General features: G+C 68.2%; 101 protein-coding genes and 1 pseudogene (1 of these 102 running past the window's edge). 60 read left to right on the top strand and 42 right to left on the bottom strand.

Translation table 11 applies throughout. The features are described 5' to 3' along the window. Nucleotides 1-297, bottom strand: the 5' portion of a protein-coding gene (locus tag A7W11_RS19675; RefSeq protein WP_066417575.1) for a hypothetical protein. The gene continues 528 nt to the left of window position 1, outside the view; only the first 297 of its 825 coding nucleotides appear in the window; the start codon lies at nucleotides 295-297; its stop codon lies off the left edge, out of view. A gap of 204 nt (nucleotides 298-501) precedes the next feature. Here A7W11_RS19675 and A7W11_RS19670 point away from each other — a divergent pair, with 204 nt between their 5' ends. From A7W11_RS19670 to A7W11_RS19635, 8 genes are all read left to right on the top strand, one after another. Next, entirely contained in the window at nucleotides 502-1,377 is an 876-nt protein-coding gene (locus A7W11_RS19670) for a prepilin peptidase (protein ID WP_066417573.1), read from the top strand. A 19-nt stretch (nucleotides 1,378-1,396) separates the two neighbouring features. Beyond that, a complete protein-coding gene (gene coaE / locus A7W11_RS19665) occupies nucleotides 1,397-2,038 on the top strand; it encodes a dephospho-CoA kinase (RefSeq protein ID WP_066417570.1) in 642 nt (213 codons plus the stop codon). Between the two features lie 56 nt (nucleotides 2,039-2,094). After that, the gene (gene zapD / locus A7W11_RS19660) at nucleotides 2,095-2,847 is read left to right on the top strand and encodes a cell division protein ZapD (protein WP_066417567.1); all 753 of its coding nucleotides are present in this window, start codon (nucleotides 2,095-2,097) and stop codon (nucleotides 2,845-2,847) included. A gap of 481 nt (nucleotides 2,848-3,328) precedes the next feature. Continuing rightward, entirely contained in the window at nucleotides 3,329-4,603 is a 1,275-nt protein-coding gene (locus A7W11_RS19655; RefSeq protein ID WP_066417560.1) for an MdtA/MuxA family multidrug efflux RND transporter periplasmic adaptor subunit, read from the top strand. A 9-nt stretch (nucleotides 4,604-4,612) separates the two neighbouring features. Beyond that, nucleotides 4,613-7,717 (top strand): MdtB/MuxB family multidrug efflux RND transporter permease subunit, encoded by a 3,105-nt coding sequence (locus tag A7W11_RS19650; RefSeq protein ID WP_066417557.1) that lies wholly within the window; start codon nucleotides 4,613-4,615, stop codon nucleotides 7,715-7,717. After that, nucleotides 7,714-10,842, top strand: a complete 3,129-nt coding sequence (locus tag A7W11_RS19645) for a multidrug efflux RND transporter permease subunit (RefSeq protein WP_066417554.1) — start codon at nucleotides 7,714-7,716, stop codon at nucleotides 10,840-10,842. The genes A7W11_RS19650 and A7W11_RS19645 overlap by 4 nt, the downstream gene beginning before the upstream one ends. Continuing rightward, complete coding sequence (locus tag A7W11_RS19640) at nucleotides 10,839-12,269, top strand: efflux transporter outer membrane subunit (protein WP_066417552.1); 1,431 nt, start codon at nucleotides 10,839-10,841, stop codon at nucleotides 12,267-12,269. Before A7W11_RS19645 ends, A7W11_RS19640 begins: the two co-directional genes overlap by 4 nt. Nucleotides 12,270-12,448: 179 nt before the next feature. Next, a complete protein-coding gene (locus tag A7W11_RS19635; RefSeq protein ID WP_066417550.1) occupies nucleotides 12,449-13,408 on the top strand; it encodes an Rpn family recombination-promoting nuclease/putative transposase in 960 nt (319 codons plus the stop codon). A 24-nt stretch (nucleotides 13,409-13,432) separates the two neighbouring features. Here the strand turns inward: A7W11_RS19635 and A7W11_RS19630 are convergent, their stop codons facing one another. The 4 genes from A7W11_RS19630 to dkgB all read right to left on the bottom strand — a co-directional run bounded on the left by A7W11_RS19630 (nucleotide 13,433) and on the right by dkgB (nucleotide 17,456). Beyond that, nucleotides 13,433-14,428 carry a Nudix family hydrolase gene (locus tag A7W11_RS19630; protein WP_066417548.1) on the bottom strand — a complete coding sequence of 332 codons (996 nt, stop codon included), beginning with the start codon at nucleotides 14,426-14,428 and terminating at the stop codon, nucleotides 13,433-13,435. After that, entirely contained in the window at nucleotides 14,421-15,293 is an 873-nt protein-coding gene (locus A7W11_RS19625) for an ATP-binding protein (RefSeq protein ID WP_066417544.1), read from the bottom strand. Before A7W11_RS19625 ends, A7W11_RS19630 begins: the two co-directional genes overlap by 8 nt. 5 nt (nucleotides 15,294-15,298) lie before the next feature. Continuing rightward, on the bottom strand, nucleotides 15,299-16,528 hold the full coding sequence (gene argJ, locus A7W11_RS19620) for a bifunctional glutamate N-acetyltransferase/amino-acid acetyltransferase ArgJ (RefSeq protein ID WP_066417534.1): 1,230 nt from the start codon (nucleotides 16,526-16,528) through the stop codon (nucleotides 15,299-15,301). 118 nt (nucleotides 16,529-16,646) lie between these two features. After that, nucleotides 16,647-17,456: a 2,5-didehydrogluconate reductase DkgB gene (gene dkgB, locus A7W11_RS19615; protein WP_066417531.1), complete on the bottom strand. Its 810-nt coding sequence runs from the start codon at nucleotides 17,454-17,456 to the stop codon at nucleotides 16,647-16,649. 268 nt (nucleotides 17,457-17,724) lie between these two features. On the opposite strand from dkgB, the gene A7W11_RS19610 reads away from it, so the two are divergent. Beyond that, nucleotides 17,725-18,486, top strand: coding sequence for an SDR family oxidoreductase (locus A7W11_RS19610; protein ID WP_066417528.1), 762 nt, complete (start codon nucleotides 17,725-17,727; stop codon nucleotides 18,484-18,486). 88 nt (nucleotides 18,487-18,574) lie between these two features. Here the strand turns inward: A7W11_RS19610 and A7W11_RS19605 are convergent, their stop codons facing one another. Genes A7W11_RS19605 through A7W11_RS19595 form a run of 3 tightly spaced genes read right to left on the bottom strand, consistent with a single transcriptional unit; the run spans nucleotide 18,575 to nucleotide 21,040 of the window. Further along, the gene (locus tag A7W11_RS19605; RefSeq protein ID WP_066417525.1) at nucleotides 18,575-19,591 is read right to left on the bottom strand and encodes a hypothetical protein; all 1,017 of its coding nucleotides are present in this window, start codon (nucleotides 19,589-19,591) and stop codon (nucleotides 18,575-18,577) included. Between the two features lie 31 nt (nucleotides 19,592-19,622). Further along, nucleotides 19,623-20,111, bottom strand: coding sequence for a MarR family winged helix-turn-helix transcriptional regulator (locus A7W11_RS19600; protein ID WP_066417522.1), 489 nt, complete (start codon nucleotides 20,109-20,111; stop codon nucleotides 19,623-19,625). Continuing rightward, entirely contained in the window at nucleotides 20,108-21,040 is a 933-nt protein-coding gene (locus tag A7W11_RS19595) for an alpha/beta hydrolase (protein ID WP_066417519.1), read from the bottom strand. Before A7W11_RS19595 ends, A7W11_RS19600 begins: the two co-directional genes overlap by 4 nt. Nucleotides 21,041-21,224: 184 nt before the next feature. Between A7W11_RS19595 and A7W11_RS19590 the strand changes: the two genes are divergently transcribed. The 11 genes and pseudogenes from A7W11_RS19590 (at nucleotide 21,225) to A7W11_RS19545 (ending at nucleotide 32,499) form a co-directional block, all read left to right on the top strand. Beyond that, nucleotides 21,225-22,388, top strand: coding sequence for an ABC transporter substrate-binding protein (locus A7W11_RS19590; RefSeq protein ID WP_066417517.1), 1,164 nt, complete (start codon nucleotides 21,225-21,227; stop codon nucleotides 22,386-22,388). 84 nt (nucleotides 22,389-22,472) lie between these two features. Then, entirely contained in the window at nucleotides 22,473-23,393 is a 921-nt protein-coding gene (locus tag A7W11_RS19585) for a branched-chain amino acid ABC transporter permease (RefSeq protein WP_066417516.1), read from the top strand. Between the two features lie 14 nt (nucleotides 23,394-23,407). Next, on the top strand, nucleotides 23,408-24,385 hold the full coding sequence (locus tag A7W11_RS19580; protein WP_066417514.1) for a branched-chain amino acid ABC transporter permease: 978 nt from the start codon (nucleotides 23,408-23,410) through the stop codon (nucleotides 24,383-24,385). Then, on the top strand, nucleotides 24,382-25,164 hold the full coding sequence (locus tag A7W11_RS19575) for an ABC transporter ATP-binding protein (RefSeq protein ID WP_066417511.1): 783 nt from the start codon (nucleotides 24,382-24,384) through the stop codon (nucleotides 25,162-25,164). Before A7W11_RS19580 ends, A7W11_RS19575 begins: the two co-directional genes overlap by 4 nt. Beyond that, nucleotides 25,164-25,868 carry an ABC transporter ATP-binding protein gene (locus A7W11_RS19570; RefSeq protein WP_066417509.1) on the top strand — a complete coding sequence of 235 codons (705 nt, stop codon included), beginning with the start codon at nucleotides 25,164-25,166 and terminating at the stop codon, nucleotides 25,866-25,868. Before A7W11_RS19575 ends, A7W11_RS19570 begins: the two co-directional genes overlap by 1 nt. A gap of 269 nt (nucleotides 25,869-26,137) precedes the next feature. Continuing rightward, nucleotides 26,138-28,123, top strand: a complete 1,986-nt coding sequence (gene siaA, locus A7W11_RS19565) for a biofilm regulation protein phosphatase SiaA (RefSeq protein ID WP_156523168.1) — start codon at nucleotides 26,138-26,140, stop codon at nucleotides 28,121-28,123. Beyond that, a pseudogene (locus tag A7W11_RS29090) lies at nucleotides 28,008-28,424 on the top strand (DUF6272 family protein); the annotation flags it as partial. The gene siaA and the pseudogene A7W11_RS29090, both read left to right, overlap by 116 nt. Nucleotides 28,425-28,491: 67 nt before the next feature. Further along, nucleotides 28,492-28,689, top strand: a complete 198-nt coding sequence (locus A7W11_RS29085) for a DUF6272 family protein (RefSeq protein WP_328587218.1) — start codon at nucleotides 28,492-28,494, stop codon at nucleotides 28,687-28,689. A 19-nt stretch (nucleotides 28,690-28,708) separates the two neighbouring features. Continuing rightward, nucleotides 28,709-29,086: a biofilm regulation phosphoprotein SiaC gene (gene siaC / locus A7W11_RS19555; protein WP_066417507.1), complete on the top strand. Its 378-nt coding sequence runs from the start codon at nucleotides 28,709-28,711 to the stop codon at nucleotides 29,084-29,086. Continuing rightward, nucleotides 29,083-29,913, top strand: a complete 831-nt coding sequence (gene siaD, locus A7W11_RS19550; RefSeq protein ID WP_066417504.1) for a biofilm regulation diguanylate cyclase SiaD — start codon at nucleotides 29,083-29,085, stop codon at nucleotides 29,911-29,913. The genes siaC and siaD overlap by 4 nt, the downstream gene beginning before the upstream one ends. A 3-nt stretch (nucleotides 29,914-29,916) precedes the next feature. After that, nucleotides 29,917-32,499 (top strand): sensor domain-containing protein, encoded by a 2,583-nt coding sequence (locus tag A7W11_RS19545; protein ID WP_082887376.1) that lies wholly within the window; start codon nucleotides 29,917-29,919, stop codon nucleotides 32,497-32,499. Here the strand turns inward: A7W11_RS19545 and A7W11_RS19540 are convergent. Then, the gene (locus A7W11_RS19540; protein WP_082887375.1) at nucleotides 32,430-33,473 is read right to left on the bottom strand and encodes a LysR family transcriptional regulator; all 1,044 of its coding nucleotides are present in this window, start codon (nucleotides 33,471-33,473) and stop codon (nucleotides 32,430-32,432) included. The two genes, A7W11_RS19545 and A7W11_RS19540, sit on opposite strands and share 70 nt — an antisense overlap. A 112-nt stretch (nucleotides 33,474-33,585) precedes the next feature. Here A7W11_RS19540 and A7W11_RS19535 point away from each other — a divergent pair, with 112 nt between their 5' ends. Then, the gene (locus A7W11_RS19535) at nucleotides 33,586-34,359 is read left to right on the top strand and encodes an SDR family oxidoreductase (RefSeq protein ID WP_066417502.1); all 774 of its coding nucleotides are present in this window, start codon (nucleotides 33,586-33,588) and stop codon (nucleotides 34,357-34,359) included. A 275-nt stretch (nucleotides 34,360-34,634) separates the two neighbouring features. Further along, entirely contained in the window at nucleotides 34,635-36,191 is a 1,557-nt protein-coding gene (locus A7W11_RS19530) for an ABC transporter substrate-binding protein (RefSeq protein ID WP_066417500.1), read from the top strand. 3 nt (nucleotides 36,192-36,194) lie between these two features. On the opposite strand, the gene A7W11_RS19525 is transcribed toward A7W11_RS19530, so the two are convergent. Next, complete coding sequence (locus A7W11_RS19525; RefSeq protein WP_066131495.1) at nucleotides 36,195-37,112, bottom strand: LysR substrate-binding domain-containing protein; 918 nt, start codon at nucleotides 37,110-37,112, stop codon at nucleotides 36,195-36,197. An 88-nt stretch (nucleotides 37,113-37,200) separates the two neighbouring features. On the opposite strand from A7W11_RS19525, the gene A7W11_RS19520 reads away from it, so the two are divergent. The 8 genes from A7W11_RS19520 (at nucleotide 37,201) to A7W11_RS19485 (ending at nucleotide 44,976) form a co-directional block, all read left to right on the top strand. Further along, a complete protein-coding gene (locus A7W11_RS19520) occupies nucleotides 37,201-38,328 on the top strand; it encodes an NAD(P)/FAD-dependent oxidoreductase (protein WP_066417499.1) in 1,128 nt (375 codons plus the stop codon). Continuing rightward, complete coding sequence (locus A7W11_RS19515; RefSeq protein WP_066417497.1) at nucleotides 38,309-38,605, top strand: (2Fe-2S)-binding protein; 297 nt, start codon at nucleotides 38,309-38,311, stop codon at nucleotides 38,603-38,605. The genes A7W11_RS19520 and A7W11_RS19515 overlap by 20 nt, the downstream gene beginning before the upstream one ends. Beyond that, the gene (locus A7W11_RS19510; RefSeq protein WP_066417490.1) at nucleotides 38,602-40,002 is read left to right on the top strand and encodes an FAD/NAD(P)-dependent oxidoreductase; all 1,401 of its coding nucleotides are present in this window, start codon (nucleotides 38,602-38,604) and stop codon (nucleotides 40,000-40,002) included. Before A7W11_RS19515 ends, A7W11_RS19510 begins: the two co-directional genes overlap by 4 nt. Further along, nucleotides 39,999-41,138 carry an NAD(P)/FAD-dependent oxidoreductase gene (locus A7W11_RS19505; protein ID WP_066417487.1) on the top strand — a complete coding sequence of 380 codons (1,140 nt, stop codon included), beginning with the start codon at nucleotides 39,999-40,001 and terminating at the stop codon, nucleotides 41,136-41,138. The genes A7W11_RS19510 and A7W11_RS19505 overlap by 4 nt, the downstream gene beginning before the upstream one ends. Further along, nucleotides 41,135-42,076 (top strand): ABC transporter permease, encoded by a 942-nt coding sequence (locus A7W11_RS19500; RefSeq protein ID WP_066417484.1) that lies wholly within the window; start codon nucleotides 41,135-41,137, stop codon nucleotides 42,074-42,076. The genes A7W11_RS19505 and A7W11_RS19500 overlap by 4 nt, the downstream gene beginning before the upstream one ends. Continuing rightward, entirely contained in the window at nucleotides 42,073-42,951 is an 879-nt protein-coding gene (locus A7W11_RS19495) for an ABC transporter permease (protein WP_066417477.1), read from the top strand. Before A7W11_RS19500 ends, A7W11_RS19495 begins: the two co-directional genes overlap by 4 nt. A gap of 64 nt (nucleotides 42,952-43,015) precedes the next feature. Beyond that, complete coding sequence (locus tag A7W11_RS19490; protein ID WP_066417474.1) at nucleotides 43,016-44,005, top strand: ABC transporter ATP-binding protein; 990 nt, start codon at nucleotides 43,016-43,018, stop codon at nucleotides 44,003-44,005. Beyond that, on the top strand, nucleotides 44,002-44,976 hold the full coding sequence (locus tag A7W11_RS19485) for an ABC transporter ATP-binding protein (RefSeq protein WP_066417472.1): 975 nt from the start codon (nucleotides 44,002-44,004) through the stop codon (nucleotides 44,974-44,976). Before A7W11_RS19490 ends, A7W11_RS19485 begins: the two co-directional genes overlap by 4 nt. Before the next feature lie 421 nt (nucleotides 44,977-45,397). Here A7W11_RS19485 and A7W11_RS19480 read toward each other — a convergent pair whose 3' ends face one another. The 7 genes from A7W11_RS19480 to A7W11_RS19450 are packed head-to-tail and all read right to left on the bottom strand — an operon-like array spanning nucleotide 45,398 to nucleotide 53,201. Continuing rightward, nucleotides 45,398-45,823 (bottom strand): RidA family protein, encoded by a 426-nt coding sequence (locus A7W11_RS19480; RefSeq protein ID WP_066417470.1) that lies wholly within the window; start codon nucleotides 45,821-45,823, stop codon nucleotides 45,398-45,400. Between the two features lie 25 nt (nucleotides 45,824-45,848). After that, entirely contained in the window at nucleotides 45,849-46,286 is a 438-nt protein-coding gene (locus tag A7W11_RS19475; protein WP_066417467.1) for an acyl-CoA thioesterase, read from the bottom strand. Further along, complete coding sequence (locus tag A7W11_RS19470) at nucleotides 46,283-47,962, bottom strand: AMP-binding protein (RefSeq protein WP_066417464.1); 1,680 nt, start codon at nucleotides 47,960-47,962, stop codon at nucleotides 46,283-46,285. Before A7W11_RS19470 ends, A7W11_RS19475 begins: the two co-directional genes overlap by 4 nt. Before the next feature lie 51 nt (nucleotides 47,963-48,013). Then, a complete protein-coding gene (locus A7W11_RS19465; RefSeq protein WP_066419273.1) occupies nucleotides 48,014-49,183 on the bottom strand; it encodes an acyl-CoA dehydrogenase family protein in 1,170 nt (389 codons plus the stop codon). A gap of 8 nt (nucleotides 49,184-49,191) precedes the next feature. Then, on the bottom strand, nucleotides 49,192-50,037 hold the full coding sequence (locus A7W11_RS19460) for an enoyl-CoA hydratase family protein (RefSeq protein ID WP_066417463.1): 846 nt from the start codon (nucleotides 50,035-50,037) through the stop codon (nucleotides 49,192-49,194). A 33-nt stretch (nucleotides 50,038-50,070) separates the two neighbouring features. Beyond that, nucleotides 50,071-50,859, bottom strand: a complete 789-nt coding sequence (locus tag A7W11_RS19455; RefSeq protein WP_066417462.1) for an SDR family NAD(P)-dependent oxidoreductase — start codon at nucleotides 50,857-50,859, stop codon at nucleotides 50,071-50,073. Then, the gene (locus A7W11_RS19450; RefSeq protein ID WP_066417461.1) at nucleotides 50,856-53,201 is read right to left on the bottom strand and encodes a bifunctional salicylyl-CoA 5-hydroxylase/oxidoreductase; all 2,346 of its coding nucleotides are present in this window, start codon (nucleotides 53,199-53,201) and stop codon (nucleotides 50,856-50,858) included. Before A7W11_RS19450 ends, A7W11_RS19455 begins: the two co-directional genes overlap by 4 nt. A 317-nt stretch (nucleotides 53,202-53,518) precedes the next feature. On the opposite strand from A7W11_RS19450, the gene A7W11_RS19445 reads away from it, so the two are divergent. Further along, on the top strand, nucleotides 53,519-54,496 hold the full coding sequence (locus A7W11_RS19445) for an arsenic resistance protein (protein ID WP_066417459.1): 978 nt from the start codon (nucleotides 53,519-53,521) through the stop codon (nucleotides 54,494-54,496). Nucleotides 54,497-54,549: 53 nt separating this feature from the next. Here A7W11_RS19445 and A7W11_RS19440 read toward each other — a convergent pair whose 3' ends face one another. The 4 genes from A7W11_RS19440 to A7W11_RS19425 all read right to left on the bottom strand — a co-directional run bounded on the left by A7W11_RS19440 (nucleotide 54,550) and on the right by A7W11_RS19425 (nucleotide 59,290). Further along, on the bottom strand, nucleotides 54,550-56,181 hold the full coding sequence (locus tag A7W11_RS19440; RefSeq protein ID WP_066417453.1) for a DUF342 domain-containing protein: 1,632 nt from the start codon (nucleotides 56,179-56,181) through the stop codon (nucleotides 54,550-54,552). 327 nt (nucleotides 56,182-56,508) lie between these two features. Next, the gene (hemL, locus tag A7W11_RS19435) at nucleotides 56,509-57,792 is read right to left on the bottom strand and encodes a glutamate-1-semialdehyde 2,1-aminomutase (RefSeq protein WP_066417451.1); all 1,284 of its coding nucleotides are present in this window, start codon (nucleotides 57,790-57,792) and stop codon (nucleotides 56,509-56,511) included. 9 nt (nucleotides 57,793-57,801) lie between these two features. Next, complete coding sequence (thiE, locus tag A7W11_RS19430; protein ID WP_066417449.1) at nucleotides 57,802-58,473, bottom strand: thiamine phosphate synthase; 672 nt, start codon at nucleotides 58,471-58,473, stop codon at nucleotides 57,802-57,804. A 37-nt stretch (nucleotides 58,474-58,510) separates the two neighbouring features. Further along, a complete protein-coding gene (locus tag A7W11_RS19425) occupies nucleotides 58,511-59,290 on the bottom strand; it encodes a bifunctional hydroxymethylpyrimidine kinase/phosphomethylpyrimidine kinase (RefSeq protein WP_066417447.1) in 780 nt (259 codons plus the stop codon). 198 nt (nucleotides 59,291-59,488) lie between these two features. On the opposite strand from A7W11_RS19425, the gene A7W11_RS19420 reads away from it, so the two are divergent. Genes A7W11_RS19420 through A7W11_RS19405 form a run of 4 tightly spaced genes read left to right on the top strand, consistent with a single transcriptional unit; the run spans nucleotide 59,489 to nucleotide 61,552 of the window. After that, the gene (locus A7W11_RS19420; protein ID WP_066132292.1) at nucleotides 59,489-59,653 is read left to right on the top strand and encodes a rubredoxin; all 165 of its coding nucleotides are present in this window, start codon (nucleotides 59,489-59,491) and stop codon (nucleotides 59,651-59,653) included. Nucleotides 59,654-59,708: 55 nt separating this feature from the next. Further along, nucleotides 59,709-60,308 (top strand): YqgE/AlgH family protein, encoded by a 600-nt coding sequence (locus tag A7W11_RS19415; RefSeq protein ID WP_066417444.1) that lies wholly within the window; start codon nucleotides 59,709-59,711, stop codon nucleotides 60,306-60,308. Continuing rightward, on the top strand, nucleotides 60,301-60,747 hold the full coding sequence (ruvX, locus tag A7W11_RS19410; RefSeq protein ID WP_066419270.1) for a Holliday junction resolvase RuvX: 447 nt from the start codon (nucleotides 60,301-60,303) through the stop codon (nucleotides 60,745-60,747). Before A7W11_RS19415 ends, ruvX begins: the two co-directional genes overlap by 8 nt. Nucleotides 60,748-60,805: 58 nt before the next feature. Next, on the top strand, nucleotides 60,806-61,552 hold the full coding sequence (locus A7W11_RS19405) for a lysophospholipid acyltransferase family protein (protein WP_066417441.1): 747 nt from the start codon (nucleotides 60,806-60,808) through the stop codon (nucleotides 61,550-61,552). A gap of 1 nt (nucleotide 61,553) precedes the next feature. Here the strand turns inward: A7W11_RS19405 and A7W11_RS19400 are convergent, their stop codons facing one another. Continuing rightward, on the bottom strand, nucleotides 61,554-62,444 hold the full coding sequence (locus A7W11_RS19400) for a LysR family transcriptional regulator (RefSeq protein ID WP_066417438.1): 891 nt from the start codon (nucleotides 62,442-62,444) through the stop codon (nucleotides 61,554-61,556). Between the two features lie 136 nt (nucleotides 62,445-62,580). Between A7W11_RS19400 and A7W11_RS19395 the strand changes: the two genes are divergently transcribed. After that, on the top strand, nucleotides 62,581-63,234 hold the full coding sequence (locus A7W11_RS19395; RefSeq protein ID WP_066417435.1) for a hydrolase: 654 nt from the start codon (nucleotides 62,581-62,583) through the stop codon (nucleotides 63,232-63,234). Here A7W11_RS19395 and A7W11_RS19390 read toward each other — a convergent pair whose 3' ends face one another. After that, nucleotides 63,235-64,218 (bottom strand): tripartite tricarboxylate transporter substrate binding protein, encoded by a 984-nt coding sequence (locus A7W11_RS19390; protein ID WP_066417433.1) that lies wholly within the window; start codon nucleotides 64,216-64,218, stop codon nucleotides 63,235-63,237. It abuts the gene before it with no gap. Then, nucleotides 64,215-65,045 (bottom strand): amidohydrolase family protein, encoded by an 831-nt coding sequence (locus A7W11_RS19385; RefSeq protein ID WP_066417430.1) that lies wholly within the window; start codon nucleotides 65,043-65,045, stop codon nucleotides 64,215-64,217. The genes A7W11_RS19390 and A7W11_RS19385 overlap by 4 nt, the downstream gene beginning before the upstream one ends. A 110-nt stretch (nucleotides 65,046-65,155) precedes the next feature. Here A7W11_RS19385 and A7W11_RS19380 point away from each other — a divergent pair, with 110 nt between their 5' ends. Continuing rightward, complete coding sequence (locus tag A7W11_RS19380; protein ID WP_066417428.1) at nucleotides 65,156-66,058, top strand: LysR family transcriptional regulator; 903 nt, start codon at nucleotides 65,156-65,158, stop codon at nucleotides 66,056-66,058. Nucleotides 66,059-66,138: 80 nt separating this feature from the next. Here the strand turns inward: A7W11_RS19380 and A7W11_RS19375 are convergent, their stop codons facing one another. The 8 genes from A7W11_RS19375 to mpl form a co-directional block, all read right to left on the bottom strand. Next, nucleotides 66,139-66,972 carry a symmetrical bis(5'-nucleosyl)-tetraphosphatase gene (locus tag A7W11_RS19375; protein WP_066417426.1) on the bottom strand — a complete coding sequence of 278 codons (834 nt, stop codon included), beginning with the start codon at nucleotides 66,970-66,972 and terminating at the stop codon, nucleotides 66,139-66,141. Continuing rightward, on the bottom strand, nucleotides 66,969-68,147 hold the full coding sequence (gene lptG / locus A7W11_RS19370) for an LPS export ABC transporter permease LptG (protein WP_066417422.1): 1,179 nt from the start codon (nucleotides 68,145-68,147) through the stop codon (nucleotides 66,969-66,971). The genes A7W11_RS19375 and lptG overlap by 4 nt, the downstream gene beginning before the upstream one ends. Nucleotides 68,148-68,229: 82 nt before the next feature. After that, nucleotides 68,230-68,964, bottom strand: coding sequence for a monofunctional biosynthetic peptidoglycan transglycosylase (mtgA, locus tag A7W11_RS19365; RefSeq protein ID WP_066417419.1), 735 nt, complete (start codon nucleotides 68,962-68,964; stop codon nucleotides 68,230-68,232). 4 nt (nucleotides 68,965-68,968) lie between these two features. Then, on the bottom strand, nucleotides 68,969-69,838 hold the full coding sequence (gene aroE / locus A7W11_RS19360) for a shikimate dehydrogenase (protein ID WP_066417416.1): 870 nt from the start codon (nucleotides 69,836-69,838) through the stop codon (nucleotides 68,969-68,971). Continuing rightward, the gene (locus A7W11_RS19355) at nucleotides 69,835-70,731 is read right to left on the bottom strand and encodes an energy transducer TonB family protein (protein ID WP_066417412.1); all 897 of its coding nucleotides are present in this window, start codon (nucleotides 70,729-70,731) and stop codon (nucleotides 69,835-69,837) included. Before A7W11_RS19355 ends, aroE begins: the two co-directional genes overlap by 4 nt. Before the next feature lie 98 nt (nucleotides 70,732-70,829). Then, complete coding sequence (locus A7W11_RS19350) at nucleotides 70,830-72,716, bottom strand: ribonuclease catalytic domain-containing protein (protein WP_066417410.1); 1,887 nt, start codon at nucleotides 72,714-72,716, stop codon at nucleotides 70,830-70,832. A gap of 75 nt (nucleotides 72,717-72,791) precedes the next feature. After that, nucleotides 72,792-73,400, bottom strand: a complete 609-nt coding sequence (locus A7W11_RS19345) for a YqiA/YcfP family alpha/beta fold hydrolase (RefSeq protein ID WP_156523167.1) — start codon at nucleotides 73,398-73,400, stop codon at nucleotides 72,792-72,794. Between the two features lie 11 nt (nucleotides 73,401-73,411). Further along, nucleotides 73,412-74,776, bottom strand: a complete 1,365-nt coding sequence (gene mpl / locus A7W11_RS19340) for a UDP-N-acetylmuramate:L-alanyl-gamma-D-glutamyl-meso-diaminopimelate ligase (protein ID WP_066417403.1) — start codon at nucleotides 74,774-74,776, stop codon at nucleotides 73,412-73,414. Nucleotides 74,777-74,848: 72 nt separating this feature from the next. Between mpl and A7W11_RS19335 the strand changes: the two genes are divergently transcribed. From A7W11_RS19335 to A7W11_RS19300, 8 genes are all read left to right on the top strand, one after another. Then, a complete protein-coding gene (locus A7W11_RS19335; protein ID WP_066417398.1) occupies nucleotides 74,849-75,367 on the top strand; it encodes a TlpA family protein disulfide reductase in 519 nt (172 codons plus the stop codon). 83 nt (nucleotides 75,368-75,450) lie between these two features. Then, a complete protein-coding gene (gene aroQ / locus A7W11_RS19330; RefSeq protein WP_066131562.1) occupies nucleotides 75,451-75,885 on the top strand; it encodes a type II 3-dehydroquinate dehydratase in 435 nt (144 codons plus the stop codon). A gap of 89 nt (nucleotides 75,886-75,974) precedes the next feature. Then, nucleotides 75,975-76,430 carry an acetyl-CoA carboxylase biotin carboxyl carrier protein gene (gene accB, locus A7W11_RS19325; RefSeq protein ID WP_066417393.1) on the top strand — a complete coding sequence of 152 codons (456 nt, stop codon included), beginning with the start codon at nucleotides 75,975-75,977 and terminating at the stop codon, nucleotides 76,428-76,430. Between the two features lie 139 nt (nucleotides 76,431-76,569). After that, nucleotides 76,570-77,916: an acetyl-CoA carboxylase biotin carboxylase subunit gene (gene accC, locus A7W11_RS19320; RefSeq protein WP_066417390.1), complete on the top strand. Its 1,347-nt coding sequence runs from the start codon at nucleotides 76,570-76,572 to the stop codon at nucleotides 77,914-77,916. A 70-nt stretch (nucleotides 77,917-77,986) separates the two neighbouring features. Further along, entirely contained in the window at nucleotides 77,987-78,907 is a 921-nt protein-coding gene (gene prmA / locus A7W11_RS19315; RefSeq protein ID WP_066417385.1) for a 50S ribosomal protein L11 methyltransferase, read from the top strand. 12 nt (nucleotides 78,908-78,919) lie between these two features. Then, nucleotides 78,920-80,629 (top strand): DUF3426 domain-containing protein, encoded by a 1,710-nt coding sequence (locus A7W11_RS29170; protein WP_066417382.1) that lies wholly within the window; start codon nucleotides 78,920-78,922, stop codon nucleotides 80,627-80,629. Nucleotides 80,630-80,640: 11 nt separating this feature from the next. After that, nucleotides 80,641-81,582, top strand: coding sequence for a carbohydrate kinase family protein (locus tag A7W11_RS19305; RefSeq protein WP_066417379.1), 942 nt, complete (start codon nucleotides 80,641-80,643; stop codon nucleotides 81,580-81,582). A gap of 158 nt (nucleotides 81,583-81,740) precedes the next feature. Next, the gene (locus A7W11_RS19300) at nucleotides 81,741-82,244 is read left to right on the top strand and encodes an outer membrane lipoprotein (protein WP_066417377.1); all 504 of its coding nucleotides are present in this window, start codon (nucleotides 81,741-81,743) and stop codon (nucleotides 82,242-82,244) included. Between the two features lie 128 nt (nucleotides 82,245-82,372). On the opposite strand, the gene A7W11_RS19295 is transcribed toward A7W11_RS19300, so the two are convergent. The 5 genes from A7W11_RS19295 to A7W11_RS19275 form a co-directional block, all read right to left on the bottom strand. Beyond that, on the bottom strand, nucleotides 82,373-82,933 hold the full coding sequence (locus tag A7W11_RS19295; protein ID WP_066417374.1) for a YggT family protein: 561 nt from the start codon (nucleotides 82,931-82,933) through the stop codon (nucleotides 82,373-82,375). 226 nt (nucleotides 82,934-83,159) lie between these two features. Further along, a complete protein-coding gene (locus A7W11_RS27600) occupies nucleotides 83,160-83,789 on the bottom strand; it encodes a histone H1-like DNA-binding protein (RefSeq protein WP_082887372.1) in 630 nt (209 codons plus the stop codon). 310 nt (nucleotides 83,790-84,099) lie between these two features. Further along, on the bottom strand, nucleotides 84,100-85,302 hold the full coding sequence (locus tag A7W11_RS19285) for a ribonucleotide-diphosphate reductase subunit beta (RefSeq protein ID WP_066417371.1): 1,203 nt from the start codon (nucleotides 85,300-85,302) through the stop codon (nucleotides 84,100-84,102). 23 nt (nucleotides 85,303-85,325) lie between these two features. Beyond that, nucleotides 85,326-88,271, bottom strand: a complete 2,946-nt coding sequence (locus A7W11_RS19280) for a ribonucleoside-diphosphate reductase subunit alpha (RefSeq protein WP_066417367.1) — start codon at nucleotides 88,269-88,271, stop codon at nucleotides 85,326-85,328. A 304-nt stretch (nucleotides 88,272-88,575) separates the two neighbouring features. Then, nucleotides 88,576-92,085, bottom strand: coding sequence for an indolepyruvate ferredoxin oxidoreductase family protein (locus tag A7W11_RS19275; RefSeq protein ID WP_066417365.1), 3,510 nt, complete (start codon nucleotides 92,083-92,085; stop codon nucleotides 88,576-88,578). A 125-nt stretch (nucleotides 92,086-92,210) separates the two neighbouring features. On the opposite strand from A7W11_RS19275, the gene A7W11_RS19270 reads away from it, so the two are divergent. The 8 genes from A7W11_RS19270 to A7W11_RS19235 all read left to right on the top strand — a co-directional run bounded on the left by A7W11_RS19270 (nucleotide 92,211) and on the right by A7W11_RS19235 (nucleotide 99,303). Next, the gene (locus tag A7W11_RS19270; RefSeq protein ID WP_066131658.1) at nucleotides 92,211-92,663 is read left to right on the top strand and encodes an Lrp/AsnC family transcriptional regulator; all 453 of its coding nucleotides are present in this window, start codon (nucleotides 92,211-92,213) and stop codon (nucleotides 92,661-92,663) included. A gap of 102 nt (nucleotides 92,664-92,765) precedes the next feature. After that, on the top strand, nucleotides 92,766-93,737 hold the full coding sequence (locus tag A7W11_RS19265; protein ID WP_235816924.1) for a Bug family tripartite tricarboxylate transporter substrate binding protein: 972 nt from the start codon (nucleotides 92,766-92,768) through the stop codon (nucleotides 93,735-93,737). A 25-nt stretch (nucleotides 93,738-93,762) separates the two neighbouring features. Continuing rightward, entirely contained in the window at nucleotides 93,763-94,545 is a 783-nt protein-coding gene (locus A7W11_RS19260; RefSeq protein ID WP_066417354.1) for a GntR family transcriptional regulator, read from the top strand. Nucleotides 94,546-94,558: 13 nt separating this feature from the next. Beyond that, on the top strand, nucleotides 94,559-95,866 hold the full coding sequence (locus A7W11_RS19255) for a 3-isopropylmalate dehydratase large subunit (protein WP_066417349.1): 1,308 nt from the start codon (nucleotides 94,559-94,561) through the stop codon (nucleotides 95,864-95,866). An 8-nt stretch (nucleotides 95,867-95,874) separates the two neighbouring features. After that, nucleotides 95,875-96,405, top strand: coding sequence for a LeuD/DmdB family oxidoreductase small subunit (locus tag A7W11_RS19250; RefSeq protein WP_066419259.1), 531 nt, complete (start codon nucleotides 95,875-95,877; stop codon nucleotides 96,403-96,405). Then, nucleotides 96,402-97,265, top strand: coding sequence for an isocitrate lyase/PEP mutase family protein (locus A7W11_RS19245; protein WP_066417345.1), 864 nt, complete (start codon nucleotides 96,402-96,404; stop codon nucleotides 97,263-97,265). Before A7W11_RS19250 ends, A7W11_RS19245 begins: the two co-directional genes overlap by 4 nt. A 152-nt stretch (nucleotides 97,266-97,417) precedes the next feature. Further along, on the top strand, nucleotides 97,418-97,939 hold the full coding sequence (locus A7W11_RS19240; RefSeq protein WP_066417342.1) for a hypothetical protein: 522 nt from the start codon (nucleotides 97,418-97,420) through the stop codon (nucleotides 97,937-97,939). A gap of 164 nt (nucleotides 97,940-98,103) precedes the next feature. Continuing rightward, nucleotides 98,104-99,303, top strand: a complete 1,200-nt coding sequence (locus A7W11_RS19235) for an MFS transporter (RefSeq protein ID WP_066417337.1) — start codon at nucleotides 98,104-98,106, stop codon at nucleotides 99,301-99,303. Between the two features lie 13 nt (nucleotides 99,304-99,316). Here A7W11_RS19235 and gltX read toward each other — a convergent pair whose 3' ends face one another. Continuing rightward, nucleotides 99,317-100,720, bottom strand: coding sequence for a glutamate--tRNA ligase (gene gltX, locus A7W11_RS19230; protein ID WP_066419251.1), 1,404 nt, complete (start codon nucleotides 100,718-100,720; stop codon nucleotides 99,317-99,319). Nucleotides 100,721-100,822: 102 nt separating this feature from the next. Between gltX and A7W11_RS19225 the strand changes: the two genes are divergently transcribed. After that, on the top strand, nucleotides 100,823-103,264 hold the full coding sequence (locus A7W11_RS19225; RefSeq protein WP_066417334.1) for a bifunctional acetate--CoA ligase family protein/GNAT family N-acetyltransferase: 2,442 nt from the start codon (nucleotides 100,823-100,825) through the stop codon (nucleotides 103,262-103,264). 120 nt (nucleotides 103,265-103,384) lie between these two features. On the opposite strand, the gene A7W11_RS19220 is transcribed toward A7W11_RS19225, so the two are convergent. Together A7W11_RS19220 and yjgA are read right to left on the bottom strand one after the other, a co-directional pair. Next, the gene (locus A7W11_RS19220; protein ID WP_066417328.1) at nucleotides 103,385-104,062 is read right to left on the bottom strand and encodes an alpha/beta hydrolase; all 678 of its coding nucleotides are present in this window, start codon (nucleotides 104,060-104,062) and stop codon (nucleotides 103,385-103,387) included. A gap of 49 nt (nucleotides 104,063-104,111) precedes the next feature. Then, on the bottom strand, nucleotides 104,112-104,663 hold the full coding sequence (gene yjgA, locus A7W11_RS19215) for a ribosome biogenesis factor YjgA (RefSeq protein ID WP_066417325.1): 552 nt from the start codon (nucleotides 104,661-104,663) through the stop codon (nucleotides 104,112-104,114). Between the two features lie 61 nt (nucleotides 104,664-104,724). On the opposite strand from yjgA, the gene pmbA reads away from it, so the two are divergent. The 6 genes from pmbA (at nucleotide 104,725) to erpA (ending at nucleotide 109,720) form a co-directional block, all read left to right on the top strand. Beyond that, nucleotides 104,725-106,092: a metalloprotease PmbA gene (pmbA, locus tag A7W11_RS19210; RefSeq protein ID WP_066417324.1), complete on the top strand. Its 1,368-nt coding sequence runs from the start codon at nucleotides 104,725-104,727 to the stop codon at nucleotides 106,090-106,092. Nucleotides 106,093-106,367: 275 nt separating this feature from the next. Next, the gene (rplM, locus tag A7W11_RS19205; RefSeq protein ID WP_066417323.1) at nucleotides 106,368-106,796 is read left to right on the top strand and encodes a 50S ribosomal protein L13; all 429 of its coding nucleotides are present in this window, start codon (nucleotides 106,368-106,370) and stop codon (nucleotides 106,794-106,796) included. A gap of 9 nt (nucleotides 106,797-106,805) precedes the next feature. Beyond that, on the top strand, nucleotides 106,806-107,198 hold the full coding sequence (rpsI, locus tag A7W11_RS19200; protein ID WP_066131685.1) for a 30S ribosomal protein S9: 393 nt from the start codon (nucleotides 106,806-106,808) through the stop codon (nucleotides 107,196-107,198). Nucleotides 107,199-107,378: 180 nt separating this feature from the next. After that, the gene (gene argC / locus A7W11_RS19195; protein WP_066417313.1) at nucleotides 107,379-108,443 is read left to right on the top strand and encodes an N-acetyl-gamma-glutamyl-phosphate reductase; all 1,065 of its coding nucleotides are present in this window, start codon (nucleotides 107,379-107,381) and stop codon (nucleotides 108,441-108,443) included. Nucleotides 108,444-108,483: 40 nt separating this feature from the next. Next, nucleotides 108,484-109,284: a DUF6776 family protein gene (locus tag A7W11_RS19190; RefSeq protein ID WP_066417310.1), complete on the top strand. Its 801-nt coding sequence runs from the start codon at nucleotides 108,484-108,486 to the stop codon at nucleotides 109,282-109,284. A gap of 64 nt (nucleotides 109,285-109,348) precedes the next feature. Then, nucleotides 109,349-109,720, top strand: a complete 372-nt coding sequence (erpA, locus tag A7W11_RS19185) for an iron-sulfur cluster insertion protein ErpA (RefSeq protein WP_066131691.1) — start codon at nucleotides 109,349-109,351, stop codon at nucleotides 109,718-109,720. A gap of 134 nt (nucleotides 109,721-109,854) precedes the next feature. On the opposite strand, the gene A7W11_RS19180 is transcribed toward erpA, so the two are convergent. Both A7W11_RS19180 and A7W11_RS19175 read right to left on the bottom strand, forming a co-directional pair. Beyond that, nucleotides 109,855-110,994, bottom strand: a complete 1,140-nt coding sequence (locus A7W11_RS19180) for an anhydro-N-acetylmuramic acid kinase (RefSeq protein WP_066417306.1) — start codon at nucleotides 110,992-110,994, stop codon at nucleotides 109,855-109,857. Nucleotides 110,995-111,008: 14 nt separating this feature from the next. Then, nucleotides 111,009-112,424: a M23 family metallopeptidase gene (locus A7W11_RS19175; RefSeq protein ID WP_066417304.1), complete on the bottom strand. Its 1,416-nt coding sequence runs from the start codon at nucleotides 112,422-112,424 to the stop codon at nucleotides 111,009-111,011. Nucleotides 112,425-112,544: the final 120 nt, after the last annotated feature.

Genomic DNA, 112,544 nt, shown 5'->3' with positions numbered 1-112,544 from the left:
GTTGGCAGTGGGAGCCGGCGTGCCCGTCTGCGGGGCCTGCGAACTGCCCGACGCCTGGGTGGTGCGGCGCGGCGCGTCCGACTTCAGGTCGATCTGCAACTGCGACGGGGCATGCACCACGGTGCGGTAGCCCGCGCCCTGGCCGTGGTACTGCGCATCGGTGACGGTGCTTTCGGCCGGCGGGTTGTAATAGCCCGGGCTGCCGAACTGCGAGCAGCCGGCCGCCAGCAACGAGGCGGTCAGTCCGGCGGCGGCCAGAAGGCGGGAACGCGTGACGCGAGCGGGGGCGGGAGACATGATGAGGTGTCCGGATGGAGACGAAGAAGGGCGGCGTACAGATACAGACTCGTATGCCTGATGCCCCCGATTCTACGCATTTATCCCTGCATGCGGGTATACCCGGCGATGCCGGCGGGCGGCGTTTGATGAATCGCCGCGCAGCCGGAATAATGCGGCGTCCGGCGGGCGCCGCCGGTTTCAATTTCCGAGCGGCCTGACTCCATGTGGCATATGTATTCCCTCGATCCTGGCCTGGCGGTGCTGCTGGCCGCGTTGCTGGGCTTGGCGGTCAGCGGCCCGCTGAGCGCCGTCGCCCACCGTCTGCCGCGCATCATGGAACGCGAATGGCAGGCGGCGCTGCGCGAAGAACGGGAAGCCGCCGAGTCGCCGGCCGAGTCTGCCGAGTCCGACGCCGGGCAACCCTATGGCCTGCTGCGGCCCGGCTGGCATTGTCCGTCCTGCGAGTCGCCGGTGCGGGGGTGGCACGCCACGCCGCTGGTGGGGTGGCTGGCGCTGCGAGGGCGTTGCGCCGATTGCCACGCTCCGATTGGCCGACGCTATCCGGCGTTCGAGCTCGCCCTGGCAGCGCTGTTCGCGGCCTGCGCGTGGCGCTTCGGTCCCACCTGCATGGCGCTGTGCGCCATGGGGCTGGTCGGCGCGCTGCTGGTGCTGGCCTGGATCGATACCGAAACCGGCCTGTTGCCCGACGCCATCACGCTGCCCCTGGCCTGGGCAGGCCTGTTGGTCAACCTGGGAGACGGATTGGCGCCGCTGTCGCTGGCCGTGGTCGGCGCCGTGGCCGGCTATCTGTTCCTGTGGTCGGTGTTCCACGTCTTCAAGCGGGTCACCGGGCGCGAGGGCATGGGCTATGGCGATTTCAAATTGATGGCCGCCCTGGGGGCCTGGCTGGGTGTGGCCGCGTTGCCCTGGCTGCTGCTGGGCGCTTCGCTGGCCGGCGTCATCGTAGGGGTGGGGTTGCGGGTGGCGGGCCGGGTCGAGCAGGGCCAGCCCCTGCCCTTCGGTCCGTATCTGGCGGCGGGCGGTATCCTGATGCTGCTGGCCGCGGGGCAACCGCCCTGGCTGGCGGGGTTCGGCTGATCGTATGGGAGGGCCACGCATGTACAGCATCGGATTGACCGGCGGCATCGGCTCGGGCAAGTCGCGCGTGGCGGACCTGCTGGGGGGATGGGGCGCCACGCTGATCGACACCGACGTGATCGCGCACGAACTGACCGGCCCGGGCGGCGCGGCGATGCCCGCATTGCGCGAGGCTTTCGGCGATCGCGCGGTGGATGCGCACGGCGCGCTGGACCGCGCCTGGATGCGCGACCGGGTCTTTCGCGAACCCGCGGAACGCGAGCGCCTGCAGGCGGTGTTGCATCCCATGATCGATCAGCACACGCGCCGGGCCGCCGAACGGGCCGATGGTCCCTATGTCGTGTACGTCGTGCCGCTGCTGGTCGAATCCGGACGCTGGCGCGCGCGCGTTGATCGCATATGTGTGGTCGATTGCGATCCCGATACGCAGGTGGCCCGCGTGCAGGCCCGCAGCGGGCTGACGCCGGACGCCATCCGGCGTATCATGGCGGCACAGGCCGCGCGGGACACCCGGCTGGCCGCCGCCGACGACATCATCGTCAACGACGGCGACACCACGCCAGAGATGCTGCACGAGCGGACCCGTCGCATGCACGATCGCTGGATCGAATGGGCGGCGGCAGCGGGCGGGCATCCTGGCGATCCCGGCAGTCTCGTCTGACCTTTTCCGCCTGACAATTTCCCGGCCCACGGCCGGCCACCACGGGCCTGCAGCGAGTGATCCTTTACGAATATCCTTTCAACGAGCGTATCCGGGCCTATCTCAGGCTGGAATATCTTTTCGACAGGTTGTTCTTCTTTGCGCGTGGCGATGACATCCGTCAGCACCAGATCGCAGTCACAACGCTGTTCGACATTCTCGAAACCTGCGAACGCACCGACGTGAAAAGCGCGGTGCTGCAAGATATGGAGCGCCAGCGCACGGCCCTGGCCGGCCTGCGCGAGCATCCCGACGTGGCCCTGGATGCGCTGGACGACATGCTGCGCGAAATGGAGCGTGCCGCCGGTGCGCTGTCGGCCCAGGGCAAGACCGGGCAGGCGTTGCGCGAGAACGAATGGCTGGTCAGCCTGCGCGGCCGGCTGGCCGTGCCGGGCGGCGCCACCCAGGTCGACATGCCGTCCTACCATGCCTGGCAGCACAAGCCGGCCGAGGTGCGCCATGCCGATCTGCAGGCCTGGAGCGCGCCGCTGGTGCCCTTGTTCGATGGCCTGGCCATGGCGATGCGACTGCTGCGCGAATCCGGCCGCAAATCGCCGATGACGGCCGAGCAGGGCGCCTACCAGCAGATGCTGGGCGGCAAGACGCATCAGTTGCTGCGTGTCTGGATCGACCCTGGCCAGGGCGTGTTTCCCGAGATCAGCGCCAACAAGTACATGATCTGGATACGCTTCTCGACCCAGGACGGCGAACTGAAGCCGCAGCCGGTCGCGCGCGAAGTCCCGTTCCAGCTATCCCTGTGCTCGGTCTGAACGACGCCTTTTCCTGCTGTGGAACGCCGTTTCGCCTTCCGGGCGACGCGGTGCTGTGTTCGGCTTAGGGCCTGTTAACCCTAAAAGGAGCCTCGCACAGCCGGGGAATCGGGCGGCATGCGTCGTTGCGCAGGCCTTGCGTGGATTGACCACGCGGCGGCCCGCACGCCTAGCCTGCCGCCCGATTCCCCGGCTGCCCGGAGGGTGCGAACAGAAACGTACGCCTGTCTGCGTTGCGAATGCTCGCCGTGGCACCACCACGGCTGCGCTTCGCGCCTTGCCATCCGCACGTTTCTGTTCGCATGCGAGGCTCCTTTTAGGGTTAACAGGCCCTGGGCTGAATCGACATTCAGCCTGGCGGCGAACCAAACGGTCCGCCGCGGGTCGGACCCGATTCCTGTTGCGTTTTATTTCAGACGGTCGTCGCCTGGCGTCGCTCTGTTGGACAATAGCGCCACTCGTCGTTCACGCCGGATGTCCCATGCCTGAGATTCACCCCGCCCCCGCGCCGCGCCGAAAGCGCCGCCTGCTCGTGACCGTCGTGGTCATCCTGGCCGCCGCCGCCTTGTTGTGGTGGTTCCTGCGGCCGGCAGGGACGACCGGCGGTTCAGGCCAGGCCGGTCGGCGCGGCCCGATGGCGGGCGGCTCGGCCTTCATGGCCGATCTGCCGGTGCCGGTCAAGATAACCGCCGCGCGCAGCCAGCAGATCGAGGTGATCCTGCGGGCGCTGGGCACCGTCACCGCCTACAACACGGTCACCGTGCGCAGCCGGGTCAGCGGCGAGCTGGTCAAGGTGGCCTTCCAGGAAGGCCAGACGGTGAAGGCGGGTGAACTGCTGGCGCAGGTGGATCCCCGCCAGTTCCAGGTGGCGCTGGACCAGGCCCAGGGCACCTTGCAGCAGAACCGCGCGCAGCTCGAGAATGCCAGGCGCGACCTGCAGCGCTATCAGGCGCTGTTCAAGCAGGATTCCATCGCCAGGCAGCAACTGGACACGCAGGCCGCGCTGGTGCGCCAGTACGAAGGCACGATCAAGAGCAACCAGGCGGCGGTCGACGACGCCAAGCTGCAACTGGATTATTCGCGCATCACCGCGCCCATCGGTGGCCGGCTGGGCCTGCGCCAGGTGGACCAGGGCAACCTGGTGTCCAGCAGCGACACCAATGGCGTGGTGGTCATCACCCAGACGCAGCCCATCTCGGTGCTGTTCACCCTGCCGGAAACCCAATTGCCGCAGGTGCTGGCGCAACTGCGCGCCGGCAGCACGCTGCGGGTCGAAGCCTACGACCGCGCCGATACCACGCGCCTGGCGACCGGCCAGCTCGAAACCGTGGACAACCAGATCGACATCACCACCGGCACGGTCAAGCTCAAGGCGCGTTTCGACAATACCGACCAGTCCCTGTTCCCCAACCAGTTCGTCAATGCGCGGCTGCTGGTCGAAACGCGGTCACAGGTCACCGCCATTCCCACCGCGGCCGTGCAGCAGGGCTCGGCCGGTTCCTTCGTGTTCGTGGCCAAGGCCGACAACACGGTCGAGGTGCGGCAGGTCGAACTGGGTCCGGTCAATGGCGACTGGGTCGCGGTCAACAAGGGCATGCAGCCCGGTGAGAACGTCGTGGTCGAGGGCACCGACCGCTTGCGCGCCGGCGCCAGGATCGACGTGGTGACACCGCAGACGGCCATCCCCGCCACGCCCGGCAGCCAGACCGGCGCCGATGCGCCGGCCCAGGGTCCACGCAACCGCCGCGCCAGGTAAGGGGCCACCGTGAGCCCGTCGCGCCTGTTCATTTTGCGGCCGGTCGCCACGACGCTGTCGATGGTGGCCATCCTGATCGCCGGCCTGATCGCCTACCGCATGTTGCCGGTGTCGGCGCTGCCCGAGGTCGATTACCCCACCATCCAGGTCGTCACGCTATATCCCGGGGCCAGCCCCGACGTGATGACCTCCCTGGTCACCTCGCCACTGGAGCGGCAGTTCGGCCAGATGCCGGGTCTCTCCCAGATGTCGTCCACCAGTTCGGGGGGCGCGTCGGTGATCACCATGCAGTTCAACCTGGCGCTGTCGCTGGACGTGGCCGAGCAGCAGGTGCAGGCGGCCATCAATGCCGCGTCGAACCTGCTGCCCAGCGACCTGCCGGTGCCGCCCACCTACAACAAGGTCAATCCGGCCGATGCGCCGGTGCTGACGCTGGCCATCACCTCGTCCACCATGCCGCTGCCGCAGGTGCGCGACCTGGTCGATACCCGCATGGCGCAGAAACTGTCGCAGATTCCGGGCGTGGGCCTGGTCGGCGTGGCGGGCGGCCAGCGGCCGGCGGTGCGGGTGAAGGTCAACCCGCAGGCGCTGGCCGCGGCGGGCCTCAGCCTGTCCGACCTGCGCACGGCGGTGGTCGGGGCCAACGTCAACCAGCCCAAGGGCAACCTGGACGGTCCGCAGCGTTCGATCACCATCAATGCCAACGACCAGCTGCAATCGCCCACGGCCTACAACGACCTGATCATCGCCTACCGCAACAACGCGCCGCTGCGGCTGTCCGACGTGGGCCGCGCGGTGCAGGGCGCCGAGGACGTGCGCCAGGCGGCCTGGGTGGGCGACAAGCCGGCCATCCTGCTGAACGTGCAGCGCCAGCCGGGCGCCAACGTCATCGACGTGGTGGACCGCATCCAGGCGTTGTTGCCGCAGTTGCGCGCCTCGCTGCCGGCCACCCTGGACGTGACGGTGGTGGCCGACCGCACCCAGACCATCCGCGATTCCGTGACCGACGTGCAGCACGAGATGATGCTCGCCATCGCGCTGGTGGTGATGGTCACTTTCGTGTTCCTGCGCAGTTTCATCGTCACGCTGATTCCCAGCGTGGTGGTGCCGCTGTCGCTGGTGGGCACTTTCGGCGTCATGTATCTGGCCGGGTTCAGCATCAACAACCTGACGCTGATGGCGCTGACGATCGCCACGGGCTTCGTGGTGGACGACGCCATCGTGATGATCGAGAACATCGCCCGCCACATCGAAGAGGGCGAGACGCCCATGGCGGCGGCCCTGAAGGGCGCCAGCCAGATCGGCTTCACGCTGATCTCGCTGACGTTCTCGCTGATCGCCGTGCTGATCCCGCTGCTGTTCATGACCGAGGTGGTGGGCCGGCTGTTCCGCGAGTTCGCCGTGACGCTGGCGGTGGCGATCCTGATTTCGCTGGTGGTGTCGCTGACCTTGACGCCGATGATGTGCGCGCGCCTGCTGCGGCCCGAGTCCGAGCAGAAGCACGGACGCTTCCATCGCGCCACGGGCGCCTTCATCGACGGCATCATCGCGCGCTACGACCGCATGCTGGGCGTGGTGCTGCGCCACCAGCCGCTGACCCTGCTGGTGGCGCTGGGCACCTTCGCGCTGACCGTGCTGCTGTACATGGTGATTCCCAAGGGGTTTTTCCCGCAGCAGGACAGCGGCATGATCCAGGCCATCACGCAGGCGCCGCAGTCGGTGTCCTTCAGGGCCATGGCCGAGCGGCAGGAGGCCGTGGCGCGCCTGGCGATGCAGGACCCAGCCGTGGCGTCGGTGTCGTCCTTCATCGGCGTGGACGGCAGCAACGCCACGCTCAGCGCCGGCCGCATGCAGATCGCGCTCAAGCCGCACGGCGAACGCAGCGACGGCATGCCCGACGTGATCCAGCGCCTGCAGCAGTCGTTCAAGGACGGCCAGAGCGACATGCAGGTCTTCATGCAGCCGGTGCAGGACCTGACCATCGACGATCGGGTGGCGCGCACGCAATACCAGATGACGCTGTCCAATCCCGACCTGGACGTGCTGGCCGAGTGGGTGCCCAAGCTGGTCGAGCGCCTGAACCGCGTGCCCGAACTCAGCGACGTCACGCACGACCTGCAGGACCAGGGCCTGCAGGCCTGGGTCGAGATCGACCGCGACGCGGCGTCGCGCCTGGGCATCACGGCGGCGGCCATCGACGAGGTGCTCTACGACGCCTATGGGCAGCGCCTGATCTCCACCATTTTCACGCAGTCCAACCAGTACCGCGTGGTGCTGGAGGTCGAGCCGCAGTTCGGCAACGGGCCGGGCGCCATCACGCGGCTGCACGTCGCCACGTCCGACGGCCAGCAGGTGCCGCTGTCCAGCGTGGCCAAGGTGATCGAAGGGCGTTCGGTGCTGGCCGTGAACCGGCTCGACCAGTTTCCGATGGTGACGATGTCCTTCAACCTGGCGCACGGCGCATCGCTGTCGGCGGCCGTGCAGGCCATCGCGGCGGCCGAGCAGGAAATCGGCATGCCCGCCAGCATCGAGACCCGCTACCAGGGCGCGGCGCTGGCGTTCCAGAATTCGCTGTCCAGCACGCTGTGGCTGATCCTGGCCGCCATCATCACGATGTACATCGTGCTGGGCGTGCTGTATGAAAGCTACATCCATCCCATCACCATCCTGTCGACGCTGCCGTCGGCGGGCGTGGGGGCGTTGCTGGCGCTGCTGATCAGCGGCAGCGACCTGGACATGATCGGCATCATCGGCATCATCCTGCTGATCGGCATCGTGAAGAAGAACGCGATCATGATGATCGACTTCGCCCTGGACGCCGAACGCAATCGCGGCCTGGCGCCGCGCGAAGCCATCCATGAGGCCGCGCTGCTGCGCTTCCGGCCGATCCTGATGACGACCCTGGCGGCCCTGTTCGGCGCGCTGCCCTTGATGCTGTCCACGGGCACGGGTGCCGAGCTGCGCCAGCCGCTGGGCCTGGTGATGGTGGGCGGCCTGCTGGTCAGCCAGGTGCTGACGCTGTTCACCACGCCGGTCATCTACCTGATGTTCGACCGCCTGTCGCGCGGCGGAAAGCGGACCGATGGCCAGCCGCAGCCGGTGCGCCAGCCATGATCCTGTCCGCGCCCTTCATCCTCCGGCCGGTCGCCACCACGCTGCTGTCCCTGGCGGTGGTGCTGGTGGGCGCGCTGTCCTACTGGCTGCTGCCGGTGGCGCCGCTGCCGCAGGTCGATGTGCCCACCATCTCGGTGTCGGCCAGCCTGCCGGGCGCCAGCCCCGAGACCATGGCGTCCAGTGTGGCCACGCCGCTGGAGCGGTCGCTGGGCAGCATCGCAGGCATCACCGAAATGACGTCGCGCAGCTCGCAGGGCTCCACCCGCGTCACGCTGCAGTTCGACATCTCGCGCGACGTGGACAGCGCGGCGCGCGACGTGCAAGCGGCCATCAATGCCGCGCGCTCGCTGCTGCCGACCAGCCTGCGCAGCAATCCGACGTATCACAAGGCCAACCCGTCGGACGCGCCCATCATGACGCTGGCCTTGACGTCGGGCACGCTGACGCAGGGCAAGCTGTACGACCTGGCCACCACCATCGTGGCGCAGAAGCTGTCGCAGGTGAATGGCGTGGGCGAAGTCACGGTGGGCGGCAGTTCGCTGCCGGCGGTGCGGGTCGACCTGAATCCCGGCGCGCTGTCCAGCCGCGGCGTGTCGCTGGACGAGGTGCGGCAGGCGTTGTCCAACGCCAACGCCAACCGTCCCAAAGGCATGCTGGAAAGCGACCAGTACCACTGGCAGGTGATGGCCAGCGACCAGCTCGATCGCGCCGAACAATACCGGCCGCTGATCGTGGCGTGGCGCAACGGCGCCCCGGTGCGCCTGTCGGACGTGGCCGACGTGCAGGATTCCGTCGAGGACCTGTTCCAGACGGGCTTCTACAACGACCGCCAGGCCATCCTGCTGATCCTGCGGCGCCAGGCCGATGCCAACATCATAGAGACCGTCGACGCGGTGCGCGATCAACTGCCTCAACTGGCGGCGTTCCTGCCCGGCGACGTCAATCTGAGCGTGGCCCAGGACCGCTCGCCCAGTATCCGCGCCTCGCTGCACGAGGCCGAACTGACGTTGGCCATCGCGGTCGGCCTGGTGGTGATGGTGGTGCTGCTGTTCCTGCGGCGCTGGCGCGCCGCGATCATTCCCAGCCTGGCGGTGCCGGTGTCGCTGGTGGGCACCTTCTGCGTCATGTACCTGTGCGGCTACACGCTGAACACCATCTCGCTGATGGCGTTGATCGTGGCCACGGGTTTCGTGGTGGACGATGCCATCGTGGTGCTGGAGAACATCATGCGCCACATCGAGAACGGCGCCTCGCCGATGCGGGCGGCGCTGCGCGGCTCGCGCGAGGTGGGCTTCACGGTGCTGTCCATGAGCCTGTCGCTGATCGCGGTGTTCATTCCCATCCTGCTGATGGGCGGGCTCGTGGGACGCCTGTTCCGCGAGTTCGCGGTCACCCTGTCGGCGTCCATCCTGGTGTCGCTGGTGGTGTCGCTGACGCTGACGCCGATGATGTGTGCGCGCATGCTGCGGGCCGAGCCGCAGCCGGCCGCACCGAAAGACCACGATCCGCCCCGTCCGAATCGCATCAACCGCGTGCTGGATGCCATGATGGGCGGCATGCAGCGCGGCTACGCGCGCAGCCTGGACTGGGCGCTGCGCCACGCCAGGCTGATGATGCTGGTGCTGGTGGCGGCCATCGGCCTGAACGTATACCTGTATACCGCGGTGCCCAAGGGCTTCTTCCCGCAGCAGGATACGGGGCAACTGCTGGGCTTCTTCCGGGCCGACCAGGGCTCGTCGTTCCAGTCCACCGTGCCCAAGCTCGAATACTTCCGCAAGGTGCTGATGCAGGATCCCGCGGTGCAGAGCGTGACGGCCTATGCCGGTGGCCGCGGCGGCAGCAACAGCAGCTTCGTGCAGGTGCAGTTGAAGCCGCTGCAAGAGCGCGGCGTCAACGCCGACACGGTCATCCAGCGCCTGCGGGCGCGTTTGCAACGTGAACCTGGCGCGCGCCTGTTCCTGGTGTCGCAGCAGGACATCCGTGTCGGTGGCCGCGCCAGCCAGGGTTCGTACGACTACGGCCTGATGGCGGGCGACCTGCAACTGCTGCGCACCTGGATGCCGCGGGTGCAGCGTGCGATGGCCGCGCTGCCCGAGCTGACCGACGTGGACGCCGATACCGAGGACAAGGGCCGCCAGGTCGACCTGGTGATCGACCGCGATGCCGCCACGCGCCTGGGCATCAGCATGTCCGCCATTTCGGCGGTGCTGAACAACTCGTTCAGCCAGCGGCAGGTGTCGGTGATGTACGGGCCGCTGAACCAGTACCACGTGGTCATGGGCGTCGACCAGCAGTTCGCGGAGGATCCCGAATCGCTGAAGGACGTGTACGTGATCGGCAGCAACGACCAGCGCATTCCGCTGGCGGCGTTCGCCCGCTACGAGGTCGGCAATGCGCCGTTGAGCGTGCAGCACCAGGGGCTGTTCGTGGCCGACTGGATATCGTTCAGCCTGGCGCCCGGCGTGTCGCTGGGGCAGGCCACCGCGGCCATCGACGCGGCCGTGGCGCGTATCGGCCTGCCGTCCGACCAGATCCAGGCGGGTTTCCAGGGTAGCGCGGCCGAGTTGCAGAAGACGCTGGCGCAGCAGCCCTGGCTGATCCTGGCGGCGCTGGTCACCATGTACATCGTGCTGGGCATTCTTTACGAAAGCCTGGTGCACCCGCTGACCATTCTGTCGACCCTGCCGTCGGCGGGGCTGGGGGCGTTGCTGGCGCTGATGCTGCTGGGCAGCGAGTTCACGCTGATCGCGCTGATCGGGGTGTTCCTGCTGATCGGCATCGTGAAGAAGAACGCCATCATGATGGTGGACTTCGCGCTCGAGGCCGAGCGACGGCGCGATCTGCCGCCCCGCCAGGCCATCTACGAAGCCTGCCTGACGCGCTTTCGCCCCATCATGATGACCACCCTGGCCGCCATCTTCGGTGCGCTGCCGCTGATGATGGCGACCGGCCCTGGCGTGGAGATGCGCCGTCCGCTGGGCATCACCATCGTGGGCGGCCTGGTGCTCAGCCAGGTCCTGACGCTCTACACCACCCCCGTGGTCTACCTGTTCCTCGATCGATTCCGCCTGTGGGCCGCGCGTCGCCGTGGCCAAAGGGTGGATCCTCACGTATCCCATCCATGATTCGAGTTCTCAGTCATCGTCTTTCCGGTCTGACCTTGCGCCGCAGCGCGGCGCTGCTATGCCTGGCGCTGTCGGCCTGCGCGGTCGGGCCGGATTACCAGCGTCCTGCCATCGACGTGGGGGTGGGCTACAAGGAGGGTCAAGAGCAGGTGCCAGGCTGGAAGCCCGCCCATCCGCGCGACGACGCGCAACGCGGCCAGTGGTGGACGGTGTATGGCGACGCGGTGCTGGACGGCCTGATGCAGCAGCTGAACACGGCCAACCAGGACGTGGCGGTGGCCGAGGCCAACTACCGGCAGGCGCAGGCGCTGGTGCAGGGCGCGCGCGCCGGCTTCTTCCCCACCATCGGCGCCAGCTCGGGTGTGACGCGCTCGGGCGGCGGCGGGGCCTCGGTCGGCAATCAGTATTCGCTGACGGGCACCGTCAGTTGGGAGGCCGACGTGTGGGGCCGCCTGCGCCGTGGGCTCGAGGCCAGCCGCGCCAGCGCCCAGGCTTCCGCCGCCGATCTCGCCGCCACGCGTCTCAGCTCGCAGGCCGCGCTGGCGCAGAACTATTTCCAGTTGCGCGTGCAGGATGAGCAGAAGCGCCTGCTGGAAGCGACCATCGCGGCCTATGAGCGCTCGCTGCAACTGACGCGCAACCGCTACGACGCCGGCGTGGCGGGCAAGTCGGACGTGGCGGTGGCGACGTCGCAACTGGAGAACGCCCGGGCCCAGTCCGTCGACCTGGATTGGCAGCGCGGCCAGTTGGAGCACGCGATTGCCGTGCTGACCGGCCAGCCGCCATCGCGTTTCTCGCTGCCTTCGCAGCCGTTCGCGCAACAGTTGCCCGAGATCCCCGTCGGCCTGCCGTCCGCGCTGCTGGAACGCCGGCCGGACGTGGCCTCGGCCGAGCGCCGCGCCGCGGCGGCCAACGCGCAGATCGGCGTGGCGGAGTCGGCCTGGTTTCCCGACCTGACCCTGTCGGCCAGCGGAGGATTCCGCAATGGTTCGTTCGCCGACTGGCTGACGGCGCCGGCGCGCTTCTGGTCGCTGGGCCCGTCGCTGGCGCTGACGCTGTTCGACGGCGGCGCGCGCGACGCGCAGGTCGACCAGGCCCGCGCGGCCTACGATGCGCAGGCCGCGTCGTACCGCCAGTCGGTGCTGACCGCGCTGCGCGAGGTCGAGGATTATCTGGTGCAGTTGCGTGTGCTGGGCCAGGAGCAGGAGGTGCAGGCGCGCGCGCTGGAGGCCTCGCGCGAATCGCTGCGCCTGATCCGCAACCAGTACGAGCAGGGCATGGTCGATTTCCTGGATGTGGCCACGTTGCAGACCACGGCGCTGAGCGCCGAGCGCTCGGCGTTGTCCCTGGTCGGCAGCCGCCTGGTCGCCAGCGTGCAACTGATCGCGGCGCTGGGTGGAGGCTGGGAAGGGTTGCCTGAGCAGTGACGGCCGTGGCGTAGCGTGGTGGTGGGGCCACCGGTGGTGCGTTGCGTGGCCCGACCCGAGCTGCGGGCATGCAAGGCCCTTGTACGTAGCGTTGCGCGGGATCGAAACATCCCACTTCGTGCCCGGAATGCCGGCTTCGTGGATAGAGTGGAGATCTGGTTTTTCCACTGCGCACCTCGATGACCCGGCACGACGCCTCCTACAAGCTGCTGTTTTCCCACCCCGAGATGATCCAGGCCCTGTTGCAGGGGTTCGTGGGCGAACCTTGGATCGCGCAGCTGGATTTTTCCTCGATCGAGAAAGTGCCGGTGTCGTTCGTCACCGACGACCGGCGCGCCCGCCTGGGCGATCTGGCTTGGCGTATCAAAGGCGGCGACCGGTGGCTTTACGTCTATGTGCTGCTCGAATTCCAGTCGTCCGTCGAGCCGCGCATGGCGCTGCGGATGATGGCGTATCTGGCCTTGTTCTATCAGGATCTGGCGCGCCAGCGGGCCGTGGGCCCGGGCGAACTGTTGCCGCCCGTACTGCCGCTGGTGCTGTACAACGGCGAGTCCGCGTGGCACGCCGTTCAGGACGTGGCGCAGTTGATCGCGCCGTTGCCGGGGGAGTCGGCCGCGTATCGCCCTGCGTTGCGCTATTGCCTGGTCGACCAGCAGCGTTGGATACGTGACGGACATCCGGCGGCCGGCAATCTGGCCGCTGCGTTTTTTCAGCTGGAGCGCAGCCGTACCCCCGAGGAGATAGGCCATGCGCTGACCGTGTGGCTCGAGTGTGCGCCTCGGTCTGATTTTTCAGGTTTGCACCGTGATTTGGTCCGATGGTTGCGGCATTCCCTGCTACCTGCCCGTATGCCCGGTGCTAGGATTCCCGAGCTGAACGATATACAGGAGGCGCGCGCCATGCTTTACGACACCGTGAAGGGCTGGACGCAGGATTGGTTGCGGGATGGCTTGAAGCAAGGAAATCGGGAAGGACGCCAAGCGATATTGGGTCAGCAGCTCGTCCACCGGTTTGGCCCATTGCCTGCGGATGTGCAACAACGCGTGGCGCGGGCACAAGCTCCAGACCTCGACCGCTGGGCACTATCCATGTTGTCTGCGTCCACGCTGGACGACGTCTTCGCCGAACCGGCCGCCTGATCCGACAAGCGGCCGGTATCCCGGCTACAGCAACCCGCGTATCGCCGCGATGCCATGTGCGCCATGGCGGCGCGCTTCGATCCGCGTGGACTCGGACTGCCCTCCCAACGCAAACACCGGCAGGCCCGCATCGCGGCTGGCTTCGGTGAAACCCTTCCACCCGATGCCGGGTTGATCGGGGTGCGACGGCGTGGCAAGCACATGACCCAGTACGGCAAAATCCGCACCCAGTTCACGGGCACGCACCACTTCCGCATGGTCGTGCGCGGATACGCCTACCAGGGCACTGCCGGGCAAGTCGGGGCGGGCGCTCGATGCCGCGGCATCCGATGCGCGCAGATGCGCGCCGTCGGCCTCCGGCCACCAGTCCGAAGGATGCACGCTGTTCACCAGCACCCGGGCGCCCGCGGCATGGCAGCGCGCCACCACCGTTTGCAGCGCCTGATGCAACGTGTCAGCCGCCGCGCCGCCGGGCCATTGCGGTTCGCGCAACTGCACCAGTTTCAAGCCCTGGGCCAACGCGCCCTCCAGGCGCACCAGGAAGGCCGGCAGCCCATCGGGCCCGCCGATGCTGCTGATGCCATAGGACGTCGGCAGCGTCAGCCAGCGCAGCGGCGGCAGGGTGGCCGGCAGCAGATCGCCGACCACGCCGGCATGGGCCGGGTCCACCCATTCCAGCCGCTGGTTCTCCAGGCTGCGCGGTTCTCCTTCCCAACCGGTGACCTGGCAGAAGGACAGGCGCACCGTGGTCTGCGGATAGGCGTGCACGTACGTCACCCAGGGCCAGGCCTCGGTGACGCGGATGCCGATCTCTTCCTGCAACTCGCGCGCCAGGGCTTGCAACACGGTTTCGCCGGGCTCCAGCTTGCCGCCGGGCAGTTCCCACCAGCCCGACCACGGTTTGCCTTCGGGACGCTGTCCCAGCAGCAGTTGGCCGTCGGGACGCAGGATCAGGCCGGCAGCGACGTCGATGATCCGGTCGGTCCTGCCGGGCAGCGGAGCGTTCCTGTCTTCAGACATGCCGTGCCGCCCAATCCCGTGCGAACTGATAGGCCACCCGGCCCGAACGCGAGCCGCGTTCCAGCGCCCATTGCAGCGCCTCGGCGCGGCAGGGGGCGATCTGGTCGGCGGGGCAGTTCAGCTCGCGCAGCCAGTGGTGCACGATGTCCAGGTAGTCGTCCTGCTTGAACGGATAGAACGACAGCCACAGGCCGAAGCGTTCGGACAGCGAGATCTTTTCCTCGACGGTTTCGCCGGGGTGGATCTCGCCGTCGGGCTGGTGCCTGGCCTGCAGGTTCTCGCTCATGTATTCCGGCATCAGGTGGCGCCGGTTGGACGTGGCGTAGATCAGCACGTTGTCGCCCGCTGCCGAGACCGAGCCGTCCAGCACCGATTTCAGCGCCTTGTAGCCGGCCTCGCCTTCCTCGAAGGACAGGTCGTCGCAGAACACGATATAGCGTTCGGCGCGGCCGGCTACCAGTTCGACGATGTCGGACAGGTCGCCCAGGTCGGACTTGTCGACCTCGATCAGCCGCAGGCCCTGGTCGCCGTAGGCGGCGAGCATGGCCTTGACCAGCGAGCTCTTGCCGGTGCCGCGCGCGCCGGTCATCAGCACGTTGTTGGCCGGCTTCTTCTGCAGGAACTGCCGCGTATTGCGGTCGATGACGTCCTTCTGGCGCTCGATGTGCTGCAGGTCGCCCATGTCGATGCGCGCGATGTGGCGCACGGCATCGAGCCAGCCGCGCGCGCCCCGCTTGCGCCAGCGGTAGGCGTGCGCGGTCCAGTCGATTTCGGGGGGCGCGGCGGGCAGCCAGGCTTCCAGTTGCGCCAGCACGCGTTCGGCCCGCGCCAGCAGGCGGACCATGTCGGGGGAAGACGAATCCATCGCGATTACGAGCGGTAGTCGGCGTTGATGCTGACGTAGTCGTGCGAGAAGTCGCAGGTGTAGACGGTGTCGCTCACCTTGCCGCGGCCCAGCGCGATGCGCACCAGGATTTCCGCTTCCTTCATGACGCGCTGGCCGTCCGCCTCTTGGTAGGACGGGTTGCGGCCGCCGTCGGCGGCCACCAGCACGTCGCCCAGCCACAGGCGGATGCCCGAGACGTCCAGGTCGTCGATGCCGGCGTAGCCGATGGCGGCCAGGATGCGGCCCAGGTTGGGATCGGAGGCGAAGAACGCGGTCTTGACCAGCGGCGAGTGCGCCACCGAGTAGGCCACCTTCAGCGCCTCGTCGGTGCTGCCGGCTTCCTCGACGCGGATCGTCATGAACTTGGTGGCGCCCTCGGCGTCGCGCACGATCTTCTGCGCCAGGTCGGCGGCCGCTTCGGTCAGGGCGGCGACGACCGCAGCGTAGGCCGGATCGGATTCGGAGGACACGGTCACGCCCGACTTGCCGGTGGCGATCAGGATGAACGAGTCGTTGGTGGAGGTGTCGCCGTCGACCGTGATGCGGTTGAACGACTGGTCGGCGATCTGCACGGCCAGCTTGCGCAGCAGCGGCTGGGCGATGGCGGCGTCGGTGGCCAGGAAGCTCAGCATGGTGGCCATGTTGGGCCGGATCATGCCGGCGCCCTTGCTGATGCCGGTGAAGGTGACGGTCTTGCCATCGGCCTGGATCCGGCGCGAGTGGATCTTGGGCAGCGTGTCGGTGGTCATGATGCCGTGCGCGGCATTGAACCACTGGTCGGGCGACAGCGCGGCGATCGCGCCGGGCAGGCCGGCCTTCAGGCGGTCCACGGGCAGCGGCTCGAGGATGACGCCCGTGGAGAACGGCAGGATCTGTTCGGCGGGCAGGCCCAGCAGGTCGGACAGCGCGGCGCAGGTGTCCTTGGCGCGCTGCAGGCCGTCGGCGCCGGTGCCGGCGTTGGCGTTGCCCGTGTTGATGACCAGCGCGCGGATCGCGCCGCCCGACGAGGCCAGGTGCGTTTCGCACACCTGCACGGGCGCGGCGCGGAAGCGGTTGCGCGTGAACACGCCGGCGACGGCGCTGCCTTCGGCCAGGCGGAAGACGGTCAGGTCACGGCGGCCCGCCTTGCGGATGCCCGCCTCGGTGACGCCGATCTCGACACCGGCGACGGGGAAAATTTCGGATTCGGAGGGGATCTGCAGATTGACGGCCATGGTTCGGGAACTCGCTGGTGGATAGCCGCCGAGGCGGCTGCCGGCGACATAGCCTTCTATTATCCACCGCCTGGGGCGCTCTCCAAATGACGGGTCGCGGGCGAGTCCCTTGCGCCGCTCAGTCCCAGGCCGGCGCCAGCCCGTCCGGATCGACCAGGCGCTCGCCGCGCTCCAGCGCCGCGATGCGCGCCATGTCGTCCGCGTCCAGCCGCAAGCCGGTCGCCAGCAGGTTGCTGGCCAGGTTCTCGGGCTTGGTCGAGGACGGGATCACCGCGTAGCCCTGCTGCAGGGCCCAGGCCAGCGCGACCTGCGCGGGCGTGGCCTGATGGCGCCGGGCGATCTCGATGATGGCGGGTTCCTGCACGATCCTGCCGTAGGCCAGGGTCATGTACGAGGTGATGGCGATGCCCTGCTCGCGGGCGAATCCGGCCACCCGGCGGTTCTGCAGATAGGGATGCAGTTCGACCTGGTTGGTGGCGATGGCGTCCGCGCCCACGGCATCGATGGCCTGGCGCATCAGGTCCACCGTGAAGTTCGATACGCCGATGGCGCGCGTCAGCCCCTGGTCGCGGGCGTCGCGCAGCGCGGCCATGTAGTCGGCCACGGGCACGGCGCCGCCCGGCGACGGCCAGTGGATCAGCACCAGATCGGCGCGGTCGGTGCGCAGCCGGGCCAGGCTGTCGCGCAGGCTGTCGGCCAGGCGCGTGCGGGACAGGTTCTCGGTCCAGATCTTGGTGGTCAGGAACAGTTCGTCGCGAGGCACGCCGCTGTCGGCGATGGCCTGGCCGATCTCGGCCTCGTTGCCGTAGATCTGCGCGGTGTCGATGGCCCAGTAGCCCAGTTGCAGTGCGTGGCGTACCGAGTCGATGACGGCCTGGCCCTGCAGGCGGAAGGTGCCCAGGCCGAGAGGGGGAATAGAGAAAGACATGGCTGTGATATTTCCGGTGAAGTCCAGGCCTCGCAGTGTGCCGGGCTTATCTTTGCGGAATAAGAGGGTGGCAGGCCAATGACTTTTGACTCGAGAGCAAAGATCTGGCGCAGCGCGCGGGCCGGGTGTGTATGCTGGCGGCTCGTGTGCGGTCCCGTGGATACGCTGGCAGGCAGCACGCCAGCCGTGGGCATGGCGACGTATCCAGGGGGGCCCACGAGCGCCGGGCGCGGTCCCGGCGTCCATCCATTCATACGAGGAGCATCACATGGATCTGGGCATTGCCGGCCGTTGGGCCGTGGTGTGCGCGGCCAGCAAGGGGCTGGGCAAGGGGTGTGCGGCCGCGCTGGCACGCGAGGGCGTCAACCTGGTCATCAACGCGCGCGGCGCGGACGCGCTGAACGAGACCGCGGACGAACTGCGCGCGTTGAACGCCGGCATCGAGGTACGCAGCGTGGTGGGCGACGTGACGCAGGAATCGGTGCGGCAGGCGCTGCTGGCCGCGGCGCCGCAGGTCGATATCCTGGTCAACAACGCGGGCGGCCCGCCGCCCGGCGACTTCCGCGACTGGAAACAGGACGATTGGCTGGCTGCCTTGCAGGCCAACATGCTGACGCCCATCGAACTGATACGCGCCACCGTGGACGGCATGGCCGAGCGCGGCTTCGGACGCGTGGTCAACATCACCTCGGGCGCGGTCAAGGCGCCGATCGACGTGCTGGGCCTGTCCAACGGCGCACGCAGCGGACTGACCGGCTTCGTGGCGGGCGTGGCGCGTCAGCCCCGCCTGGCGGGCCGCAACGTCACGCTGAACAACCTGCTGCCCGGCCCGTTCGACACCGACCGGTTGCGCAAGGCATTTTCGGCGCCGGGCCAGCGCGAGAAGCGCCTGGCCACCATTCCGATGGGGCGCTTCGGCGATGCCGACGAATTCGGCGCGGTGTGCGCCTTCCTGTGCAGCGTGCATGCCGGCTACATGACGGGGCAGAATGTGCTGCTGGACGGCGGCGCGTATCCGGGAACGTTCTGAATGTGCGAAAGGGTGTTGCCGGGCCGGTCTGCAACCGCACGGCGATGCTGTTCCCGGCCGTCCGCACGGACGGCCGACGTTTTCTGCCTCAGGGCGCCAGTTGCATCGACGGCACGTCCAGCACGCCCGCATCGCGATTGCTGAGCACCGCGCGCACGGTGCCATCCGGCCCCTGCAGCACCGAATTGCCCGTTGCGATGTCGGGCTGGCCCGCGCGCAGGGCCGCGCGGCCGCGTGGCGGGCTGAACAGCAGGTCGCCTTCCTCGGCGCCGCGCACGCCCGCCGCGCTGGCAGCGCGGGTGCCGGCGGGATAGGTGACCTCACCCAGCCGCAGTTCCTGCGCCAGCAGGCCTTCGAATTTCAGTACCTGGTGCTGGCTGTCGACCATGACGTCGGCCTTCAGCAGCGACAGGCCCGAGATGGCGGCCGGCTCGCTGCCGTCGGTGCGCAGCAGCCAGCGCTGCGGCATGGTCTGGCGCATGTCCAGCCAGGTGCCGGTGGGCAGGGGCAGGTTGCCCACGGTATTGCCCGACGCCAGATGGCAACTGTCGAAGCGCGGCCGCCCGTCTTCCATGACCAGTTCGACGCGGTGGGCGCGCGAGCAGCGCCAGCCGCCATGAATCGTCTGGTCGGTGGGGATCGCCACCGACCAGCTTTCGCCCGCCGCGCCGATGGGATGCTGTGCGCGGCGGTAGCGGAACAGTTGCCTGGCCTGCAGGCCGCCCACTTCCACCAGCACGGGGAAGTCGGCCTGGACGAAGGAGTCGGGATCGCCCGGCGTGGCCAGGCGCAGTTCGGTGCCGGCTGGCATATCGACGCCAGCCAGCTTGCGGGCGGTGTCGAGCACGGCGCGGCGCGCCTGTTCCTCGCGGGCCTCGCGCTGGACGGTCAGCCACTGGCTGATGTGCTGATAGGGGAAGATGCCGCCGGTGATGGCCAGCACCGCCATCATGGCGGGGCCCAGGCGGCGGTGGTCGCGCATCCACAGGCGGGCACGCCGGTTCAGCGCCAGGCGGGCGAGCCAGGTCAGCAGCGTGCTCAGGCAGATCAGCGAGACTGCCATCGACGCGTAATAGTTGCCGCCAGGAATCGAGACCGGAATCATGGCGGCAATTATGCGCCATTCCAGGGGCGGGCTATCGCTCTTGCGTGCGCTGGGCGACCACTTGCAGTTTCAGTTCGCCCAGCGCCTTGAACAGGGCGTTGCGGCTGGCGTCGGGCAGGCCGTCGAACATGCCCTTGACCCAGCTTTCGTGGGCGCGCGCCATGCGGGCGAAGGTCTTCTTGCCCAGCGGCGTGAGTTTCAGCACCGAACTGCGCCGGTCGGTTTCGACCTTGGTGCGCACCACCAGGCCTTCGGATTCGAGCTGGTCGGTGATGCCGGTGATGTTGCCGTTGGTCACCATCATGTGGCGCGACAGCTCGCCCATCTTCATGCCCTTGGGCGCGCGCTGCAATTGCGCCATCAGGTCGAAGCGCGGCAGCGTGGTGTCGAATTCGGTGCGCAGGCGGCCGCGGATCTCGGTCTCGATCAGGTTGCAGCAGGTCAGCATGCGCAGCCACAGCCGCAACGCGTGGTGGTCGTCGGGGGCGGCGCGGGTTTCGAGGTCAGGAGCGTCGGTCATGGGGCGGTACGGGAAGAAAAGGGGCGGCCCGTATCGGGCTGGCCCGTTCGGGACAGGCCCATCTGGTCGAACATGGCCTGGGCCAGCAGGCTGCCGGGGCGGCCCAGGTCGAGCACGATGTCGAAATGGTTCAGGCCGGGCGCGGGCACGTAGCGGCCGGGAAAGCCGCGCGCCTGCCAGGCATGCAGGTAGTCGTTGCTCTGGCGCTTGAATTCGTCGGTCTCGTTCTCGCCGTAGCTGACCACGATGGGGCAGCCGTGGGCGGGCGCGAGGCGGCCGGGGCTGTTGCGCGCGGCATCGGCCGGCGTCATGCGCATCCATTGGTTGATGTGGGTGTGCACCAGCGGCGTCAGGTCGTACAGGCCGGACAGCAGCAGCGCGCCCTTGATGGCATCGCCGGGCAGGCCCAGCTCGCGTTGCCAGCCGCCTGCCAGCAGCATGCCGCACAGGTGGCCGCCCGCCGAACTGCCGCCGACGTGCAGGCGGGCGGGATCGCCGCCGTGCGTGGCGATGTTGCGATGGACCCAGGCCACCGCGCGGCGCACCTGGTCGACGATGCGGTCCAGCGTGACGGCCGGCGCCAGCGAATAGTTGACGGCCACCACCACGGCGCCCGCGAGCGTGAAAGCGGGCGCCATCGAGCTGGAATCGTCCTTGCCCAGCGCGCGCCAGTAGCCGCCGTGGAGGTAGATGAAGACCGGCGCGGGGCATCCCGGCGCGGGGAGGCCCCGCGCGGCGGGAAACACGTCGAGCGTTTCATCGGTATGGTCGCCATACGCCAGGTTCAGTGCGCACGGCAGTGTGTCGCGCGCCTGGCGGCTTTCGTTGGCGTATTGCTTGAGTATCGATTCGACGTGCGGTACTGTCGCGCGTGCGTTGTATTGCACATCCAATGTGGCGGCGTCGAACTGGCGATGGACGAGGCTCATGGTTGGGGCAAACCCTAGGCTTGTTTTGCTCGATACTTTAAACCTAAACTATGCCGCACGCCAGTTGATTTCTCGTCCGCAACACCGGCCGCGCGGTGGCATGGATGACGGGCTCGGCGACACGATCGCAGTCGAACGCTTCAGAACAAAACCCAAGCAGCGCGCCGCGCCAGGAGTTCCCCGCATGCGTATCCTTTCCCTCGTCGTGGCCGCCGCCGCGCTCGTTCCCGTCATTTCCCACGCCGACCCCATCAAGGTCGGCATCGCCAACGACATCTCCGGCCCGTTCGCGGCGCTGGGCGCCGAGGCGCGCGATGGCTTCAACCTCGCCATCAAGCAGCTGGGCGGCAAGCTGGGCGGCCAGCCGGCCGAGTTCCTGCAGACCGACATGGGCGGCAACCCCGAGCAGGCCCGCCAACTGGCCACGCGCTACATCCAGCGCGAGAAGGTCGACTTCTTCACCGGCCCCATCGGCTCGAACGTGGCGCTGGCCGTGGGACCTGCGCTGTTCGCCGCCAAGATCCCGTACCTGTCGAACAATCCCGGCCCCAGCCAATACGCGGGCGCCCAGTGCAACAAGTTCTGGTTCGGCACCACCTACCAGAACGACGCCTTCCACGAAGTGGCCGGCAAGGTCGCGGCCGACCGCGGCTACAAGAAGATGTTCATCATCGCGCCCGACTATCCCGCGGGCAAGGATGCGCTGACCGGCTTCAAGCGCGGCTACAAGGCCGACGTGGCGCAAGAGCGCTACACCAAGCTGGGCCAGATCGATTACGCGGCCGAACTGGCCGAGGTGCGCGCCGCCGCGCCCGACGCGGTCTACATCTTCCTGCCCGGCGGCATGGGCATCAACTTCGTCAAGCAGTTCGTGGCCGCGGGCCTGTCGCAGAACATCGCGCTGGTCGGCCCGGGCTTTTCGGCCGACGAGGACGTCATCCCTGCCGTGGGCGAGCCGATGATCGGCATGGTCAACACCGCGCAATGGGCACATGACCTGGACGTGCCGCGCAACAAGCAGTTCGTCGACGCCTTCCGCAAGGAATACAACGGCCGCTATCCCTCGGTGTACGCGGCGCAGGCCTACGACGTCATCATGGCGATGGATGCCGCCGTCAAGCAGGCGGGCGGCAAGGCCGGCGACCGCGACGCCATCGTCGCCGCGCTGGAAAAGGCCGACTTCCCTTCGGTGCGCGGCGCATTCACCTACGGCAGGAACCACTATCCCATCCAGGCCTACTACGCCCGCCAGGTGGGCAAGGACGCCCAGGGCCGCATCACCAACAAGTTGATCGGCAAGGTGTACGACAAGCACCAGGACGTCTACGTGGGCGAGTGCAAGCTCTGATTTTGCGGTAGCAGCACGGCGCGGCGCCACGACGCCGCGCCGATCGACCGCGGGCGCGCGACGCCCGCGGCACAGGGGAAGTCGATGACGTATACGCTGATCGCCGAGCAGTTGCTGAACGGTCTGCAGTTCGGGTTGATGCTGTTCCTGATCGCCGCCGGCCTGACGCTGGTCTTCGGCATCATGGACATCATGAACCTGGCGCATGGTTCGCTGTACATGGCGGGCGCCTATGTGGCGGCCGAGACCATGCAGCGCACGGGCTCGTTCACCGCGGCGGTCATCGTGGCCGCGCTGGCCACGGGCGTGGTGGGGGCCGTGCTGGAACTGGCGCTGATCCGCCGCCTGGCGGTGCGCGATCACCTGGCCCAGGTGCTGGGCACCTTCGCCATCCTGCTGATCGCCAACGACCTGGTCAAGATGATCTGGGGCCCCGCTCCGGTGATGCTGAACACGCCGGCGGCGCTGTCCGGTCCGGTGCGTCTGCTGCCCGACCTGATGTATCCCGCGTATCGCCTGCTGATCATCGGCCTGGGTCTGGCCGTGGCCGTGGGCCTGTACGGGTTCGTCACGCGCACCCGCGCCGGCGTGCTGGTGCGGGCCGGCGCATCCAACCGGCAGATGGCCACGCTGATGGGCGTGCGCGTGCCCTTGCTGTTCCTGGGCGTGTTCGCGCTGGGCGCCATGCTGGCTGCGCTGGCCGGTGCGCTGCTGGGGCCGGTGACGGCCGTGCAGGTCGGCATGGGCGAGGAAATCCTGATCCTGGTGCTGGTCTGCATCGTCATCGGCGGCATCGGCTCGATACGCGGCGCCTTCGCCGGCGCGCTACTGGTGGGCATGGTCGATACGGCCGGCCGCGCCTTTCTGCCCACGCTGCTGCGCAGCTTCTTTCCGCCCGACGTGGCCTCCGGCGTGGGGCCCACGCTGGCCGCCATCGGCATCTACGTGCTGATGGCCGGGGTGCTGGTGTTCCGGCCCTCGGGCCTGTTCCCGGCGCGCGGCTGATCCCGAGATCCGACATGACCCACCGTTCACTGCTCTGGACCGGGCTGTTCCTGCTGGCGCTGGCGGCGTTTCCGCTGGTGGCGCCGCTGTTCGACCTGGATTTCTATGTCTCGTTCGTGCGCCGCATCCTGATCTACGCGCTGGCCGCCACCAGCCTGAACCTGGTGCTGGGCTATGGCGGCATGGTCGCGCTGGGACACGCCGCCTTCCTGGGGGCCGGGGCGTACGCCGTGGGCATCCTGGGGGTGTCCGGCGTCACCTCGGCGCTGGTGGCCTGGCCTGCCGCCATGTTGCTGGCGGGCGGCCTGGCCGTGCTGACCGGCGCGGTCTCGCTGCGCACGCGCGGGGTGTACTTCATCATGATTACGCTGGCGTTCGCGCAGATGCTCTATTACGTCTTCATCTCGCTGCGCCAGTACGGCGGCGAGGACGGCCTGAACCTGCCGGGCTATTCCACGCTGCCCGGCCTGGACCTGGCCAACGACCGCGCGTTCTATTACCTGGTGCTGGGGGTGTTCGTGCTGCTGCTGTGGGGGTTCGGCAAGCTGGTGAACTCGCGCTTCGGCACCGCGCTGCAGGGCATCCGCGAGAACGAATCACGGATGGAAGCCCTGGGTTACCCGGTCTATCGCATGAAGCTGGCGGCGTTCGGCCTGAGCGGCGCGGCGGCCGGCCTGGCGGGCGCGCTGCTGGCCAATCACAATCTGTTCATCTCGCCCAGCCTGATGCATTGGACCCAATCGGCCAACCTGCTGATCATGGTGCTGGTGGGCGGCGTCGGGCTGCGCTATGGCGGCGTGGTGGGGGCGGTGGTCATGCTGGTGCTGGAAGAGGTGTTGAAGATGTGGACGGAATACTGGCACCTGCCGCTGGGCATCCTGCTGCTGGCCGTGGTGTTCGGCGCCCCGCGCGGCCTGGCCGGCCTGCTGGGACCGTGGTTCACGGGCCGCGCCGCCAGGCAGGCCGTGCCCGCCGCCCGGAGCCGCCCATGACGGCCGCCGCCGATTTCATGCCAGCCCTGCAGGCCGAGGGACTGGTCAAGCGCTTCGGCGCGCTGCTGGCCACCGACCATGTCTCGCTGACGCTGCGTCCCGGCGAGATCCACGCGCTGATCGGCCCGAACGGCGCGGGCAAGTCGACCTTGATCCATCTGCTGTCCGGCACCCTGCCGGCCGATGCGGGCACGCTGACCGTGGCCGGCGCCGACGTCAGCGGCATGAACGGCCACCAGCGCGTGGCCGCCGGCCTGTCGCGCTCGTACCAGATCACCAATATCTTCAAGTCGTTCAGCGTGCTGGACAACCTGTTGCTGGCCGTGCAGGCGCATGCGGGCAGCAGTTTCCGGTTCTGGCGGGCCCGCGGCCGCGAAGAGGCGCTGTACGAGCAGGCCCGCGCGCTGGCGCGGCAGTGCGCGCTGGATGCCGCGCTGCTGGAGCGCCCCGCGGGCACCTTGCCGCACGGCGAGCAGCGCAAGCTGGAGTTCGCCCTGGCGCTGGCCGCGCGTCCCAAGGTGCTGCTGCTGGACGAGCCCATGGCCGGCATGGGCCCCGACGAAACCCTGCGGCTGGCCGACCTGATCGACAGCCTGCGCGGCGAGGCGGCCATGCTGCTGGTCGAGCACGACATGCAGGCGGTGTTCCGGCTGGCCGACCGCATCTCGGTGCTGGTGTATGGCCGCGTCATCGCCACCGGCACGCCGGACGAGATACGCGCCAATCCCGAGGTGCGCCAGGCCTATCTGGGCGACGACGAAACCGTGGAGGAAGCATGATGCTGGAACTGCGTGGCATCGCCAGCGGCTACGGTCCCAGCCAGGTGCTGTTCGGCGTCGACCTGAGCATCGGCGCCGGGCAGGTGGTGACCCTGCTGGGCCGCAACGGCATGGGCAAGACCACGCTGCTGCGCACCTTGTTCGGCCAGTTGCCGCTGCGCGGCGGCAGCGTGCGGTTCTGCGGCCAGGACATCGGTGGCTGGAGCCCCGACCGCATCGCGCGCACCGGCCTGGCCATCGTGCCGGAGGGGCGGCAGTGCTTTCCCAACCTGACGGTGCGCGAGCACCTGACCGCCTTCGTCGCGGCGCGCAATCCCGACATCGGCCGGCCCTGGACGCCCGAACGCGTGTTCGAACTGTTTCCGCGCCTGGGCGAGCGCGCCCGCAACATGGGCAACCAGTTGTCCGGCGGCGAGCAGCAGATGCTGGCCATCGGCCGCGCGCTGGTCACCAACCCGCGCCTGCTGGTGCTGGACGAGGCCACCGAAGGGTTGGCGCCGCGTATCCGCGAAGAAATCTGGACCTGCCTGGCCACCCTGCGCGAAGCGGGGCAGACCATCCTGGTCATCGACAAATACGTCGAGCGCCTGCTGGCCCTGGCCGACCGGCACGTCATTCTCGAACGCGGCAAGGTGGTCTGGACGGGCGACTCCGGCCAACTGGATGCCGACCGGGAGATCTGGACCCGTTATTTAGGCGTCTGACCTGAATGTCGGCGGGCCGGCCACGGCCAATGTAAACGTTGTCAGATTGATACCGACCTTTCACTTTTTGAGGTCTAATTGCCGCTGTCCGTTTAGAATTTCGCATCTTCAGCGGCTACACTCTGGGCCGTGCCCGAGTCGGTGGCCGGCAATCCCTCGCATTGCCCTCGCGCCCGCTGGTTGCCACAGCAGACGTATACGCGGATGCACCCGTCCGCCATGTGCCGTACCGCACGGCGCTTTAATGACTAGTCAGGAATCGTTCAAACATGGCGAAATGGGGGTTGAGGACCAAGTCCTTGCTGGCTTTGGCCCTTGCGTGCCTGATCGCGCTGATTTCCGCCGCGGCGATCGGCTGGCATGTCTTCGATAGCGTCCGCGAACATTTCGGCCGTGCCTACGTCGAGAACGTCACCCTGCTCAGCCGCCAGAAGATCCTGGCGCCCATCTCGCGCGAACTCGCCCTGTCGCTGCGCCTGGCCGATTCCGAGGTCACGCGCCGGTTTCTGCTGAACGAGGACGATGCCGCCACGCGCGAGCTGTTCTTCCGCGAGGCCGAGGGCTACCGCGGCGACCTGCGCAGCCAGTCGTTCTTCGTCATCAGCGCGCTGAGCAACCACTATTACTTCAGCGACAAGCCGCAGTCCACGCCCCAGCCGCCGCGCTATACGCTGTCGCCGGACAAGCCGGACGATGGCTGGTTCTTCGCCTCGGTGCGTTCGCCCGACCTGTACAACATCAACGTCAATCCGGACCTGCAGCTGAAGGTCACCAGCGTCTGGATCAACGTCCAGGTGCGCGACGGCAGCCGGGTGCTGGGCCTGGCCGGCTCGGGCCTGAACCTCAACGCCTTCCTCGACGAATTCATCACCAACAGCGATCCCGGCGTCACGCCGATGATCGTCGACCAGTCCGGCGCCATCCAGGCTTTCCACGATGCCTCGCGCATCGCCTACAACTCGGCCACCCGCGCCGACTCCAGCCACAGCAGCGTGTACGGCCTGGTGGGCGCCAGCGACGAGGCGCCGTTGCGCGAAGCGCTGCAGCGTGCCCAGTCCGACCCCCAGCAGGTACAGACCGTCTGGGGGCAATTCGGCGGCAAGCGCCAGTTGCTGGCGGTGGCCTATATCCCTGAACTGCGCTGGCATGTGGTGACGGCGGTCGACCTGAGCGCGGCCCGGGTGGCCGATGCCGCCTGGCTGTGGCCCGCCGCCATCGGCGTGGTGCTGCTGGTGGCGGCCATGCTGCTGGGCTTCGGCTATGCCGTCGAGCGCCTGATGCTGCGCCCGCTGCGCCGGCTGCAGCAGTCGGCGCGCGCCATCGCCGCCGGCCGCTACGACGTCACGCTGCCGCCTGCCGGCCAGGACGAGATCGGCGATCTGAGCCGCGCCTTCGGCGTCATGGCCGACAAGGTGCGCACCCACACCGCAGAGCTGGAAGACAAGGTGCGCGAGCGCACCCGGGAACTGGAAAGCGCCAACCGCGAGATGGCCGAGGCGCAGAAGAAGATCGGCGACTCCATCGACTACGCCAGCCTGATCCAGCGCGCCATCCTGCCCGACCGCCAACTGGTGCGGTCGCTGGGTGAACGCCATTTCGTGCTGTGGAAGCCGCGCGACGTGGTGGGCGGCGATTTCTACGTGTTCCGCTCGGACGGCCCCAACTGCCTGCTGGGCGTGATGGACTGCGCCGGCCACGGCGTGCCGGGCGCCCTGATGACCATGCTGGCGCGCGCCGCCATCGACCTGGCCATCGCCGAGGTCGGCCCTGCCAGTCCGGCCGCCGTGCTGGCCGCCACCGATGCCGCCATCCGCGCCATGCTGGCCGATGCGCAGTTGCCGCGCACGCTTGCCATCAATACGGACGCAGGACTGGTGTATATAGACTGGTCGAATCACCGGCTGGTCTATTCCGGCGCCAAGATTTCGTTGTACGCCAGCGATGGCGAGGTGTTGCAGGAGTTGCCCGGCGGGCGCCGCGCGCTGGGCGACAAGCGGCCGGGCGAATACGAGAACGTCGAACTGTCGCTTCAGCCTGGGTGGACTTACTATCTGGTTACAGACGGGTTCCTGGACCAGGCGGGCGGCGAACACGGTTTCGGATTCGGCAGCCGCCGCTTTGCCGACATGCTTACCCGGCATGCCCGGCAGCCGCTTTCCGAGCAGGCCCAGGCGTTCAGCCAGGCGCTGGACGACTACCGGGGAGCGCGGCCGCAGCGCGACGACATCACGCTGCTGTCTTTCCGTTTCGAATGAACCTGGCCACCAAGGTGTGACCGCTATGAATGCTTCCGATCTCTACGCCCTGCGCGAGCGCTTCGACAAGAATCGCACGCTGCTGTGCTTCAACGGCCCGATTTCTCGCAGCCTGATCGAAGAGATCGGCAATGCGTTGAAGAATTACCTGGATGCCGAGCACACCCGCCCGGCCGAGGCCATGGACGTGTTCTCGGTGTACATCGAGATGATCCAGAACATCCGCCAGTACGCCCTGCAGTGCAACGACGCCGAGGCCAGCGCCACGGTGGCCATCAACCGCCGCGACGCGGGCGGCTACGTGGTGTCGGCCGGCAACATGGTCGAGGCGGCGCACGGCGAACGCCTGGTGGCCATCGTCGACCGCCATGGCCGGCATGGACAAGGCCGCGCTGAAGGCGGAATACAAGGCGCAATTGCACAAGCCCCGCGTGCCGGGCACGGTCACCGGCGCAGGCCTGGGCCTGATCGACATCGCGCGCCGCGCCAGCGGTCCGCTGCAGGCCAGCCTCAGCCCGCAGATCGAAAACGGCCGGGCCTTCTTCAGCCTGAGCGTCGCCATCTAAATCGTCCGCAGAGTCCGATATGAATGATTTGAATCTACCCGGCACCCAATCCACTCCTTCCATCCTGACCGACGCTAAATCCGGCGTGCTGCGCATGGGCGGCGACTCCTATCCCGAGAACTCGTTCGAGCTGTTCGGTCCCGTGCTGGAGTGGGTGGAAACCTATCTGCGCGACAGCACCGGGCCGCTGCGCCTGGAACTCGAACTGCTGTACCTGAACACCAGCAGCATCAAGGCCGTCATGGAGATCTTCGATCTGCTGGAAGCCGCCCATGAGCAGGGCCGGCAGGTCAAGGTCGAATGGTTCTACGACATGCGCAACGAGCGCGTGGGCGAGCTGGCCGAAGAGTTCAAGGAAGACTGCTCGTTCCCCTTTGACGTGATAGGCCGTGAATGAAGCAAGATACCGCTGATCTCGAGCGGCGCGTCAGTTCCCTGCTGGCCGACCCCGAGTATGCAGGGCATCCCCTGCATGGCGCGCTGAGCGACCTGTGGCAACACACGTCCGACGTGCTCGAACGCGTCGAACGCATCACGCATCTGTCCGACGCCTTCCAGTCGATGGCGCGCGAGCGCGAGCTGGATATCTGCCGCCGTTTCGACCGCCAGTTGCGCAAGCTGTCGCGCATCGTGCGCATCTCCGACCACTACCAGAACATGATGCGCGAGCTGAATGCCGCGCTGAAGAATGCTTCCATCCACGACGAGCTCACCGGGTTGGCCAACCGCCGCGCGCTGATCGAGGTGTTGAAGGAAGAGACCGAGCGCGCCGCCCGGCATTCGCGCCGTTTCGTGCTGGTCATGCTGGACGTCGATCACTTCAAGCAGATCAACGACCAGCACGGCCACGACGTGGGCGACCGCGCGCTGATCGGCGTGGCGGGCCTGCTGCACGACGGCCTGCGCCAATATGACGCCTGCGGCCGTTGGGGCGGAGACGAATTCCTGCTGCTGCTGCCGGAGTCGGGGCTGGAGGATGCCAAGGCGATGCTCGAGCGCCTGGTGTGCCAGGTGCGCGAGTTGCGCGTCCTGGCGCCGTCCGGTGAAATCGGCTTGACGGTCAGCGTGGGCATGGCCCAGTATCGGCCGGGCGAGGCGTTCAACGATACCCTTACCCGAGCGGACCACGCGCTGTACAGCGCCAAGCAACAGGGACGGGATCGCGTGGCGGCCGATGGGCCGGGTCCGCTTCCGGTCGACCCCAATGCTTCGCCTGCGGAGTAGTCGATGTCCCGAGAATTGAACACCGATGTTCAGTCTGGCGAGGATGCCCTGCAATGGGGCGGCAAGGCGTTCCTGCAGGCCCTGGACCGGGCCATCCTGACCTGCGATTTCGACCTCGACGGCAACGTGTTGCGCGCCAATGACAACTTCCTGTCATTGGTCGGCTACACCCGCGAAGACATCGATCTGCTGCGTCACGACATGCTGTGCGAGTCGGTGCACGACGGCAAGGCCGGCGTCGGCGACGAGCGCCTGTGGAACCAGCTGCGGCGCGGCCAGCCCTTCACGGGCAACTGCAAGCTGCGCGCGCGCGACGGCTCGCCCATCTGGGTCGAAGTCACCTACCTGCCGGTGCTGGACGCCGACGGCGTGGTCGGGCGCGTCTGCATCCTGGGCCGCAAGGCCATCGCCGATGCCGAACGCCTGGAAGAAATCCGCCTGCTGCTGGGGGTCAACGACACCGGCAACGCCGTGGTCGTGTCCGGCGCGGACGGACGCATCCTGTACGTCAGCGACAGCTTCCGCCGCATGTTCGGCTACACCGACGAGGATGCGCGCAACCGCACCTTGGGCGAGGTGCTGGCGGGCGCCCGTCCCGACCGCGCCACCATGGACGAGCTCGAGCGCCGCCTGACCTTCCCGGCCGGCTACCAGCGCGACCTGCTGGCCTACGACCGCAGCGGCAAGCCGCTGTGGGTCTCGGTGATGGCCAACCCGGTGTTCGACGACCGCGGCCAGCTATGCAACGTGGTCGACGTGCTGGTCGACGTCACGCCCACCAAGGTGCACGACGTCCCGCAGCGCCGCGTGATGCAGGCCATGGTCAACGAGGTCTCGGTGGCCGAGGTGATGAGCATGGTGTGCCTGGAGGTCGAGCGCCTGGCGCCCGACGTGGTCGCCAGCGTGACGCGCGTCGACGCCCAGGGCTATATGCGTCCCCTGGCCGGCCCCAGCCTGCCGCTGGCCTACCTGAACGCGCTGGACGGCCTGCCCATCGGCGCGGAGACGCTGTCCACGGGCAGCGCCGCTTTCCTGGGCCGGCCGGTGATGGTGCGCAACATCGTCACCGATCCGCTGTGGGCCGAGCACCGCCATCTGCCGCTGCCGCAGGACCTGGTGGCCTGCTGGTCCTCGCCGATCAAGTCCAGCGACGGCCAGGTGCTGGGCACCTTCGACCTGTATTTCCGCGAGCCGCGCTGGCCCGACGCCTTCCACCATCGGCTGGTGGGCGGCAGCGTGTACCTGTGCGCGCTGGCGCTGGAGCGCGACGAAGCCCGCGCGCGCATTCGCCAACTGGCGTTCTACGACGAACTGACCGGCCTGCCCAACCGCAACCTGCTGCTGGCGCGCGCCCAGCAGGCGGTGTCGCACGTGGCGACCTCGGGCGGCGGCAGGCTGGCCGTGCTGTTCCTGGACATCGACCGCTTCAAGCAGATCAACGACACGATGGGCCACGCCGCCGGCGACGCGCTGCTGCGCGAAGTGGCGGGCCGGCTGGGCCGCCTGGCGCGTCCGCGCGACGTGGTGGGGCGCCTGTCCAGCGACGAGTTCGTGGTGGTCTATCCCGACTACGAAGACGCCCGCCTGACGGCCGATGCCGAGCAGATGCTGGAAGCCCTGTCCGAGCCCTTCACCGTGGGCGACGTGGCGTTGAAGCCGTCTGTCAGCATCGGCATCAGCGTCTATCCCGAGAACGGCGAGGACATGGACACGCTGCTGCGCCATGCCGACCTGGCCATGTACCAGGCCAAGACGGCGGGCCGCGGCCGCATCTCGTTCTTCAGTCCCGAGATGAACCGCCAGGCGCACGAACGCATGGCGCTGGAGGCCGCGCTGGGCGACGCCCTGACCAACGGCACGCTGCATCTGCAGTACCAGCCGCAGATCCGCCTGACCGATGGCCAGTTGTATGGCGTCGAGGCGCTGGCGCGCTGGACCCATCCCGAGATGGGCGTGATCCCGCCCGCGCGTTTCGTGCCGCTGGCCGAAGAGTGCGGGCTGATCCACCCACTGGGGGTGTGGGCCATCCGGCAGGCCTGCGCGCAACTGGCCGACTGGCGCATGGCCGGCGTGGCGGTGCCGACGATCTCGGTCAATCTGTCGGCCACCAACTTCCATGATCCGGAACTCATCGCCGTGATCGAAGAGGCGCTGGCCTACAACGGCCTGGCCGCGCGCGACCTGATGCTGGAGATCACCGAAGGCGTGCTGCTGGACGCCACGCCCGAGACGCTGGCCACCATCTCGTCCCTGCATGCCCTGGGCGTGCGCCTGTCCATGGACGACTTCGGCACGGGCTATTCCAGCCTGGGCCACCTGCGCCGTCTGGTGGTCGACGAACTGAAGCTCGATCGCAGCTTCGTACTGGGGCTGGAAGGCGACGAGGCCGCGCGCGCGCTGACCAGCGCCGTCATCCGCATCGGCGAAAGCCTGAGCCTGCCCGTGGTGGCCGAGGGCATCGAAAACGAGGAGCAGCGCCGTTTCCTGGTCGAACAGGGGTGCGCGGCGGGCCAGGGCTATCTGTTCTCGCCCGCGCTGCCGGCGGCCGAGTTCAGCGAATGGGTGAGGGCGCGGCAGGCATCCTGATGCGGGCGGGCCCCGACCCGTTCGACGGCGGCGGCAGGCTGCGCGGCTAGCGCGGCCCCGTCCTCGCCGAGTGGCTCCAGGCACGGCGCCAGCACCTCGGCCAGCCAGTCGCTGAAGGCCTGCACGCGCCGCGACAGATGGCGCCGGTGCGGATAGACGATCTGCACTGGCATCGGCGGTGCGGGCCAGTCCGCCAGAACCTCCACCAGCCCGCCGGCCTGCAGGTGCTCGCGCACGTCGAAGGCCGGGATCTGGATCAGCCCCGTGCCGGCCAGGCAGCAGGCAATGTAGGTCTCGGCGTTGTTGGCCGAGACCTGGGCGCGCATCGTCTGGGTCCGGAGCCGGCCGTGCTCCACCCATTCCCAGGGCGCCATCCGCGCGCCGCCCGGCGGGGCATAGTTGACCGCGAGGTGTTGTGGCAGATCTTCCGGGCCGCGCGGCATGCCATGGCGGGCCAGATAGGCGGGACTGGCGCAGTTGACGAGCCGGAACACGCCCAGCGGCCGCGGCACCAGGGTGCTGCTGGCTGGCATGCCGCCCACCCGCAGCGCGCAGTCGATGCCTTCGTGCACCAGGTCGATGGCGCGATCGCTGGAACCCAGCTCCAGTTCGATGCCGCCATGGCGCGCGAGGAATTCCGGCAGGGCCGGCGCCACCAGCCGGCGCGCGATGCGGCTGGGCAGGTCCACCCGCAGGCGGCCGGTCAGAGCCTTCGCCTGGGGCCGGAACTGCTGTTCCAGTTCTTCGCTGTCCGCGACCAGGGCGATGGCCCGCTCCAGCAGCGCCTCGCCGTCCTGGGTCAGGCTCACGTGCCGGGTCGTGCGGTTGAACAGCCGAGCCCCCAGGCGGGCCTCCAGTTGCTGGATCGCCAGCGACACCGTCGGCCGCGGCAGGCCCAACTGGCCCGCGGCGGCGGTGAAACCGCCGCTGTGCGCAACCCGCAGGAAGATGCGTAGTTGGTCGATGCGGTCCATAGGCGCCAGATTGGTAGCAAATCCTGGATAGTGTAGGTGAGAATGGCTGGTTTATTGTCGAAGAATTGCTGAATACAGTCATGGAACCCTTTATCCACACAAGGAAGTTCCCATGTCCCAGCACAGCATCCAAGGCAAGGTCGTCCTGATCGCGGGCGGCGCCAAGAACCTCGGCGGCCTGATCGCCCGCGACCTGGCCGCCCAGGGCGCCAAGGCGGTCGCCATCCACTACAACAGCGCCGCCACCCGGGCCGATGCCCAGGCCACCGTGGCCGCGATCGAACAGGCCGGCGCCAAGGCTGTGGCGCTGCAAGGCGACCTGACCACCGCTGGTGCGGTCGAGAAACTCTTCGCCGATGCGATCGCCGCCGTCGGCCGCCCCGACATCGCCATCAACACTGTCGGCAAGGTGCTCAAGAAGCCGATGATCGAGATCACCGAGGCCGAGTACGACGAGATGACGGCCATCAACAGCAAGTCGGCATTCTTCTTCCTCAAGGAGGCGGGCAGGCACGTCAACGACAATGGCAAGGTCTGCACGCTGGTGACCTCGCTGCTGGGAGCGTTCACGCCCTTCTACGCGTCCTATGCAGGCACCAAGGCGCCGGTCGAGCACTACACCCGCGCAGCGGCCAAGGAGTTCGGCGCGCGCGGCATCTCGGTGACGGCGGTCGGCCCCGGTCCGATGGACACCCCGTTCTTCTACCCGGCCGAAGGCGAGGACGCGGTGGCCTACCACAAGACCGCGGCCGCGCTCTCGCCCTTCTCCAGGACCGGCCTGACCGACATCGAGGACGTGGTGCCCTTCATCCGCCACCTGGTGAGCGACGGCTGGTGGATCACCGGCCAGACCATTCTCATCAACGGCGGCTACACCACCAAGTAGGCCAGCCCGGCGCGGCGGTCTCTGCCCGCCGCACCGACCTCTGCTCGTTTTCCCTGATCCGCTTCGAAAGTGCGCCTCAGTACTAACCACTACGGTGGCGGCCCGCCCAGAGGGACGCCCGGCAGGCGTGGCCAGGCGTATAACCTGGAGGAATAGAACCAGTCCCCAGACGACTTTGACGCAATGTGTTTGCAGGCCTACCTTTCACCCCATTCGCATTGCACGGCCGCATCGGCATGCGTCTTCGACCAACCGCCGCCTTCGATTGGGGAATCATGAATCGTCCCGTACTCTCTGTACTTTCCGCTGCCCTGCTGGCCTCCTGTACCGTCCTGTCCGCGCAAGCGCAGGAGCGTCCGATGCTGCGCATCAGTTCCGGTGCGGCCGACAATGCCACGCTCGATCCGCATCGCGCTACCTCCACGGTGGACAAAGGCGTGGCCTCGGAAATGTTCGACGGCCTGGTGCGTTTCCCGCCCGGAAGCGCCGATCCCAAGAAGCTCGAGGCCGACCTGGCCGAGCGTTGGGAAAGTTCGGCCGACAGCAAGGTGTGGACCTTCCACCTGCGCCACGGCGTGCAGTTTCACGGCGGCTACGGCGAACTGAAGGCCGAGGACGTCGTGTACTCGCTGCAGCGCGCGGCCGATCCGAAGCGCTCGAGCTTCGCGGCGACCTTCGACCAGATGGAGAAGGTCGAGGCGGTGGATGACTACACCGTGCGCGTCACGCTGAAGTCGCCCGACGCGGGTTTCCTGGGCCGCGTGTCCGACTATCACGGCGGCAACATCGTCAGCAGGAAGGCCGCCGAGAAGCTGGGTGACAAGTTCGGCGGCGCACCCATCGGCACCGGTCCGTTCGCCTTCGGCGAACACGTCACGCAGCAATACGTGAAGCTGGTGGCCAACGATCAGTATTTCCGCGGCAAGCCCAAGCTGGGCGGCATCGTCTACCGCATGATCCCGTCGGACAGCGCGCGCGAACTGGCCTTCACCTCGGGCGAGATCGACGTCATGCAGGGCAAGCGCGAACAGCGCTGGGTCGAGCGTTCGGCCAAGCGCGACATGAAGGTCGACATCTTCGATCCCGCCGAATTCCGCACGCTGTACATCAACCGCACCATCAAGCCGCTGGACAACCTGAAGGTGCGCCAGGCCGTGGCCGCCGCCATCAACGTGGACGAGATCCTGCGCTACGTGGGCAAGGACGTGGCCGACAAGGGCTGCTCGGTGGTGCCCAACGGCTACCTGGGCGAGGACTGCGGCGCGGGCGGCTACAAGTACGACGCGGACGCCGCCAGGAAGCTGCTGGCCGAAGCGGGCTTCCCGAACGGCATCACGCTGAAATCGGTGGTGTCGAACATCTCGGCGCAGCAGCCCATCATGGAAATCATCCAGGCGCAGCTAGGCAAGGCTGGCATCAAGCTGGACATGGAAGTGGTGGACCACGCGACCTACCAGGCCAAGAGCCGCGCCGACCAGAGCGCATTGGTGTTCTACGGCGCCGCGCGCTTCCCGATCGCCGATGCCTACCTGAGCGAGTTCTACGACTCGGCCTCGGCCCCTGGCCAGCCGGCCGCCATGTCGAACTTCGGCCATTGCGCCGTGGCCGACCAGGAGATCCGTGCGGCGCGCGTCGAACCCGATGCGGCCAAACAGCTGGCGTTGTGGAAGGAGGCCCAGGCCAAGATCCACGCCGATGTCTGCGCCGTGCCGCTGTTCGGCCTGAAGCAGGTGTGGGTGCACGGCGATGGCGTCGACTACGGCTACAAGCTGCAAGGCGCGCTGAACCTGCAGCCGCCCGTCACCGAGCAGACCTCGATCAAGGCGAAGTGACCGTCACTGCCCTTTGAGCAGGCCCCGCGAGACCTGCGCCGCCACGGCGCGGGCGCAGGCGGCGAAGTCTTCCACCAGCGCCGCGTTGCGTGAGGTCTGCGTGCGGCACATCTGGAAGTGGAACTGAAGCTCGGGATCGAAACGCCGCAATACCAGGCGGCTTTGCAACCCATCGGCGAAAAGCGGATGAATCAAGGACACACCCATACCGGCGGCCACGAACTCGCATACGGTCGGCGCCGTGTCGGTTTCCAGCACGATATTGAAATGCGCGCCCGCCGCGGCCATCGCCTGGCTGACCAGCTTGTGCGTCTGGCTCTCGGCGCTGAAGCCGACGAAGGGCACGCCGTCCAGGTCGCGCGGCCGGATGACGCGCTTGCGCGTCAGTTCGTGATTGACCGGCAGGGCGCAGAACAGCGCATGCGGGAACAGCGGTTCGCGCTCGACGTAGGGGTTGTCGACACGGCTGCCCACCAGCGCCAGGTCGATGTGCTGCTTGGCCAGCCAGTCGCCCAGGAAGATCGAACCGCGTGTGCGGATGGACACGCGCACATCGGGATGGCGTTCGAGAAAGGCCAGCGTGACGCGCCGCATGAAGGTGCCGGACAAGGCCGGCAGCACGCCCACGATCAGGTGACGCTGCTCGGCGCGGCGGATGGACTCGACGGCCTCTTCGACCTGCCGCAGGCCCATGAAGATGCGTTCGACTTCCTGGTACAGCCGCATGCCTTGATGGGTGGGCGCGAGCTTGCCGCGCAAGCGGTCGAACAGGGACAGGCCGGTTTCGGCCTCGAGATGGGCCAGCAGCTTGCTGACCGCGGGTTGCGAGACGCCCAGCACCGCGGCCGCCTGGCTGACGGTGCCTTGCTCGATGACAGCCTTGAAGGCTTCGACCTGTCGCAGATTGAGCGCTTGCTGCATGCCGGGACCTGTAGTGTGCGCGGCGTGCGTGCCGCGCTGCGGGGCTCAAGATTACCGCAAGCACGCCGCGTGGCGCGAGGAGCGCGCCATGGCTGAGGACTACGACGTCGTCGTCGCCGGCGCCGGCATGGTGGGCGCGGCCATCGCCTGCGGCCTGGCCGGCTGCGGCCAGCGCGTGCTGATGCTGGACGGCGGCGACACGGACTTCCGCGCGGCCAAGGCCAATTTCGGCCTGGTGTGGCTGCAGGGCAAGGGCTACAACCATCCGCATTACCAACGCCTGTCGCGGCAGGCCGTGCGGCTGTGGCCCGAATTCGCCGCGGCCTTGCAGGCCGAGACCGGTATCGACCTGGCCTATGACCAGCGTGGCGGCCTGCATTACTGCTTCGGCGAGAAGCAGCTGGAAGAGCGGGCCGCGCGCATGGCGCAGTGGCAGCGGCAGGCGCCCGAACAGGCGCCGTGCGTCCAGATGTGGGACCGCGGCGAGATCATGCGCCGTTATCCGCACCTGCAACTGGGGCCGGACGTTTCCGGGGCCAGCCATGGCGCGCAGGACGGCCACGCCAACCCGCTGCGCCTGCTGGCCGCGCTGCAATCGGCCTTCATCTCGCGCGGCGGCGAGCTGCGCGGACGCCATGCCGTCACCGCCATCCGCCCGGTGGCGGGTGGCGGCTTCGCGGTCGATGCCGCGGGCGGCACCTGGCGCGCGGCGCGCGTGGTCATCGCCGCGGGGCTGGGTTCCACCGCGCTGGGCCGGCAGGTGGGCCTGGACGTGCCGCTGCGCCCCGAGCGCGGCCAGATTCTCGTCACCGAACGCCTGGCGCCCCTGCTGCCGCTGCCGGCCAGCGGCATGCGCCAGACGGGCGAGGGCAGCGTGCTGATCGGGCTGACGCAGGAACGCGTCGGCTACGACCTGTCCACCACCACCGACGCCGCCGTGCGCATGACCCGCAACGCCCTGCGCGTGCTGCCCGCCCTGGCCGGCGCGCGCCTGGTGCGGCAATGGTCGTGCCTGCGCGTCATGACTTCCGACGGCTGCCCGGTCTACGCCGAGTCGGCTGATTTTCCCGGCGCGTCGATCGCGCTTTGTCACTCCGGCGTGACGCTGGCGTCGTACCACGCGGGGCCTTATGCCCGCGCGTTGGCCCACGGCGCCGTGCCAGCCGACCTGGATGCCTTTCACCATGGACGCTTCGATGTTCCGCAAGCTGGATGACCCCGGCGCGCAGGCGCTGACCTTGACGATAGACGGACAGCCCGTGCAAGCCTCGCCTGGCGAGACCGTCGCCGCGGTGCTGCTGCGCCAGTCCCAGCCCGCCTCGCGCACGACCCCCGTGCACGAGAGCCCGCGCGCGCCTTACTGCATGATGGGCGTGTGCTTCGATTGCCTGGCGATCGTGGACGGCGTGGCCTCTACCCAGACGTGCCTGACGACCGTGCGCGAAGGCATGCAGGTCCAGCGCCAGATGGGCAAGCGGAGCGTGCAGCCATGATGCGCGAATTCAACGTACTGATCGTGGGCGCCGGCCCCGCCGGCATGAGCGCGGCCATCGGCCTGCGCGCCGCGGGCCTTTCGGTGATCGTGGTGGACGAGCAGCCCGCGCCGGGCGGCCAGATCTGGCGCGCGGTCGAAACCGTGGCGGCCACGCCCACCGGCGCGCTGCTGGGCGACGAATACCGCGCCGGCGCCGAGCTGGCCCGCGCGTTCCGCGCCTGTGGCGCCCTGTACGAGCCGCAGACGCAGGTCTGGCAGATCGAGCCGGGCTGGCACGTCTACATGAGCCATGCGGGCAAGGCTGAAGTGGTGCGCGCCGACAACGTGCTGCTGGCCACGGGCGCGCAGGAGCGTCCCGCGCCGTTCCCGGGCTGGACGCTGCCGGGCGTGCTGACGGTGGGCGCCGCGCAGATCCTGCTGAAGACCTCGCGCCAGGTGCCCGCGCAGCCCGTGTGGGTGGCTGGCAGCGGTCCGTTGCCGTTGCTGTACATGGCGCAGTTGCTGCGCGCCGGCGGCCGCATCGCCGGCTGGCTGGACACCTCGCCGCCCGATGCGTGGAAGCGCGCCTTGCCGCACCTGTCGGCCGCGCTGCGCGGCTGGCCCGAACTGCGCAAGGGCCTGGGCTGGCTGGGCGAGCTCAAGCGCGCCGGCGTGCCACGCGTGCGCGGCGTGACGCAGTTCCGCGCCTCGGGCGATGGCCGCCTGCAGGAGATCGAATACACCACGCGCGACGGCAAGACCGAGCGCAAGCCCGCGCAGGTGTTGCTGGCGCACGAGGGCGTGGTGCCGTCCATCCACATGACGCGCGCGCTGGAGTGCGCGCATCAGTGGAACGATGCGCAGGCCTGCATGGCGCCCGAGCTGGACGCGTGGGGCCAGACCAGCCAGGCCGGCGTGTTCGTGGCCGGCGACGGCGCGGGCATCGGCGGCGCCAAGGCTGCCACCGTGCGTGGCGAGCTGGCCGCCATCGGCATCGCCTTGCGCGCCGGCGCCATCACCGAGGCCGACGCCCGGCGCCGCGCCGAACCGCTGCGCGCCAGGCTGGCGGGCGACCTGAACCTGCGTCCCATGCTGGACGCCATGTATCCGCCGCGCGCCAGCGTGATCGCGCCGTCGGACGACACCATCGTGTGCCGCTGCGAGGAGCTGACCGCGGGCGAGATCCGCCGCGCCGCGCGCATCGGCCAGCCCGGTCCCAACCAGATCAAGTCGTACACCCGAGCGGGCATGGGCCCGTGCCAGGGCCGCCAGTGCGGCTACACCATCGCCCACATCGTGGCGGCCGAGCAGGGCAGGCCCGTGGCCGAGGTCGGCTTCTACCGCATTCGTCCGCCGCTCAAGCCGCTGACGCTGGGCGAGCTGGCCAGCCTGGATGTGGATGGGGGGCAGCAATGAGTACTGCGACGCAGGACGTCGTTGTCATCGGCGGTGGTCTGCACGGGCTGTCGGCCGCGCTGCATCTGGCGCGCGCGGGCAGGCGCGTCGTCGTGCTGGAGAAGCACTGGGTGGGCCGCCATGCGTCGGGCGCCACCGCGGCGGGCGTGCGCACGCTGAACCGCGACCGCCGCGAGCTGGACCTGTCGCTCGAATCGATGGACATGTGGCATGCGCTGGAATCGCTGGTGGGCGACGACTGCGGCTTCCATGCCAACGGCCAGATCTGCGTGGCCGAGACGCCCGAGGCGCTGGCCAAGCTGCAGGCGCGGGTCGACGGCCTGCGCGCCGCTGGCTACACGCACGAAGAACTTATCGGGCAGGACGAACTGCGCCGCCTGCTGCCCGACCTGAGCCCGCATTGCCTGGGCGCTTCCATCGCCCGGCGTGACGGCGCGGCCGATCCGCATCGCGCGCTGCGCGCCTTCCGCCACAGCGCCGAGGCCGCGGGGGTAAAGATCGTCGAGCAATGCGGCGTGACCGCCATCGAGCGGCGCGGCCAGGACTGGGCCGTGCTGGCCGGCGGCCGCACCTGGATCGCACCGGCCGTGGTCAATGCCGCGGGCGCCTGGTCCGCGCGCATCGCCGCCATGGTGGGCGACGACATCCCGCTGGCCACCAAGTCCTCGATGATGATGGTCAGCGAGCGGCTGCGTCCCTTCATCAAGCCGGTGGTGGCCATCATGGGCCGCTCGCTGTCGTTCAAGCAGTCCGACCAGGGCACGCTGGTGATCGGCGGCGGCCTGCAGGGCATCCCCGACCTGGACCGCGAGACCTCGACGGCCCGCATGCGCGTGCTGTCCAAGGGCGCGCGCGCCGCCGTCGACCTGTTCCCGATGGTGCGCGACATCCGCATCGTGCGCGTCTGGGCGGGCCTGGAAGCCAAGACCGAGGACCTGCTGCCCGTGGTCGGCCCGTCGCCCAACGCGCCGGGCGTGTTCCATGCCTTCGGGTTCTCGGGCCACGGTTTCGAGCTGGTGCCCGTGGTGGGCGCCACCTTGGCCGATCTAGTGGTGCGGGGATCGACGAAACGGCCCATTCAGCACATACAGGCGCAACGGCTGATGCAGCCCGCCGCGCAGGAGAAGCAATCATGATGCGCTATGCCATCAAGCGCCTGTTGCTGGCCATCCCCACGCTGCTGGCCATGCTGACGGCCGTGTTCGTGCTGGTGCGGTTGGTGCCGGGCGATCCGGCGGCGGTGATGCTGGGCGACCAGGCCAGCGCCGAGGCTCTTGCGGCCCTGCGCGAGCGCCTGGGCCTGGACCTGCCGATGTTCCAGCAGTACCTGCACTTCCTGGGCGACATGCTGACCGGCAACTTCGGCGTGTCCATGGCCAGCGGCCGCACCGTGCTGCAAGAGGTGGCGCTGGTGCTGCCGTGGACCATCCAGCTGACCCTGGCCGCCGTGCTGATCGGCGTGGTCTTCGGCCTGCCGCTGGGCATCTGGGCCGCGCTGCGCCGAAACGCCTGGCCCGACTACCTGGGCCGCCTGCTGTCGCTGACGGGCCTGTCGTTTCCTGCCTTCGTGTCGGCCATCCTGATGCTGCTGGTGTTCGCCATCCAGCTGCGCTGGTTCCCGGTGATCGGTTCCTCGGTGTCCGGCGACTGGACCACGCAGTTGCGCAACCTGGTGCTGCCGGCCTTCAACCTGGGCCTCATCATGACGGCATACGTGATGCGCGTCACGCGCTCGTCGATGCTGGGCGTGCTGGGTGAAGACTATGTACGCACCGCGCGCGCCAAGGGCGTGCGGCCGTTGCGGCTGGTGCTGCGCCACGGCTTGCGCAATGCGCTGATCCCCATCGTCACGGTGGTGGGCCTGTACTTCGGCACGCTGATCGGCAACTCGGTGCTGACCGAGATCGTGTTCAACCGCCCCGGCCTGGGCAAGCTGATCCTGGGGGCGCTGAACGCGCGCGACTACACCCTGCTGCAAGGGCTGATGGTCGTGTTCGCCTCCTGCGTGATCGTCGTCAATCTGCTGACCGACCTGGTGTATGGGTTGGTCGATCCTCGGGTGAAATACCAATGAGCGCCGCTACCGCTACCGCTTCCGTCACGCCGCAGACCAGCGCGCTGTGGCAGGCCCTGCGCAGGAACCGCCTGTCGTGGGTGGGCATCGGCCTGTTGCTGCTGATCGTGCTGGCCGCCGTGTTCGCGCCCTGGCTGGCGCCGCACGATCCCCTGCAGCAGAACATCGTCTATCGCCTGGAACCGCCGTCGGCGGAGTTCTGGCTGGGCACCGACAGCTACGGCCGCGACGTGCTGTCGCGCCTGATCTACGGCGCCCGCGTGTCGCTGCTGGTAGGCTTCGTGGCCATCCTGATCGCCATGACGATCGGCTCCGCGCTGGGCATCATCGCCGGCTACGTGGGCGGCCTGATCGACCAGTTCATCATGGGCCTGGTCGACGTGCTGCTGTCGTTCCCCACGCTGTTGCTTGGCCTGATGGTGGCCGCGATGCTGGGCGCCAGCCTGGAGAACCTGATCATCGCCATCGCGATCACCGAGATCGCGCCCTTCGTGCGGGTGGCGCGCGCGCCCACCATCGCCCTGAAGCAGCGCGATTTCGTCGAGGCGGGCAGGGCGCTGGGCTACGGGCCGTTCCGGCTGATGGGCGTGCACATCCTGCCCAACATGATCTCGGACGTGGTGGTGCTGGGGTCGCTGTGGATGGCCTCGGCCATCCGCACCGAGGCTTCGCTCTCTTTCATCGGCCTGGGCGTGCCGCCGCCCGCGGCCACCTGGGGCAGCATGATCCGCGAAGGCTTCGAGAACATCCTGGACGCCTGGTGGCTGACGGTGTTCCCCAGCGTCGCCATCCTGGTCACGGTGCTGGCCCTGAACCTGCTGGGCGACGCGCTGCGCGACGCCATCGATCCCAAACTGCGTTCGGAGCGGTCATGACATCGATGATCTGTCTTGTCCCGGCCGGCGTCGAACCCCGCTGCCTGCCGCACGGAGATGCACAATGAACGCACCTGTCCTGGAACTGCGCAACCTGCGCACGGAATTCCGTGTGGGCGGCGCCTGGCATGCCGCCGTGCGCGACGTGTCGCTGACTGTGCGGCGCAACGAAACCCTGGCCGTGGTCGGCGAGTCCGGCAGCGGCAAGAGCGTGACCGCGCTGTCGGTGCTGCGGCTGCTGCCGCAGGCCGGCGCGCGCCACGGCGGCGGCGAGATCCTGCTCGAAGGCGAGGACGTGTCCAGGCTGCCCGAGCGCCGCATGGCGCAGTTGCGCGGCAACGCCATGGCCATGATCTTCCAGGAGCCGATGACCTCGCTGAATCCCACCATGACCGTGGGCGACCAGATCGCCGAGGCCATCCGCCAGCATCGCCGCCTGTCGTGGCGCGAGGCGCGCGCGCTGGCGCTGGAGGCACTGGAAGAGGTGAAAATCCCGGCTGCCGCCAAGCGCTTCGACGACTTCCCTCACCAGTTCTCGGGCGGCATGCGCCAGCGCGTGATGATCGCCATGGCGCTGGCCTGCAAGCCCCGCGTGCTGCTGGCCGACGAGCCGACCACCGCGCTGGACGTGACCATCCAGGCGCAGATCCTGAGCCTGTTGTCGGACCTGAAGACCGCGCACGGCATGGCCGTGCTGTTCATCACGCACAACCTGGGCGTAGTGGCGCAGATCGCCGATCGCGTGGCCGTGATGTACGCCGGCGAAGTCGTCGAGACCGCCGACGTCGCCACGCTGTTCGCGCGGCCGCTGCATCCCTATACCGAGGCGTTGCTGCGCGCCATGCCGCGCGTGGATACCGACAGCGACGTGCTCGAACCCATCCCGGGCAGCGTGCCGCCCATTACCGCCATGCCCCGTGGCTGTGCCTACGCGCCCCGTTGCCCGCTGCGCCAGCCGCGCTGCGAGACCGAATCGCCGCGCCTGCAGGACATCGGCGGCGGCCATCAGGTGCGCTGCCTGGTGCGCGCCGACCAGAATCAAGGAAACCCATGAGCGACCTTCTTCAAGTGCGCAACCTGGTCAAGCGCTTCGAAAGCGGCGGTGGCCTGCTGGGCGGTCCCAGGCAGGTCGTGCGCGCCGTCAACGACGTGTCCTTCAGCGTGGCGCGCGGCCAGTCGCTGGGCCTGGTGGGCGAGTCCGGTTGCGGCAAGTCGACCGTGGCCCGCACCCTGCTGCGCCTGATCGAGCCCGACGAGGGCAGCATCCACTTCGATGGCCAGGACCTGCGCCGCGCCAGTTCCTCGGAACTGCGCGCGTTGCGCCAGCGCATCCAGATCGTGTTCCAGGATCCGTACGCCTCATTGAACCCGCGCCGCACCGTGCGCCAGGCCCTGACCGAGCCGCTGCGCGTGCATCGCCTGGGCACGGCCCAGCAGATCAACGAAAAAGTCGAACGCACCATCCAGGAAGTCGGCCTGCCCGTCTCCGTGCTGGACCGTTATCCGCACGAATTCTCGGGCGGCCAGCGCCAGCGCATCGGTATCGCCCGCGCCCTGGTGCTCGACCCCGATCTGATCGTCGCCGACGAACCCGTGTCGGCGCTGGACGTGTCCGTGCAGGCGCAGATCCTGCAACTGCTGGAGCGCCTGAAGGCCGAGCGCGGCCTGTCCTTCGTCTTCGTCTCGCACGACCTGGGCGTGGTCCGCCACTTCTGCGACACCGTCTGCGTCATGTACCTGGGCCGCATCATCGAGCAGGGCCCCACTGCCTGCGTCCTGGACAAGCCGCTGCACCCCTACAGCCGCGTGCTGCGCGACTCGTCCCCGGTGCCGGACCCCCAGGCCCGCATCCGTCTGGCCCGCATCGAAGGGGAAATTCCCGCCCCGACGCACCTGCCGCCAGGCTGCACCTTCCACCCGCGCTGCGCGCGGGCCCAACCCCAATGCTCGGCCCAGGTGCCGCCGCTGGCAGGGCTGGGCGGCGAGCGGGCGGCTGCCTGTTTCTACCCGTTGGTGGAACAGTAGACGCAAGACAGATGCGTCGCCATGCGGCGACGCATCCTGTGGGGGGCGGGGGTCTGCACTGCTCTCATAAAGGATGAGCACGCCACTGCACGCAATGTTTTCCGCACCCCAGCCAGCAGGTGGAGTACCGCCTGAAACGCTGACCGTGATCTTCCTCCCTCCTCATTGACAGGGGAGAAGCACGATGCCATCCGCGATGCGCTGTCCCATCAGCCGCCGAATGCCACTGATGTGAGTCTTCGGCCGGGGTTGGCGCAGGCCGTGACGGCCAATTGGAGGGAGGGCAGCCGCGTAGCGGCCGAGGGCGCTTGATGGCGTGCCCGAGCCGACCGACTTGGCCGGCGCGGCCTGCGCCAACCCCGGCCGAAGACGCCTTCAAAGCGACACCCGCCGCGCCGCCTGAAGACGAAAACCCCTTCAATCAAGCATCCCCACCCGTCATCTCCGGCACCACCACCGCCGTCACCTCAATCTCCACCTTGGCCCGATCCTCGACCAGATCGGCCACCTCCACCGCCGTCATCGACGGAAAGTGCCGCCCGATGAGCTCGCGGTAATGCTTGCCGATCTCGGGATACGCCGCCACGTACTCCTGCTTGTCCTTCACGTACCACGTCATCCGAACGATATGTTCGGGCCGTGCGCCGCCTTGCGCCAATATCGCCACGATGTTCGCCAACGTCTGCCGAACCTGCAGCGCGAAATCGTCCGTCTCGAACTGCTGCAGGCCGTTCCAGCCGATCTGTCCGCCCACGAACACCAGGCGGGAGCCCGGCGTCATCTCGACGAGCATGCCGTTGGAATAGCCGCGCGGCGGCATCCAGTCGGGCGGTTGCAGAATCTTCATGTCCATCATCCTTTTGTAGAAAGCCTCAGTCTCGCGGGGCCGGCACCAGGTAATCGGCCATGCGGGCGCGCAATGCGTCCGGCAGCGGCGTCGAACGCAGGGTGCGCAGGTCCACCGTCACGATGGTCAGCAGCGCCGACAGGCGCAACTGGCCATCCCCTCCTTCGAAACGCACCTCGGCGCGCAACGATGCGCCGCCGATGTGCCGTACCGTCAATACCTGCCGCAGTCTTTCGTGCCAGCGGCTGGGCGCGCGAAAGTCGCACTGTACCGACGCCAGCGGCGTGCCGATCTGCTGCTCGACGTGCAGCGTGTGGAAAGGCAGTCCCATGCCCTTGTCGAACCACTCTTCGACGAAGTCGTTGATCATCTCGAAGTAGCGCGGATAGAACACGATGCCCGCCGGGTCGCAGTGCCGGAAACGCACCTCGACCTGGCTTTCGAAAGGGCGGGGCTTGCTCATGCCGCGCTCTTGGCCGTGGGGGTGGGAGCGTTGCCGGCCGCCATCTGGCGCAGCGCAAACCGTTGCAGCTTGCCGGTTTCCGTGCGCGGCAGCGTGGTCACGAACGCGATCGCGCGCGGGTATTTGTACGGCGCGATATGGTCCTTCACGAAGGCCTGCATGGCCGAGGCCAGCGCGTCGGAAGCCTTGTAGCCGGGCTTGAGCACCACATAGGCCTTCACCACCTGCCCGCGTTCGTCGTCCGGTGCGCCCACCACGCCGCATTCCGCCACGGCTTCGTGGCGCAACAGCGCGTCTTCCACTTCGGGGCCGGCGATGTTGTAGCCCGCCGAGATGATCATGTCGTCGTTGCGCGCCTGGTAGAACAGATAGCCGTCGTCGTCCTGCACGAAGGTGTCGCCCGGCAGGTTCCAGCCTTGCTGCACGAACTTGCGCTGGCGTTCGTCGGCCAGGTAGCGGCAACCGGTCGGCCCGCGCACCGCCAGCCGTCCGGCCGTGCCGTTGGGCACGGGGCGCATCTCGTCGTCCACCACCTGGGCGACGTAGCCGGGCACCACGCGGCCGATGGCGCCGGGCCGTACGCTGTCGGGCGGGCTGGAGACGAAGACATGGATCATCTCGGTGCCGCCGATGCCGTCGATCATCTCGATGCCGGTGGCGCGTTTCCAGAGCTGGCGCGTGGCGTCGGGCAAGGCCTCGCCCGCCGACACGCTTTTCTGCAGGGATGAGATGTCGTACTTGCCCACCAGCGCGGACATCTGGCGGTAGAACGTGGGCGCGGTGAACACGATGGTGGCGCGGAATTGCTGGATGGTCTGCAGCAGCAGGTCGGGCGTGAGTTTCTCGACCAGCACCGTGCTGGCGCCCGCGCGCAGCGGAAAGCACAGCAGCCCGCCCAGGCCGAAGGTGAAGGCCAGCGGCGGCGTGCCGCAGAACACGTCGTCGGCCGTGGGCTGGATGACGTGGCGCGGGAACAGGTCGCACATGGCCAGCACGTCACGGTGGAAGTGCATGCAGCCCTTGGGCAGGCCGGTGGTGCCGCTGGTGAAGGCGATCAGGCAGACGTCCTCGGCCGAGGTGTCGCACGCCGTGAACTCGTCGGGCTTGGCGGCCGCCAGCGCATCCAGGGCATCGGGCGCGGCGTCGTTGAACAGCATCACCGGGCCCAGGCCGCCGCAGTGGTGCTCGTGGCCCTCCTGCTTGCAGGTCAGGGCTTCGTCTTTCAGGCGGGCGTCGCACAGCACGGCCTGCACCTGGGCCTTCTCGATGATCTGGTGCAGCTCCTTGGCGCGCAGCAGCGGCATGGTGGGCACGGTGACCAGCCCCGCCTTGATGGCCGCCAGCCACGAGGCCGCCATCATGGGATTGTTCGGGCCGCGCAGCAATACGCGGTTGCCGGGCACGAGCTTCATGTCGTCGACCAGCACGTGCGCGATGCGGTTGGTCAGCACGCGCAGTTGCTCGTACGTCATCGTGGCCGGGCCGGCATCGGAGAGCCAGCGCAGCGCGACGCGCTCGCCGTGGCCATTCGCGGCCATGGCGTCGACCAGTTCGACCGCGCAGTTGAACCGCTTGGGATACGCCACGTCGGGGCCATCCAGCAGCAGCTCGGGCCATAGCTCGGGCGGCGGCAGGTTGTCTCGGGCGAAGGTGTCTACGTGCGCGGATGCTTCCATGGTATTTCCCCTTGTTGTCGGCATTGCCGTATGCGTATGGGCCCGCGCGTGTCAGGCCTTGAGCAGTTCGCGGGCGATGATCAGCTTCTGCACCTCGGTGGCCCCTTCATAGATGCGCAGGGCGCGGATCTCGCGGTAGAGCTTTTCCACAGGCTGCCCGGACACCACGCCCGCGCCGCCGAACATCTGCAGGGCGCGGTCGATGACGGATTGCGCCGACTCGGTGGCCGCCATCTTGGCCATTGCCGCCTCGCGCGTGGTGCGCACGCCTTTCACGTCGCGCAGCCAGGCGGCGCGGTAGGTGAGCAACGCGGCGCCGTCGATGGCGGTGGCCATGTCGCCGAACGCGGCCTGGGTCAGTTGCAGGTCGGCCAGTGTCTGGCCGAACATGCGGCGTTCGCGCGCGCGCGCCAGGCCTTCGTCCAGCGCGCGCTTGGCGAAACCCAGCGCGGCGGCCGCCACCGAGGCGCGGAAGATGTCCAGCGTCATCATGGCCAGCTTGAAGCCCTGGCCGGGATCGCCCAGCCGCTGGCTGGCGGGAATGCGGCAGTTGGAAAAGCGCAGGCGCGCCAGCGGATGCGGCGCGATCAGGTCGAAGCGTTCGGCGATGTCCAGGCCGGGTGTGTCGGCATCGACCACGAAGGCGCTGATGCCGCGTGCGCCGGGCGCTTCGCCGGTGCGCGCGAAGACACAGTAGAAATCGGCGATGCCGCCGTTCGAGATCCAGGTCTTCTCGCCGTTCAGGACGTAGTGTTCGCCCTCTGCGCGCGCCTCGCAGGCCATGGCCGCGACGTCGGAACCCGCCTCGGGTTCGGACAGCGCGAAGGCCGCGATGGCCCGACCGCTGGCCACGGCGGGCAGGTAGCGCAGCCGCAGGTCGTCGGCGCCCATCAGCGAGATGGCGCCGCTGCCCAGGCCCTGCATGGCGCAGGCGAAATCGGCCAGGCCCTCGTGGCGCGCCAGGGTTTCGCGCAGCACGCAGACCGCGCGCGAATCCACTTGCGGCAGCTTGCCGCCCCAGGCGCCGTCCGGCCCCGCGGGCACGCAATGGCACAGCCAGCCGGCCTCGCCCAGCGCGCGCACCAGCGAGCGGCAGGCATTGTCCGTGTCGGCGTGGTCGATGTGCGCCAGCGCCTGGCCACACCAGGCGTCCAGTTCGTGCGCCAGGGCACGATGGCTGTCGTCGAAGAAGGGCCAGTCCAGCCAGGAGGCATCGCGCATGGGCATGGTCAGTCTCCGGCGAACTCGGGCTTGCGCTTGCTGACGAAGGCCTCGTAGGCCCGATGGAAGTCGCGCGTCTGCATGCAGATGGCCTGGGCTTCGGCTTCGGCCTCGATGGCTTCGTCCACGCCCATGTTCCATTCCTGGTGCAGCAGTTTCTTGGTGACGCCATGCGCGAACGTGGGGCCGGCGGCCAGTTGGGTAGCCAGTTGCGCCGTGGCTTCGGCCAGCGCCTGGGGCTCGTGCAGGGCGTTGAAGAAGCCCCATTGCAGGCCCTCGTCGGCGGTCATGGCGCGGCCGGTGTACAGCAGCTCGCTGGCGCGGCCCTGGCCGATCATGCGCGGCAGCAGCGTGCAGGCGCCCATGTCGGCGCCCGCCAGGCCCACGCGGGTGAACAGGAATGCGGTGCGCGCGGCCGGGGTGCCCAGGCGCATGTCGGACGCCAGGGCCACCATGGCGCCCGCGCCGGCGCACACGCCATCGACCGCGGCCACGATGGGCTGGGGGCACGCGCGCATGGCCTTGACCAGGTCGCCCGTCATGCGGGTGAAGTCCAGCAGTTCGGGCATGCTCATCTTGGTCAGCGGCCCGATGATCTCGTGCACGTCGCCGCCCGAGCAGAAGTTGCCGCCCGCGCCGGTGACCACCACCACCTTGATGTCGGTGGCATAAACCAGGCCGCGGAACAGGTCGCGCAACTCGGCATAGGAGTCGAAAGTGAGCGGGTTCTTGCGCTCGGGACGGTTCAGCGTGATGGTGCCGACCTTGCCGTCCTGCGAGACCTGCCACAGGAAGGTGCGCGCCTCGTGGCCCGCGTACGGGCGCCGGTGATGCTTCATGGTGTGTTCGGACATGCGTGTCTCCGTATGGATGCGTTCGGGGGCGGCTCAGCCGGCGACCTCTCCGCCATCGACCGCGATGGCCTGCCCGTTTAGGGACGCGGAGGCGGGCAATGCCAGCCAGGCCACGGTGTCGGCGACCTCTTGCGGATCGACCAGGCGGCCCTGCGGATTGCGTTCGGCCAGGCGGGCGCGCGCGTCGGTATCGCTCAGGCCGGTCTTCTGCACGATGTTGGCCACGGCATCGCGCACGATGTCGGTGTCGGTGTAGCCGGGGCACACTGCGTTGACGGTGACGCCCTTGCGCGCGACCTCCAGCGCCACGGCGCGTGTCAGTCCGATGACGCCGTGCTTGGCCGCGCAATAGGCGCCGACGTAGGCGTAGCCCACCAGCCCGGCGGTGCTGGCCACGTTGATGATGCGGCCCCAGCCCTGTTCCAGCATGCCGGGCAGCGCGGCCTGCATGCAATGGAAGGTGCCGCTGAGGTTGACGTCGAGCATGGCCTGCCACAGCGCGGCGTCGGTGCGGTCGAAGCGCTGGCTGATGGCCTGGCCGGCGTTGTTCACCAGGATGTGCACCGGGCCATGGCGTTCGACGGCCTGGGCGAAAGCCGCCTGCACCGAGGCCGCGTCGGCCACGTCGGCGCTGGCGATGCCCACGCGGTCTGGCGCACCGAGGCCGTCCGCGGCGGCCTGCAGCGTGGCGGCGTCCCGGCCCAGCAGCGTGACCGCCGCGCCCTGCGCCAGCAGCGCGCGCGCGCAGGCCAGCCCGATGCCGCGCGCCGCGCCCGTCACCAGGGCATGGCGGCCGGCCAGGGGGAGGGAGGCGTGATTCATTTGGTGTCCTGTTGCGCCATGGCGTTGGCGCGTTCGAAGTTGGTTTCCAGCTGGCGCTTGCCGGCGGCGTACTGCGGCGGCCACGGCACGTCCCGGAAGCCCACGTGCGCGGTTTCGCGCAGCGTCCAGGCGGCATCGGCCAGGTGCGGGCGGGCCAGTGCGCAGAGATCGGCGCGGCCCGAGGCGATGATGCCGTTGACGTGGTCGGCTTCGAAGATGGCGCCCACCGCGATGGTGGGAATGCCCGCCTCGTTGCGCACGCGGTCGGCGAAGGGCGTCTGGAACATGCGGCCGTACACCGGCTGCTGGTCGGGGCTGACCTGGCCGGACGAGCAGTCGACCATGTCGGCGCCCGCGGCCTTGAACGCCCGCGCGATCTCGACCGCATCGTCGCCGTCGATGCCGCCCTCGACCCAGTCGTGCGCCGAGATGCGCACCGACATGGGCAGGTTGTCGGGCCATGCCGCCCGCACCGCCTGGAAGACTTCGAGCGGATAGCGCAGGCGGTTTTCCAGGCTGCCGCCGTATTCGTCGGTGCGCTGGTTGGTCAGCGGCGAGATGAAGCTGGACAGCAGGTAGCCGTGCGCGCAGTGCAGTTCCAGCCAGTCGAAGCCGGCCTGCGCGGCGCGGCGCGCGGCGGCGGCGAATTCATCGCGTACGCGGTCCATGTCGTCGCGCGTCATGGCGCGCGGCGTTTGCGAAATGCCGGGCAGGTAGGGCAGCGCCGAGGCCGACAGCAGCGGCCAGTTGCCGTCGGCGAGCGGATGATCCATGCGCTGCCAGCCCAGCTGGGTGGACCCTTTGCGCCCCGCGTGGCCCAGCTGGATGCCGATGCGCGCCTGGCTGTTGCCGTGCACGAAGCGCACGATGCGCGCGAAGGCCTCGGCCTGTTCGTCGTTCCACAGCCCCGGGCAGCCGGGGGTGATGCGCGCATCGGGCGAGGGGCAGGTCATCTCGACCATGACCAGGCCCGCCCCGCCCAGCGCCCGCGCGCCCAGGTGGACGAGGTGGAATTCGCCGGGCACGCCGTCCTGGCACGAGTACATGGCCATGGGCGACACGACGATGCGGTTGGGCAGGCGCACGCTGCGCGCCCGATACGGCGTGAGCATGGGCAGGGGTGGACGCCTGCCTTCGGCGGGCGCGCCGGCCTGCTCGGCGATCCAGGCCTCGTGGCCTTGCAGCCACTGGGCATCGCGCACCCGCAGGTTCTCGTGCGAGATGCGCTGCGAACGCGTCAGCAGCGAATAGGCGAACTGCTCGGGCGGCAGGCCGGCATAGCGCTGCACATTCTCGAACCATTCGGTGGAGTTGCGCGCGGCGTTCTGGATTTTCAGCACTTCTACGCTGCGCACGTCTTCGTAGTGCTGCAGGCCCGCGGGCAGGTCTTGCGCGCCCTGCAGGCAGCGCGCCAGTTCGATGGCGTCTTCCAGCGCCAGCTTGGTGCCCGAGCCGATGGAGAAGTGTGCCGTGTGCGCCGCGTCGCCCATCAACACCACGGGCACGCGGCGCTGGCCGCGGTCGGTGTCCAGCGTGTTCCAGTGCACCCAGGTATGGCAGATGACGCGCGGAAAGCGGATCCAGATGGCCGAGCCGCGCAGGTGCCCGGCGTTGCTGACGAGGCGATGGCCGTCGAGCCAGGGCGCGAACAGCTGCTCGCAGTAGGCGATGCCTTCTTCCTGGCTCATGGATTCGATGCCGCTGGCCTGCCAGGTTTCTTCCGGCGTCTCGACGATGAAGGTCGACATGCCGTCTTCGAAACGATAGGCGTGCGCCTGGAACCAGCCGTGCTCGGTCTCGACGAAGGCGAAGGTGAAGGCGTCGAAGGTCTTGGTGGTGCCCAGCCACACGAAGCGGCAGCGGCGCGGATCGATGTCGGGCTTGAAGGTGTCGGCGTAGCGCGTGCGCGCCAGGCTGTTCAGGCCGTCCGCGGCCACCACCAGGTCGGCGTCGTACTGGCGCGCCAGCGCCTGGTCGTCCTGCACGTAGGTTTCGAACACCAGTTGCACGCCGACTTCCTCGCAGCGCGCCTGCAGGATGTTCAGCAGGTGCTTGCGGCCGATGCCGATGAAGCCGTGGCCGCTGGTGCGGATGCTGCGGCCCTTGAAATGGATGTCGATGTCGTCCCAGTGGTTGAAGGCGTCGCCGATGGTGCGCGCCGAGACGGGGTCGGCCTGCCGCAGGTTCTCCATGGTGGCGTCGGAGAACACGACGCCCCAGCCGAAGGTGTCGTAGGGACGGTTGCGCTCGACCACGACGACTTCGTTTGCGGGGTTCTGCAGTTTCATCAGCAGCCCGAAGTACAGGCCGGCGGGACCGCCGCCCAGGCAGACGATTTTCATGACGCGTGCTCCGTGAGGCCCTGCGGGACGACGTGCCCGGCAAAAGGACAGTACATGCCTATATAGTTTAGGCTTGAAATATATAACGCAAGCGCAGGGTGGTGCAATACGGACTTCTACGTCAGGGAAATCCCGAGGATGGAATAGGACGGGATGACGCTGCCGTCCTTCACGGCGCATGCGTACCATGCGGTCTTGGCTCGCCTGTCATGGCGGTTCACGGCGGGCATTCGATGCGGCGTAGTCGCCATGTGGTATTTCTTGGGGCCGATCTTCCGGCGTCGCCGCCGGCCGTCACGCGTTCCCTCAGATCATCCGTGTCCCTTTCCCACACGCGCGAACTGCTCGAAACCCGGCAGGTTCCCGTCTACTTCGCCGCCGTCGCGGCCGCTGTCCTGCTGGCCTGGCAGGCGCCGGGCACGGCGTCGCTGGCGCCGCTCATCGACCCCTTGCTGGGGTTCATGCTGTTCGTCACCTTCCTGCAGGTGCCGCTGACCGAGCTGCGCCAGGCGCTGTCCAACCTGCGCTTCCTGGGCGCCTTGCTCACGGCCAACTTCGTGCTGGTGCCGGTGCTGGTCTTCGCGCTGTTGCCCTGGCTGCCAGCCGATCCGCTGCCGCGCATCGGCGTCCTGCTGGTGCTGCTGACGCCCTGCATCGACTACGTCGTCACCTTCGCGTATCTGGGGCGATCGGATACCCGGCCCCTGTTGGCCGCCACGCCGGTGCTGCTGGCCATGCAGATGCTGCTGCTGCCGGTCTTCCTGGGGTGGTTCCTGGGCGAGGCGGGCAAGGGGCTGGTGCATTGGCAGCCGTTCCTGCACGCCTTTCTCTCCCTGATCGCGGCGCCGCTGGCATTGGCCGCGGCGTGCCAGGCGTGGGCGGCGCGCTCGGGGGCAGGCCGGTCAACCGTGGCCGCGCTGGGACTCCTGCCCGTGCCGGCGACGACGGTGGTGCTGTTCGTGGTGGTGGCGGCGGTCACCCCGCAACTGGGCCGGGCCGCGGACGCGGCGTTGGCCGTGGTGCCTGTCTATGCGGTTTTCGCGGTCGTGGCGCCGCTGCTGGGATGGGGCTGCGCCTGCCTGTGGCGCTTGCCCGCGGAGCAAGGGCGCGCCGTGGCGTTCAGCAGCGCCACGCGCAATTCCCTGGTGGTGTTGCCGCTGGGACTGGCCATTCCGGGCGCGGTGCCCTGGGTGCCCGCGGTGATCGTTGCCCAGACCCTGGTAGAACTGGCCAGCGAGCTGGTCTATGTGAAAGTGATCCCGCGTTTGGGGGCCGCGGCGCGGATATCGCCATAGGCGCCAGGCATTGCGGCTTGCGGGGCCCTGTGCCTGGCCCCCGCGCGATGCGGTCAGCGGACGACGATCTCGCCGTTTTCCAGGCCGGCGCGGCCGCCGATCTGGTCTTCGATGAATTCCATGCGCCGGTTGGCGATGAACAGCTTCACGCCGCCATAGAAGCGCTTCTTGGCCGTGATGGTGGCCGACTGCAGCGGCATCAGGTCGCGAGTGAGCTGTTCTTCGCGGGCCTGCAGATCCGTCAGGCCGGCGAGCACCTGGTTCAGCGTGTTGGCGGCGCGTTCGCCCACGCCGTTCACGTTCTTCTGCGGATTGACCTTCAGGAACAGCACCAGCTTTTCCAGCTTGTCCTTCTTGTCGGTCAGGTCGCGGCGTTCGTCTTCCAGTGCGGCGCGCTTCGAGGACGCATGCGGGTCGGTGCCTACGCGCACCTCGGTGGGGGCGGCGGCCATCGAGCCCAGGATGCCCGATTGCACCGATTTCAACGCATGGATCATGCCGCCCGTGACGGCGCCTTGTTGCGAGCCCGGCGGGCCGACCAGCACGCTTTCGCCGGCGCTGATGGTGCACTGGCGCACTTCGCGCTCGATGGCCACGTTCTTGCCCGCGCTGACTTCGGCGTTGGACAGGAAGCGTGCCTTGACGGTGCCGCCACAACTGATGTGGGCCTGGCGGCTGTTGCCGCGGTTGTCGCGGGCGAAGGCGTCGGCCATGCCGACGATGCCGCCGTTGACGGTGATGTTGCCGCCCGCATGCACGTGGGCGGCTTCGATGGTGCCATTGACCACCACGTCGCCGGTGACGCGCACCAGCATGCCCATGGTGATGTCGCCCTTCACGCGCAGCGTGCCGTCGAATTCGATGTTGCCCGAGGTCAGGTCGACCGCGTCGACCTCGACCAGCGAGTTCACCTGCACGCCCTGCGCCACCACCATCGGCACGCCCGAGATGGCGGCCAGCAGCAGGTCGGGGTCGTCGGGGTCGGTTTCGACGCCGGTCAGGTTGGGGGCGAACGGCACGTCGGGCAGGGGCGGCGGCTCGATGGGGCGGCCCAGCACGTTGTGGCCGGGTTCGCCCGGCGTGCTGGGAATGCGGCGCATCAGCGGCTCGCCGGGCTCGACCAGCGTCAGGTTGCCCATTTCGCGGTAGTCGATGATTGCGTTCTCGTCGTCCTCGCGCTGGCGCACCGCCAGCGATTCGAGCAGGCTTTCGAAATGCCCCTGCCGGCCCGGCACCGGATACTTGCCCTCGGCGATGACGACGCGGTCGCATTCGCCTTGCGCGATGAGATCGCGCAGCGTCAGGTCCAGGATGCCCGCGATGATGCCGCTGGCCGCCAGCGCGGCGCGCACGTCTTCTTCGGTGACGGGATTGCCGCCGCGCGGGGGCGTGAGCGTCAGCATGGCCGACATCAGGTCGGGCGTGACGTCCAGTTCGAACGAGCCATGGATGATGATCGCGCCGATGGCCAGGCGCACGGCGCCGTCGGCGTCATGGCAGGCGTTCAGGAACGAGGCGACCAGATCTTCATCCAGAACCTCGAGACCCCATTCCTGTGCTTGGACCGCGGCCTCGAGCGCCTGGCGCGTGGGAGGCTCAGGGTTGTCGCCATCCGGCTGGTAGATGGCGGACAAGACTTGGGAGTCCTCGTCGACAACCAGCTGGATGGGATTTTCGGCAGACATGGAGGTCCTTTCTTTCAGAACGGATGCGTCTGGCTCATGCGCGCGGCAAGGGGCGCACAGCCTCTATCGGGGCAGTAATAAATAGAAATATCAAGACATATTACGCGAAGATCGGCGTCGCGTGGTAGGGAGCATGCATGAAAAGTTCCCCTATCTTGCTGATTTCACTCAAAAAACAAGCAAGACAGCAGTAATAGGGGACATGCACCCCAAAACGTCCGTTATGTGGACGGTTTGTGCCGCCCGTTCGCCGCCCAGGGCAAAGCGGCCCCGTAAGGGGCCGTCAGGCCAAGGCATGAAACGTGGCGCTTGCGTCGGGCTCGGCGTTCAGCGGGTCATGGCCGCGAAAGCCTGTTCCGCCGCGTCCAGGGTGGTCTGGATGACGGCGTCGTCGTGCGTGGCGGAAACGAAGCCGGCCTCGAACGCGGACGGAGCGAAGTGTACGCCGGCTTCGAGCATGAGGTGGAAAAATTGTTTGAACGCCGCCGCGTCGCAAGCCGAGACCTCGGCGAACGAGGTGGGCACCTTGTCGCCGAAATAGAGGCCGAACATGCCACCGATGGCATCCGCGGAGAACGCCAGGCCGGCGGCGCGGGCGCGGGCCTGCAGGCCTTCGGCCAGTTTGAGTGTCTGCGCGGACAGATGTTCGTAGAAGCCGGGTGCGCCGGTCAGGCGCAGCGTGGCCAGGCCGGCGGCCACGGCCACGGGATTGCCCGACAGCGTGCCCGCCTGGTAGACGCCGCCCAGGGGGGCGATGTGCTTCATCAGTTCGGCGCTGCCGCCGAAGGCGCCCACCGGCATGCCGCCGCCGATCACCTTGGCCAGCGTGGTCAGGTCGGGGCGCACGCCCGTCAGGCCCTGCACGCCCTGCGGACCCACGCGAAAGCCGGTCATCACTTCGTCGAAGATCAGCACGGCGCCGCTGCGCGTGCACACGTCGCGCAGGCCTTCCAGGAAGCCGGGCGCGGGCTTGATCAGGTTCATGTTGCCGGCCACCGGCTCGACGATCACGCAGGCGATGTCCGCGCCGTGTTCGTCGAACGCCGTCTGCACGGCCTGCAGGTTGTTGTATTCCAGGGTGAGCGTGTGCGCCACGAACTCGGGCGGCACGCCGGCCGAGCTGGGATTGCCGAAGGTCAGCAGGCCCGAGCCGGCCTTGACCAGCAGGCTGTCGGAGTGGCCGTGGTAGCAGCCCTCGAACTTGACGATCTTGGCGCGTCCGGTGGCGCCGCGCGCCAGGCGGATGGCCGTCATGGTGGCCTCGGTGCCCGAGCTGACCAGGCGCACCTGCTCGAGCGAAGGCAGGCGCTGGATCAGCAGTTCGGCCAGTTCGACCTCGGCTTCGGTGGGCGCGCCGAACGACAGGCCGTGCACGGCCGCGTCCTGGACGGCCTTGACCACTTCGGGGTGGGCATGGCCCAGGATGGCCGGGCCCCACGAGCCGACGTAGTCGATGTAGCGCGCGCCGTCGGCGTCCCACACGTGCGGGCCCTGCGCGCGCGCGATGAAGCGCGGCGTGCCGCCCACGGAACGGAAGGCGCGCACGGGAGAGTTGACGCCGCCGGGAATGCTCAGGCAGGCGCGTTCGAAGAGTTCGGCGTTACGGGACATGGGACGGGCTTATTCGGTTGCCGCCGGCGGGCGGGAAGGAGTGGCGTAGGGCGCCGCGCAGGCTCGCGCGGCTGCTGCGATGTCAGGGGCCTCGAAGAGGCCGGTGATGACGGCGATGGCGTCGGCGCCGGCCTGGGCCGCCAGCACGGCGTTCTGCGGCGTGATGCCGCCGATGGCCACGACGGCGGGGCGGGGGCGGGGTTGCTGTTCGGTCAGATCGCGGGCCTGGCCAAGCAGCGCCAGCGGCGCATGCACGGCTTGCGGCTTGGTGGGCGAGGGGAACACCGCGCCGAAGGCGATGTAATCCGCGCCGGCATCCATCTGGCGCCGGGCGCGGTCGAGTTCGTCATAGCAGGACGCGCCGACGATGATATCCGGCGCCAGGCGGCGTACCTCGGCCAGGTCGCCGTCGTCGCGGCCCAGGTGTACGCCGTCGGCGCCCACCTCGAGCGCCAGGCGCCAGTGGTCGTTGATCATCAGCACCACGCCCAGCTCGCGGCACAGCGGGGCCAGCGCGCGGGCCTGGTCGGCGCGCACGGCGTCGGGCACGTCCTTGCGGCGCAACTGCAGCGAGCGCATGCCGCCGGCGGCGGCTTGCTGCACGGCCAGCAGCAGGCGGTCGGTGTCGTCCCATTCGGGCGTGACGCCGTACAGTCCTCGGGGGAATCGCAGCGCGGTCATCGTGGCGTCCTTGGCTGGAACGAGGGAGCGGGGGGCGTCATTGGCCGTCGCCCAGCCGGTTGGGAATGCGGCGGCCCATGCCGGGCAGGAAGCTGGCGGCCAGGGTCTGCTCGGCATGCGCCAGCGCCAGTTCGACGGCGCGCATCATCGGCAGGCCCTGGGCCAGGAAGGCGGCGGCGGCCGTGGCGGCCACGCCGCCGGTATCGGCGTTGCGGTCGGGCGGCGCCTGCCAGGGCCACGAGGCGGTCTCGCCCTCGGGGCCGACGAGGGTGTTGGCGAAATGGCCGGGACGCAGCGGCGCGCCCAGCACCAGCGCCCATTGCGCGCCGCCCGACAGCAGGGCGTGCGCCGGGCTGGGCGCGCCGGAGGTGTCGATGGTGCCGTCGGACTGCCAATGCATCAGGCGCATGTGCTCGACCACCACCAGATTGGCTTGCGGCAGCAGCAGCTCCAGGATGGCCGACAGCAGGTCTTCGGCGTCGTCCTGGGCGGCGGCATCGTCGGGCAGCGGGCCACGCGGGCCCAGGTGCAGCACCAGCGGCACCTGGCTGTAGTCGGCCGCGATCTGGGCGGCCACGCTGGCCGCCTCGGTGGCGTACAGGCCGCCGACCTTGATGGCCTGCACGGACATGTCTTCCAGCAGGCAGCGGGCCTGGTCGTCCAGCAGGTCGGCCGATACGGGATGGATCTCTTCGATGCCGGCGGTGTCCTGGACGGTGAGCGCCGTCGCGGCGGCCAGGCCATGGCAATGCAGGCGGGCGCAGGTGACGGCGTCGGCGGGCAGGCCATCGGTGCCGGACGGATCGACCGGGCCCATGAGAAGCACGAGGGGAGGGAGGACGGGAGCCACTGACACGGGAATAAGAGCGATACGGACTGGGCTGGCCGGTCCCGCAACCGGGTTTTTCGGGCAGCCCCCATTGGGTTTTCGGTAAGATGTCCCCATTCTAATGGATGCGTCGCGCCGCTGGTCCGAAGGGCGGATCGGGGCGGCGGCGCCAAGCACGAGAAAACCATGCGTACCTGGATGTGTCTGATTTGCGGTTGGGTCTACGATGAAGAGGCAGGCTTGCCGGAAGAGGGCATTGCGCCGGGCACCAAGTGGGAAGACGTTCCTCCCAACTGGGTCTGTCCCGAATGCGGCGCACGCAAGGAAGACTTCGAACTGATGGAAATCTGACGGCTACGCTCCGTCGGATCCGCTATAACGGCAAACCGCATCAACGAGGGCCGTCATGACCGATACGCAGCATCCCGACGGAGACCGCAAGAGCGCCGAATCCGGCGCCGATTTCTCCAACCAGTTCCTGATGGCGATGCCCGGCATGGTCGAAGGCAGTTTGGCCGGCACGGTCATCTACGTCTGCGAGCACACCCCCCGCGGCGCCTTGGGGCTGGTCATCAACCGGCCTACCGACCTGACGCTGGGCACGCTGTTCGAACGCATCGAACTCACGCTGGAAATCGCGCCCACGCGCGACGACATCGTCTTTTTCGGCGGCCCGGTGCAAACGGATCGCGGCTTCGTGCTGCATGCGCCCGCCGGCGAATACACCTCCAGCATCAAGCTGGGCGAACTGGCCCTGACCACCTCGCGCGACGTGCTGCAGGCCGTGGCGGACGGCAACGGTCCGGCCCGCATGCTGGTCACGCTGGGCTATGCCGGCTGGGGCGCAGGCCAGCTCGAACGCGAGATGGCGCAGAACGCCTGGCTCAACGTCGGCGCCGACTCGCGCATCATTTTCGACGTGCCGCCCGACGACCGCTATCCGGCTGCGCTGAAGCTGCTGGGCATCGATCCCATCATGCTGGCGGGTGACGCAGGCCATGCCTGACGAGACCCTGCTGGGATTCGACTTCGGCGAGAAAAAGCTGGGCATCGCCATCGGCAACACGCTGACGCGCCAGGCCCGGCCGCTGGAAATCCTCTTTTCCGAGACGCGCGACGCCCGCTTCGGCCGCATCGCGGAACTGCTGCGCGAATGGCAGCCGCAGCGCGTGGTGGTCGGGTTGGCGCTGGCCTCCGACGGCGGCGAGCAGCCGGCCACCGCACGCTGCCGGCGCTTCGCCAATCAATTGCATGGCCGTTTCGGCCTGCCGGTCGTCCTGGTCGACGAGCGGGGCTCCAGCATGGAGGCCCAGCAACTGCTGGGCACGAATGCGCCCGACGACGCCGTGGCTGCGGCCGTCATCCTGCAGCGCTACCTGGACGCGCTGCCCGCGGCCACCGATTCGCCCAGCGCGGAATCGCCTGTCGCCGGTTCGCGAGTATGATGCTGCCCGTCCCTGACCGCGCGTACGGCGCCCGGGGCTCGTTCCCGGAGACCACGCGTTGAACCTGCTGCGTTTCATCGTCCGGCTGGCCCTGGTGCTGCCGCTGATCCTCTTCGCCCTGTTGTGCGTCACCCTGGTCTATCCCTGGTTGCCGCTGGACGCCCGCGTGCGCCTGTGGCTGAACCGCACCTGGGCGCGCTTCCTGCTGCACGCCTGCGGCATCCGCCTGGCCATACGCGGCGAGCCGCGCTACAAGGGCGCGGTGCTGTGGGTGGCGAACCACGTCTCCTGGATCGACATCTTCGTGGTCAACGCCGTGCGCGCCACCTCGTTCGTGGCCAAGGCCGAGATCCGTTCCTGGCCGCTGGTCGGCTGGCTGGCCCAGGGCGCCGGCACGTTGTTCATCGACCGCAACCAGCGGCATGCGGTGCACGACATGGGCCAGGCCATCCACAAGTGCTTCGAGCGCGGCGACGCCGTCGGCCTGTTTCCCGAAGGCACGACCAGTGAAGGTTTCGCCTTGCGTCCCTTCCACGCCAGCTTGTTCGAGCCCGCCCGGCAGGCCGGCGTGGCCATCCAGCCCGTGGCGATGCGCTTCCTGCATCACGGCCAGCGCAGCGGCTACGCCTCGTTCGTGGGCGAGGAGACCCTGGTGGCCAACATGTGGCGCGTGCTGGGCACCACCGGCCTGGCGGTCGAGCTGGTGTTCCTGCCGGTACTGCCCGCCAAGGGCGAGGACGGCGAGCCCCCGACGCGCCTGGAACTGTCGCGCCTGGCGCGCGACGCCATCGCCGGCCAGCTCTGATTCAACGGCCCGCCAGCGCGGGCTCGGCCTGCGCGAAGCACGCGATCAGCCGTTCCGTCAGCACCCGTATTTTCCTTGAGGGATGCTGGCCTGGCGGACGCACGACATAGACGCCGGCTGGCGGCGGCGGATAGTTCGTCATCACCGGCACCAGCGCGCCCGAGGCCACATGGTCGTTGGTCAGTCCATCGGGTGCCCACGCGATGCCCAGGCCCGCGACCGCCGCCGTGACCAGCGCCGTGCCGTTGTCGGCCTTGAAGCGTCCCTGCGGACGGATGGTCTGGATCTTGCCGCCATCCAGGTATTGCCATGCTTCCGTACCCTGCATCAGCGCCTGATGGCCCGCGAGCTCTTCCGGTGTCTGCGGCGCGCCATGCGCCGCGATGTAGTCCGGGCTGGCCACGAACTTCCCGTATAGCGGTCCCACGCGCCTGGCCAGCAGGTTGGAGTCCGGCAGGTAGCCGATCCGTATCGCGCAGTCGTATCCCTCCGCGATCAGATCGACGAAGCGGTCCGTGTACGAGGTATCGAGGTGCAATTGCGGATGGCGCCGGGCCATGTCCGCGAGCACGGCGGCCAGATGGGTCGGTCCGAACGACAACGGCGCGGCGATCCGCAGGCGTCCGCACAGCTCTCCGGCGGGCATGACCGCGTCCCTGGCCGAGTCGATCTCGGCGCATGCCCGGGCCGCATGGTCCCGGAAGGTGGCTCCGGCTTCGGTCAGCGCCGCGCCGCGGGTGGTGCGCGCCAGCAGTTGAACGCCCAGTTCCGATTCCAGCCGCAACAGCCGGCGGCTGACGATGGACTTGGCCACGCCCAGCCGGCGCGCGGCGGGCGACACCCCGCCGGCGTCGGCCACTTCCACGAAGGTGCGCAGTGCTTCGATGTCCACTTTGGCGTTCCTGTTCTGGCGACACAGTGTCGCTTTGGGAGCCAGTATCGTAGCTCGAATCGCGATGCCAGAATCCTGTCAGGCAGCGCCGCAGCGGCGCGGGTCTCCTGGAAACCTCATTCACAAGGATGTATTCATGGCATTTCGCAACGGCCTCGATTCGCTTCTACGCCCCGAAGACTCGGTCCTCGTCCTGATCGATCATCAGCCTTACCAACTCGCGAACCTGAACAGCCACGAACCGCAGATGGTGGTCAACAACGCCACGGGCCTGGCGAAGGCCGCCCGCGCGTTCGGGGTGCCCACCATCCTGACCAGCGTGATCGCCGAGCGCGGCGGCCTCATCTTCCCGCAGATCACCGACGTGTTTCCCGACCAGAAGGTGATCGACCGCACGTTCATCAACACCTGGGAGGACCGCGTGGTGGTCGACGCGGTCAAGGCAACCGGCCGCAAGCAATTGATCATCGCCGGCCTGTGGACCGAAGTGTGCGTGGCGATGCCCACCATCCAGGCCCTGGGCGAGGGCTGGGACGTGACGGTGGTGACCGATGCGTCCGGCGGCGTGTCGGTCGAGTCCCACCAGGTGGCCATCCAACGCATGATCGCGGCCGGCGCGAACATGATGACCTGGCTGGCGGTGGCGTCCGAATGGCAGCGTGACTGGGCCCGCACCGAGCACGCGGCTGCACTGACCGAGGTCATCGTGCAGCATGCGGGCGGCAGCGGCATCGCGTTCCTGTGGGAGCAGCAACTGCTCAACACGCCGGTGCCGCGTACCGCGGGTTGATCACTCCAGGGTGATCTTCGCGTCCTTCACCACCTTCTGCCACTTGGCGAGTTCGCCGCGGCGGAAGGTGTCCAGTTCGGCGGGCGTGGAACCGATGGTCTCGGCGCCGATGCCCGCCAGCGTACGCGCCACCTCGGGTTCCTTCAGCACTTGCGCCAGCGCCTTCGACACCTGGTCGACGATGGCGGCGGGCGTGCCGGCCGGGGCGAAGACAGCGTTCCATTCGTAGCTTTCATAGCCTGGGACGCCGGATTCGGCGATGGTGGGCAGGTCGGGCACGGCCGGCGAGCGCGTCGTGCCGCCCACGGCGACCGCACGCAGTTTGCCGTTCTTGATGTGCGGCCAGGACGAGCCCAGGCTGGCGAACATCACCGGCACCTGGCCCGCCATCACGTCCACCATGGCGGGGCCACCGCCCTTGTAGGCCACGTGCACCAGCTGCGTGCCGGCCAGCAGGTTGAACAGTTCGCCGGCCAGGTGCTGCGCCGAGCCGGGGCCGGCCGACGCGAAGTACACGTGCTGGCTCTTGTCCTTGCCCAGGCGAACCAGGTCGGCCACCGACTTCACGCCATAGGAGGGCGTGACCACCAGCACGTTGGGCACGCGCAGCAGCAGCGACACGGGGGCGAAGTCGGCCAGAGTGTCGAACTGCATCCTGGCGTGCAGCGCCGGATTCTGCGCGTGATTGGAGGCGTCCAGCATCAGGGTGTAGCCGTCGGGCTTGGCCTTGGCGGCATAGGCGCCGCCGATCATGCCGCCGGCGCCGCCGCGGTTCTCGATCACCACGGGCTGGCCCAGCTTGTCGGCCAGCTTGGGCCCGATCAGGCGCGCCACCACGTCCACGGTGCCGCCGGGAGGGTAGGTCACCACCATGGTGATGGGGCGCTCGGGCCAGGCCGCCGCCGCGGTGCCGGCCGCCGCCAGCGACAGCAGCGCCGCCGCGCCGGCAAACGCCAGGCGGCTCAGGGTGGGCAGGGTCTTCATGCGTCTTCTCCTTGGAATTGGAATAGGGAAAGCGGGGTGGTGGACAGCACGCCACGCCGGTCGGCGGGGTCGTCCAGCCAGGCGTCCAGCCAAGCCAGGCTGGAGGCATGATCCGCGCGGTCGCGGTGTTCGGTGTGAGGCCAGTCGCTGCCCCACATCAGGCGGTCGGCGCCATAGGCCGCCAGCAGCAGGCGCGCGGCCTCGCGGCTGGTGGTCAGGCTGTCGGCGTCCGGCCAATTGCGGTAGGGCGCCGACAGCTTTACCCACACCCGGCCCGTGCCGGCATGGGCCAGCAGGTGGCGCAGGTCGTCCAGGCGGTCGGGGCGGCCGAAGTGGTCGACCACCACGCGGCAGTCCTGTTCCAGCAGTGCGGGCAGCAGGGCTGGCAGGCGGGCCGCCTGCGCATGCACTTCCACGTGCCAGCCCAGCGCGTTGGCGCGCGCCAGCAGGGTGCGCCAGGCGGGCTGGGCGAAATCGGGATCGGGCAGGCCCATCAGGTTCAGGCGCATGCCCACCACGCCGGCCTGCGCCAGTGCGCGCAATTGATCCTCGCTGAATTGCGTATCGACCACGGCCACGCCGCGCAGACGGCCCGCCGCCTGCTCCAGCGCACGCACCATGTAGCCGTTGTCGGTGCCCAGGAAGCTGGGCTGCACCAGCACGCCGTGACGCAGGCCATTGGCGTCCAGCAGCGCCAGGTACTGGTCCAGGGTGGCGTCGTAGTCGGGCGCGTAGCGGCGCTGCCGCGCCAGCGGCAGGCCGTGTTCGAACACATGCGCGTGGGTATCGACCGCGGTGGGCGGGCGTGTGCCGGTTGCCTGGGGCAAGACTGTCTCCGTATTGGGCACGGCATGGCGCCGTGGTTATGGGCGGCATTCTAGGAAGCCTTTCCATATCGTTCTATATTTATTGCCTGATTTATTCATATCGGTTCAATATGGAAACCCGGCATCTGCGGCATTTTCTGGCGGTGGTGGATCATGGCAGCGTCAGCCGCGCGGCGGCCTGGCTGGGCATGGCACAGCCCGCGCTCAGTCAGTCATTGGTACGCATGGAAAAGGAACTGGGCGTTGCCCTGTTCGCGCGTTCGCGGCGCGGCGCGCAGCCCACGGCGGCGGCGCTGGCCATACTGGAAGACGTGCGGGTCAGCGTGGCGCGCATCGACGCCGCTGCGCGCCACGCGCGGCTGATCGCGCAGGGCAGCGCCGGCCAGCTTACGGTGGGATTGGTGTCTTCCGCGCTGTTCGAGATGCTGCCGCGCGCGCTGCGGGCGTTGCGCAAGCAGGCGCCGGGCGTGAAGGTCGTGCTGCGGGAAATGAGCAACGCCGAGCAGGCCGAGGCGTTGCAGGCGGGCGAGATCGACATCGGACTGATGCATACGCCCGTGGCCGTGGGCGGGCGCATGCGCGAGCGGCTGCTGCTGCGCGACCGGCTGGTGGCGGCGATTCCCGATGAGTTCGAGACCGGCCCGGACGGCAAGGTATCGCTGGGGCAGATCGCCCGCGCGGGACTGGTGCTCTATCCGCAGAATCAGTTGCCGGTGCTGTACGCGGGCATCCTGGACGCCATGCGAAAGGCTGGCCTGGAGACGCAGGTGGCGCAGGAGGCCAACCGCACGTTGACGGTGCTGGCCTGCGTGGCCGGCGGTTGCGGCGTGGCGCTGCTGCCCAGTTGGATCCGCGCGCTGGATTTCCGCGGCGTGAGGTTCTGCGAGGTGCGCGACGGGCAGGGGTTGCCCGGTTTCGACCTGAGTGCGATCTGGCCGGCGCGGTCGGTGCCGACGCTGGCGGACATGTTCGCGGGGTTGGATCTGGGGCCGCTGGGCGCGGTGGGCGATTAGGCAGTGGGCGGCCGTGTCATGCAGGACGGGCCATACAAGGCGGTGCGCCAGCGGCCCGTGACCGGGCCGCGGCCTTGTGTCTATTTACCCATCGGGTCGCGGAACTGCGAGCAGCGGATCTGCACCAGCTTGCGGTCCTGCAGGCGCACGGCGCTGAGGGCGCCGCCCCAGATGCAGCCCGAATCCAGGCAGATGACGTCGTCGCGCATCAGCAGGCCCAGGGTGGACCAGTGGCCGAACACCACGGTGACGTCGCGCGTGGCGCGCTTGGGCACGTCGAACCAGGGAATCAGGCCGTTGGGCCAGGCGCCGGGCGCGACCTTGGTGGCGAATTCCATGTGGCCCTGCTGCGTGCACAGCCGGATGCGGGTCAGCGCGTTGATGATGACGCGCAGGCGCTTGCCGCCGGTGTGATATTCCTTCCAGGCCACGGGCTCGTTGCCGTACATCTTCTGCAGCGACTTCTGCCAGTTGTCGCCGCGCAGGGCTTCCTGCACTTCGGCGGCCAGCGACAGGGTCTTGGCCACGTCCCACTTGGCCAGTACGCCGGCATGCACCAGCAGGTGGTCGTGTTCGAAGTGGGCCAGGGGGCGAAAACGCAGCCAGTCGATCAGCTCATCGGCGTCGGGCGCGTTCAGGATCTCGTCCAGCGTGTCCGACTTGGACGGCTTGCGCACGCCCGCCGCCGCGGCCAGCAGGTGCAGGTCGTGGTTGCCCAGCACCGCGACGCTGCGGTCTTCCAGCGACTTGATGCGGCGCAGGGAGGCCAGCGACTGCGGGCCGCGATTGATCAGGTCGCCGGCAAACCAGAACCGGGCGTCGGGATCTTCCGCCAGGTCCGGGTGCGCCAGCAGTTCGTCCATCGGCTCGCAGCATCCCTGCACGTCGCCAATCATCCAGATGCTGCCTTTCATGCGGGCACTCTTCTCCACGGCCAGCGGCGTTCGACCAGTCGGCCCACCACATGCCGGTATTCCATCAAGGTAAGGGAGCCGAAGGCCAGCAACAGGGCGGCCACGTTCGGACCCAGCGCCGTCAGCCAGGGCGGCCAGCGGCTGAGCATGCCGACGTTGAGCGCCAACTGGTTGAGCATGAAGAAGCCCACGCCCAGCAGGATGCCGATGAACACCTTGGCGCCCACGCCGCCGCGCCGGGTCTGCATGAAGCTGATCGGAGCGGCGATAGTGATCATGACCAGCAGCGTGAACGGATAGACCGCCTTGCGCCACAGCGCGACGATCTGCCGGTCGGCCTGCAACTGGTTGTTGTGCAGGTAATCGATGTAGTCCAGCAGGGTGACGATGGACATGCGCTCGGGCGTCAGCACGCGCGCCAGCAGCCGTTCGGGGCTGAGGGTAGTGTCCAGCGTCAGTTCGGGCAGCTTGGTGACCCGCGCGGGCGGCTGCTCGGGCGGGCGGGCGTTGGCCAGGGCTTCGGGCGCCTTGGGGTCGATGCGCGTCTGCACGACGTTGGTCAGTGTCAGGCTGCCGTTGCCCAGCGTGCCGGAGGCGGCCTGCCAGGTGGCGGTGAGTTCGAGGTCTTTCTTGAATTCGTACAGCATCACATCGCCGACCTGGCCGTTGGCCATCAGCTTCTGGATGTTGATGATGCGGGTGCCGCCCTCGCGGGTGGGTTCCTTGAACCAGTAGCCGCTGGCCAGCCGGCCGCCGCCGGCCTTGCCGCGCAGCATCAGGTTGGCTTCGCCGGTCCGGATTTCGGCTTCGGGGGTGACGAATTCGGACAGCAGCAGCGCGCCCACCATCACCGGCACGGTAATCAGCCACAGCGTGCCCAGCAGGCGCATGCCGCTGACGCCGGAGACGCGCAGGATGACCAGCTCGTTGCGCTGCGCCAGGCCCGCCAGCGCCAGGATGGAGCCGATCAGCAGCCCGATGGGCAGCAGGTCGTACAGGCGCGTGGGCAATGCCAGGCCCTGCATGTAGAACAGGGCAAGCATGGTGAAGGTCTTGCCGACGTTGTCCAGATCGTCGACCAGCGCGAAGAACGTGAACAGTCCCAGCAGGGCCAGCAGGACCACTGCGCAGGAACGATAGATCTCGCGTGCCAGATAGCGGCGGGCGGTACGCATTGGGGGGATCGAACAGGATGGGACGTCTAAACGTGAAGCTTAACAAATCTGCGCGCCGCGGCGGCCACAGGGCGACCCCTCGTCAGGGGATTTCCGCCTGCCGCATGCGCGCGGCAATGGTGGAGGCTCGGGAATTCAGGTAGCCGGTGCTGCGATGTTTGTCGTAATAACGGGGATTGGGCAGCATCGCCGCCAATTTCGCGGCCTGGTAGGCACCCAGCCCGTTCGCGCCGGTGTTGTAGTAATGCTGCGCCGCCGCCTGGGCGCCGAACACGCCCGTGCCCCATTCGGCCACGTTCAGGTACAGCTCGAGGATGCGCTGCTTCGGCATGACGTGCTCGATCATGTACGTCAGCACCAGTTCCTGGCCCTTGCGCAGATAGGTCCGCGAGCCGGACAGGAACAGGTTCTTGGCCAGTTGCTGCGTGATGGTCGAGCCGCCGCGGCGCCTGGCACGCCCCAGTTCTTCCTGGCGCTGGTTGTATTCGTAGGCCTTGCGGATGGCTTCCCATTCGACGCCGTCGTGCTCGACGAAATTGGCGTCTTCCGAGGCGACCACCGCGCGCTTGAGGGATTCGCTGATCCTGTCGTAGGGCACCCATTCGTATTTCAGCTTGAAATCGGGGTCGCTCTCGCGCAGCCGTGACAGTTCCCCGCGCATCACCGCGCTGCTGCCGGGAGGCTGGTAGGCATACCAGACCACCATGCAGAACAGCCACAGTTGGTACAGGAGCAGCAGCGAGAGGATCGCCATGACGGCCATCGTCGCCATGCGCCATCCGGACCTGCGCCGCGCGGGACGGCTGCTGCGTGCCATGGCTTCAGGCCTCTGCCAGCAGCGCGGCGCGCAGCGTGACCAGTACCGGGGATGGGTCCGGACGCACGCCGTGCCAGATGTGGAAGCTTTCGGCCGCCTGGCCGACCAGCATGCCCAGGCCATCGGCGCGGCGCGCGGCGCCGTCGGCCTCGGCCTGCCGCATGAACGGGGTGGGGCGCGAGCCGTACACCATGTCGTAGGCCATGGCGTCGGCGGCGTACAGGCCGCCGGGCAGTTGCGGCGCGGCGTCCTGCAGGCCGCTGGCGGTGGCATTGATGACCACGTTCCAGCCGCCGGGCGCGGCGGCCTCGTCCAGGCCGCCCGCGCTGACGCGCGTGGGGCCGGGCAGGGCGGCGGCGGCCCAGGCCCGCGCCAGTTCGGCGGCCTTGGCGGCGGTGCGGTTCACGATGTGGATGCGCGCGCAGCCGGCTTCGGCCAGTGGTTGCAGCACGCCCCGCGCGGCGCCGCCCGCGCCGACCAGCAGCACGCGGGCGTCACGCAGCACGACGCCCAGCCGGACCAGGTCGCTGACCAGGCCCACGCCGTCGGTGTTGTCGCCATGCCAGGCGCCGTCCGCGAGCCAGAGCGTATTGACCGCGCCGGCCAGCCGCGCGCGGGTCGACAGGCGATCGCCGGCCAGCGCCCAGGCTTCCTGCTTGAACGGCACGGTGACGTTCAGCCCCAGGCCGGCGGCCTCGCGAAAGGCCTGCACGGTGGGGGCGAAGCCATCCAGCGGCGCCAGCAGGCGCTCGTACTGCAGCGGCCGGCCGGTCTGCGTCGAGAACATCGCATGGATCTGCGGCGACCGGCTGTGGGCGATGGGATTGCCGATCACGGCATAGCGGGGCAGGCTCGGCAGGCTCGGCGGGCTCATGGTGCGGCGGTCTCCAGCGTGTCGTTGACGAAATGCCAGGTGCGGGTGATGACCAGTTCGTCGGTATCGCGCGCCAATTCGGGGGGGAAGGGGGCAAAGGGCGCAGCCATTTGTACGATGCGGCGCGCCGCCTGGTTCAGCACGGCGTGCGGCGAGGGCTGGTCGATGTCGAAGCCGGCCAGGCTGCCATCGGCACGCACCGTCACCGTGATGCGCAGCGTGCCGTAGATCCTGCCGCGCGCGTCCTCGGGATAGTGCTGGGTGCCGACCGACTCGATGCGGCGGCTCCAGCCGTCGAGATAGGCGGCGTAGCGCGACTGAGCCGCCGACGGCGCCACATAGGCGCGGCGTGGCCGGGAGTTGTATTCCTGGATGCGTTCGGACAGCGCGGCAATGCGGGCGTTCTGGATGACGCCGGGCTGCTGCGCGGTGTCGTCACCGGGCTCGTCGGCGTCAGGCCAGGGGTGCACGGCCTGGCGCTCCGCGCCGGTGCGTTCCGGCGATTCCAGTTGGGTCAGCAGCCGGCTCTGCTCGGCCTCCAACTGCAACTGGCGCTGGCGCATGGCTTGCAGCACGATGGTCTGGGCCGATTCGCCGGTGCGCGGCAGCGGGGACTGGGCAATGCCGCGCTCGGCCTCGCCGCCGCCGTCGATCTGCTGCTGGGCCAGCGCCTGGGCATGCACGGGGGCGGTTTCGGTCCTGGCGTTGACCAGCACCACTTCGAGCGACTGGGCGGGCGGGCGCGCGGAGGCGCCAGGCCCGAAATGCCAGGCCAGCACGCCGGCATGCACCAGCAGCGAGATCGCCACGCCGACCAGCAGGTAGTGCCGGGCCGGGGCGCTCAGCCAGTGCCGGACGCGGCCGGAAGAGGAAGGGGGGGCGGACAATTGCACCTGGGCATTTTAGGGCTAGATTATTTCCCTCGGGCCCGGACCCCCGAAATGGAAAGGGCGGCCGCATGGGCCGCCCCTTCAAAGCCGTGCCGCGGCGCTCAGGCGGCCGCGGGACCCACGTACCGGCAATCCAGTTCCAGCGCCAGTTCGTCGCGGCCCAGGATGTCGATCTCCACCGCCGTGCCGCGCTCCAGTTCGGGCATGCCGCCCACCTTGGTGACCAGCGGCGCATTGGCCAGGCGCACCAGGTCGTCGCGCAGCACGTGCGCCGTCACGCGGGTCAGGCCCTGCTGCTTGATCCAGCGCAGGCACCAGTAGCGTTCCATCGAACCCTGGAACTCGGCCCAGGCGGCGTACTGGGCGTCGAAGGCGCCGATGATGGCGAACAGGTCGGCATCGCGCGGCTTGAAGGGCGCCACCAGGCGCGCCGACACGCCGTTGTCCACGGCCGAGATCAGTTGCCACTGGTTGACCAGGTCGACGTAGCGGCGCAGCGGCGAGGTGCACCAGGCGTACTGAGGCACGCCGATGGCCTCGTGCGGCAGGGCCTGGGTGCTCATGCGGACGCGGCCGGCCTGCTGCGAGCGGTAAATGCCCGGCACGCCGTGCTGGTTCAGCAGGCCGCCCCACAGGTTGTTGGCCAGGATCATGTACTCGGCCACCATGCGGTCCAGCGGCGCGTTGCGCTGGCGCGGCACCAGCCGCACCGGGGTGTCCGGATCGTCGGGGTTGCCGTCCAGATAGAAGCTGTACTCGACGCGCGAGTGGTTCTCGGGCTTGCCGCGCGCCTCGTCGCGCTTGGCCGACAGGGCCTGGGCCATGCGCCACAGCGGCCGCAGCCAGTGCGCGTAGGGCAGTTCGGCCTGCGGGTCGTCCAGCGCGGCTTCGGTGACCTGCGTGTCCAACTGATTGTGGCGCAGGTTCTCGCGCACCACGATGCGCTCCAGGCGCGTTTCGGATTCGAAGATCTCACCGGTGGCGGGGTCGGCCGTCACGTACAGCGACAGCGCGGGCACCGCGCGGCCCGCGTCCAGCGAGAACGCCTGGATCACGTTGTCGGGCTGCATCGGGATCTTGTCGCCGGGCATGTATACGGTGGACAGGCGCGCCCGCGCCAACTTGTCGAGCTCGCTGTCGCGGGTGACGGACAGGCCGGGCGCGGCCACGTGCACGCCCACGCGCACACGGCCTTCGGGCAGTTCGGTCACGGACAGCGCGTCGTCGATCTCGGTCGTGGTGACGTCGTCCACGGAATAGATCTCGGCCTCGGACAGCGGCAGTTCACGCTCGATGGCGGGCACTTCCATGTCGGGAAAGCCCGTGCCGCGGGGGAAGTGCACCGCCAGGAAGCGGCGCTTGAGCAGTGCCAGGGCATGGGGCCAGGCGCCCAGTTCCAGCAGCAGGCGGTCCGGCGTCTTGTGCAGGCGGGCGCAGGCGGCGTCCAGCGCCTTCCAGGCCTGCGTGTTCTTGTCGGGGCGCACCAGCAGCGACTCGGCGGCCTGGGCGATGACCTCGGGCAGCTTGCCCGCGGCCATTTCATCGACCCATTGCTGTTGCTGCTCGGCCTGCAGACGCTTTTTCTCGAGCGCCGCCAGCGCGGCCGCCAGAATGTCGGGCGGGGCCGGACGATAGCGGCCGGTGCCGCGCCGGTGGAAATACGCTGGCGCGCTGTGCAGGCGCATCAGCAGCGCGGCGTGCTCGACCGGGGTGGGGGCATGGCCGAAATAATCGGTGCCCAGCGCCGGGGCATCGAATTCTTCCTGCGGCGCGCATTCCCAGAGGAACTGCAGGTCGATGTCCTCGGCCGCGGCCGTGGCCTGCTCCATCAGCGCCGAGGGCGCCGGGGCGGCGAAGGTGAACAGCGTGCTGTTGCGCTTGATCTTGCTGCGCTTGCCGGACTCGGCCTCTACCTGGAGGGTGGAATCCGCCTCGGACATGATGTTGGCCGCCTTGAAGCTGCCGTCATCTTCATAAAACACGTACATATTTGCGATCGATCCATCTGGCGCCGTCAGGCGCGCCGCCGGCAGGCTGTGCAGCCAGCCGGAAACGGCAGGTTCTCAGTTTGAGGTGGAGGCGCCCAGCGCGAAATCCAGCACTTCGGGCTGCCACTGCGCAAAATCGGACAGGCCGTGGTCGCTGCCCTGGATGATGCGCTGCCGGCAACCGGCAAAGCGGTCGCGCATTTCGCGCCAGTCGAGCACTTCGTCGCCGGTGGCGGCCACGAGGAAATAACGCTCGAGGTGGCTGAGGACGGGAACCTCCATGTCCGCCAGTTCCTGCACGTACTGGGGCAGGAACACGAACGGCGCGTCCGAATGATACATGCGATGCTCGCCCACCTGCGTGGCCAGGTCGCGCGCCGCGTGCACCGCCGGGTTCAGCAGCACCGCCCGGCAATCGAGGCGCTCGGCCAGCCAGGTGGCGTAGTAGCCGCCCAGCGACGAGCCCACCACCGTCAGGTGACGGGAACTGGCCAGGCCCTGCAATTGCCGGCGGGCGATGTCCAGGATCAGATCGCCGGCCTCGCGCGGGCTGGCCGGCAGTTGCGGGCAGGCCCAGGCGTGGGCCAGGCCGCGTGCCGCCATCGCCTGTTCCATCAGGCGCGCCTTGAACGAAGCGGGCGCCGAACGGAATCCGTGCAGGTACAGGATGGCGTGGGCGTTCATGGCGGGGGCGCTCATCGGGCCAGGGCGTGCAGCAGCTTGCCGTGCACGCCGCCGAAGCCGCCGTTGCTCATCACGACCACATGGTCGCCGGGCCGGGCCGCGGACGATACGGCCGCCACCAGGGCGTCCAGGTCGTCGAAGCTGCTGGCGCGTTGGCCCAGCGGGGCCAGCACCATGCCCGGGTCCCAGCCCAGCGCCTGCTTGCCCTGCTTGGCGCCGAAGCAGTACACGAGGTCGGCCTGCTGCAGCGCGCCGGGCAGGCGTTCGGCCATGGTGCCCAGCTTCATGGTGTTCGAGCGCGGCTCCAGTACCGCCAGGATGCGCGCCTGGCCCACCTGGCGGCGCAGGCCGTCCAGCGTGGTGGCGATGGCGGTGGGGTGATGCGCGAAATCGTCGTACACCTTCACGCCGTTGACCGTGCCGCGCAGTTCCATGCGGCGCTTCACGCCGCCGAAGCGTGACAGCGCCGCGATGCCGTCGGCGGCGGGCACGCCGGCATGCTCGGCGGCGGCCAGCGCCGCCAGGGCATTCATGCGGTTGTGTTCGCCGCCCAGCGTCCAGCGTACCGTGCCGATGTCCTGGCCATCGCGCAGCACGGCGAAGGCGCCGTCCGCGTCGGCCGGACCGGCCCGCCAGGCGCCATCCGTACCGAAGCTGACCGTTTCCGACCAGCATCCGCGCGCCAGCACGCGGTCCAGCGCTTCGTTGCCGGCGGGCGCGACGATGCGGCCGCTGGCGGGAATGGTGCGCACCAGGTGATGGAACTGCGTTTCGATGGCCGCCAGATCCGGGAAGATGTCCGCGTGATCGTATTCCAGGTTGTTCAGGATGGCGGTGCGCGGTCGGTAGTGCACGAACTTCGAGCGCTTGTCGAAGAAGGCCGTGTCGTACTCGTCGGCTTCGATGACGAAGGTGTCCACCTGGGGATCGAAGCGCGCCGATACCTGCAGATCGGGCGCGATGCCGCCGATCAGGAAGTTGGGGCGGCGGCCGTTGGCCTCGAGGATCCACGCCAGCATCGAGCTGGTGGTGGTCTTGCCGTGCGTGCCCGCGACGGCCAGCACGTGCTGGCCCGGCAAGACGTGGTCGCCCAGCCATTGCGGGCCCGACACGTAGCGTGCGCCGCTGTCCAGGATGGCTTCCATCAGCGGATTGCCGCGGCTGACGACGTTGCCGATCACGAACAGGTCGGGCGCCAGCGCCAGTTGATCGGCGCCGAAGCCCTCGATCAGTTCGATGCCCTGTTCGGACAGCTGGGTGCTCATGGGGGGATAGACGCCGGCGTCGCAGCCGGTGACCTTGTGGCCGGCCGCGCGCGCGATCAGCGCCAGCCCGCCCATGAACGTGCCGCAAATACCAAGAATGTGCAGATGCATGGGAGATCTCCTGGCGGCATTGTAGAGGGTGCCGCGTTCCCCCGCGGAGCGCTTGCGGTTATGATTCGGCCCATGAATCGCCGTCTCTTCCTGCATGCGGGCGCCGCCGCGGCCATGGCCGCCGCCTATGCGCACCGGGTGCATGCCGCCCCGGAACCCGCCGTCTCGCCCGATGCGGTCAAGGCCCTGTCCGGCATGGCCTTGCCGGATCTCGACGGCCGTACGCACAAGCTGTCCGACTGGCGCGGCCGCCCGATGGTGGTCAATTTCTGGGCAACCTGGTGCGCGCCCTGCGTAAAAGAGATGCCCGAACTCGAGGCCATGCAGAAAAGCCACCCCAAGGTGCAGTTCATCGGCATCGGCGTGGATAACGCGGACAACATCCGCAAATTCCTGGCCAAGGTGCCGGTTTCGTATCCGCTGGTGGTCATGGGCGCCAATGCCATCGATACGTTGCGCAAGTTGGGCAACCCGGCCGGCGGCCTGCCGTTTACGCTCGTTTTCAATGCAGATGGCACCGTAAACCGCAAAATCCTGGGCCAGATCGACGCAGCCGACCTGGCGCACACCGTGGCCAGCCTGGCCGGTTGATGACAGGCAGCTTGCAAAAATACGGCGATTTGGCGTAAAAAGTCGCTTTATCTATACTTTTTGCCGACGTTCATAGCAAATCCATGGCGCGACGCATTCTCGTATTGCACGGCCCCAACCTGAACCTGCTCGGCACGCGCGAACCCGGTATCTACGGCAGCCGCACGCTGGCGCAGATCGATGCCGGCTTGGCTGACGTGGCTGCGGAACTGAACGTGACGCTGGCGTCCTGGCAAAGCAACCACGAGGGCGCGCTGGTCGATCGCATCCAGGCCGCGGGCACGGACGGCACGGATTTCATCATCATCAATGCCGGTGCCTACACGCATACCAGTGTGGCCATCCGTGATGCGCTGGCTGGCGTGGCGATCCCGTTCGTTGAAGTACATTTGTCCAACCTGTTCAAGCGCGAGCCCTTCCGTCACCACTCGTACCTGTCCGACATCGCCGTCGGACTGATCAGCGGCCTCGGGCCCGATGGCTACGAAGCCGCGCTGCGCTACGCGGTCCGCCACTGACCCGCGACGCTTTTTTTCCAATTTTCAGCACATGGCGCAGACCCGCACCGGGGGCGCCGCCAACAAATTAATCGGGAAGCAGCTTCATTATGGACCTCCGAAAACTCAAGACCCTGATCGACCTGGTGGCGGAATCGGGCATTGCCGAGCTCGAGATCACCGAAGGCGAGGGCAAGGTTCGCATCGTCAAGTTCTCGCAGACCCTGCAGCCCGTGGCCTACCACGCGCCTGAAGCCGTCGCGGCGGCTCCGGCCGCCGGCGCCGCACCGGCCGCCGCACCCGCTGCCCCCGCCGCGCCGGCTGCCATCCAGGGCCACGTCGTCAAGGCGCCGATGGTCGGCACGTTCTATCGCTCGCCCAATCCGGGCGCCGCCCCGTTCATCGACGTGGGCCAGTCGGTCAAGGAAGGCGATCCGCTGTGCATCATCGAAGCGATGAAGCTGCTCAACGAGATCGAGGCCGACAAGGCCGGTGTCATCAAGGAAATCCTGGTCGAGAACGGCGAACCGGTCGAATACGGCCAGCCGCTGTTCGTCATCGGCTAGATGAATCCCCCCTACGCGCTTTGCGCGCCCCCGGGGGGCGACGTTGGTGGACCGGCGAAGCCGGATCCGCGGCGTTCGCGACCGAGTGGTGCCAATCATGTGTCGTAGGTCGTGCCAAGCACGGTGGAGCAACTGATATATGTTCGAAAAAATCCTGATCGCCAATCGCGGCGAGATCGCCTTGCGCATTCAGCGCGCCTGCCGCGAGCTGGGCATCAAGACCGTGGTCGTGCACTCCGAGGCCGACCGCGACGCCAAGTACGTGCGCCTGGCCGATGAGTCCGTGTGTATCGGACCCGCGCCGTCGCGCGAGAGCTACCTCAACATGCCGGCCATCATCTCGGCCGCCGAGGTGACCGACTCCGAGGCGATCCACCCGGGTTATGGCTTCCTGTCCGAAAACGCCGACTTCGCCGACCGCGTCGAGAAAAGCGGCTTCGTCTTCATCGGTCCGCGTCCCGAGACCATCCGCCTGATGGGCGACAAGGTCAGCGCCAAGCACGCCATGATCGAAGCCGGCGTGCCGGTGGTGCCGGGCTCGGCGGGCGCGCTGCCCGACGACCCGCAGGAGATCCTGCGCGTGGCGCGCGAGGTGGGTTACCCGGTCATCATCAAGGCGGCGGGCGGCGGTGGTGGCCGCGGCATGCGCGTGGTGTACACCGAGGCCGCCCTGCTGAACGCCGTCAACATGACGCGCTCCGAGGCGGGCGCCGCGTTCAACAACCCCGAGGTGTATCTCGAGAAGTTCCTCGAGAACCCGCGCCACGTCGAGATCCAGGTGCTGGCCGACGGCGGCCGCAACGCCGTCTGGCTGGGCGAGCGCGACTGCTCCATGCAGCGCCGCCACCAGAAGGTCATCGAGGAAGCGCCGGCGCCCGGCATCACGCGCCGCCTGATCGAGCGCATCGGCGAGCGTTGCGCCGACGCCTGCCGCAAGATGGGCTACCGCGGCGCGGGCACGTTCGAGTTCCTGTACGAGAACGGCGAGTTCTACTTCATCGAGATGAACACGCGTATCCAGGTCGAGCATCCGGTGACCGAACTGATCACCGGCGTCGATCTGGTCCAGCAGCAGATCCTGATCGCCGCTGGCGAGAAGTTCGCGCTGCGCCAACGCGACATCGTGTTCAAGGGCCACGCCATCGAGTGCCGCATCAACGCGGAGGATCCGTTCCGCTTCGTGCCCAGCCCCGGCCGCATCACCAACTGGCATACGCCGGGCGGCCCGGGCGTGCGTATCGATTCGCACGCGTTCAACGGCTACTTCGTGCCGCCCAACTACGACTCGATGATCGCCAAGGTCATCACGTACGGCGACACCCGCGAACAGGCCCTGGCGCGCATGCGCACGGCCCTGTCCGAAATGGTGGTCGAAGGCATCTCGACCAACATCCCGCTGCACCGCGAGTTGATGCAGGACGCCCGCTTCATCGAAGGCGGCACCAGCATCCACTATCTGGAAAACAAGCTGGCCCAGCGTCCCTGACGCGGGCGGGCCGGGCCACCCCGCAAGGGTGGCCCGGCTGCTTTCACCGAATCACAAACAGGCTTCCACCATGCGTGAACTCGTGCTCCACTGCCTGGAGGCGCAGGCCGAGGCGCTGTCCGATGCCTTGCTCGAGGCAGGCGCGCTGTCGGTCTCTGTCGAGGACGCCGACTTCGGCACTGCTGAAGAACGGCCGCTGTTCGGCGAGCCCGGCACCGAACCCGATGTGCAGGCCTGGGACCGCAACCGGGTCGTGGCCCTCCTGCCCGACGGCGCCGATCCCGCCCAGATGCTGGAAGAGGCTTTGGCCGGAGCCGGCCTGGGCGCCGACGCGGCCCGGGACTGGTCGCTGCGCGATGTGCCTGACGCCGACTGGGTGCGCCTGACGCAATCGCAGTTCGCGCCGATCCAGATCGCCGAGCGTCTCTGGATCGTACCCAGTTGGCACCGCGACGACCCCGCCGTCACCGCCCACGAGGCGGGTGGCGAGGACGCCATCCACATCGAACTCGATCCGGGCCTGGCGTTCGGCACCGGCAGCCATCCCACCACGCATCTGTGCCTGGCCTGGCTGGAAGCCGAGCTGCCCGCGGGCGCGCCGGTGCTGGATTACGGCTGCGGCTCGGGCATCCTGGCGATCGCCGCGCGCAAGCTCGGTTCCGGTCCGGTCACGGCCGTGGACATCGATCCGCAGGCCGTGCAATCTTCCGCGGACAACGCCCGGATCAATGGCGTCGAACTGGATGCCATGCTGCCCGACGGTCTGCAGGACGGCACGTTCCAGGTCGTCGTGGCCAACATCCTGTCCAACCCGCTGAAGGTGCTGGCGCCCATGCTGGCCGCGCGCGTCGCGCCGGGCGGCGACCTGGTGCTGTCCGGCGTGCTCGAACGGCAGGCCGAGGAAGTGGCCGCGGCCTACGCGCCCTGGCTGAAGATGTCCGTCTGGCGCGAGCGCGACGGCTGGGTGTGCCTGCACGGCCGCCGCGACTGAGCTTTTTCCGCCATGCCGATCACCCGTTGCCCGCAATGCCATACCGCTTTCCGGGTGGTGGCCGACCAGTTGCGCGTGCGCAATGGACTGGTGCGTTGCGGTGTATGTTCCACGGTGTTCGATGGCCGGGCGTCTCTCGAAAGCGAGCAGGCTCCCGTGGCGCCGCCGCCGATGTCGCCATTCGCTGCGCCAGCGCCGCTGGCCGGCGATCCGCCCGTGGCGCCGGCGCCGACCGTTCCGCAGTTTCCTCGTTCGACGGCGCCACGCTCCGGCGATGCGTATTCCAGCACTCACCCGGGCGGGTATCCGGTGCCGCCGGCCCCGGTTCCGGTCGCGTCCGCGGCGCCTGAATTGCCCGTGGCGGCTGCGGTCTCCGCGCCGCCCGCCGTGCTGCGTGGCCGTACGCGGACAAGCGAGGGCGGGGCAGGGCAAGCGCCGGCCGGTGCCGTTGCGCCGCAGCAGGATGTGCCATCGCATCGTCCGCCATCCGCGGCCTCCCATCCGCCCGCGCCCGTCATCCGTGCACGCGATGACAGCGAATTCTCCGTATCGCAAGACCGCGTCCTGCGCGCCGAACCCGCCACGGGCCGGCGCGATCAACGTATCGTGGCCGAGACGCCCTCGGTGCTGCGTGGGCGTGCCGAGCGCCGCCAGGAGCCCGCTTTCGGCGCATCGCATCCGCCCATCCGGGCGGGAGACGATGTCGATGATCGGGACGACGAATCCCGCAGGTCCACCGCGCCGTCGCCGGGCATGGACCGGCAGCCCGGATTCCGTGCCGAGAGGGATCACGGCGATGATCCTCCCTGGCACGTCGATCCTCCGGCGCGCGCTCGCGAACCGGCTTCCCGCCACGAAGCCTTCCGCGCTGACGAAGACCAGGATGATGAGCCGGGCTGGCGCGCCGAACCGCCTTTGCGCACGCGCCATGATGAGGCGATCCGTGGGGCCGACGACGAAGCAGGCCGTGACGACGAACCGCAGTGGCGCGCCGAGCCCCCCATTCGCGGCCACGGCCGCCCGCATGACGCCCGCCCGTTCCGTTCGTCCGCGCGCGCCGACCCTGGCCGCAACGAGCCCGGCCTGCGCCACGACGATGAAGACGACATCGACGGCGCCTCGGCCGACGCCGTCTACGGCGATGCCCGCACCCGTTATTCCAGCGCCACCGACAGCGGCCGTACGCCGCCCGAGTTCCTGGATCAGGACCGCATCGATTCGCGGCGCACCTGGCGCCGCCTGTGGACCTGGGCCTGCCTGCTGGGCCTGCTGGCGCTGGGCGCGCAACTGGTCTTTGCCTACCGCACCTCGATCGCCATCGCTGCGCCCGCGCTGCGGCCGGCGCTGACGACCCTGTGCCAGGCCGTCGGCTGCACGGTGGGCTACGCGCGCCGCATCGAGCGCATTTCCATTGTGTCCTCGTCGCTGCGCCCGCCCGCTGGCGCCGCGGCGCAGACCGCCGGCGATGGCCGCTCGCGCCTGGTGCTGACGGTGGTGCTGCGCAACCGCTACGACAAGGAACAGCACTGGCCCGCCCTGATGCTGGACCTGACCGATCTGTCCGATACCGTGGTGGCCCGCAAGGCCATCCTGCCCGAAGCCTATCTGCCCGCCGGCACCAAGGGGCCCCTGGGCCCGGGCGCCGAAATTACCCTGACCGTGCCCATCCAGGTGGCGGGCCTGCAGGTCAATGGTTACCAACTCGATAAATTCTTTCCCTGAAGGATGAAAGCATGACTGCTCCCGTACTGATCTGCGGTTCGATGGCGTTCGACTCGATCGCCGTGTTCGAGGGAAGCTTCGGCGACCACATCCTGCCCGACCGCATCCAGTCGCTCAGCGTGTCCTTCCTGGTGCCCACCATGCGCAAGGAGTACGGCGGTTGCGCGGGCAACATCGCCTACAACCTGAAGCTGCTGGGCGGCACGCCCGTGCCGGTCGCCACCGTCGGCGAAGATGCCGGCGAATACATCGAGCGCCTGACCGGCCTGGGCATCGACACCTCTCGCGTGCGTGTCATGCCGGGCACCTACACCGCCCAGTGCTTCATCACGACCGACCTGAACGACAACCAGATCGCCGCCTTCCACCCGGGCGCGATGGCGCTGGCGGCGCAGAACGACCTGAGCGATGCCGATGCCGCCTGGGGCGTGGTCGCGCCGGACGCCAAGGAAGGCATGTTCGCCCATGCCGAGCGCCTGAACCGCAAGGGCATTCCCTTCGTCTTCGACCTGGGCCAGGCCATGCCGCTGTTCTCCGGCGAAGACATCATGCGCATGCTGGGCCTGGCCCAGGTGCTGACCGCCAACGACTACGAAGCGGGCGTGATCGAGCAGCGCACCGGCCACAGCCTGGCCGACATCGCCAGCGGCCTGCAGGCCGTGGTGGTGACGCGTGGCGCCCAGGGCGCCACGTTGCTGACCGGCGGCGAAACCATCGAGATCCCACCCGTGAAGGCCGAAGCCGTCGTCGACCCGACCGGTTGCGGCGATGCCCACCGCGGTGGCCTGCTGTACGGCCTGACCAGCGGCATGAGCTGGCTGGACAGCGCCCGCCTGGCCAACGTGATGGGCGCCATCAAGGTTGCCTCGCGCGGTCCGCAGAACCACACGCCATCGCGCCAGCAGATCGACGCGCAACTGCGCGCCGCCTACGGCATCGGCCTGCCCGTCTGATCGTCGACCCGGTGGGGCCGAGGGACGGGCCCGCCGGGAACCGAAACTCCCGTGATCGCGTCAATCACCTGTTGCACCCTGTTTCTCGGCGGAAGGCAATCCGCCTTGGGCAGAGGTATCATGAATCACCGACGCCTAGTTCCCCACGAGGAGCCCCAATGACAAGCGCTACCACTCTTTCCTCGACGATGCCGCGCGCCAGCCGCTGGCTTGCCATCGCCGCCGTCGCCACCTCCATGGCTACCCTTGCCGGCTGCGCCAACCACAGCGCTTCCAGCGGCGTCTATTCCTACGACCAGGCGCAGCGCGAACAGATCGTTCGCACCGGCACTGTCGTGGGCGTACGTCCCATCACCATTCAAGAAGACCGCTCCAGCGGCGTCGGCCTGATCGGCGGCGCGGCGCTGGGCGGGGTGGCCGGTAACGCCATCGGCGGCGGCTCGGGCCGGGCCATCGCCACGGTCGGCGGCGCCCTGCTGGGCGCGCTGGCCGGCAACGCGGTCGAGAACCGTGTCGGCCGCAACTCCGGCCTGGAGATCACCGTTCGCCTGGACAACGGTGAAACCCGCGTCGTGGCCCAAGAGGCCGACCAGCCGATCAGCGTCGGTCAGCGCGTGCAGGTCATCAGCGGCGCCGGCCCTACGCGCGTGGCGCCGATGTAAAAACTGCAACGCCTTTTTTTCGCCATACCGAAAGCCCGCCTCCCTGAACCGCCCCCCGAAAGTTGGACGCAATCCAACCCGCGTGGGGCGGTTCAGGGAGGTGGGCTTTTATTCGTGTGGCAAAGGGCCTACACACCCATCATGCTGTAGGTCAGTCGCGCCAGCACCATCAGCAGCACCTGCGCCAGCACCAGCAGCACCAGCGGCGAGAAGTCGATGCCGGTGCGCGGCAGGATCTGGCGGATCGGGTCCAGCAGAGGGGCCGTCAACGTTTGCAGCAGCGGCATCAACGGCGCCATCGGATTGACCCACGACAGCACGGCCTGGATCAGCGTCAACCAGACGACCAGATTCAGCGCCCATTTCAACGACATCAGCAGGGCCGAGCCCGCGGTCGCCGGCAGCAAGGCCAGGGGCACCAGCGAGCCCACCGTGACCAGCCACATCAGCACCATGTACACCAGCGCGGTCAGCCATACGCCGACCAGGCTGGCCCAGTCGATCTTGCCGGTGGATGGCAGCAGCTTGCGCAGCGGAACCACCAGCCAGTTCGTGCCCTGGTAGACGGCGCGCGCCATCGGATTGAACGGATGCAGGCGGATCGCATGGATCCAGGCGCGCAGGATGAGCGCTGCGCCGAACAGCGTGAAGAGGATTTCGAGCAGAAAACGGATGATGTCGCCGAACATGAGCGGTGTGCCGTAAGTGTCTTGGGACCAGCCCTCGCGGGTACCGGCCAAACGATAATTTGTTCGATTGTCGCATGCCCCGATGTAAAAGAACCTGGGGCTTTTCGCTTGTCCGGGCTGCGGGCAGTGTGCATGCGGATCGGGTCCGGCACGGATGCGCCATGAAAAAGCCGCCCGGCGTTGCCAGGCGGCTTTGGGGTCTTACAGACTCGGTGACGCAGTCCGATTAAGGACGGCCGCCGGTCGGGAAGGGCCACGACGACGCCGGGTTCAGCGCGGTCTTGACTGCGGGAGCAGCCGTGGCGGGGGCAGCAGCAGGCTTCTTGGCAGCAGCTTTCTTGGCGGCCGGCTTCTTCGCGGCAGCCTTCTTGACGGCCGGAGCCTTTTTGGCGGCAGCGGGAGCCGCCTTCTTTGCAGCCGGAGCAGCCTTCTTGGCAGCGGGAGCCTTCTTGGCAGGCGCCTTCTTCGCAGCAACAGCCTTCTTGGCCGGCGCCTTCTTGGCGACAACCTTCTTGGCGGCTACTTTCTTGGTTGCGACCTTCTTGACTGCGGCCTTCTTGGCAACGGTCTTCTTGGCGGCTACCTTTTTGACGGCTGCCTTCTTGGCAACGGTCTTCTTGGCGGCGACCTTCTTGACGGCGGCCTTCTTGGCAACGGTCTTCTTGGCAGCAACCTTCTTGACTGCCGGCTTCTTGACTGCAGCCTTCTTCACCGCGGGTTTCTTCGCGGCGGCGACCTTCTTGACGGCTACTTTCTTGGCCGCGACTTTCTTGGCCGGGGTAGCCTTCTTGACTGCAGCCTTCTTGGCTGCGGGCTTCGTTGCCGCCTTCTTGGCGGCCTTCTTGGCGGTTGCCATGGTCATGCTCCTTAGGTTCAGGGGTCCCAGAACATAAGCCCGCGTATCGCACCACCGGATGGTGGATTGCACGTCGGGCTATTCATCGGCGCATGCCGCTGTTCCGTACGGGCGACAGCGACTTCGGCTTGCGCTAATGAATTCGGCACGGCCATTTGATATGGCCCCCGCACTGTTGCGCGAGCCATTTCAAATGGCGCCGGCAGGCGGCCTTAGAGGTCGCCTACCGCTTGGTCTTGCGTCATCTACAACTTTGCCGGGACACGGCCATGGCGTGAGGCAAGGCCTCGCCGCCGCGCTGCGGGAGCTTCTATTCCCAGTTCAGCGTGCCACCGGTTTGGTATTCGATCACGCGCGTTTCGAAAAAGTTGCGTTCCTTCTTGAGGTCGATCATTTCCGCCATCCACGGGAAGGGGTTTTCTTCCTGAGGATACAACGGCTCGATACCGATCTGCTGGCAGCGCCGGTTGGCGATGAAGCGCAGATACGACTTGAACATCGGGGCATTCAGACCCAGCACGCCGCGCGGCATGGTGTCTTCGGCGTACGCGTATTCGAGTTCGACGGCCTGGCGGAACAGGTCACGGATCTCTTCGCGGAACGCCGGCGTCCACAGGTGCGGGTTCTCGAGCTTGACGGTGTTGATCAGGTCGATGCCGAAGTTGCAGTGCATGGACTCATCGCGCAGGATGTACATGTACTGCTCGGCGGCGCCGGTCATCTTGTTCTGCCGGCCCAGCGCCAGGATCTGCGTGAACCCGACATAGAAGAACAGGCCTTCCATCAGGCACGCGAACACGATCAGCGACTTCAGCAGCGTCTGGTCGGCTTCCGGCGTGCCCGTCTTGAAATGCGGGTCGGCGATGGCTTCGATGAACGGGATCAGGAACTCGTCCTTGGCCCGGATCGACGGCACTTCGTTGTAGGCGTTGAAGATCTCGGACTCATCGAGATCCAGGCTTTCGACGATGTACTGGTAGGCGTGCGTGTGGATCGCTTCCTCGAATGCCTGGCGCAGCAGGAACTGGCGGCATTCGGGCGCCGTGATGTGGCGGTAGGTGCCCAGCACGATGTTGTTGGCGGCCAGCGAGTCGGCCGTCACGAAGAAGCCCAGGTTGCGCTTGACGATGCGGCGCTCGTCCTCGGTGAGCCCGTTCGGGTTCTTCCAGAGGGCGATGTCGCGCGACATGTTGACCTCTTGCGGCATCCAGTGGTTCGCGCACGTGGCCAGGTATTTTTCCCAGGCCCACTTGTACTTGAACGGCACCAGCTGGTTGACGTCGGTCTCGCCGTTGATGATGCGCTTGTCGGCCACCTTGACGCGCAGCGCGGAACCTTCGCCGGTCGGCGCGGCCGGGCGGGCCGATTCGGCCGCCGGCGCCGGCAGGGCCGAGTCGCCGAAGGCGCCGGTGGCTGCGCGCACCGGTTCCTCGGCCTTGGGGCCGGGGGCCGGCGAGGCCGACGGTTGCGTCGGCTGCAGCGCGGGGGTGGATTCGTCTTCCCAATTCAGCATGATTCAATCTCTCCGGTGGCGGCTTACTGGCAGGCTTCGCATTCTTCGAAGCCAGGATCACCCGGCTTCATGGTGCAAACCGCTCCGACGATTTCGGGCTCAGGCAGGTTGGGGGCCTGCTGAGTGCTGCTCGCGCTCGCGGCAACTGCCGCGGTCGCGGTACCGGCGCTGACGGCGTTCAACTCGCCGCCGCGACCGGTGGATTTCTCGGCGCTGGTGGCGCCCAGGGTGCGCAGGTAGTAGGTGGTCTTCAGGCCGCGCAGCCATGCAAGCTTGTACGTGTCATCGAGCTTCTTGCCCGATGCCCCGGCCATGTAGATGTTCAGCGATTGGGCCTGGTCAATCCACTTCTGGCGACGCGATGCGCATTCGACGAGCCACGACGGTTCGACTTCGAACGCCGTCGCGTAGAGCTGGCGCAGTTCTGCAGGTACGCGATCGATACGGGACAGGCTGCCGTCGAAGTACTTGAGGTCGGCGACCATGACTTCGTCCCAGAGACCGAGTTTCTTCAGGTCACGAACGAGGTAATCGTTGACGACCGTGAACTCGCCGGAGAGATTCGATTTGACGTACAAGTTCTGATAAGTGGGTTCGATGCACGCAGATACGCCAATGATATTGGAAATCGTCGCGGTTGGGGCGATTGCGATGCAGTTCGAGTTGCGCATGCCATGTTCTTTGATGCGCGCGCGCAACGAGGTCCAATCGAGCTTGCTCGAGTCATCGACCTCGACGTTGCCGCCGCGCGCTTCGCGCAGCATCGCGATGGAGTCCTGCGGCAAGATGCCGCGCGACCACAGCGAGCCTTCATAAGAAGGATAGCGGCCACGTTCCTGCGCCAGTTCGCTCGATGCCCAATACGCTTGATAGCAAACGGCTTCCATCGATTCGTCGGCGAATTGAATGGCGGTTTGCGAGGCGTACGGCACGCGCATCATGTGCAGGCAATCCTGGAAGCCCATGATGCCCATGCCCACCGGACGATGGCGCTCGTTCGACTGCTTCGCCTTCACGACGGCGTAGTAGTTGATGTCGATCACGTTGTCGAGCATGCGCATGGCGATGCCGACGGTGCGCTTGATCTTGTCGTGGTCGAGCTCGAAGCCGCCGTTGGCCGAGGGCTTCATGTGCGCGGGCAGGTTCACCGAACCCAGGTTGCACACGGCGATCTCGGAGTCGTTGGTGTTCAGCGTGATCTCGGTGCACAGGTTCGAGCTGTGGACCACGCCCACGTGCTGCTGCGGCGAACGGATGTTGCACGGATCCTTGAACGTGATCCACGGGTGGCCGGTTTCGAACAGCATCGACAGCATCTTGCGCCACAGCGAGATGGCCGGCATCTTCTTGAACAGCTTCAGTTCGCCGCTGGCCACGCGGGCTTCATAGCCCAGGTAGGCTTCTTCGAAGGCGCGGCCATACTTGTCGTGCAGGTCGGGGCAGTCGGAGGGCGAGAACAGCGTCCATTCGGCGTTGTCCATCACGCGCTTCATGAACAGGTCGGGAATCCAGTTCGCCGTGTTCATGTCGTGCGTGCGGCGGCGTTCGTCGCCGGTGTTCTTGCGCAGTTCCAGGAACTCTTCGATGTCCAGGTGCCACGTTTCCAGGTACGTGCACACCGCACCCTTGCGCTTGCCACCCTGGTTGACGGCGACGGCGGTGTCGTTGACGACCTTCAGGAACGGCACGACGCCCTGGCTTTCGCCGTTGGTGCCCTTGATGTGGCTGCGCAGCGCGCGCACCGGGGTCCAGTCGTTGCCCAGGCCGCCGGCGTACTTGGCCAGCAGCGCGTTTTCCTTGATGGCTTCGTAGATGCCTTCCAGGTCGTCGGACACGGTGGTGAGATAGCACGACGACAACTGCGAGTGCAGGGTGCCCGAGTTGAACAGCGTGGGCGTCGAGCTCATGAAGTCGAACGAGGACAGGATCTCGTAGAACTCGATGGCGCGCGTTTCGCGGTCGGCCTCGCGCAGCGCCAGGCCCATGGCCACGCGCATGAAGAACACCTGCGGCAGTTCGATGCGGGTGCCGCGGATGTGCAGGAAGTAGCGGTCGTACAGCGTCTGCAGGCCCAGGTAGCTGAACTGCAGGTCGCGGCGCGCGTCCAGCGCGGTGCCGATGCGCGTCAGGTCGTACTCGGCCAGCTTGGGATCCAGCAGGCCGCCTTCGATGCCGCGCTGGACGAAGGTCGGGAAGTATTCGGCATAGCGCGTCTGCATGGCGGCTTGCGAGACTTCTTCGCCCAGCACTTCCTTGCGGATCGTGTGCAGCAGCAGGCGGGCGGTGACCTGGCTGTAGGCCGGGTCCTTCTCGACCAGCGCGCGGGCCGACAGGATGGCGGACTTGTAGACCTCGTCGACGGGCACGCCGTCGTACAGGTTCTTGACCGTTTCCTTCAGGATGGTTTCGGTGTCGATGTATTGCGTCAGGCCTTCGCCCGCGGCCTCGATGGTGCCACGCAGGGCGGCCATGTCCAGCGAACGGCGCACGCCGTTGTCGACGACCTTGATGCCCGAGTCTTCTTCAGCGGCGGCCGGCGCGGCCTTTTCCTGTTGCTCGTGGGCGCGTTCCTGCGAGCGCTTCTCGCGGTACAGCACGTACGAGCGCGCCACGTCGTGCTGGCCCGAGCGCATCAGGGCCAGTTCGACCTGGTCCTGCACGTCTTCGATATGGACGGAGCCGCCATTCGGGCGGTTGCGCACCACGGCGTTGACCACCTGGGCGGTCAGTTGTTCGACCAGCTCGCGCACGCGCGCGGAAGCCGCGCCCTGTCCGCCGTTGACGGCCAGGAAGGCCTTGGTCATGGCGATGGCGATCTTGCTGGGTTCGAAGCCGACCACCGATCCGTTGCGGCGGATCAGGTGGTAGCTGGACCACTGGCCGGCGGCCGACGCATCGGCTGCGGGCGATTCGGACGAAGAGGGCGGCACGGCCGAAGGCCGGGTCACAGAGGCGATCGTAGTCTGCATGGAAGCTCCTGTGCGAAAAGCGGAAATGAGAAAGGACGCGGCGAATGCCGAGTCCAAAGAAATGGGTACGTATTGGGGGTGGTGGCTAGGCCGGAACTGCGGGTCCGGATGCGTGGCCGGTGAGTTCAGCTGGTGATGCAACCACAAGATGTAGTGTACCACCCCCTACAGCGGTACTAATTCTAGTGATCCGCCCGGAGAGTAACAAGCGGGTAAGTTGGTAGCGGGGCGTCTTAGTTGTAACCAAAGAAGACGGCGCCAAAAGGCGCCGTGCGGCCTGAAGATTGCCGGGTCTTTCCTGGCGTCACGCCATTTTACGCTGCTCGGCAGGCAAGGTCGGCGCCGGACCCGACTGCCACAGGTGTAAGCGCTGTTGCATTTGGTCGCGGTACTTCCGGACGCTGGCGTCCTTGACGTGTCCGTAGCCGCGCACCGTCTCGGCCAGGCCGGCGATGCGGGCGGCCTCGGGCAGCCTGTCGGCGGTCAGGCCGGCCAGCAGGATGTCCACGGCCTTGCGGTATTCGGCGATCAGCGCGCGTTCGGTGCGGCGCTCCTCGGTGCGGCCGAACGGATCCATCCAGGTGCCGCGCAGGCCCTTCAGGCGGCGCAGCACGCGCAGGGCTTTTTCGGTGCCGGCGCCCAGCGCGATCTTGCGCGGGATGCCGGTGCGCGGGTCCTTGCGGGCGAACAGCGGCGGGGCCATGTGGAACTGCAGCGTGTAGTCGCCTTCGAACTGGCTTTCCAGCTGTGCGCGGAAGGCGCCATCGGTATACAGGCGCGCCACTTCGTACTCGTCCTTGTAGGCCATCAGCTTGAACAGGCTGCGCGCCACGGCCATCGCCAGCCGCGGCGTGCGCGCGGCGGGCTCCAGTTCGCGTTCGCGCGCGGCCACGCGGTCGACCAGTTCGCGGTATTGCCGGGCATAGGCCGCGTTCTGGTAGGCCAGCAGGTCGGCCTCGCGGCGTTGCACCGCGCGGTCGAACGACTCCGGCACGTGCAACTGGATGACCTGCCCCTTGGGGCGCAGCACATCTTCCAGCGAGGCGGGTTCGTGCGCGGCCAGGCGGCCGGCGTCGAAGGCCGAGCGGTTGGCCTGCACGGCCACGCCGTTCAGTTCGATGGCGCGGGCGATGGCGGCCAGGCTGATGGGCACGTCACCGCGTTGCCAGGCATGGCCCAGCATGAACATATTGGACAGGATGCTGTCGCCGAACAGCGTCATCGCGGCCGCGTGGGCATCGAGGGCGGCCACGCCGGCCTCGCCCGCCGCATGGCGGATCTTGGCCAGCAGGGCTTCCTGGTTCAGCGGCGCATCCGGGTTGCGGGTGAAGTCCGACACCGGCGCCACGTAGGTGTTGACGGTGACGCGGGTGTGGCCGTGGCGCAGCGCGCCCAGCGAGTCCGGGGCCACCGAGGCCACCGGATCGCACAGGATGGCCGCGTCGGCCTGCTGCCAATCCAGCCGCACCGGGCCCGCCGGGGTCCCGGCCGGCGCCAGCCGGATGTGGCTGACCACCGTGCCGCCTTTCTGCGCCAGGCCGGTCAGGTCGAGTACGGCCGCCGACAGGCCCTGCAGGTGCGCGGCCATCGACACGATGGCGCCGATGGTGATGACGCCGGTGCCGCCCATGCCCGCCACCAGCAGGCGGTAGGGGCGATCGAGCTGCGTCAGGTCCGGTTCGGGCAGGGCGGCGATGCGGCCCTGCAGGCGTTCCAGGTCGGTCTTGGGGGCCGCGCTCTTGCGTGGCTTGCCGCCCAGCACCGAGACGAAACTGGGGCAGAAGCCCTCGGCGCACGAATAGTCTTTATTGCAGCTGGACTGGTCGATGGCACGCTTGCGGCCATACGGCGTTTCCAGCGGCACGACCGACAGGCAGTTGGACTGCACGCCGCAGTCGCCGCAGCCTTCGCAGACCGCGCTGTTGATCAGCATGCGGCGGGCGGGGTCGGGAAACTGGTTTTTCTTTCGACGGCGGCGTTTCTCGGCGGCGCAGGTCTGGTCGTGGATCAGGATCGTCACGCCCTGCGTTTCTCGCAGTTCGCGCTGCAGGGCATCCAGTTCGCGGCGGTGGTGCACGCCGATGCCCGCGCCCAGGTCGATGCCTTTGTATTTCTCGGGCTCGTCGGTGGTGACGACGATGCGCGCCACGTTCTCGCCACGCAGTTGCTGGCAGATCTGCGGCACCGAGATCGGGCCGTCGACCGGCTGGCCGCCCGTCATGGCGACCGCGTCGTTGAACAATATCTTGTAGGTGATGTTGGCGCGCGCGGCCACGGCCTGGCGGATCGCCAGGTAGCCCGAGTGGTAGTACGTGCCTTCGCCCATGTTCTGGAACACGTGCGGCATGCCGATATAGGGCGCCAGCCCGATCCAGTCGGCGCCTTCGCCGCCCATCTGCGTCAGGCCGCCGGTGTCGCGGTCCATCCAGGCGGCCATGTAGTGGCAGCCCACGCCGGACAGCGCCTGGCTGCCCTCGGGCACCTTGGTCGAGGTGCTGTGCGGACAGCCCGAACAGAAGTAGGGGCGGCGTTTCATGCCGTCGGCGTCGTTGGACAGCGGCTGCTGGCAGTCGAAGCCCTCGCGGCCAGCAACGCGCAGGCCCGTGGTGCGCAGCAGCCATTCCGACAGCGGCGCGGCCAGCAGCGAGGGGCGCAACTGGCCCGCCGAGGTCACCAGCGTTTCGCCGTCCAGGCCGGTCTTGCCGACCACCGAGGGGCGCTCGGCTTCGTTATAGAGGATGTCCTTGATCTGGCTTTCGACGACCGCGCCTTTTTCCTCGATCACCAATATATGGCGCAGGCCGCGCGCGAACTCGCGCAGCCGGCCGGCGTCCATCGGCCAGGTCAGGCCGGGCTTGTAGATGCGCACCGGCGCCTGCCCGGTGACGGTGTCCACGCCCAGGCGCGCCAGCGCTTCCATGGTGTCCAGATGCGCCTTGCCCACCGTGACGATCCCCACGGTGGCCGACGGCGCCGGACAGGCCAGGCGGTCGATGCTGTGGCGTTGCGCGAAGGCGCGCACGGCGCGCATGCGCAGGTTCATGCGCGTTTCCACGGCCAGCGACAGGAAGTCGCGCGCGGAATACTCCAGCGACTCGCGCGGCAGTTCGGGGTCTTCCGGCATGTCGTAGACACGCGGCGGCTGCAACTCGAACGACTCGCCGCATTCGATGGTCTCGGATACGGCCTTGAAGGCGACCCACGTGCCGGCGTGGCGCGACAGCGCCCAGCCCCACAGGGCGAAGGTCTCGTACTCGTCGATGGAAGCGGGGTGCACCACCGGGATCTGCCAGCCGATCAACGAGGACTCGCTGGCGTGCGGAATGGAGGAGGACACCGCGGTGTGGTCGTCGCCGACCACCATCAGCACGCCACCGTGGCGCGAGGCGCCGGCCGCGTTGCCGTGATGCAGGGCATCGCCCGCGCGATCCACACCCGGACCCTTGCCGTACCACATGGCGAAGACGCCATCGACCTTGCGGTCGGCGCGCATGCCGGCCTGCTGCGTGCCCATCACCGTGGTCGCGGCCATGTCCTCGTTGATGCCGGGCAGGAAGCGCACCTGGTTCTCGTCCAGCAGCTTCTTGGCCTTCCACATGGCCATGTCCACGCCGCCCAGGGGCGAGCCGCGATAGCCGGAGACGAAGCCCGCCGTGTTCAGACCGCGTTCGCGGTCGAGGCGGCGCTGGGTCAGCACCATGCGCAGCAGCGCCTGGGTGCCCGTCAGGAAGACGCGGCCGTGGGTGCGCGTCAGGTTGTCCGAGAGCTGGTATTCCAGGTCGATCGAGGGCGGGGGCAAGGGCGTGCCGTCCATGGCGGGAGTCTCCGATTGTGTATGGTCATGATAGGTTCGCGGGGCTTGCGGTTTATTGCGTTATGTAGTCGTGCTATCCCTATAATTCGAAATAAACATTTCGTTTTTCAAAAAAGAGGGCGGGAATGGACAAGACCGACGTGGGAATCCTGCGTGCCTTGCAGGAAGATGGCCGGGCTTCGGCGCAGCAGTTGTCCGACAAGGTGGGGCTGTCGGCCGCGCCGGTGTGGCGGCGCGTGAAGGCGCTGGAGGCCGGCGGCGTCATCCGTGGCTACAGCGCGCAGGTCGACCGGCACAAGGCCGGGCTGCCGGGCTGCATGTTCGTGCAGATCAGCCTGGAGCGGCACGCGGCCAGCACGGTCGAGAACTTCGAGCGCTCGGTGCGCGACGCGCCCGAGATCATGGAGTGCTATGCCGTCACCGGCGACTCCGATTTCCTGCTGAAAATCCTGGTGGAAAGCCCCGAGGCCTACGACCAGTTCCTGCACCGCTTCCTGTTCAACCTGCCCGGCATCCGCCAGACGCGCACCATCGTGGCGCTGCGCGAGATCAAGCACGAGGTGCGGCTGCCGCTATAAGTAAGTCATCGGGCGAGCAGGGGGTAAATCCCCTTGTTGGCGACGTGATCCCGTCACCTGTATACTTGTATTGCCATCAATACAACCATATAGGAGACAATGGTGACCACACCGTTCCTGCGCACGGCATTCGGCGGCGCTCTGCTGGCCGCACTCTTTACTTCCGCGGCCCCCGCCTGGGCCCAGAACAATGCTCCCATCCGCCTGGTCGTGGGCGCGCCTCCGGGCGGCACCACCGACATCGTGGCGCGCGCCATCGCGCAGCACATGGGTACCGACATGAAGCGTACCTTCGTGGTCGAGAACCGGCCGGGCGCGGGCGGCAATATCGCCGCCGACTACGTGGCCAAGAGCAAGAACGACGGCAACACGCTGCTGGTCACCTTCACCAGTTTCTCGATCAACGCCAGCCTGTACAAGAACCTGCCGTTCGACACCAAGAAAGACTTCACGCCCATCAGCATGCTGGCCTCGGTGCCCAGCCTGTTGGTCACGCGCAAGGATTTCCCGGCCAGCTCGATGCCCGAGTTCGTGAAAGTGGTGAAGGCCAACCCCGGCAAGTACACCACCGCCATCGGCGCGCTGGGTTCGTCGCTGCACATGGCCGGGGAACGCCTGAAGATGATGGCCGGCGTGGACATCCTGAACGTGCCGTACAAGGGAACCGCGCCCGCCATGACCGACCTGCTGGGCGGCCAGGTGGACATGATGTTCACCAGCTCGGTCACCGCCAAGCCACATATCAAGGCCGGCACCGTGAAGGCCCTGGGCGTCACCAGCACCAAGCCGCTGGCCGAATATCCAGGCGTGCCGCCGATTGGCGATACCATCAAGGGTTTCGAATCCAATGCCTGGTTCGCGCTGCTGGGGCCGGCCAATCTGCCGCCGGAAGTGCTGAAGGATCTGAACGCGGCGGCCCGCAAGGCGGTCGACACGCAGGCCTTCCGCACCATGCTCGAAGCGGAATCCGCCACCGCCGTCAGCAGCAGCCCCGAGGAACTGCGCGATTTCATCGCCAAGGACATCGACCGCTACGCCGAACTGGTGCAATTCACCGGCGCCAAGCCCGAATAATCGGGCGCGCCAGGAGTCCCTATCCGTGTCCGCCAGTCCGCTTCCCCTGTATCACAAGGTCTATCTGCTGCTGAAGCAGCGGCTGGCGGCGGGCGATTTTTCCGGCGAGGCGCCGATGCCCGGCGAAAACGCCCTGGCCACGGAATACGGCGTGTCGCGCCTGACCATCCGGCGATCGCTGGAGGCGCTCGAGGCCGAGGGCCTGGTCAAGCGCCGGCAGGGCCGAGGCACTTTTGCCGCGCCCGCGCCGCAGCCGTCCGGCGGGCACGCCTCCGATATCGACGCCCTGATGGCCCACCTGGCCGACATGGGCATGCAGACGCAGGTGCGCCTGATCGATCTCCAGATCGAAACGGCGCAGCCCGCCGTGGCGCTGCGGCTCGAACTCGAGCCGGGCGCGTCCGTGCACCGCTCGGTGCGCGTACGCAGCCACGAGGGCCTGCCGTTCTCGCACCTGACGACCTACGTGCCCGACGACATCGGCCGGCGCATCCGCCGTGTAGACCTGGGATCGCGTCCGATCCTGGGCATCTTCCGCGATCTGGGCGTGCAGGTCGCGCACGCCGAGCAGGCCATCTCGGCCGCGCTGGCCGAGCCCCAGGAGGCCGCGCTGCTCGAGGTGCCGGTGGGGTCGGCGTTGCTGAGCCTGCGCCGCCTGGTGCGTGACGCATCGGGCCGGCCCGTCGAGCTGCTGCATGCGCTGTACCGCCCCGACCGCTACGAATACCGCATGGACATGCGGGCCCATGAAACGCCGGGCGAGCCGAACTGGCTGCCCGCGGGGGCCGGCATGTCCGCCACTTCATGAGTGAGGTAGCCCCATGAGTTCAACGAATTCCCTGAATGGCGGGTCGTCCGGGCCCGCCCAGACCCTGGCCCAGAAACTGCTGGCCGCCGCCAGCGGCCGCGACGCGGTGCAGGTCGGCGAGATCCTGAACTGCGGGGTCGACCTGGCCATGTTCCACGACTCCAGCGGGCCGCGCCGCCTGAAACCCATGCTCGAAGCGCTGGGCACGGGCCTGTGGGACCGGTCCAAGGTCGTGTTGGTGATGGATCACTACGTGCCCGAGTCCGATGACGAATCGCGCCGCATCGTGCGCATCGCCCGCGACTGGGCGCGCGACCAGGCGCTGCCGCACGTGTACGACTCGGTCGGCATCTGCCATGTGGTGGTGCCCGAGCACGGCCACATCCGTCCGGGCATGTTCTGCGTGGGCGGCGATTCGCATTCGCCCACGGGGGGCGCGTTCGGCGCCTATATGTTCGGCGTCGGCAGCACCGAGATGCTGGGCGTGGTGGCCAGCGGCGAGATCTGGATCAAGGTGCCGCAGACGCTGATGATGCGCTGGAACGGCCTGCTGCGTCCGGGCGTCACCGCCAAGGACATGGCGCTGCACATGATCGGCCGCTTCGGCATGAGCGGCGGGCGTTACCAGGCCGTGGAGTTCTGCGGCGAGGCGGTGCGGTCGCTGTCCATGCAGGAACGCATGACGCTGTCCAACATGTCCGCCGAACTGGGCTCGCAGGTCGGGCTGGTCGCGCCGGACGAACTCACCGTGCGCTATCTGCGCGAGGCCGGCGTGCCGGAAGACCGCATTCCCGACGTCTCGGCCTGGCAATCCGACGCCGGCGCGCAGGCCGAATGGCATGACTTCGATGCCAGCACGCTGGCGCCGCAGGTGGCCGCGCCGCACAGCCCGGCCAATGCCGCCGACGTGCAGGACTATCCGGGCACGGGCATCCAGGCCGCCTATATCGGCGCCTGTACCGGCGCCAAGCTCGAGGACCTGCGCGCCGCCGACCAGGTGCTGCAGGGCCGCCGCGTGGCAGCGGGCGTCAGCCTGATGGTGGCGCCGGCCAGCCTGAGGGATCAGCAGCAGGCCGAGCGCGAGGGTGTCATGGCGCGCCTGGTGCAGGCGGGCGCGACGGTGCTGCCCACCTCGTGCGGCGCCTGCTCCGGCTACGGCGGCTCCATTCCCGAGGGCGCCAACGTCATCTCGACCACGGCGCGCAACTTCAAGGGCCGCATGGGCGCGGCCACCTCCCGCGTGTTCCTGGCTTCGCCGTACACCGTGGCCGCGTCGGCACTGGCCGGCCGCATCGCCGATCCCCGCGAGGTGATGGCGTGAGCAACAACATGACCCCCCAAGTGGAATCAGGCCATCGCGCCTGGAGACTCGGCAACGACGTCGACACCGACCAGCTGGCGCCCGGCGCCTATATGAAGTTCGGCATCGACGAAATCGCCAAACACTGCCTGCAAGGCGTGCGCCCCGAGTTCGCCGGCAGCGTGCAGCCGGGCGACGTGCTGGTGGCCGGCGAGAACTTCGGCATCGGCTCGTCGCGCGAGCAGGCGGCCGCCGCGCTGGTCGCGCTGGGCGTGCAGGCCGTCATCGCGCCGGCCTACAGCGGGCTGTACTTCCGCAATGCGTTCAACGTGGGCCTGCTGCTGCTGACCTGCGCGCGCGCCACGGAAATCGAAGAGGGCGAGCGGGTGCGCATCGACCTGGACGGCCCCTCGGTCGTGCGGGCCGACGGCAGCGTGCTGCCCTGTGAGCCCATCCCGGGCTTCCTGTTGGACATGGTGCGGGCCGGTGGCCTGCTCAACCAGCTCAAGCGCCGGCTCGCCTCGGGCGAACTGGCGCGCCATCCCATGAAGGCGACATGAATCCCACTACGTTGAAAGCGAAGCTGGCCGCCGGCCAGACCATCCTGGCGCCCGGCGTCTACGACGCGTTCTCGGCCCTGGTGGCCGAGCAGGCCGGTTTCGAGGCGCTCTACCTGTCGGGCGCCTCCATCGCCTACACCGCGCTGGGCCGCTCCGACGTGGGCCTGACCACCTACAGCGAAGTGTGCGAGACGTTGGCGCGCATCACCGACCGCGTGTCCACGCCGGTCATCGTCGACGGCGACACCGGCTTCGGCAATGCCCTGAACGTGCAGCGCACCGTGCGCGGCTTCGAGCGCGCGGGCGCCGCCATGATCCAGCTGGAAGACCAGGGCTTTCCCAAGCGCTGCGGCCATCTGTCGGGCAAGGCGGTCGTGCCGGTGCAGGAAATGTGCGGCAAGCTTCGCGCCGCTTTGGATGCACGCACCGATCCGAACACGCTGATCCTGGCGCGTACCGATTCGCTGGCCATCGAAGGCCTGGACGCCGCGCTGGAGCGCGCCGAGCGTTACCTGGAATGCGGCGTGGACGCGTTGTTCGTCGAGGCGCTGCGCACCTCCGACCAGATGGACGCCGCCTGCGCGCGCTTCGCCTCGCGCGTGCCGCTGCTGGCCAACATGGTCGAAGGGGGCCAGACGCCCGTGGAAAGCGCCCGCGCGCTGGGCGAGCGTGGTTTCCGCCTGGTGATCTTCCCGGGTGGCACGATGCGCGCGGTGGCCCACATGCTGCAGGGCTACTACGGCAGCCTGCGCGAACACGGCACCACCTCGCCGTGGCGCGACCGCATGCTCGACTTCGACGGCCTGAACGCCCTCATCGGCACGCCCGAGCTGCTGGAACAGGGCAAACGTTACGAGTGAGGGCGGCGACTGTTGCGCAATTGCACAACTCGCGACGCGCGCACAGCCTATCCATTGCGTTGCGCCGCCTCGCTAATTTAGAGTGCTTCCTTGTAGGGCCGCATCGCATCATGCGCGCGGCAAGTCATCCGGGCAGTGGTCCCGAGGAAGTCATGAGTCGTTCGTTGTTGCCTTTGGCCGGCGCGCTGTGCGCCGGGCTGGTGTTGGCCGGTTGCGCGGTCCAGAAACCCACTGCTTCCAAGCAGGCGGACGCGCCGGCGCCCGCCGTTGCGGCCGCGCCCGAACCGGTACGCTGCACGCCCGTGCGCAGCGATGACCCGATGGTCGGCACCTGGTATTCGGTGTCCCGCCCACGCGGCTTCGCAGGCGATCTCCAGGCCCTGACGGTGCTGTCGCCCGATGGCCGCATGACCTACGAAACCCAGATGAAGGTGGGCCGCAAGACCCGTCCCGCGCTGCGCGAATCCGGCTGCTGGACGGTGGCCGAGGGCGTCTACACCATGCGCACCACCGAATCCAATGGCGACGCCGTGGATGCGGCCGATCCCATCTACACCAACAGCTACCGCGTCGAGAAAGTCGACCGCAGCCAACTGAAGCTGCGCGAGATCCGCGGCAACGGCCAGGTGCTGGTCGCCAAGCGCATGTCGCCGGGCTATCGCCTGCCCAATTGATCGAAGCCCCGGCGCGGGAGGCTCGTCCTCTCGGACGCGGTGTTGCGCCTGTCCCGGCGCTCGCTGTCGCGCCCGCGCTGTACGCGCATTGCCGACTTAGGTCGCGGAACGTATTGCAGCTGAGGTAAGGTAGCGGACTTCCGCCATCTTCCTGCCCGCGCTCCATGTCCACGCCGTCCTCGGAAACCCGCGCCATCCTGTTGCTGGCCCTGGCGGCGTTCGTCAGCGCCTGCGCGTTCCGCATCTGCGATCCCATGCTGCCGCTGCTGGCTACCGAGTTCGGCACCACGACCGGCCAGGCGGCGCATGCCGTCACCTCGTTCGCGGTGGCCTACGGCGTGCTGCAGATGTTCTTCGGTCCGGTCGGCGACCGTTACGGCAAGTACCGCGTGGTCTGTGTGGCCACTTTCCTGTGCGCGTTGGGCAGCGCGGGTGCAGTGCTGGCCGGTTCGCTGGACCTGCTGGTGATCTGCCGAGCCCTCTCGGGCGCGGCCGGCGCGGGCATCGTGCCGCTGTCGATGGCCTGGATCGGCGACAACGTTCCCTACGAACGCCGGCAGGCCACGCTGGCCCGCTTTCTCACGGGCACCATCCTGGGCATGGCGTGCGGCCAGCTGGCCGGCGGCCTGTTCGCCGAAACCCTGGGCTGGCGCTGGGCCTTCGGCTCGCTGGTGATCGGCTATCTCGTGGTGGGCATGCTCCTGGTGCGCGAGGTGAAGCGCCAACGCGAGCAGGGCGCCTTCCAGGCGTCGCAGGCGGCGGGCGCGGGCGGCGGCTTCGTGGCGCAGGCGCGGCGGGTGCTCGGCGTGCCCTGGGCGCGCGTGGTGCTGCTCACCGTCTTCATCGAGGGCGTGCTGGTGTTCGGCGCCCTGGCGTTCGCCCCGGCCTATCTGCACGAGAAGTTCGGCCTGTCGCTGTCCCGCGCGGGCGCGGTGGTGGCCGTGTATGCGCTGGGCGGGCTGCTCTATACCGTGGTGGCCCAGCGGGTGCTCAAACGCCTGGGCGAGCGCGGCCTGGCCCTGGCGGGCGGCCTGGTGCTGTGCCTGGCCTTCCTGTTCTATCTGCTGGGGCCGTCATGGCACTGGGCCATCGCAGCCAGCGTGTTCGCCGGTTTTGGCTATTACCTGCTGCACGCTACTTTGCAGACCAACGCCACCCAGATGGTGCCCGCCGCGCGCGGCACGGCGGTGGCGTGGTTCGCGTCGTGCCTGTTCATGGGCCAGGCGGCGGGCGTGGCGCTGGCGGGCCCGGTGGTGGACGCCAGCGGCCCGGGCGTGCTGTTTGGCATCGCGGCGGGGTTGCTGCCGGTGCTGGGGTGGTTTTTTGCGGGGCAGTTGAAAGGGCGGGCAAGCCGCCCCGCTTGAGAGGCCAGCCGCCTTACACCGCCGCCAACCGCTGCAACACCAGCTCCTTGCCCAGCAGCGCCAGCACGGCATCCACGGCCGGGGTTTGCGCACGGCCGGTGATGGCCACGCGCAGCGGGATGGCCAGTTGCGGCATCTTCATGCCGCGGTCGGCCAGCACGGCCTTGATCAGCGCCGCGATGGCCTCGCGGGTCCAGTCGGTGTCCTGCGCGCGGGCGGCGAAGTCGGCCAGCGCTTCGCGGGCGGCCGGCGTCAGGTGCTGTTCGGCCAGTTCGGCGGGGGCGGGCGCGTAGGGGGCGCAGAACAGCATGGCGCTTTCGGCCAGTTGTTCCAGCGTTTCCGCGCGGTCCTTCAGCAGGCCGATGGCGCTGGCCAGGTCGACCGCATGCGGGTTGCCGCCGCGGCGGGCGATGCGCGGGCCCACGCGCGCGGCCAGTTCGGCATCGGCCATTTCTCGGATGTAGTGCGCGTTCACCCAGTTCAGCTTCTTGGGATCCCACTGCGAGGCCGATTTCGACAGGTGCTCGGTGTCGAACCATTCCACCAGCTGTTCGCGCGTGAACAGCTCGTCGTCGCCGTGGCTCCAGCCCAGGCGGGCCAGGTAGTTGACCATGGCCTCGGGCAGGTAGCCCTCGTTGTCGTACTCCATCACGTTGACCGCGCCGTGGCGCTTGGATAGTTTCTGGCCGTCCGGTCCCAGGATCATGGGCACGTGGCCGTACTGCGGCAGCGTGGCGCCCAACGCCAGCAGGATGTTGATCTGGCGCGGCGTGTTGTTGACGTGATCGTCGCCGCGCAGCACGTGGGTGATGCCCATTTCCCAGTCGTCGACCACCACGCAGAAGTTGTAGGTGGGCGTGCCGTCGGGGCGCGCGATGATCAGGTCGTCCAGCTCGGTGTTGTCGAAGCTGATCGGACCCTTGACCAGGTCGTTCCAACTGGTGGCGCCTTCCTGCGGGTTGCGGAAGCGCACCACGGGCTTGCGGCCTTCGGGGATGGCCGGCAGCGTCTTGCCGGGCTCGGGGCGCCAGGTGCCGTCGTAGCGGGGCTTGTCGCCACGGGCGCGGGCGGCTTCGCGCATCGCCTCGACTTCCTCGGGCGAGCTGTAGCAGTGGTAAGCCGTGCCTTTCTCCAGCATGCCGGCCAAGACCGCGCGATAGCGGTCCATGCGCTGCATCTGATAGAAGGGACCTTCGTCGGGCTGCATGCCCAGCCAGTCCATGCTGTCCAGGATGGCCTGGGTGGCTTCCTCGCTGGAGCGTTCGACGTCGGTGTCCTCGACGCGCAGGACGAACACGCCCTGGTGGCGGCGCGCATAGGCCCAGGAGAACAGGGCGGTGCGGGCGCCGCCCAGGTGCAGGAAGCCGGTGGGAGAGGGCGCGAAGCGGGTGCGGACGATGGGCGTTTGAGCAGTCATGGATGGCGTGCGCGGATGGCGGAAGCGGTGCTCCGCCATGGGTGTTGCGCGGCGGTCTTTGTTACGATGGTCGGTATTTTAGAGTAGCAAGCGAACCGCGCCATGTTGCGACACGCTCTCGCCCCGTTGTTCGAGCCCGGCTCCCTGCTCGTGGTGGCCGACCGTGCGCTTCCCGTCGCCTCCGTGCTGCCGGCCAGCGTGCGGTCGCGCACTACCCTCGTCGACTGTCCGCCGGGCCAGGCGCCCGAACTGCCTGACCGCTGCGCCGGCCTGGCCGAGGGCGAACGCCCCGACCTGGCGCTGGTCTGCGTCTCGCCGGCCGTCCTGCCCGAAACCCTGCGCCGGCTGGCGCCGCTGGCCCCGCGCGCCGCCATCCTTCTGCCGCACGAGCTGCCCGACCCCTATCCCGGCGGCACGATGGCGCTGTGCCGCGCCTGGGCCGAGGAAACCGGCTGCCAACTGCTGGGCCCGCGTTCGTTCGGCGCCCAGCGTCCGCATGCGGGTTTCAACTTCAGCCAGCATCCCACGCTGGCGCGCGCGGGCCGCGTGGCCCTGCTGGCGCAGTCGCGCTCCATCATGGCCGCGGTCATGGACTGGGCCGAGGACGTGCACATCGGCTTCTCTTTGACGCTGGCCTTGGGCGACACCGCGGTGGTCGGCCTGTCGCAGTTGCTGGACTACCTGGCCAGCGATCCGCGTACCGACAGCATCGTCATCTACCTGGAAGACGTCGGCCCTGCGCGCGAATTCATGAGCGCGCTGCGCGCCGCCGCCAGCGTCAAGCCCGTCATCGTGCTCAAGGCCGGCCGCGCCGATCCCGATGGCGCCGACGCGGTGTTCGATGCCGCCTTGCGGCGGGCCGGCGCGGTGCGGGTGCGCTACTTCGTGCAACTGTTCTCGGCCGTGAAGGTGCTGGCCTACAAGGCCCGGCCGCGCGGCCGCCGCGTGGCGTTGCTGTCCAACGGCAGCGGCCCCCCGCAATTGGCGCTGGACCTGGCCGGTCCCGATACCCCCATCCTGCGGGCCGAGCTGTCGCCCGCCACGCGGCGCGCGCTGGAGGGCATGCTCGAGCCCGACGCGCAGACCGCCAATCCGGTCATCACCTATCTGCCGCTCACGCCCGAGCGCATCCAGGGCATCCTGGACGTGTTGCTGGCCGATGCCGGGGTGGACGGCGTGCTGGTGCTGTTGGCGCCCGACGCGCTGGCCGACATGCCCGCCGTCGCCAGCCAACTGGCGCAGATCGCACCCAAGGCGCGCAAGCCGGTGGTGTCGTGCTTCATGGGCGATGCCGGCATGCGGCCGCTGCGCCGCATGCTGGACGACGCGGGCACCTCGGCCTTCCGCACCCCCGAGTCCGCCGCCGACGCCTTCGGCGTGCTGGCCACGCACCACTACAACCAGCAGTTGCTGCTGCAGACCCAGCCGCCCGAGCCGCCCAGCCTCGCGCCCGACATCGCGGGCGCGCGCGCCATCATCCAGCGCGTGCGCGCGCAGCAGCGCCTGGAGCTCGAGCCTGCCGAGGCGCGCGCCTTGCTGGACACCTTCCTGGTGCCCTTGCGCGCCGCCCCGCGCGACGTGCTGCCCAGCGAGCCCGAGTCCCGGCCCATGGCCATCCGGGTGCGGCGCGATCCGCAGTTCGGCCCCGTCATCCGCTTCGGTGCGGGCGGCGCCGACGCCGTGCTGTCGCCGGTCGATCGCGGGCTGGATCTGCCGCCGCTCAACAGCTTCCTGGCGCGCCAACTGGTCGAACGCAGCCGCATCTGGCGCCGCGTGCTGGCGCCGCAGGTCGGCGGCATCGCGGCCGAGGCCCTGCACCACGCGCTGGTGCAGGTCTCCGAGCTGGTGTCCGAACTGCCCGACGTCGAGTCGCTGGACATCGATCCGCTGTACGCGGGCGAGACCCAACTGCGCGCCGCCGGCCTGCGCATCGCGCTGTCGCGCGAGGCCGCCTGCGAGTCACCGCAGCAAAGCGGGTATCCGCACATGGCCATCCATCCGTATCCGTCGCGGCTGGTGCAGGTGCGGCGCTTCGAGGACGGCGCGCCGTGGGTCATCCGACCCATCCGCCCCGAGGACGGCCAGCCCCTGCAGGATTTCATCCGCGGCCTGTCGGAACGCTCGCGCTACATGCGCTTCGTGTCGATGATGCGCGAGCTGACGCCGCGCATGGTGTCGCGCTACACCCAGGTCGACTATCACCGCGAGCTGGCGCTGGTGGCCGCCACGCAAGTGCCCAATCCGGCCAACCGCGGCCATCCGCACGAAGTCATCATCGGCTTCGCGCACTATCTGCGCAATCCGGACGGACGCGGTGCGGAATACGCGTTGGTGATCGGGGACGACTGGCAGCGCCGCAAACTGGGCGGCCAGTTGATGCGTGCGCTGATCGACGCGGCGCGCGAGCAGGGGTTGGAGTACATCGACGGCCTCGTGCTGTCGACCAATCGCCCGATGCTGACGCTGATGACGCGCCTGGGCTTTACCAACGACGCGGATGCGGAGGATCCGACCATGCGGCGGGTGTGGCTGAGCCTGCGCTGAGCCGGGATGCGCGGCAGGCGCCCGGTGACGCGCAATGCCGCGGTCTTTGGGCCATGCATGCCGTATCGGCGTGGCGTCGGCTGAAGGGCTGGGCGATAGCGGGCCCGGGGCCCGCCGGCCTCAGCGCAGCACGCTGGCCAGGAACTGCGCGATGTCGTTGACCTCGGGCGCGCACACCGAGTGCGGCATGGGATAGGTGTGCCAGCGCACGTCGTAGCCCAGCGATTGCAGCGTCTGGCGCGAGGCCTCGGCGCGGGCCAGCTGCACCACGGGGTCGTACAGGCCGTGGGCCATGAAGATCGGCGTGTCCTGGTTGGCCGATTGGCGCTCGGCCGTGGCGGTATCGGCCAGCGGCAGGTAGCCGGACAGCGCGATCATGCCGGCCAGCTTCTCGGGCAGGCGCAGGCCGGTGTGCAGCGTCATCGCGCAGCCTTGCGAGAAGCCCGCCAGCACGATGCGTTCGGTGGGGATGCCGCGCGCGTTCTCGCGGCGCAGCAGCGCGCGCACCGCCAGTTCGCTGGCGCGGATGCCGTCGCCGTCTTCGCGGCGTACCAGGTCCTGGCCCAGGATGTCGTACCACGACCGCATGGCCATGCCGCCGTTGATGGTGACCGGCTGCACGGGCGCGTTGGGAAACACGAACCGCACGGCCGGCGGCAGTACGGATTGCAGCTCGGGCACGATGGGCGCGAAATCGTTGCCGTCGGCGCCCAGGCCATGCAGCCACACCACTGCGTGCGTGGGATTCGGGGCGGTCTCGATCTCGATGCAGTCCAGCAGGGGCAGGTCGGTGGTCATGGCGCGAAAGAAAGGAAGGCCCTTTGGGGCCAGGCGGATCGGCGTCGGATCAGGCGGTCAGCGATTTCAGGGCCTGGAAGAGGGCGCGGTACTGCTTGCGCTGCGGTTCCTGGCCCTGCGTCAGCGCGGCGTTCTGCTGCGCTTCCTTGCGCGCGGCACGGATGACGGCGCGCAGATGCTGGATGTCGGTATCGGGATATTCCTGCAGCAACTCGGTCAGGACGTCGTCGTCGGCCAGCAGGCGCTCGCGCAGGTTTTCCAGGCGATGCATGGCCGCGGTGTCTTCGCGCGAGCCGTTGCGCCACGTGTCGAGCTGGGCGCGGATGACGTCGGCCGGCGCGTCGCGCATCAGCTTGCCCACGAAGTGGGTCTGGCGGCGCAGGCCTTCGCGGCTGGTGGTGCGCTGGGCTTCGCGGATGGCCTCGTACAGGCGTTCGGCCAGCGGCAACTGCTTCAGGCGGTCGGGCGACAGCGCGATCAGTTCTTTGCCCAGGTCGAGCAGGGCGTGCAATTCGCGTTTGACCTGCGATTTGCTGGGACGGTCGTAGCCGTTTTCGTCGAAACCGTCGTCGTCGACGGAATCCTGATGTTGGGATTGCATGGAAAAAAGCGGGTTGTAGGCGGACTTGGCTATGATAACCGTCTCTGCAAATTGGACTGCAATGGTCAACTCTTCTTCTTCCCTGCCGGTGGCCGCGAATCACGCGCGTTTCAGCGAACTCGTCGAGAAGGTGCTGGACTACGCCCGGCGCGCCGGCGCCAGCGACGCGGTGGCCGAAGTCTCCGAAAGCCTGGGCCTGTCCGTCTCGGTGCGCAAAGACGACATCGAGACCGTCGAACAGACCCGTGACCGCTCCCTCGACCTGACCCTGTACGCGGGCCAGAGCCGCGGCTCGGCCTCCACCTCCGATTTCTCCGACGAGGCCCTGCGCCAGACCGTCGAGGCCGCCTGGCACATCGCCCGGCACACCGCGGCCGATCCGGCCGCCGGCCTGCCCGACGCCGACCGCCTGGCCATCGGCGACTATCCCGACCTGGCCCTGCACTACCCGTGGCAGGTGGGCACCGAGGCGGCCGCCGAGCTGGCGTTGCGCGCCGAGCGTGCCGCCCGCGCGCTCGATCCGCGCATCACCAACACCGACGGCGCCAGCGTGGGCACCTACGAAGGCCAGTTCGTCATGGGCAACACCCGTGGCTTCCTGGGCGGCTATCCGTATTCGCGCCACAGCCTGTCGGTGGCGCCCATCGCCGGCCGCGGCAACAACATGCAGCGCGACTACTGGTACACCTCCGAGCGCGACCCGGCCAACCTGGCCTCGCCCGAGGCCATCGGCCGCTACGCCGCCGAGCGCACCTTGTCACGCCTGTTGGCCCGCCGCATCCGCACGGGCAAGTTCCCGGTGCTGTTCGAGGCGCCGCTGGCCCTGGGCCTCTTGGGCGCCTTCACCCAGGCCACCAATGGCGGCGCGCTGTACCGCAAGGCCAGCTTCCTGGTCGACTCGCTGGGCAAGCCGGTGTTCGCCGATCACATCGACGTGGCCGAAGACCCCCACGTGGCGGGCGCCATGGGCAGTTCGCCTTTCGACGACGAGGGCGTGCGCACGCAGGCCCGCAGCGTGGTGTCGGGCGGCCTGCTCGAAGGCTACTTCCTGTCCAGCTACACCGCGCGCAAGCTCGGCATGGCCACCACCGGCAACGCGGGCGGCTCGCACAACCTGTCGCTCACCTCGCGCCTGACGCGCCCCGAGGACGACTTCGAGGAAATGCTGCGCAAGCTGGGCACGGGCCTGCTGGTCACCGAACTGATCGGGCAGGGCGTGAACTACGTCACGGGCGATTACTCCCGCGGCGCGTTCGGCTACTGGGTCGAGAACGGCAAGATCCAGCATGCGGTGCAGGAAATCACCATCGCGGGCAACCTGGCCGACATGTTCCGCGCCATCGCGGCGGTCGGCGCCGACACGATCGCGCGCGGCACCAAGCGCACGGGCTCGATCCTGATCGAACAGATGTCGGTCGCGGGCACCTGAGCCTGCGTCATCCTCGTGCGCCCGAGGGCGTCCCTGTTTTTCTGGGGGCGCCCTTTGCTCTTTTGCCACAAGGTTGGGCAAGATTTGAACAGCCGTGCTAGAATGATCGACTTTCCCTATTCACGACTTTGGCACGGGCGGGTAATAACGCTTTGGCAGGATCGTTGGCTGGCTGGCTGGTGGCTGGGTAGTAGCGTCACCGGCGGGCCTTGGAAGGGGGAAAAGGGCTCAGCCGATTTCCGGCGGGCTTTCACCTGAATGAACTAGGAACCATCATGAAGACCTTTGTGGCCAAGCCGCATGAAGTCCAACGTGACTGGTTTGTGATCGACGCCAAGGGCAAGGTCCTCGGTCGTGTGGCCAGCGAAGTCGCACACCGTCTGCGTGGCAAGCACAAACCTGAATTCACGCCGCACGTTGACACCGGTGATTACATCATCATCGTCAACGCTGCCGATATCGTCGTCACGGGTAACAAGTCGCACGACAAGAAGTACTTCCGCCACACCACCTACCCGGGCGGTATCCGCGAGACGAACTTCGAGAAAATGCAGCAGCGTTTTCCCGGCCGCGCCATCCAGAAGGCCGTCAAGGGCATGCTGCCCAAGGGTCCGCTGGGCTACGCCATGATCAAGAAACTCAAGGTGTACGCCGGTGCCGAGCACCCGCACACCGCTCAGCAGCCCAAGCCGCTGGAATTCTAAGGACACGCCATGATCGGTAACTGGAATTACGGAACCGGCCGTCGCAAGACCTCGGTGGCTCGTGTTTTCATCAAGAAGGGCACTGGCAAGATCGTCGTCAACGGCAAGCCCGTCGACGAGTTCTTCGCTCGTGAAACCGGCCGTATGGTCGTGCGTCAACCCCTGGTCCTGACGGGCCTGGGCGAATCGTTCGACATCAAGGTCAACGTGCACGGCGGCGGTGAAACCGGCCAGGCCGGCGCGATCCGCCACGGCATCACCCGCGCGCTGATCGACTACGACACCGCGCTGAAGCCGGCACTGTCGCAAGCGGGCTTCGTGACCCGTGACGCGCGAGAAGTCGAACGCAAGAAGGTCGGCTTCCGCAAGGCACGTCGGCGCAAGCAGTTCAGCAAGCGCTAATGTTCCCCAAAAAGGCCGCGAAAGCGGCCTTTTTGTTTTTGGCCCGGCGTGTCATACGCCTGCAGCACCCGGCACGGAACCTCGTGCTGTTCCTCCCGTCGGATCAGGGATATTTGCGGCACCGCCGCAACGCCCGCATCCTGAGCGATACTATCGGTCTACGTTTTTGGGGTCCTCATCATGGCTCAAGCATCGAACTCCCGCATCAAGGTTGGCATCGTCGGCGGCACCGGCTACACCGGCGTCGAGCTGCTGCGTCTGCTGTCGCACCATCCCCACGTCGAACTGGCCGCCATCACGTCCCGCAAGGAAGATGGCCTGCCCGTGGCCGATATGTATCCCAACCTGCGCGGCCACGTGAAGCTGGCCTTCAGTTCGCCCGAGAAAGCCAACCTGGCCGACTGCGATGTGGTGTTCTTCGCCACGCCGCACGGCGTGGCCATGGCCCAGGCCCAGGAACTGCTGGCGGCCGACACCCGCGTGATCGATCTGGCGGCCGACTTCCGCCTGCAGGACACCGCCGTGTTCGAGCGCTGGTACAAGATGCCCCATAGCTGCCCCGACGTGCTGGCCGAGTCGGTCTACGGCCTGCCCGAGATCAACCGCGAAGCCATCACGAAGGCGCGCGTCATCGGCAACCCCGGCTGCTATCCCACAACGGTGCTGCTGGGCCTGACCCCGCTGCTGGAAGGCGGCAAGCAGCTGGTCGACGCCCAGACCCTGATCGCCGACTGCAAGTCGGGCGTGTCGGGCGCCGGCCGCAAGGCCGAGGTGGCCACGCTGTTCTCCGAGGCTTCCGACAACTTCAAGGCCTATGGTCTGCCCGGCCACCGCCACCACCCCGAGATTACCGAGCACCTGGAGAAGATCTCCGGCGGCCCGGTGTCGCTGACCTTCGTGCCCCACCTGGTGCCGATGATCCGCGGCATGTTCTCCACCCTCTACGCCCGCATCCAGCCCGGTGCGCGCGACACCGATTTCCAGGCCCTGTTCGAGCAGCGCTACGCCGACGAGCAGTTCGTCGACGTCATGCCGGCCGGCAGCCTGCCGGAAACCCGTTCGGTGCGCGCCTCCAACACGCTGCGCATCTCGGTCCAGCGCCCGAACAACGGCGACCTGCTGATCGTGCTGGTGGTGCAGGACAACCTGGTCAAGGGCGCCGCCGGCCAGGCGGTCCAGAACATGAACCTGATGTTCGGCCTGCCCGAATCGGCGGGCCTCGACCACGTCGCCATCCTGCCGTAATGGCATGGGGAGGGCGTCTTCGGGCGTCCTCCCGCCGTAGATGCAAGATTCACACGCGTCATCCTCCAGCCGCCCGCGCTCGCCGCGCAGGGCGGCCCGCATTGCCTGGCTGGCTACCGTATTGGGCGCGGGTATCGCGCTGGGCATCGGTATCGCCTCGCGCTATGCCCAAGAGCCGCACAAGGGCATGGTGGTGCTGACCGAAGACCAGGCCAACGCGCAGCGTACGGCCATGCGCCAGCGCGACGCCGAGTTGCAGGGCCTGCGCACCCGGCTCGACACCACCACGGGCGAGATGGCCATCGAGCGCGCCGCCCGTCTCGAACTGGAAGAACAACTCAGGCTTTCGCAGGCCGAAGCCGGCCGCGCGCGCGACCAACTGGCGTTCTTCGAGCAACTGCTGCCGGCCGGCCCCGAGGGCACGGTGGATATCCGGGGCACGCAGATCGACCGCGCGGGCCAGGCGCTGGCCTACAAGGTGCTGCTGATGCGCTCGGGCCGCCCCGGCGACACGGCGTTCTCCGGCATGCTGCGTTTTCACGCGGTGGGCACCTTGAAGGACAAGAAGGCCGAGTTCGACCTGTTGCCCCTGCGGATCAAGGAAGAGCCCCCGGCGACGGCACCCGCCAAGCCGCAGCAGAAGCCCGCGGCAGCGGCAGAGGCCGACAAGGTCTCGCCGCTGGCGGTACATTTCGAGCAGTACCAACGCAGCCAGGGCATGCTCGAATTGCCCGAGGGATTCGTCCCCGAATCCATCACCGTCAGTGTGCTGGAAGGCGCCACGGTGCGGGCGTCGCGCACCGTCACATTGATTTTGAGTCCGACGTCGCCTGGGCTATAGTGGACACATACGGGCGGCCATGGCCGCTCCACCGAATTTGGCCTTCGCGGCCAGGAGTTTGATCATGAACGCTCTTACCGAAACCGTAGATCTGCAGGCCCCTCCGCCTGTTCCCCTCGTCTTCACCGACTCGGCCGCCGTCAAGGTCGCCGACCTGCTGGCTGAAGAAGGCAACCCCGAACTGAAGCTGCGCGTCTTCGTGCAAGGCGGCGGCTGCTCGGGCTTCCAGTATGGCTTCACGTTCGATGAAGTCGTCAACGAAGACGATACCGTGCTCGACAAGAACGGCGTGCAGTTGCTGGTCGATCCGATGAGCTTCCAATACCTGGTCGGCGCCGAGATCGACTACAAGGAAGACATCGAAGGCGCGCAGTTCGTCATCCGCAATCCCAACGCCACGACCACCTGCGGTTGCGGCTCGTCGTTCTCGGTCTAAGACCCGGCGATTGCGCCACGAATCAAAAGCCCCCGCGCACCGGAAGGTGTGCGGGGGCTTTGTTTTTCATCGCATTCGTGGCGCCGCATTCGGTGGCCGCCTCGACAGGGGCTCCTGAAAACCCGCGCGCATGCTCAGCGCGGATACAGCGCGCCCAATACCCGTGCCGAGCGTGCACCCGTCACCGCCGGCACGCTGGCCGGCACGCGATCCACGTGCGCCTGCGCCAGCCAGGCAAAGGCCAGCGCTTCGACCCACTGCGCCGGCACGCCTTCGGTGTCGGTGGCGTGTACCGGACGCCGCAGGCAATCGGCCAGATCCTGCATCAAGCCGGTGTTGCGCGCGCCGCCGCCGCACACCAGCACGTCGCGGGCGTGCGGCAAGGTGCGTTCCAGTGCATCGGCCACTGTGCGGGCCGTCAGGCGTTGCAGCGTGGCCTGTACGTCGGCGGGTGCCAGGGCGGGGCCGCTGAAGGCATTCAGGCGCTGTGCCAGCCAGACGCTGTCGAACAGGTCGCGTCCGGTGGACTTGGGCGGGGGCAGCGCGAACCAGGGTTCGTCGGCGATCAGCAATTGAAGCAGGTCGGCGTTGACGTGTCCCGTGGCGGCCCAGCGGCCGTCATCGTCGTAAGGCTGGCCGGTGTGCTGGTGGCTCCAGAAGTCCAGCAGCATGTTGGCCGGACCGGTATCGAAGCCGCGCGGGGCGCTGCCGCCGTCCAGCAGCGTCAGGTTGGCGATGCCGCCCAGGTTGAGCACCGCGCGCGGCTGCGCGCCGCCGAACATCGCGGCATGAAAGGGGGGTACCAGCGGCGCACCCTGGCCGCCCGCGGCCACGTCGCGGCTGCGGAAATCGGCCACCACGTCGATGCCGCTCAGTTCGGCCAGCAGGGCGGGGTTGTTCAATTGCACGGTATAGCCCAGCTCGGGCCGGTGGCGCACGGTCTGGCCGTGCGCGCCGATGGCGGTGACGTCCGCCGTGCCGTGGCCCGATTGCGCCAGCAGCACGGTGACCGCCTCGGCATACAGCCGCGCCAGCGCGTTGCCGGCCAGGGCGGCGCGCGCCAGTTCGTCCTGGCCGGCGCGGTTCAGCGCCAGCAGTTCGTCGCGCAACGCCTCGGGCATGTCCAGGCTGGCGCTGGCCAACAAGCCGGGCCGAGCGCCCGCCTGCAGGCGCACCAGCACGCCGTCGACGCCATCGGTGCTGGTGCCCGACATCAGGCCGATGAAAAGACGGCCCGGGGCGTTGCCGTCCGGGCCGTCGGTGTGCGGGAGCATGGCCGCCGTCAGGATCAGCGCGACGCCAGGCTGGTGCTGCCTTCCGGCGCGGTCTTCTGCAGCGCGGTCAGCATCTCGATCTGCGCGCGGTAGGGCGCGACCGCCTGGGTGAACTGCTTGCGTTCGTCGCTTTCCAGCGTGCGGGCCACGGGCAGGTCGATGGCCAGCGGATCGACCGGCGTGTTGTCGACGCGGAATTCGTAGTGCAGGTGCGGGCCGGTGGCCCAGCCGGTGGAGCCGACGTAGCCGATCAACTGGCCCTGCGACACGTGCACGCCCTTCTTGATGCCCTTGGCCAGCGCGCTCTGGTGGCCGTACAGCGTGGAGTACTTGCCGTAGTGCTTGACGATGACCACGTTGCCGTAGCCGTTCTGCCAACCCGCGAACTCGACCACGCCATCGGCCGTGGTGTGGATCGGGGTGCCGGACGGGGCGGCGTAGTCGACGCCCTTGTGGCCGATCCAGCGCTTGTGGATCGGATGCATGCGCATGCCGAACGTGGAACTGATGCGGGTGAACTTCAGCGCGGTACGCAGGAAGGCGCCGCGCAGGTTGGTGCCTTCGAAGTCGTAGTAGGCGCCCGACTTGCCGTCCGGGTTGAACCACACGGCGTTGTAGGTCTTGGTGCCGTTGACGAACTCGACGGCCAGCAGGCGGCCGGCGCCGGCGTAGCGGCCATCGTGCGAACGGGTTTCGTACACCACGCGGAACTGGTCGCCCTGGCGCAGGTCGCGCAGGAAGTCGATCTTGGAGCCCAGGATCTCGGCCATCTGCAGCGTGATGGCATCGGGGATGCCGGCGGCGTCGGTGGCGCCGAACAGCGACGAGCGGATGGTGCCTACCGCCACGCGCGTCTGCAGGTGGGTGTCCTCGCTGACTTCACGGGCCTTGAAGCCGTCGTTGCCGTCGGCTTCCACGAACAGCATGCGCGTGGAGACCTGGCCGTCGTCTTCGGTGCCCGGCGTGTGGATGTAGCGCATCCACACCATGTTGCCTGCCTGGTCGACGGCGGCCTGCACGGCGCGGCCAGGGTACAGCTTGTAGATGCTGCGCGCGCTGGAATCGTGCGTGAGGAAGCTTTGCAGCTTGGGATTGTCGATTTCCAGGCGCTGGAGCACCGTGGCCAACGTGTCGCCGCGGCGGATGCGGGTTTCGTTGATGAAGGGGGCGTCGGTCTCGGCGCTGACCTGCATCTGCTCGGCTTCCAGCGGCATCGGGCTATCGACCAGGCGCGTCGGAGGCAGTTCGGTGTGGTCGGGCTGTTGCACCATGCCCAGCGCGGCGGCGCCGGCGAACAGGGCAATGGCGGAAACCAGCAGCGTGCGCCGTAGCAGAGCGCCACCGCGGGACAGGGTTTGCTTCGGGGGGGCGATCAGAGGGGCCACCTTGTGTATGACGCTGCGTACCAGGCTGTCCGACCCACGAATCATCGCGAAAGACCCTCCTGGCAGCATGAATTTCGGGTTGCAGCCGGCTTGGGCGCTGCCCGGTTCCGGCCAGGCCGGACGAGGGGCGCGCTCCATGTGGCGCAGTGGAAACAGCTATGGAAG

The organism is Bordetella ansorpii, from assembly GCF_900078315.1.
GTDB classification, from domain to species: Bacteria; Pseudomonadota; Gammaproteobacteria; order Burkholderiales; family Burkholderiaceae_B; genus Bordetella; species Bordetella ansorpii.
This window is presented reverse-complemented; position numbering and strand designations above follow the sequence as displayed.

Coding starts and splice junctions, on each gene's coding strand:
- gltX (WP_066419251.1), bottom strand. CDS start 100,720: ATGACTGCTCAAACGCCCATCGTCCGCACCCGCTTCGCGCCCTCTCCC.
- A7W11_RS19610 (WP_066417528.1), top strand. CDS start 17,725: ATGGATCTGGGCATTGCCGGCCGTTGGGCCGTGGTGTGCGCGGCCAGC.
- A7W11_RS19190 (WP_066417310.1), top strand. CDS start 108,484: ATGCAAGATTCACACGCGTCATCCTCCAGCCGCCCGCGCTCGCCGCGC.
- A7W11_RS19220 (WP_066417328.1), bottom strand. CDS start 104,062: ATGACCACCGACCTGCCCCTGCTGGACTGCATCGAGATCGAGACCGCC.
- siaC (WP_066417507.1), top strand. CDS start 28,709: ATGAATGATTTGAATCTACCCGGCACCCAATCCACTCCTTCCATCCTG.
- A7W11_RS19645 (WP_066417554.1), top strand. CDS start 7,714: ATGATCCTGTCCGCGCCCTTCATCCTCCGGCCGGTCGCCACCACGCTG.
- A7W11_RS19425 (WP_066417447.1), bottom strand. CDS start 59,290: ATGGGCCCGGTCGATCCGTCCGGCACCGATGGCCTGCCCGCCGACGCC.
- A7W11_RS19540 (WP_082887375.1), bottom strand. CDS start 33,473: ATGGACCGCATCGACCAACTACGCATCTTCCTGCGGGTTGCGCACAGC.
- A7W11_RS19380 (WP_066417428.1), top strand. CDS start 65,156: ATGGAAACCCGGCATCTGCGGCATTTTCTGGCGGTGGTGGATCATGGC.
- aroQ (WP_066131562.1), top strand. CDS start 75,451: ATGGCGCGACGCATTCTCGTATTGCACGGCCCCAACCTGAACCTGCTC.
- A7W11_RS19280 (WP_066417367.1), bottom strand. CDS start 88,271: ATGCAGACTACGATCGCCTCTGTGACCCGGCCTTCGGCCGTGCCGCCC.
- A7W11_RS19255 (WP_066417349.1), top strand. CDS start 94,559: ATGAGTTCAACGAATTCCCTGAATGGCGGGTCGTCCGGGCCCGCCCAG.
- A7W11_RS19470 (WP_066417464.1), bottom strand. CDS start 47,962: ATGGAAGCATCCGCGCACGTAGACACCTTCGCCCGAGACAACCTGCCG.
- A7W11_RS19590 (WP_066417517.1), top strand. CDS start 21,225: ATGCGTATCCTTTCCCTCGTCGTGGCCGCCGCCGCGCTCGTTCCCGTC.
- A7W11_RS19440 (WP_066417453.1), bottom strand. CDS start 56,181: ATGTCTGCCGAAAATCCCATCCAGCTGGTTGTCGACGAGGACTCCCAA.
- A7W11_RS19595 (WP_066417519.1), bottom strand. CDS start 21,040: ATGAGCCTCGTCCATCGCCAGTTCGACGCCGCCACATTGGATGTGCAA.
- siaA (WP_156523168.1), top strand. CDS start 26,138: ATGGCGAAATGGGGGTTGAGGACCAAGTCCTTGCTGGCTTTGGCCCTT.
- A7W11_RS19530 (WP_066417500.1), top strand. CDS start 34,635: ATGAATCGTCCCGTACTCTCTGTACTTTCCGCTGCCCTGCTGGCCTCC.
- A7W11_RS19505 (WP_066417487.1), top strand. CDS start 39,999: ATGAGTACTGCGACGCAGGACGTCGTTGTCATCGGCGGTGGTCTGCAC.
- aroE (WP_066417416.1), bottom strand. CDS start 69,838: ATGAGCCCGCCGAGCCTGCCGAGCCTGCCCCGCTATGCCGTGATCGGC.
- A7W11_RS19465 (WP_066419273.1), bottom strand. CDS start 49,183: ATGCGCGATGCCTCCTGGCTGGACTGGCCCTTCTTCGACGACAGCCAT.
- A7W11_RS19450 (WP_066417461.1), bottom strand. CDS start 53,201: ATGAAAATCGTCTGCCTGGGCGGCGGTCCCGCCGGCCTGTACTTCGGG.
- erpA (WP_066131691.1), top strand. CDS start 109,349: ATGAACGCTCTTACCGAAACCGTAGATCTGCAGGCCCCTCCGCCTGTT.
- A7W11_RS19295 (WP_066417374.1), bottom strand. CDS start 82,933: ATGTTCGGCGACATCATCCGTTTTCTGCTCGAAATCCTCTTCACGCTG.
- A7W11_RS19235 (WP_066417337.1), top strand. CDS start 98,104: ATGTCCACGCCGTCCTCGGAAACCCGCGCCATCCTGTTGCTGGCCCTG.
- rplM (WP_066417323.1), top strand. CDS start 106,368: ATGAAGACCTTTGTGGCCAAGCCGCATGAAGTCCAACGTGACTGGTTT.
- A7W11_RS19460 (WP_066417463.1), bottom strand. CDS start 50,037: ATGTCCGAACACACCATGAAGCATCACCGGCGCCCGTACGCGGGCCAC.
- A7W11_RS19575 (WP_066417511.1), top strand. CDS start 24,382: ATGACGGCCGCCGCCGATTTCATGCCAGCCCTGCAGGCCGAGGGACTG.
- A7W11_RS19275 (WP_066417365.1), bottom strand. CDS start 92,085: ATGGACGGCACGCCCTTGCCCCCGCCCTCGATCGACCTGGAATACCAG.
- A7W11_RS19300 (WP_066417377.1), top strand. CDS start 81,741: ATGACAAGCGCTACCACTCTTTCCTCGACGATGCCGCGCGCCAGCCGC.
- A7W11_RS19415 (WP_066417444.1), top strand. CDS start 59,709: ATGACCGATACGCAGCATCCCGACGGAGACCGCAAGAGCGCCGAATCC.
- A7W11_RS19585 (WP_066417516.1), top strand. CDS start 22,473: ATGACGTATACGCTGATCGCCGAGCAGTTGCTGAACGGTCTGCAGTTC.
- A7W11_RS19520 (WP_066417499.1), top strand. CDS start 37,201: ATGGCTGAGGACTACGACGTCGTCGTCGCCGGCGCCGGCATGGTGGGC.
- A7W11_RS19180 (WP_066417306.1), bottom strand. CDS start 110,994: ATGCTCCCGCACACCGACGGCCCGGACGGCAACGCCCCGGGCCGTCTT.
- A7W11_RS19605 (WP_066417525.1), bottom strand. CDS start 19,591: ATGATTCCGGTCTCGATTCCTGGCGGCAACTATTACGCGTCGATGGCA.
- A7W11_RS19250 (WP_066419259.1), top strand. CDS start 95,875: ATGACCCCCCAAGTGGAATCAGGCCATCGCGCCTGGAGACTCGGCAAC.
- A7W11_RS19545 (WP_082887376.1), top strand. CDS start 29,917: ATGTCCCGAGAATTGAACACCGATGTTCAGTCTGGCGAGGATGCCCTG.
- A7W11_RS19395 (WP_066417435.1), top strand. CDS start 62,581: ATGGCATTTCGCAACGGCCTCGATTCGCTTCTACGCCCCGAAGACTCG.
- A7W11_RS19525 (WP_066131495.1), bottom strand. CDS start 37,112: ATGCAGCAAGCGCTCAATCTGCGACAGGTCGAAGCCTTCAAGGCTGTC.
- A7W11_RS19625 (WP_066417544.1), bottom strand. CDS start 15,293: ATGGATTCGTCTTCCCCCGACATGGTCCGCCTGCTGGCGCGGGCCGAA.
- mpl (WP_066417403.1), bottom strand. CDS start 74,776: ATGCATCTGCACATTCTTGGTATTTGCGGCACGTTCATGGGCGGGCTG.
- prmA (WP_066417385.1), top strand. CDS start 77,987: ATGCGTGAACTCGTGCTCCACTGCCTGGAGGCGCAGGCCGAGGCGCTG.
- A7W11_RS19670 (WP_066417573.1), top strand. CDS start 502: ATGTGGCATATGTATTCCCTCGATCCTGGCCTGGCGGTGCTGCTGGCC.
- A7W11_RS19285 (WP_066417371.1), bottom strand. CDS start 85,302: ATGCTGAATTGGGAAGACGAATCCACCCCCGCGCTGCAGCCGACGCAA.
- A7W11_RS19580 (WP_066417514.1), top strand. CDS start 23,408: ATGACCCACCGTTCACTGCTCTGGACCGGGCTGTTCCTGCTGGCGCTG.
- A7W11_RS19305 (WP_066417379.1), top strand. CDS start 80,641: ATGACTGCTCCCGTACTGATCTGCGGTTCGATGGCGTTCGACTCGATC.
- dkgB (WP_066417531.1), bottom strand. CDS start 17,456: ATGTCTTTCTCTATTCCCCCTCTCGGCCTGGGCACCTTCCGCCTGCAG.
- A7W11_RS19225 (WP_066417334.1), top strand. CDS start 100,823: ATGTTGCGACACGCTCTCGCCCCGTTGTTCGAGCCCGGCTCCCTGCTC.
- A7W11_RS19570 (WP_066417509.1), top strand. CDS start 25,164: ATGCTGGAACTGCGTGGCATCGCCAGCGGCTACGGTCCCAGCCAGGTG.
- mtgA (WP_066417419.1), bottom strand. CDS start 68,964: ATGGCACGCAGCAGCCGTCCCGCGCGGCGCAGGTCCGGATGGCGCATG.
- A7W11_RS19485 (WP_066417472.1), top strand. CDS start 44,002: ATGAGCGACCTTCTTCAAGTGCGCAACCTGGTCAAGCGCTTCGAAAGC.
- lptG (WP_066417422.1), bottom strand. CDS start 68,147: ATGCGTACCGCCCGCCGCTATCTGGCACGCGAGATCTATCGTTCCTGC.
- accB (WP_066417393.1), top strand. CDS start 75,975: ATGGACCTCCGAAAACTCAAGACCCTGATCGACCTGGTGGCGGAATCG.
- A7W11_RS19375 (WP_066417426.1), bottom strand. CDS start 66,972: ATGAAAGGCAGCATCTGGATGATTGGCGACGTGCAGGGATGCTGCGAG.
- thiE (WP_066417449.1), bottom strand. CDS start 58,473: ATGACCGCGCTGCGATTCCCCCGAGGACTGTACGGCGTCACGCCCGAA.
- ruvX (WP_066419270.1), top strand. CDS start 60,301: ATGCCTGACGAGACCCTGCTGGGATTCGACTTCGGCGAGAAAAAGCTG.
- A7W11_RS19270 (WP_066131658.1), top strand. CDS start 92,211: ATGGACAAGACCGACGTGGGAATCCTGCGTGCCTTGCAGGAAGATGGC.
- A7W11_RS19640 (WP_066417552.1), top strand. CDS start 10,839: ATGATTCGAGTTCTCAGTCATCGTCTTTCCGGTCTGACCTTGCGCCGC.
- A7W11_RS19500 (WP_066417484.1), top strand. CDS start 41,135: ATGATGCGCTATGCCATCAAGCGCCTGTTGCTGGCCATCCCCACGCTG.
- A7W11_RS19515 (WP_066417497.1), top strand. CDS start 38,309: ATGTTCCGCAAGCTGGATGACCCCGGCGCGCAGGCGCTGACCTTGACG.
- siaD (WP_066417504.1), top strand. CDS start 29,083: ATGAAGCAAGATACCGCTGATCTCGAGCGGCGCGTCAGTTCCCTGCTG.
- A7W11_RS19455 (WP_066417462.1), bottom strand. CDS start 50,859: ATGAATCACGCCTCCCTCCCCCTGGCCGGCCGCCATGCCCTGGTGACG.
- hemL (WP_066417451.1), bottom strand. CDS start 57,792: ATGTCCCGTAACGCCGAACTCTTCGAACGCGCCTGCCTGAGCATTCCC.
- rpsI (WP_066131685.1), top strand. CDS start 106,806: ATGATCGGTAACTGGAATTACGGAACCGGCCGTCGCAAGACCTCGGTG.
- A7W11_RS19350 (WP_066417410.1), bottom strand. CDS start 72,716: ATGTACGTGTTTTATGAAGATGACGGCAGCTTCAAGGCGGCCAACATC.
- A7W11_RS29170 (WP_066417382.1), top strand. CDS start 78,920: ATGCCGATCACCCGTTGCCCGCAATGCCATACCGCTTTCCGGGTGGTG.
- A7W11_RS19510 (WP_066417490.1), top strand. CDS start 38,602: ATGATGCGCGAATTCAACGTACTGATCGTGGGCGCCGGCCCCGCCGGC.
- A7W11_RS19175 (WP_066417304.1), bottom strand. CDS start 112,424: ATGATTCGTGGGTCGGACAGCCTGGTACGCAGCGTCATACACAAGGTG.
- A7W11_RS19420 (WP_066132292.1), top strand. CDS start 59,489: ATGCGTACCTGGATGTGTCTGATTTGCGGTTGGGTCTACGATGAAGAG.
- A7W11_RS29085 (WP_328587218.1), top strand. CDS start 28,492: ATGGCCGGCATGGACAAGGCCGCGCTGAAGGCGGAATACAAGGCGCAA.
- A7W11_RS19345 (WP_156523167.1), bottom strand. CDS start 73,400: ATGAACGCCCACGCCATCCTGTACCTGCACGGATTCCGTTCGGCGCCC.
- A7W11_RS19240 (WP_066417342.1), top strand. CDS start 97,418: ATGAGTCGTTCGTTGTTGCCTTTGGCCGGCGCGCTGTGCGCCGGGCTG.
- A7W11_RS19495 (WP_066417477.1), top strand. CDS start 42,073: ATGAGCGCCGCTACCGCTACCGCTTCCGTCACGCCGCAGACCAGCGCG.
- pmbA (WP_066417324.1), top strand. CDS start 104,725: ATGGTCAACTCTTCTTCTTCCCTGCCGGTGGCCGCGAATCACGCGCGT.
- A7W11_RS19635 (WP_066417550.1), top strand. CDS start 12,449: ATGACCCGGCACGACGCCTCCTACAAGCTGCTGTTTTCCCACCCCGAG.
- A7W11_RS27600 (WP_082887372.1), bottom strand. CDS start 83,789: ATGGCAACCGCCAAGAAGGCCGCCAAGAAGGCGGCAACGAAGCCCGCA.
- A7W11_RS19600 (WP_066417522.1), bottom strand. CDS start 20,111: ATGACCGACGCTCCTGACCTCGAAACCCGCGCCGCCCCCGACGACCAC.
- argC (WP_066417313.1), top strand. CDS start 107,379: ATGGCTCAAGCATCGAACTCCCGCATCAAGGTTGGCATCGTCGGCGGC.
- accC (WP_066417390.1), top strand. CDS start 76,570: ATGTTCGAAAAAATCCTGATCGCCAATCGCGGCGAGATCGCCTTGCGC.
- A7W11_RS19480 (WP_066417470.1), bottom strand. CDS start 45,823: ATGAAGATTCTGCAACCGCCCGACTGGATGCCGCCGCGCGGCTATTCC.
- A7W11_RS19535 (WP_066417502.1), top strand. CDS start 33,586: ATGTCCCAGCACAGCATCCAAGGCAAGGTCGTCCTGATCGCGGGCGGC.
- A7W11_RS19490 (WP_066417474.1), top strand. CDS start 43,016: ATGAACGCACCTGTCCTGGAACTGCGCAACCTGCGCACGGAATTCCGT.
- yjgA (WP_066417325.1), bottom strand. CDS start 104,663: ATGCAATCCCAACATCAGGATTCCGTCGACGACGACGGTTTCGACGAA.
- A7W11_RS19630 (WP_066417548.1), bottom strand. CDS start 14,428: ATGTCTGAAGACAGGAACGCTCCGCTGCCCGGCAGGACCGACCGGATC.
- A7W11_RS19475 (WP_066417467.1), bottom strand. CDS start 46,286: ATGAGCAAGCCCCGCCCTTTCGAAAGCCAGGTCGAGGTGCGTTTCCGG.
- A7W11_RS19335 (WP_066417398.1), top strand. CDS start 74,849: ATGAATCGCCGTCTCTTCCTGCATGCGGGCGCCGCCGCGGCCATGGCC.
- A7W11_RS19245 (WP_066417345.1), top strand. CDS start 96,402: ATGAATCCCACTACGTTGAAAGCGAAGCTGGCCGCCGGCCAGACCATC.
- A7W11_RS19390 (WP_066417433.1), bottom strand. CDS start 64,218: ATGAAGACCCTGCCCACCCTGAGCCGCCTGGCGTTTGCCGGCGCGGCG.
- coaE (WP_066417570.1), top strand. CDS start 1,397: ATGTACAGCATCGGATTGACCGGCGGCATCGGCTCGGGCAAGTCGCGC.
- A7W11_RS19655 (WP_066417560.1), top strand. CDS start 3,329: ATGCCTGAGATTCACCCCGCCCCCGCGCCGCGCCGAAAGCGCCGCCTG.
- argJ (WP_066417534.1), bottom strand. CDS start 16,528: ATGGCCGTCAATCTGCAGATCCCCTCCGAATCCGAAATTTTCCCCGTC.